94 protein-coding genes (1 of these 94 only partly in view) are annotated in these 104,699 nt (G+C 70.3%); 31 read left to right on the top strand and 63 right to left on the bottom strand.

What is annotated here, in order from left to right:
* Window positions 1–177: 177 nt before the first annotated feature.
* Genes ABGB14_RS12805 through ABGB14_RS12795 form a run of 3 tightly spaced genes read right to left on the bottom strand, consistent with a single transcriptional unit; the run spans window position 178 to window position 2,302 of the window.
* Window positions 178–807: a cytidylate kinase-like family protein gene (locus ABGB14_RS12805; RefSeq protein WP_347643824.1), complete on the bottom strand. Its 630-nt coding sequence runs from the start codon at window positions 805–807 to the stop codon at window positions 178–180.
* A 9-nt stretch (window positions 808–816) separates the two neighbouring features.
* Window positions 817–1,767 (bottom strand): tetratricopeptide repeat protein, encoded by a 951-nt coding sequence (locus ABGB14_RS12800; RefSeq protein WP_347643823.1) that lies wholly within the window; start codon window positions 1,765–1,767, stop codon window positions 817–819.
* Window positions 1,751–2,302 (bottom strand): MarR family transcriptional regulator, encoded by a 552-nt coding sequence (locus ABGB14_RS12795; protein WP_347643822.1) that lies wholly within the window; start codon window positions 2,300–2,302, stop codon window positions 1,751–1,753. Before ABGB14_RS12795 ends, ABGB14_RS12800 begins: the two co-directional genes overlap by 17 nt.
* Window positions 2,303–2,530: 228 nt before the next feature.
* Between ABGB14_RS12795 and ABGB14_RS12790 the strand changes: the two genes are divergently transcribed.
* From ABGB14_RS12790 to ABGB14_RS12770, 5 genes are all read left to right on the top strand, one after another.
* On the top strand, window positions 2,531–4,009 hold the full coding sequence (locus tag ABGB14_RS12790) for a hypothetical protein (protein WP_347643821.1): 1,479 nt from the start codon (window positions 2,531–2,533) through the stop codon (window positions 4,007–4,009).
* Window positions 4,010–4,037: 28 nt separating this feature from the next.
* Complete coding sequence (locus tag ABGB14_RS12785; protein WP_347643820.1) at window positions 4,038–4,709, top strand: DUF4230 domain-containing protein; 672 nt, start codon at window positions 4,038–4,040, stop codon at window positions 4,707–4,709.
* A gap of 140 nt (window positions 4,710–4,849) precedes the next feature.
* Window positions 4,850–5,002, top strand: a complete 153-nt coding sequence (locus ABGB14_RS12780) for a hypothetical protein (protein ID WP_347643819.1) — start codon at window positions 4,850–4,852, stop codon at window positions 5,000–5,002.
* A gap of 191 nt (window positions 5,003–5,193) precedes the next feature.
* On the top strand, window positions 5,194–5,460 hold the full coding sequence (locus tag ABGB14_RS12775; RefSeq protein WP_347643818.1) for a hypothetical protein: 267 nt from the start codon (window positions 5,194–5,196) through the stop codon (window positions 5,458–5,460).
* Window positions 5,457–5,849, top strand: coding sequence for a type II toxin-antitoxin system VapC family toxin (locus tag ABGB14_RS12770; protein WP_347643817.1), 393 nt, complete (start codon window positions 5,457–5,459; stop codon window positions 5,847–5,849). The genes ABGB14_RS12775 and ABGB14_RS12770 overlap by 4 nt, the downstream gene beginning before the upstream one ends.
* A 43-nt stretch (window positions 5,850–5,892) precedes the next feature.
* On the opposite strand, the gene ABGB14_RS12765 is transcribed toward ABGB14_RS12770, so the two are convergent.
* On the bottom strand, window positions 5,893–6,396 hold the full coding sequence (locus tag ABGB14_RS12765; RefSeq protein ID WP_347643816.1) for an AAA family ATPase: 504 nt from the start codon (window positions 6,394–6,396) through the stop codon (window positions 5,893–5,895).
* Between the two features lie 46 nt (window positions 6,397–6,442).
* Window positions 6,443–7,624 carry an acetyl-CoA C-acetyltransferase gene (locus tag ABGB14_RS12760; RefSeq protein ID WP_347643815.1) on the bottom strand — a complete coding sequence of 394 codons (1,182 nt, stop codon included), beginning with the start codon at window positions 7,622–7,624 and terminating at the stop codon, window positions 6,443–6,445.
* Window positions 7,625–7,710: 86 nt separating this feature from the next.
* Here ABGB14_RS12760 and mce point away from each other — a divergent pair, with 86 nt between their 5' ends.
* From mce to ABGB14_RS12745, 3 genes are all read left to right on the top strand, one after another.
* Complete coding sequence (mce, locus tag ABGB14_RS12755) at window positions 7,711–8,133, top strand: methylmalonyl-CoA epimerase (RefSeq protein WP_347643814.1); 423 nt, start codon at window positions 7,711–7,713, stop codon at window positions 8,131–8,133.
* Between the two features lie 195 nt (window positions 8,134–8,328).
* Complete coding sequence (locus ABGB14_RS12750) at window positions 8,329–9,621, top strand: DivIVA domain-containing protein (RefSeq protein WP_347643813.1); 1,293 nt, start codon at window positions 8,329–8,331, stop codon at window positions 9,619–9,621.
* Between the two features lie 139 nt (window positions 9,622–9,760).
* Entirely contained in the window at window positions 9,761–10,984 is a 1,224-nt protein-coding gene (locus tag ABGB14_RS12745; RefSeq protein ID WP_347643812.1) for an AI-2E family transporter, read from the top strand.
* Here ABGB14_RS12745 and ABGB14_RS12740 read toward each other — a convergent pair.
* From ABGB14_RS12740 to ABGB14_RS12720, 5 genes are all read right to left on the bottom strand, one after another.
* Window positions 10,961–11,773, bottom strand: coding sequence for an alpha/beta fold hydrolase (locus tag ABGB14_RS12740; RefSeq protein ID WP_347643811.1), 813 nt, complete (start codon window positions 11,771–11,773; stop codon window positions 10,961–10,963). The two genes, ABGB14_RS12745 and ABGB14_RS12740, sit on opposite strands and share 24 nt — an antisense overlap.
* 183 nt (window positions 11,774–11,956) lie before the next feature.
* A complete protein-coding gene (locus ABGB14_RS12735; protein WP_347643810.1) occupies window positions 11,957–18,055 on the bottom strand; it encodes an RHS repeat-associated core domain-containing protein in 6,099 nt (2,032 codons plus the stop codon).
* Between the two features lie 213 nt (window positions 18,056–18,268).
* Entirely contained in the window at window positions 18,269–21,439 is a 3,171-nt protein-coding gene (locus tag ABGB14_RS12730) for a LamG-like jellyroll fold domain-containing protein (RefSeq protein WP_347643809.1), read from the bottom strand.
* 275 nt (window positions 21,440–21,714) lie between these two features.
* Window positions 21,715–22,419, bottom strand: coding sequence for an alpha/beta fold hydrolase (locus tag ABGB14_RS12725; RefSeq protein ID WP_347643836.1), 705 nt, complete (start codon window positions 22,417–22,419; stop codon window positions 21,715–21,717).
* Between the two features lie 11 nt (window positions 22,420–22,430).
* On the bottom strand, window positions 22,431–22,721 hold the full coding sequence (locus ABGB14_RS12720) for an ATP/GTP-binding protein (protein WP_347643808.1): 291 nt from the start codon (window positions 22,719–22,721) through the stop codon (window positions 22,431–22,433).
* A gap of 101 nt (window positions 22,722–22,822) precedes the next feature.
* On the opposite strand from ABGB14_RS12720, the gene nucS reads away from it, so the two are divergent.
* The 3 genes from nucS to ABGB14_RS12705 all read left to right on the top strand — a co-directional run bounded on the left by nucS (window position 22,823) and on the right by ABGB14_RS12705 (window position 25,858).
* A complete protein-coding gene (nucS, locus tag ABGB14_RS12715; protein WP_347621781.1) occupies window positions 22,823–23,485 on the top strand; it encodes an endonuclease NucS in 663 nt (220 codons plus the stop codon).
* 213 nt (window positions 23,486–23,698) lie between these two features.
* Window positions 23,699–25,171, top strand: coding sequence for an aldehyde dehydrogenase family protein (locus ABGB14_RS12710; RefSeq protein WP_347643807.1), 1,473 nt, complete (start codon window positions 23,699–23,701; stop codon window positions 25,169–25,171).
* Between the two features lie 144 nt (window positions 25,172–25,315).
* Window positions 25,316–25,858 carry a TetR/AcrR family transcriptional regulator gene (locus ABGB14_RS12705; protein WP_347643806.1) on the top strand — a complete coding sequence of 181 codons (543 nt, stop codon included), beginning with the start codon at window positions 25,316–25,318 and terminating at the stop codon, window positions 25,856–25,858.
* 125 nt (window positions 25,859–25,983) lie between these two features.
* On the opposite strand, the gene ABGB14_RS12700 is transcribed toward ABGB14_RS12705, so the two are convergent.
* From ABGB14_RS12700 to ABGB14_RS12685, 4 genes are all read right to left on the bottom strand, one after another.
* Complete coding sequence (locus tag ABGB14_RS12700; protein ID WP_347643805.1) at window positions 25,984–26,301, bottom strand: STAS domain-containing protein; 318 nt, start codon at window positions 26,299–26,301, stop codon at window positions 25,984–25,986.
* A gap of 79 nt (window positions 26,302–26,380) precedes the next feature.
* Window positions 26,381–27,532, bottom strand: a complete 1,152-nt coding sequence (locus ABGB14_RS12695) for a histidine kinase (protein ID WP_347643804.1) — start codon at window positions 27,530–27,532, stop codon at window positions 26,381–26,383.
* Window positions 27,533–28,642, bottom strand: a complete 1,110-nt coding sequence (locus tag ABGB14_RS12690; protein WP_347643803.1) for an ABC transporter permease — start codon at window positions 28,640–28,642, stop codon at window positions 27,533–27,535.
* Window positions 28,639–29,535, bottom strand: coding sequence for an ATP-binding cassette domain-containing protein (locus tag ABGB14_RS12685; protein ID WP_347643802.1), 897 nt, complete (start codon window positions 29,533–29,535; stop codon window positions 28,639–28,641). Before ABGB14_RS12685 ends, ABGB14_RS12690 begins: the two co-directional genes overlap by 4 nt.
* A 130-nt stretch (window positions 29,536–29,665) precedes the next feature.
* Here ABGB14_RS12685 and ABGB14_RS12680 point away from each other — a divergent pair, with 130 nt between their 5' ends.
* Window positions 29,666–30,256, top strand: coding sequence for a cob(I)yrinic acid a,c-diamide adenosyltransferase (locus ABGB14_RS12680; RefSeq protein WP_347643801.1), 591 nt, complete (start codon window positions 29,666–29,668; stop codon window positions 30,254–30,256).
* A 54-nt stretch (window positions 30,257–30,310) separates the two neighbouring features.
* Here ABGB14_RS12680 and ABGB14_RS12675 read toward each other — a convergent pair whose 3' ends face one another.
* From ABGB14_RS12675 to thrC, 22 genes are all read right to left on the bottom strand, one after another.
* Window positions 30,311–30,688 carry a DUF2550 domain-containing protein gene (locus ABGB14_RS12675; protein ID WP_347643800.1) on the bottom strand — a complete coding sequence of 126 codons (378 nt, stop codon included), beginning with the start codon at window positions 30,686–30,688 and terminating at the stop codon, window positions 30,311–30,313.
* 27 nt (window positions 30,689–30,715) lie between these two features.
* Entirely contained in the window at window positions 30,716–31,117 is a 402-nt protein-coding gene (locus ABGB14_RS12670; protein WP_132331956.1) for a F0F1 ATP synthase subunit epsilon, read from the bottom strand.
* A gap of 124 nt (window positions 31,118–31,241) precedes the next feature.
* Entirely contained in the window at window positions 31,242–32,690 is a 1,449-nt protein-coding gene (atpD, locus tag ABGB14_RS12665) for a F0F1 ATP synthase subunit beta (protein ID WP_347643799.1), read from the bottom strand.
* Between the two features lies 1 nt (window position 32,691).
* On the bottom strand, window positions 32,692–33,594 hold the full coding sequence (locus ABGB14_RS12660) for a F0F1 ATP synthase subunit gamma (protein ID WP_347643798.1): 903 nt from the start codon (window positions 33,592–33,594) through the stop codon (window positions 32,692–32,694).
* A gap of 3 nt (window positions 33,595–33,597) precedes the next feature.
* Entirely contained in the window at window positions 33,598–35,244 is a 1,647-nt protein-coding gene (gene atpA, locus ABGB14_RS12655; protein WP_347621773.1) for a F0F1 ATP synthase subunit alpha, read from the bottom strand.
* Window positions 35,245–35,268: 24 nt separating this feature from the next.
* Window positions 35,269–36,078, bottom strand: coding sequence for a F0F1 ATP synthase subunit delta (locus tag ABGB14_RS12650; protein WP_347643797.1), 810 nt, complete (start codon window positions 36,076–36,078; stop codon window positions 35,269–35,271).
* Window positions 36,078–36,623 (bottom strand): F0F1 ATP synthase subunit B, encoded by a 546-nt coding sequence (locus tag ABGB14_RS12645; RefSeq protein ID WP_201761528.1) that lies wholly within the window; start codon window positions 36,621–36,623, stop codon window positions 36,078–36,080. The genes ABGB14_RS12650 and ABGB14_RS12645 overlap by 1 nt, the downstream gene beginning before the upstream one ends.
* A gap of 35 nt (window positions 36,624–36,658) precedes the next feature.
* Window positions 36,659–36,889, bottom strand: coding sequence for an ATP synthase F0 subunit C (gene atpE / locus ABGB14_RS12640; RefSeq protein ID WP_132595523.1), 231 nt, complete (start codon window positions 36,887–36,889; stop codon window positions 36,659–36,661).
* 71 nt (window positions 36,890–36,960) lie between these two features.
* Window positions 36,961–37,758, bottom strand: coding sequence for a F0F1 ATP synthase subunit A (atpB, locus tag ABGB14_RS12635; RefSeq protein ID WP_347643796.1), 798 nt, complete (start codon window positions 37,756–37,758; stop codon window positions 36,961–36,963).
* A 67-nt stretch (window positions 37,759–37,825) separates the two neighbouring features.
* Window positions 37,826–37,987, bottom strand: coding sequence for an AtpZ/AtpI family protein (locus ABGB14_RS12630; RefSeq protein ID WP_347621982.1), 162 nt, complete (start codon window positions 37,985–37,987; stop codon window positions 37,826–37,828).
* Window positions 37,988–38,106: 119 nt separating this feature from the next.
* Entirely contained in the window at window positions 38,107–38,529 is a 423-nt protein-coding gene (locus tag ABGB14_RS12625; RefSeq protein WP_347643795.1) for a hypothetical protein, read from the bottom strand.
* 130 nt (window positions 38,530–38,659) lie between these two features.
* Complete coding sequence (locus tag ABGB14_RS12620) at window positions 38,660–39,946, bottom strand: MraY family glycosyltransferase (RefSeq protein ID WP_347643794.1); 1,287 nt, start codon at window positions 39,944–39,946, stop codon at window positions 38,660–38,662.
* A gap of 57 nt (window positions 39,947–40,003) precedes the next feature.
* A complete protein-coding gene (glyA, locus tag ABGB14_RS12615; protein ID WP_347643793.1) occupies window positions 40,004–41,269 on the bottom strand; it encodes a serine hydroxymethyltransferase in 1,266 nt (421 codons plus the stop codon).
* A 185-nt stretch (window positions 41,270–41,454) separates the two neighbouring features.
* Window positions 41,455–41,829 carry a hypothetical protein gene (locus ABGB14_RS12610; protein ID WP_347643792.1) on the bottom strand — a complete coding sequence of 125 codons (375 nt, stop codon included), beginning with the start codon at window positions 41,827–41,829 and terminating at the stop codon, window positions 41,455–41,457.
* On the bottom strand, window positions 41,829–43,994 hold the full coding sequence (locus tag ABGB14_RS12605; RefSeq protein WP_347643791.1) for a hypothetical protein: 2,166 nt from the start codon (window positions 43,992–43,994) through the stop codon (window positions 41,829–41,831). The genes ABGB14_RS12610 and ABGB14_RS12605 overlap by 1 nt, the downstream gene beginning before the upstream one ends.
* A 175-nt stretch (window positions 43,995–44,169) precedes the next feature.
* Window positions 44,170–44,817 (bottom strand): L-threonylcarbamoyladenylate synthase, encoded by a 648-nt coding sequence (locus tag ABGB14_RS12600; protein ID WP_347621765.1) that lies wholly within the window; start codon window positions 44,815–44,817, stop codon window positions 44,170–44,172.
* A 122-nt stretch (window positions 44,818–44,939) separates the two neighbouring features.
* Window positions 44,940–45,794, bottom strand: a complete 855-nt coding sequence (gene prmC, locus ABGB14_RS12595) for a peptide chain release factor N(5)-glutamine methyltransferase (RefSeq protein ID WP_132595529.1) — start codon at window positions 45,792–45,794, stop codon at window positions 44,940–44,942.
* Window positions 45,791–46,843 carry a peptide chain release factor 1 gene (gene prfA / locus ABGB14_RS12590; RefSeq protein ID WP_347643790.1) on the bottom strand — a complete coding sequence of 351 codons (1,053 nt, stop codon included), beginning with the start codon at window positions 46,841–46,843 and terminating at the stop codon, window positions 45,791–45,793. Before prfA ends, prmC begins: the two co-directional genes overlap by 4 nt.
* A gap of 87 nt (window positions 46,844–46,930) precedes the next feature.
* On the bottom strand, window positions 46,931–47,149 hold the full coding sequence (gene rpmE / locus ABGB14_RS12585; protein ID WP_132518486.1) for a 50S ribosomal protein L31: 219 nt from the start codon (window positions 47,147–47,149) through the stop codon (window positions 46,931–46,933).
* A gap of 256 nt (window positions 47,150–47,405) precedes the next feature.
* Window positions 47,406–49,424: a transcription termination factor Rho gene (gene rho / locus ABGB14_RS12580; RefSeq protein ID WP_347643789.1), complete on the bottom strand. Its 2,019-nt coding sequence runs from the start codon at window positions 49,422–49,424 to the stop codon at window positions 47,406–47,408.
* A gap of 457 nt (window positions 49,425–49,881) precedes the next feature.
* Window positions 49,882–50,769, bottom strand: coding sequence for a homoserine kinase (gene thrB, locus ABGB14_RS12575; RefSeq protein WP_347643788.1), 888 nt, complete (start codon window positions 50,767–50,769; stop codon window positions 49,882–49,884).
* A 74-nt stretch (window positions 50,770–50,843) separates the two neighbouring features.
* A complete protein-coding gene (gene thrC, locus ABGB14_RS12570) occupies window positions 50,844–51,902 on the bottom strand; it encodes a threonine synthase (protein WP_347643787.1) in 1,059 nt (352 codons plus the stop codon).
* 290 nt (window positions 51,903–52,192) lie between these two features.
* Here thrC and ABGB14_RS12565 point away from each other — a divergent pair, with 290 nt between their 5' ends.
* On the top strand, window positions 52,193–53,596 hold the full coding sequence (locus ABGB14_RS12565; protein WP_347643786.1) for a glycosyltransferase: 1,404 nt from the start codon (window positions 52,193–52,195) through the stop codon (window positions 53,594–53,596).
* A 66-nt stretch (window positions 53,597–53,662) separates the two neighbouring features.
* Here ABGB14_RS12565 and ABGB14_RS12560 read toward each other — a convergent pair whose 3' ends face one another.
* The 6 genes from ABGB14_RS12560 to ABGB14_RS12535 form a co-directional block, all read right to left on the bottom strand.
* Entirely contained in the window at window positions 53,663–55,345 is a 1,683-nt protein-coding gene (locus ABGB14_RS12560; protein ID WP_347643785.1) for a glycosyltransferase, read from the bottom strand.
* Window positions 55,342–56,478, bottom strand: coding sequence for a family 2 glycosyl transferase (locus ABGB14_RS12555; RefSeq protein ID WP_347643784.1), 1,137 nt, complete (start codon window positions 56,476–56,478; stop codon window positions 55,342–55,344). Before ABGB14_RS12555 ends, ABGB14_RS12560 begins: the two co-directional genes overlap by 4 nt.
* Before the next feature lie 91 nt (window positions 56,479–56,569).
* Window positions 56,570–57,859, bottom strand: coding sequence for a homoserine dehydrogenase (locus ABGB14_RS12550; protein ID WP_347643783.1), 1,290 nt, complete (start codon window positions 57,857–57,859; stop codon window positions 56,570–56,572).
* Window positions 57,856–59,241 carry a diaminopimelate decarboxylase gene (gene lysA / locus ABGB14_RS12545; RefSeq protein WP_347643782.1) on the bottom strand — a complete coding sequence of 462 codons (1,386 nt, stop codon included), beginning with the start codon at window positions 59,239–59,241 and terminating at the stop codon, window positions 57,856–57,858. Before lysA ends, ABGB14_RS12550 begins: the two co-directional genes overlap by 4 nt.
* Window positions 59,242–59,365: 124 nt before the next feature.
* On the bottom strand, window positions 59,366–59,989 hold the full coding sequence (locus tag ABGB14_RS12540; RefSeq protein WP_347643781.1) for an anticodon-binding protein: 624 nt from the start codon (window positions 59,987–59,989) through the stop codon (window positions 59,366–59,368).
* A 10-nt stretch (window positions 59,990–59,999) separates the two neighbouring features.
* A complete protein-coding gene (locus ABGB14_RS12535; protein WP_347643780.1) occupies window positions 60,000–61,814 on the bottom strand; it encodes a hypothetical protein in 1,815 nt (604 codons plus the stop codon).
* 104 nt (window positions 61,815–61,918) lie between these two features.
* On the opposite strand from ABGB14_RS12535, the gene ABGB14_RS12530 reads away from it, so the two are divergent.
* Complete coding sequence (locus tag ABGB14_RS12530; RefSeq protein ID WP_347643779.1) at window positions 61,919–63,553, top strand: asparagine synthetase B family protein; 1,635 nt, start codon at window positions 61,919–61,921, stop codon at window positions 63,551–63,553.
* Window positions 63,554–63,814: 261 nt separating this feature from the next.
* Entirely contained in the window at window positions 63,815–65,551 is a 1,737-nt protein-coding gene (gene treS / locus ABGB14_RS12525; protein ID WP_347643778.1) for a maltose alpha-D-glucosyltransferase, read from the top strand.
* On the opposite strand, the gene ABGB14_RS12520 is transcribed toward treS, so the two are convergent.
* From ABGB14_RS12520 to ABGB14_RS12510, 3 genes are read right to left on the bottom strand one after another with little or no spacing between them, the layout of a single operon-like run.
* Window positions 65,538–67,805: an FtsX-like permease family protein gene (locus ABGB14_RS12520; RefSeq protein ID WP_347643777.1), complete on the bottom strand. Its 2,268-nt coding sequence runs from the start codon at window positions 67,803–67,805 to the stop codon at window positions 65,538–65,540. The genes treS and ABGB14_RS12520 overlap by 14 nt on opposite strands.
* Before the next feature lie 18 nt (window positions 67,806–67,823).
* A complete protein-coding gene (locus ABGB14_RS12515) occupies window positions 67,824–68,552 on the bottom strand; it encodes an ABC transporter ATP-binding protein (RefSeq protein WP_347643776.1) in 729 nt (242 codons plus the stop codon).
* Window positions 68,549–69,055 carry a PadR family transcriptional regulator gene (locus ABGB14_RS12510; protein WP_347643775.1) on the bottom strand — a complete coding sequence of 169 codons (507 nt, stop codon included), beginning with the start codon at window positions 69,053–69,055 and terminating at the stop codon, window positions 68,549–68,551. Before ABGB14_RS12510 ends, ABGB14_RS12515 begins: the two co-directional genes overlap by 4 nt.
* A 129-nt stretch (window positions 69,056–69,184) precedes the next feature.
* On the opposite strand from ABGB14_RS12510, the gene ABGB14_RS12505 reads away from it, so the two are divergent.
* The 7 genes from ABGB14_RS12505 to ABGB14_RS12475 all read left to right on the top strand — a co-directional run bounded on the left by ABGB14_RS12505 (window position 69,185) and on the right by ABGB14_RS12475 (window position 75,679).
* Entirely contained in the window at window positions 69,185–70,432 is a 1,248-nt protein-coding gene (locus ABGB14_RS12505) for an ABC transporter substrate-binding protein (protein ID WP_347643774.1), read from the top strand.
* A gap of 7 nt (window positions 70,433–70,439) precedes the next feature.
* Window positions 70,440–71,762, top strand: coding sequence for an ABC transporter substrate-binding protein (locus ABGB14_RS12500; RefSeq protein ID WP_347643773.1), 1,323 nt, complete (start codon window positions 70,440–70,442; stop codon window positions 71,760–71,762).
* A gap of 12 nt (window positions 71,763–71,774) precedes the next feature.
* On the top strand, window positions 71,775–73,151 hold the full coding sequence (locus ABGB14_RS12495) for an ABC transporter permease subunit (protein ID WP_347643772.1): 1,377 nt from the start codon (window positions 71,775–71,777) through the stop codon (window positions 73,149–73,151).
* A gap of 59 nt (window positions 73,152–73,210) precedes the next feature.
* Window positions 73,211–74,110: a carbohydrate ABC transporter permease gene (locus tag ABGB14_RS12490; RefSeq protein ID WP_347643835.1), complete on the top strand. Its 900-nt coding sequence runs from the start codon at window positions 73,211–73,213 to the stop codon at window positions 74,108–74,110.
* Window positions 74,111–74,208: 98 nt separating this feature from the next.
* Window positions 74,209–74,886, top strand: coding sequence for a uracil-DNA glycosylase (locus tag ABGB14_RS12485; protein WP_347643771.1), 678 nt, complete (start codon window positions 74,209–74,211; stop codon window positions 74,884–74,886).
* A 10-nt stretch (window positions 74,887–74,896) separates the two neighbouring features.
* Window positions 74,897–75,217 (top strand): hypothetical protein, encoded by a 321-nt coding sequence (locus ABGB14_RS12480; RefSeq protein ID WP_347621743.1) that lies wholly within the window; start codon window positions 74,897–74,899, stop codon window positions 75,215–75,217.
* A 171-nt stretch (window positions 75,218–75,388) separates the two neighbouring features.
* Entirely contained in the window at window positions 75,389–75,679 is a 291-nt protein-coding gene (locus ABGB14_RS12475) for an MTH1187 family thiamine-binding protein (protein WP_347643770.1), read from the top strand.
* 85 nt (window positions 75,680–75,764) lie between these two features.
* On the opposite strand, the gene ABGB14_RS12470 is transcribed toward ABGB14_RS12475, so the two are convergent.
* The gene (locus ABGB14_RS12470; protein ID WP_347643769.1) at window positions 75,765–77,363 is read right to left on the bottom strand and encodes an alpha/beta hydrolase; all 1,599 of its coding nucleotides are present in this window, start codon (window positions 77,361–77,363) and stop codon (window positions 75,765–75,767) included.
* A gap of 243 nt (window positions 77,364–77,606) precedes the next feature.
* Between ABGB14_RS12470 and ABGB14_RS12465 the strand changes: the two genes are divergently transcribed.
* The gene (locus ABGB14_RS12465; protein WP_347643768.1) at window positions 77,607–78,380 is read left to right on the top strand and encodes a MerR family transcriptional regulator; all 774 of its coding nucleotides are present in this window, start codon (window positions 77,607–77,609) and stop codon (window positions 78,378–78,380) included.
* A 195-nt stretch (window positions 78,381–78,575) separates the two neighbouring features.
* On the opposite strand, the gene ABGB14_RS12460 is transcribed toward ABGB14_RS12465, so the two are convergent.
* Both ABGB14_RS12460 and ABGB14_RS12455 read right to left on the bottom strand, forming a co-directional pair.
* Window positions 78,576–78,791 (bottom strand): heavy-metal-associated domain-containing protein, encoded by a 216-nt coding sequence (locus ABGB14_RS12460; protein ID WP_347643767.1) that lies wholly within the window; start codon window positions 78,789–78,791, stop codon window positions 78,576–78,578.
* Window positions 78,788–79,225 carry a nuclear transport factor 2 family protein gene (locus ABGB14_RS12455; protein ID WP_347643766.1) on the bottom strand — a complete coding sequence of 146 codons (438 nt, stop codon included), beginning with the start codon at window positions 79,223–79,225 and terminating at the stop codon, window positions 78,788–78,790. Before ABGB14_RS12455 ends, ABGB14_RS12460 begins: the two co-directional genes overlap by 4 nt.
* Before the next feature lie 75 nt (window positions 79,226–79,300).
* On the opposite strand from ABGB14_RS12455, the gene ABGB14_RS12450 reads away from it, so the two are divergent.
* From ABGB14_RS12450 to ABGB14_RS12440, 3 genes are all read left to right on the top strand, one after another.
* A complete protein-coding gene (locus tag ABGB14_RS12450) occupies window positions 79,301–79,885 on the top strand; it encodes a TetR/AcrR family transcriptional regulator (RefSeq protein WP_347643765.1) in 585 nt (194 codons plus the stop codon).
* A 139-nt stretch (window positions 79,886–80,024) separates the two neighbouring features.
* On the top strand, window positions 80,025–81,317 hold the full coding sequence (locus ABGB14_RS12445; RefSeq protein ID WP_347643764.1) for a hypothetical protein: 1,293 nt from the start codon (window positions 80,025–80,027) through the stop codon (window positions 81,315–81,317).
* Window positions 81,318–81,419: 102 nt separating this feature from the next.
* The gene (locus tag ABGB14_RS12440; protein ID WP_347643763.1) at window positions 81,420–83,015 is read left to right on the top strand and encodes an FAD-dependent monooxygenase; all 1,596 of its coding nucleotides are present in this window, start codon (window positions 81,420–81,422) and stop codon (window positions 83,013–83,015) included.
* A 184-nt stretch (window positions 83,016–83,199) separates the two neighbouring features.
* On the opposite strand, the gene ABGB14_RS12435 is transcribed toward ABGB14_RS12440, so the two are convergent.
* The 10 genes from ABGB14_RS12435 to glgX form a co-directional block, all read right to left on the bottom strand.
* A complete protein-coding gene (locus ABGB14_RS12435; protein WP_347643762.1) occupies window positions 83,200–84,150 on the bottom strand; it encodes a hypothetical protein in 951 nt (316 codons plus the stop codon).
* A 260-nt stretch (window positions 84,151–84,410) separates the two neighbouring features.
* On the bottom strand, window positions 84,411–84,959 hold the full coding sequence (locus tag ABGB14_RS12430) for a hypothetical protein (protein ID WP_347643761.1): 549 nt from the start codon (window positions 84,957–84,959) through the stop codon (window positions 84,411–84,413).
* A 147-nt stretch (window positions 84,960–85,106) separates the two neighbouring features.
* Window positions 85,107–85,418: a YrhB domain-containing protein gene (locus ABGB14_RS12425; protein ID WP_347643760.1), complete on the bottom strand. Its 312-nt coding sequence runs from the start codon at window positions 85,416–85,418 to the stop codon at window positions 85,107–85,109.
* 38 nt (window positions 85,419–85,456) lie between these two features.
* A complete protein-coding gene (locus ABGB14_RS12420) occupies window positions 85,457–85,921 on the bottom strand; it encodes a hypothetical protein (RefSeq protein WP_347643759.1) in 465 nt (154 codons plus the stop codon).
* A complete protein-coding gene (locus ABGB14_RS12415; RefSeq protein WP_347643758.1) occupies window positions 85,921–86,241 on the bottom strand; it encodes a hypothetical protein in 321 nt (106 codons plus the stop codon). The genes ABGB14_RS12420 and ABGB14_RS12415 overlap by 1 nt, the downstream gene beginning before the upstream one ends.
* A 20-nt stretch (window positions 86,242–86,261) precedes the next feature.
* Window positions 86,262–86,501 carry a hypothetical protein gene (locus ABGB14_RS12410; protein WP_347643757.1) on the bottom strand — a complete coding sequence of 80 codons (240 nt, stop codon included), beginning with the start codon at window positions 86,499–86,501 and terminating at the stop codon, window positions 86,262–86,264.
* A 914-nt stretch (window positions 86,502–87,415) separates the two neighbouring features.
* Entirely contained in the window at window positions 87,416–88,636 is a 1,221-nt protein-coding gene (locus ABGB14_RS12405) for an alpha/beta fold hydrolase (protein WP_347643756.1), read from the bottom strand.
* Between the two features lie 127 nt (window positions 88,637–88,763).
* A complete protein-coding gene (treZ, locus tag ABGB14_RS12400) occupies window positions 88,764–90,488 on the bottom strand; it encodes a malto-oligosyltrehalose trehalohydrolase (protein ID WP_347643755.1) in 1,725 nt (574 codons plus the stop codon).
* Window positions 90,478–92,622 (bottom strand): malto-oligosyltrehalose synthase, encoded by a 2,145-nt coding sequence (gene treY / locus ABGB14_RS12395; RefSeq protein WP_347643754.1) that lies wholly within the window; start codon window positions 92,620–92,622, stop codon window positions 90,478–90,480. The genes treZ and treY overlap by 11 nt, the downstream gene beginning before the upstream one ends.
* The gene (gene glgX, locus ABGB14_RS12390; RefSeq protein ID WP_347643753.1) at window positions 92,615–94,708 is read right to left on the bottom strand and encodes a glycogen debranching protein GlgX; all 2,094 of its coding nucleotides are present in this window, start codon (window positions 94,706–94,708) and stop codon (window positions 92,615–92,617) included. The genes treY and glgX overlap by 8 nt, the downstream gene beginning before the upstream one ends.
* Before the next feature lie 195 nt (window positions 94,709–94,903).
* Between glgX and ABGB14_RS12385 the strand changes: the two genes are divergently transcribed.
* Window positions 94,904–95,476: a hypothetical protein gene (locus ABGB14_RS12385; protein WP_347643752.1), complete on the top strand. Its 573-nt coding sequence runs from the start codon at window positions 94,904–94,906 to the stop codon at window positions 95,474–95,476.
* Between the two features lie 19 nt (window positions 95,477–95,495).
* Window positions 95,496–96,455, top strand: coding sequence for a prolyl aminopeptidase (pip, locus tag ABGB14_RS12380; RefSeq protein WP_347643751.1), 960 nt, complete (start codon window positions 95,496–95,498; stop codon window positions 96,453–96,455).
* On the opposite strand, the gene ABGB14_RS12375 is transcribed toward pip, so the two are convergent.
* Window positions 96,421–96,969 (bottom strand): phosphatase PAP2 family protein, encoded by a 549-nt coding sequence (locus tag ABGB14_RS12375; protein WP_347643750.1) that lies wholly within the window; start codon window positions 96,967–96,969, stop codon window positions 96,421–96,423. The two genes, pip and ABGB14_RS12375, sit on opposite strands and share 35 nt — an antisense overlap.
* A 193-nt stretch (window positions 96,970–97,162) precedes the next feature.
* On the opposite strand from ABGB14_RS12375, the gene ABGB14_RS12370 reads away from it, so the two are divergent.
* Complete coding sequence (locus ABGB14_RS12370) at window positions 97,163–97,957, top strand: universal stress protein (RefSeq protein WP_347643749.1); 795 nt, start codon at window positions 97,163–97,165, stop codon at window positions 97,955–97,957.
* On the opposite strand, the gene ABGB14_RS12365 is transcribed toward ABGB14_RS12370, so the two are convergent.
* Together ABGB14_RS12365 and ABGB14_RS12360 are read right to left on the bottom strand one after the other, a co-directional pair.
* Window positions 97,954–99,069 carry a glycosyltransferase gene (locus ABGB14_RS12365; RefSeq protein WP_347643748.1) on the bottom strand — a complete coding sequence of 372 codons (1,116 nt, stop codon included), beginning with the start codon at window positions 99,067–99,069 and terminating at the stop codon, window positions 97,954–97,956. The two genes, ABGB14_RS12370 and ABGB14_RS12365, sit on opposite strands and share 4 nt — an antisense overlap.
* Complete coding sequence (locus ABGB14_RS12360) at window positions 99,066–100,040, bottom strand: glucosyl-3-phosphoglycerate synthase (protein ID WP_347643747.1); 975 nt, start codon at window positions 100,038–100,040, stop codon at window positions 99,066–99,068. Before ABGB14_RS12360 ends, ABGB14_RS12365 begins: the two co-directional genes overlap by 4 nt.
* Before the next feature lie 108 nt (window positions 100,041–100,148).
* Here ABGB14_RS12360 and ABGB14_RS12355 point away from each other — a divergent pair, with 108 nt between their 5' ends.
* Window positions 100,149–101,123, top strand: a complete 975-nt coding sequence (locus ABGB14_RS12355) for a Gfo/Idh/MocA family oxidoreductase (protein ID WP_347643746.1) — start codon at window positions 100,149–100,151, stop codon at window positions 101,121–101,123.
* Window positions 101,120–102,226 carry a zinc-binding dehydrogenase gene (locus ABGB14_RS12350; protein WP_347643745.1) on the top strand — a complete coding sequence of 369 codons (1,107 nt, stop codon included), beginning with the start codon at window positions 101,120–101,122 and terminating at the stop codon, window positions 102,224–102,226. Before ABGB14_RS12355 ends, ABGB14_RS12350 begins: the two co-directional genes overlap by 4 nt.
* 1,181 nt (window positions 102,227–103,407) lie before the next feature.
* Here the strand turns inward: ABGB14_RS12350 and ABGB14_RS12345 are convergent.
* Window positions 103,408–104,193, bottom strand: coding sequence for a sugar phosphate isomerase/epimerase family protein (locus ABGB14_RS12345; protein WP_347643744.1), 786 nt, complete (start codon window positions 104,191–104,193; stop codon window positions 103,408–103,410).
* Window positions 104,190–104,699 carry the 3' portion of a zinc-binding alcohol dehydrogenase gene (locus ABGB14_RS12340; RefSeq protein ID WP_347643743.1) on the bottom strand. It continues 525 nt past the right edge of the window, so only the last 510 of its 1,035 coding nucleotides appear in the window; its start codon lies beyond the right edge, outside the window; the stop codon is at window positions 104,190–104,192. Before ABGB14_RS12340 ends, ABGB14_RS12345 begins: the two co-directional genes overlap by 4 nt.

Raw genomic sequence — 104,699 nt, 5'->3', positions numbered from 1 at the left:
AGGGCGGTCACGACACCCCCTGCCGACTCTACGGCGTGCGTGAGCAGGCTCACGGCCTTGCCGCCTGCGGGCACCTCGAGGCGCACGGTGATGGAGTACGACACACTGGGGACGGTCGCCACGTCAATCGCTCCTTCGGGACTGACCAAGAATGCATCCATGTTAGAGGTCATTCGGTCAATCCCGCGCCTCGGCGGCCATGACGATCAGGTCGGCACAGGTGGGCACGGGGATCGTGGTGCTGTCGATCACCAGGTGATAGAGGCAGGCGTCGGCCGGGTCGGTGCGGTAGAAGTGGCGCACGTACGCGCTGCGCGCCCGGTCGTTGTCCTCGATGATCTGCCGGGCCTCGCGCTCGCCCAGCTGCCCCAGCGTGGCGGTCTGCCGCACCCGCCGGGCGACGGGGGCGTCGAGCCGGACGTGCAGCGCGCCGGGATGGTCGGCCAGCACCAGCGCCCCCGCCCTGCCGAGGAACACGCCGCCCTGGAGGCGCGCGGTGTCTTTCAGCATGCGCTCGGTGCGGTTGACGAACTCCTCGGGCGCGAGCGGCATCGCGCCGGGGACGTACATGTCGACGCCGCCGAACGTCACCGTGGGCAGCCGCATCGCCCCGGAGAAGAGCCGGCCGATGCCGTGCTCGGCCCGGTCGTCGTGGGCCAGCGCCTCCTCCAGCGTGCAGCCCAGCTCCTCGGCGACGGCACTGGGGATCGCGCGGTCGACGAAGGGCACGCCGAGGCGCTCGGCCACGGCCGGGCCGATCTGGCTGCCGGCCGTGCCGTATGTCGCCGATATGGTGACGACCCGCATGAATTCAGGTTAAAACAGGGCGCTCGCCAACGCTCTACGGGCCTTGGCCAAGGATGGGTCTTCGGCGGGCAAAGCCTCGAACAACCCGAGCAGGTGCCGCCTGGCCTTGTCGCGCTCGTCGCCCGAGGTGCGCTTGACCACGGCGATGATGCGCTCGAACGCCTGGTCGACCGCGCCCGACATCATCTCGAAGTCGGCCGCGAGCAGCTGCGCGTCCAGGTCGGCGGGGTCCTGCGCGCGGCGCTGGACGTCGGCGGGGTCGGCCTCGGACGTGCGCTTGAGCAGGCCCACCCCGGCCAGCCCCATCTTCGCGTCCTCGTTGCCCGGCTCGCGGGCCAGCAGCCGCTGGTAGGCCTGCATGGCCGCGTCGAAGTCACCACGGTCGATCGCCTGCTCGGCCGCCATCATGTCGGGGTCGGCGGGCGGCCCCGACGGCGCCTCCTGCTCACCGGGCTGGCCGGCCTCGCCGGCCTCCGGGGGCCTGGCACCGGGGTTGGCCTGGTAGAACTGCTCGACCGCGCCCATCAACTCGTCGAGCCAGCGGCGCACCTCCTGCTCGGGCAGCACCTGCTGGAAACCGGTCACCGCCTGGCCCTGGAAGATCGCCAGCACGGTCGGCACGGCCTGGACCCGCAGCGCCTGCGCGATCTGCGGGCTGGCGTCGACGTTGACCTTGGCCAGCACGGCCTTGCCGCCGAGGTCGCCGACCACCTTCTCCAGCACCGGGCTGAGCTGGGCGCTGCCCGGCGCCCTCGGCGACCAGAGGTCGAGCACGACGGGCACCGTCATGGACTTGTCGATGACGTCGCTCGTGAACGTCTCCTCGGTCACGTCGACGACCGAGGCAGTGGCCGCCTGGGGACCTGCGGCCTCCCGCCGGGCCTGCGCCTCCAGTGCCTGCTTGCGCGCGCCCAGGTCCACAGCTCCGTAGAGCGACCCGGGTTTAGAGAAGTCCGCCATGCTCTTCATCTTGCCGCATCGACGACCCCGCGAAGTCACCAGCCGCCACCCGGAGGGTGCGCAACTGGTCGAACATCTCCTGGAGTTCGTCCTCGGCGTACATCGACAGGCCGAACTCGGCGGCCATCAGGTCACCCGTGGCACGGCGTACGACGTCGCGTCCGGGCTCGGTGATCTCGGCGAGCACGCCGCGCCCGTCGCGTGGATTGGGCAACCGCCGGACGAACCCGGACTTCTCCAGCCTGTCCACCGTGTTCGTGACGCTGGTGGGGTGGACCATCAACCTTTCCCCGATCTTTGACAAGGGCAGCGCCCCCGCCCTGCTGAACGTCAGCAACACCAGCGCCTCATACCGCGCGAAGGTCAGGCCGTAGGGCTTGAGCAGCGCGTCGAGCTGCGACAGCAGGATCTGGTGCGCTCGCATGATCGACGTCACCGCGGCCATGGCCGCGGACGGGCCGAAGTGCGCGCGCCAGCTCTCCGCGGCGCGGTCGATCGGGTCGAACGGCAGGTTGAGCGGCTTCGGCTGCGTCACAGCGATACGGTAGCGCGCTGGTCGTCCCGGTTCGTCTGGCTACTCACAGCGACAGGCCTCTCCGCTTGGCCAAGAGTCCGGACATCAATCATCACGCTCAGTTATGGTTCTCCTACGAATGGTGACGCGGAAGCCAAGTCCATCAGCCTGTGGGGACCGGCCGGACTGATCGCTTCCGCCTTGCCGAGGGGCACGGGGGGTGCTTGATGAACTTCAACGGGAAAACGGGTGCGTGAGCACGGGGGCGTTTCACGGGAGGAGCTGAAGCAGAGCGCGGCCGTCACTGTGGCCGTGCTGCTCGCTGTCGGCCTGGTCGCGGCGTGGAACGTCCTGATACCCGGCGTCGACGCCTGGGAGAACATCGTGGCAGCGGTCATCGGATCGCTGCGGTTGACCGGGCCGGTCGCCGCGGCCTTCGCCGCGTGGGTGGCGCTGCGCAAGCGCAAGGCGCTGCGCGGGCGCTCGCTCACGACGTGGCGGGCGCTCAAGGCCCCGCTGGCGATCGTGGTGGTGGTGCTGGGGTCGTTCGGGGCGACGGTGCTGGTCCTGGCAGTCAAGACGGTGCTGACCGACCAGGCGGGCCGGCTGAGCCTGGCGGGCCTGGGCATGGGCATGGCGGGCCTGGCCCTCTACTCGGTGATCGGGTGGGTGGCCGGCTGGGTGCTGCCGCACCCGTTCACGCCGCCGATCGCCGGGCTGGCCTGCTACGGGGTGTTCTCATGGCTGGCCGACGACCGCGGGTGGGCCGACAAGCTGGCGCCGGGCACCGGTGAGCCGTACGACCTGTTCCAGGGGCTGAGCGGGGCGGCGTTCTTCGACCAGACGATCTGGCTGCTCGGCCTGACGGCGGCGCTGCTGCTCGGCTGGGCGGCGCTGGTGACCAGGCAGGCGCTGGTGCTGGCGTGCGCGCTGCTGGCTGTGCTGGCCGCGGGCATGGGCGTGTCCCGCGTCCTGACCCACTCCAAGCCGGCCGCCGCCGAGGAGATCGCCTACAGCTGCCAGGAGTGGCCGATCACGGTGTGCGTGCATCCGGGCATGCAGGCGGGGCTGACCGAGCTGGGGGCGTCGTTCACGCAGATCGCCTCCAGGCTGGCGGGCACGCCGGCCGCGTTCACGCGGGTGGAGCAGCGGCCGCTCGACGACGAGCTGAAACCGTCGAACGGGCTCGCGCCGATCCACGTGCCCGACCTTTCCGCCGGGTTCGCGGAGGAGGCGGCGTACGAGTACATCGAGTCGCTGGCCGCCCGCTGCCCCGGCACGGTCGCCGACGGCTACCGGGAGATCGTGATGGCCTGGCTGCGCGGCGAGCCGCTGCCCGGAGGGCCGCTGCCCGAGCACCAGTACGCCGCGTCGTGGTTCTCGGGGCTGAGCGAGCACCAGCGCAGGGAGTGGTTGCGGATGTTCTACAGCGACTTCCAGAGCTGCCGGCTGGCCGGCACCCACTTCGGCGGCGGGCCCGCCCACGCCCAGGTGGCGCCCTCACCCGTACGCCCCACGCCCTCGTCGAGCCACGTCTATCCCGTCTACCCCGACACCGGCGGCACCCCGGCGTCGACCTCGGCCCCCGGTACGAGCTCGCCGCCGTTCGGACGTGGGCCGGGGACGTCCTCGCCGGTCGGCGGGGGCACGGCGGCGCCGGCGGTCGCGGCCGCGGACAGGTCCGCTGCCGCGAAGGGACCGGAGATGTCACCGCTCGGCTGGCGATGATGATCGCCAGAAGGGTAGTCATGCTCCCATGACGACTTCCCGTACGACGCCGCCCGAGGTGACGCCAGGGCGGCGCCGCAGGTGGCGATATCTCGCGGCGTTCCTGGTCCTGGCGGTCCTGCTCGTGGTGGGCGGCCGCCTGGCCTGGTCCTGGCTCGACCCGTTCGGCGGGCGGACCATCGACCGCAGCCAGCCGGCGCTGCTGCAGTCGATCAAGGACATGAGCCGCTTCGAGGCGGCGACCGGCACCTTCCAGGTGGTCGTCGACCTGGAGAAGGACGCCAACTTCCTGCCCGACGCCGTCAAGGGCACGCGGACGTTGTTCGTCGGGGCGGGCGGCGTGGACGCGTACGTCGACTTCTCCGCCATGGGCACCAACGCGGTCACCGTCTCGCCGGACCGCACGGAGGCGACCATCCGCCTGCCGCACGCCCAGCTTGAGAAGCCCAACCTGGACAACAGCCGCTCTTACGTGTTCGCGCACCAGCGGGGGCTGTTCGACCGGGTGCAGGACTTCCTGTCGGGCTCGCCGGGTGACCAGCGGGAGCTGTACCTGCTGGCCGAGAAGAAGATCACGGAAGCGGCGGTGGCCAGTGACCTGCGCGCCAGGGCCGACGCCAACACCAGGGCGATGTTGTCGGGCATGCTCAAGTCGCTCGGGTTCACGAAGGTGACGGTCGAGTTCACCGGCGAGCCCTAGCCGCGCCTCACGGCCTTAGCCGCCCGTGCCCCCGCTTAAGTACCTGCCCGCGTCCAGAGATAAGGCATCCGCCCGATGTGGCGGGGAGGGCCTTAGGACGAGTCTTGAGAGTGCAGGCAACAGAGCAGAGGAGCACTCGGATGAACGCCGAACTCGAATACACCGTGATGCAGCACCGCGCGTCGGAGCTGCGCCGCGCCGCCGCCGAGCAGCGGCGGGTCATGGAGGCGCGCAGGGGCCCGCGGGGCGAGCGCCGCCACCGCTCGCTCGTCGCCAGGTTCCTGGCCTCATGACCGCCCACAAGCAGCCCGGCCGCAACCTCCCTCGCGGCCGGGCTGAACAGCCCCCTTGAGGGGCGCTCGGGCCCTGAATTCCTGGTGAGGGCCTGAGCAGTGCGTTACGGGGCCCCGGTCCAATTCCTGGTCGGACCGGGGCATCGCGCTGTCCTGGGCCGGCCGGACAGCGATGCATGTATAATGCATGCATGAGTGTCGCACTCCAGATCCGTGACGTCCCCGAGCCGGTGCGGGATGCCCTGGCTGCGCGGGCACGCGCCCAGGGCAAGAGTCTCCAGTCTTACCTCCTCAAGCTGGTCGAGGAGGATGCTCGTCGCACCAGGAACGTTGATCTGATCAATGCGTTCGAGAACCGCGCGGATGGCTACAGCGGCGACGAGGACACCGCGGACATGGTCCGCGAAATGCGCGCCGAGCGCGAAGTCCGCCTCTCCGACGGCAGCAGCGCGCAATGATCGTCCTCGACGCTTCCGTCGTTATCGATGCGCTGACACGCGACGACGACAAGGGACGCGCCGCACGTAAGCTCATGATGAACGACCCTCATTGGGCCGCGCCTCACCACATGGTCACGGAAGTCGTCTCCGGCATTCGCGGTCTGCTTCTTGGTGGCAAGATCAGCCAGGAACGCGCGGAAAAGGCGTTGTCCGCGCTGGGTGACGCCGAGCTCGACCTGGTCGATGTGCGTCCGCACCTGCCACGGATGTGGCAGCTGCGCGCCAATCTTACGGCTTACGACGCCGCGTTCGTCGCCGTGGCGGAGGCCGCGGAGTGCGTGCTTGTCACGGGAGACCGCCGATTGGCCGTCGCCGCGGGGGTCCGCTGTCCCGTCCACGTCATTTGACGCCCGGCGGGTGCGTGCTGACCCGGGCTGGCGCGCCGGCCTCCTACGGGGGTGTGAGGAGCTCCTCCAGCCGCCGTACGACCTGGCCGAGCGGTGCGGTGGCGTCGATCTCGGCGGTCGCGGTCGCCCTGAGCAGCGGCTCGACGGTCTCCAGGTCGTTCATGATCGCGGCCCACTCCTCCGGGCGCTTGCCGTAGGGATTGCCGGTCCGCGCGCGGATCCGGGCGAGCATCACCTCGGCGGGAGCGCTCAGCAGCACGACCTGGTCGAACCGGCCCCGATCGGCGCCGAGATCGGGGCGCGGGTAGAACCGGCCCTGGTTGCTGCGGCAGCCGGCCACGAACAGAGCGCCCTCGCCATGACCCGCGAGCAGGTGGCCGATGGCATCCTCGCGCCACACCCAGTCGCGCGAGCCGTCGGGCAGCCTCACCCACCGGATCCACTCGTCCGTATCGGTGTCGACGGTCCGGTGCCCGCGCGATGCCAGCGCCTGCAGCGCGGACGACTTGCCCGTGCCCGACGTCCCGGTGATCAGTACCTTCGACATGGTTCGAGGCTACGCCCGGCGTCCGCGGGTCCGGCGTGACGCGGGCTCAGGGGACGCGGATGAGCAGCGCGTCGCCCTGGCCGCCACCGCCGCACAGGCCCGCCGCTCCCAGGCCGCCGCCCCGCCGCTTCAGCTCGTACGCCAGCGTGAGCACGATCCGGGCGCCCGACGCCCCGATCGGATGGCCCAGGGCGATGCCGCCGCCGTTGACGTTCACCTTGTCCAGCGGGACGCCCAGCTCCTGCGCCGACTGGAGCACCACGCTGGCGAAGGCCTCGTTGATCTCCACCAGGTCCAGGTCGCCCGCCGACACGCCCTGCTTGGCCATGGCGTGCTTGATGGCGTTGGCGGGCTGGGACTGGAGCGAGGCGTCGGGGCCCGCCACGTTGCCGTGCCTGCCGATCTCGGCCAGCCACGGCAGGCCCAGCTCCTCGGCTTTGGACTTCGACATGACCACCACGGCGCAGGCGCCGTCGGAGATCTGGGAGGCGGAGCCGGCGGTGATGGTGCCGTCGGCGGCGAAGGACGGGCGCAGCTTGGCCAGCGTCTCCACCGTCGTGTCGCCGCGTACGCCCTCGTCCTCCTTGACGACGACCGGCTCGCCGCGCCGCTGCGGGACCGGCACCGGGACGATCTCGTCCTCGAAGACGCCGTTCTTGATGGCGGCGGCGGCCAGCTGGTGGGAGCGGGCCGACAGGGCGTCCTGCTCCTCGCGGCCGATGCCCAGCCTGGTGTTGTGGCGCTCGGTGGACTCGCCCATCGCGCACTGGTCGAACGCGCAGAACAGGCCGTCGTGGGCCATCGAGTCGACCACGTCGGCCCCGCCGTACTTGACGCCCTTGCGCAGGCCGGGCAGCAGGTGGGGGGCGTTGGTCATCGACTCCATGCCGCCGGCCACCACGATGTCGAACTCGCCTGCCCGGATGAGCTGGTCGGCCAGGGCGATGGCGTCGAGGCCCGACAGGCAGACCTTGTTGACGGTGACCGAGGGGACGGTCATCGGGATGCCGGCCTTGACGGCGGCCTGGCGGGAGGGGATCTGGCCCGCGCCGGCCTGGAGGACCTGGCCCATGATGACGTACTCGACGGATTCGGGCGCCACGCCGGCCCGCTCGAGGGCCGCCTTGATGGCGATGCCTCCCAGGTCGACGGCGGTCAGTCCGGACAGGGCGCCGAGCAGCTTGCCGATCGGGGTGCGAGCTCCGGCGACGATGACGGAACTGGACATGGACACGGGCCTCCTGTGCTCGCCATCTGGTTCTTTGACACCATACCCACGAGTAGGTGACCGTTCGCTATGGAGGTGGGCCACATATGTTCCTGCGGATCGACCACATCGGTATCGCGTGCCGGGACCTCGAAGAGAAGATTCGTCTCTTTTCTGACACGTTCGACCTGACAGTAGTTGCCCGGGAGGTCAACGAGGAGCAAGGTGTCAAGGAGGCCATGTTGCACATCTCCGACGGCGAAGGCGGGGGCTCCTACATTCAGCTCCTGGAGCCTCTCTCCGAGGACTCCCCTGTGGGAAAATTCCTCACCAAGCGTGGCGAGGGCGTCCATCACGTGGCATTCGGCGTACGAGATGTGGCGGACGCCATGGGTAAGATCAACGAGAGAGGAGTGAGGCTCCTGGACGAGCGTCCCAGACACGGGTCGATGGACTCACAGATCGCGTTCCTGCATCCCAAAGACGTGGGGGGAATGCTGACCGAGTTGGTCCAGGCGGCCAGACGCTAGAAAAAGCCATATAACGCGCATATGTAACTAGTCACGCAGAAAGTTGGACGGGGCTTCGCAGGTGGCACCAGCGGAGTACGCTTGACCTTCCACCGGACATGGGGCCTGCCGCGAGGCACAGGCTCCTTGGATCGGATGCCCCGAACCCCCCGTCCGGCCCGTGTAGCCGTCTCGACAACCCAGGATCGAGCCTCCATGCAGTCCGACATCGACGCCCAGCTCAACAACTTTTTCGAGGACGCCCCAGCGCGCGAGTTCGACGTGGTGCTCCGTGGTTACGACCGGCATCAGGTCCATGATCACTTGAAGCAGCTCGACGGAGAGCTACGCCAGGCGCGTGAGCAGGTCGCCGGCCTGCAGCGCGATCTGTCCGACTCCCAGCGCCAGCTGCAGGAGCAGGAGCGCCCCACCTACTCCGGACTCGGCGCCCGCATCGAGCAGTTGCTCCGCCTGGCCGAGGAGCAGGCCACCGAGCTCGTGCAGGCCGCCAGGTCCGAGGCCAACGAGATCAAGGCCGCCGCCAAGGTCGAGGCCGCCGACCTGCGGGCCGCCGCGGAGGCCGAGGCGGCCGAGAAGCGGGCCCAGGCCACGCGCGAGTCCGACGAGATGCGCACCTCCGCTGAGCGGGATGCCGAGGAGATCCGCTCGACGGCGCGCCGCGAGGCCGACGAGCTGACCAACACCACCGAGCGCGAGGCCGCCAAGCTGCGGGCCACGGCCGACCACGAGGTGGCGGAGAAGCGGGCCGACGCCGAGCGCGAGATCGCCAAGCTCCGCACCACCACCGAGCGCGAGGTCGCCCAGCTGCGGGCCTCGACCAAGCGCGAGCGCGACGAGGTGCTGACCACCGCCAAGCGGCAGGCCGACGAGATGCGCGCGCAGGCCCAGCGGGTGCTGGAGGAGTCGGAGGCCAAGCGCGCCCAGGACGAGGCCGAGTTCGAGATCCAGCTCGCCGCCCGCCGCGAGGACGCCGAGCGCCAGGAGGCCGAGCGCCACGCCTCCGCCCAGGCCGCCACGCAGAAGCTGGTCGCCGAGGCCGAGCAGCGCGCCGCCACGGCCGAGTCGAGGGCCACGAAGGCGACCCAGCAGGCCGACCAGACCCGCCGCGAGGCCGACCTGCACGCCAAGCAGCTCGTCGCCAACGCCCGCAAGAGCGCCGAGACCATCGTTTCCGACGCCAAGTCGAGCGCCGAGACGATCGTCACCGAGGCGAAGAACGAAGCCGAGCGCACCCGCACGGCGATGCAGCGCCAGGTCGACGAGCTGACCCGCCAGCGTGACAGCATCACCAGCCACCTGGCCCAGCTGCGCCAGCTGCTCGGCGGCGCCGCTCTGCCGGGTCAGGAGTCGCCGGAGGTCGCGGTCGCGGCCGCCCCGGCCAAGCCGGCGATCGCTGCGCCCGTGGTCGAGGCCTCGCCCGCGGAGCCGGCGCCCGCCGCCAAGGCTCAGGCCAAGGCGGAGGACGACGCGGAGTGGTGGCAGGAATAGCCGAAGTTCGCACGGGGGCTGAGTGACGGCTGAGAGAGCCTGGCGACCTGATCGTCGCTAGGCTCTCTCTTTGTTGCCGGGCCGACATGCTCCCGTGCGGGCTCGGCGTGGCACGTCGACGATCCCCCATGGAGTTCCCATGTCCACAGATGCCGAGCCCGCCAACGCCGAGCCCGCCGCCGGGCTCGTGGCCGCACCCGAGGAACGGCCTGAGGGCGGCAGCACCGTGGCCCCGGCCGGAGAACGACCTGAGGACGGCGGACTAGAGGCCGCGACCGGGGAGCGGGCCGCGGGTGGGGGCGGCGAGGCGGGCGCCCAGCCGTACGGGCTGCCCGGCAAGCCGCTGGCCCGGGGGCCGTTCCTGTTCGGGCTGGTCGGCGGGCTGGGGGTGCTGACGGCGATCGCGATCGCCCAGATGGTCGTCAACTCGCTGAGCACGATCATCCTGGTCGTCGTGGCGATGTTCCTGGCCGTCGGGCTCAACCCGGCCGTGGAGGCCCTGCAGCGCTGGGGGCTGGCCAGGCGCGCGGCGATCTCGATCGTCTTCACCGGGGTGATCGTGGCGTTCGTGCTGTTCGGCCTGGCCGTGGTGCCGCCGGTGAGCAAGCAGCTGTCGGAGTTCATCGAGGCGGTGCCGGGCTACATCACGGAGCTGAGCAACCATCCGACGCTGCGCCAGATCGACGCCGACTATCAGGTCCTGCCGCAGCTGCGCACGTTCGTGACGAGCACGCTGGGGCCGTCGCTGGCCACCGGGATCATGGGGGCGGGCCTGGTGGTGCTGAACGGCGTGTTCACCACGGTGACGCTGCTGGTGCTCATGCTCTACTTCCTCGGCTCGCTGCACACGATCAAGGACTACCTGCTCAAGCTGGTGCCCGCCTCGCGCAGGGAGCGCACGAGCGCGATCAGCGAGGAGATCCTCACCGGCATCGGCGGTTACGTGGCGGGCAACGTGCTGATCTCGGTCATCGCGGGCGTGGTGGCCTGGATCTTCCTGTCGATCGTGGACGTGCGCTACGCGCTCGCGCTCGCTCTGGTCGTGGCGTTGCTGGACCTCGTGCCGCTGGTGGGCGCCACGATCGGCGCGGTGTTCGTGAGCCTTGTCGCGCTGCTGCAGTCGCTGCCCGCGGGGATCGCCTGCGCGATCTTCTTCGTGCTCTACCAGCAGGTCGAGAACTACTTCATCTATCCCAAGGTGATGAAACGCTCGGTGGACGTGACGCCGGCCGTGACGGTGATCGCCGCGCTGTTCGGGGGCGCGCTGCTCGGCATCGTCGGCGCGCTGCTGGCCATCCCGGTCGCGGCGGCGATCTCGCTGATCATCCGTGAGGTCGTGCTACCCCGCCAGGCCCGGGCCTGAGCCCCGGGCTCCCACCCCGCCGAGCTCCGACCTGAGGAACTCGGTCACCGCGGCGTTGAACGCCTCAGGCTGCTCGACCGCGCTCAGGTGGCCGGCCTTCGGGATGACCTCCAGCCGCCCTTCGGGCACGGCGCGTACCATCTCCTCGGCGTCGGCGGGCGGTGACAGCTCGTCCTCCTCCCCCACCACGACGAGCAGCGGCACCTTCAGCGCCCGCAGCGTCTCGAACGAGCCGGCCCGCGCGGCCATCGCCCGCTGCGCCCAGGCGACGGCGCCCGGCGGAGCCGACTGCACCAGCCCCTTGACCCGTCCGAACACCATGGCCCGCCGCTCCTTCGTGGTCGGCCCGATGAGCGCCGGAAGCACCTCGCTGACCAGCACCTCGCTGCCTTCCGACAGGACGGCCCTGGCGATGCGCTCCCTGTTGTCCCTGGCCGCGGGCGGGTCCTCGCCCGCCTTCGTGTCGGCCAGGATCACGCCGAGCACCCGGTCGGGATGTCGGCGGCAGAAGGCCATGGTCACGTAGCCGCCCATGGACAACCCGCCGACCACCGCCCTGTCGATGCCCTCATCGTCGAGCAGCCTGGCGACGTCGTCGGCCATCAGGTCGAGTGACGGCTCGTCGTCGCCCAGCCGCGAACCGCCGAAGCCCCGCAGGTCAGGTGTGATGACCCGGCAGGCTGTGGCCAGCCCTTCCCGCTGCGCCAGCCACATGGCCGACGACAGGGGGAACGCGTGGAGCAGCACAACCGGGATCCCCGTCCCGGCCGATCTCTTATAGAGCTGCACAGGCCCCACGGTAACCCGGTTCACGGCGACAATCACTCCATGTCCTGAACTCCTCCCGGCTGCAGGTCGCGGCCGGAGGCCCCGCGCGTCGCGGTCAGGCAGCGCGCGGGGTCGACCCGCACCGCGGCAGAAGCGAGGGCCCGCCCCCTGAGCAGGGGACGCGCCCTCGCACCGGACCACCCGTCAGAAGCCGCCGAAGAGGATGTCCAGGGCGTCTCCCAGGCCGCCCTTGTCGATCCAGCGGGTGAACCGTCCGCCGGTCTCGGCGATGGTGCCGGCCCGCGTGCTCTCCGGCTCGATCCGCTCCGGCTTGAACAGCTGCTTCTCACCCTGGCCGCTGCCGCTGCCCCGGCCCAGGTTCGACGGCGGCCGGCCCTGGGGGTACATCCGGCCGTTGCCGTAGATGGTGTAGGACTGGGTCGGCTGCCTCGTGCCGTCGTTGCGCCAGATGTGGCTCGGCCGTGGCTGGGCCGGCTGCCGGTTCACCTTCGGCGGCGACTGCCGCTGCGTCGACCTGTGGCTGGTCGGCCGGCTCGCCGGGCGCGACCGCGCCCGCTGGATGCCGCGCGGCACCCTGCCTGCCCGCCGGTTGCGCGCCCTGGCCGCCGCCGCGGCGCGCCGCCTGGCCGCCGCCTCGCGAGCCTCCTTCCTCGCCTTCCTCCGTGCCGCAGCCGCGGCCCTGCGCCGCGCCGCCGCCTCCCGTGCCTTCCTGGCCTTGGCGGCCGCTCGTTTCCTGGCCGCCGCCAGCGCCCGCTTGCGCGCCGCGGCTGCCGCTCTCCTCCTGGCCGCCTCGGCGGCCTTCTTCCTGGCGAGCGCCGCGGCACGGCGCCGGGCCGCCGCGATCGCCGCGCGCCTGGCCGCCGCCCGCCTGGCCGCGGCCAGCGCCGCCCGCCTGGCCGCCGCCTGGGCGGCCCGCCTGGCCGCCCACCGGATCGCGATCCGGGCCGCGATGCCGGCCGCGAACCAGAACAGCTGGCCGTCGGGGTCGCTCATGGTGACAGGGCTGTTGTTGGCGTAGGCGTAGGCGTTGAGCTGCTGCGGGTCGAGATCGTCGATGACCGGGTCGACCGACAGGAAGCGGCCGTTGCGCGCGTCGTACTCGCGGGCTCCGAGGTGGATGAGCCCGGTCGTCGGATCCTTGGTGCCGCCGACGAAGGCGCGCTGGCCCGGCCACCATGGCGGTGGCGAGCCCCGGTCCTCGCCGAACGGCGTCTGCCTGCGGATCGCCAGCTCGCCGTTGCCGGCGTTCACGGCCGCCTGCGCGGTGCCCTGATGGTCGTTGGCCAGGAAATAGACCTGGTCGTCCGGCGTGCGCACCGCGATGGGCTGGTCGTTGACGGTGTAGTAGCGGGTCTGCTCGACGGCGTCCTTGGCGAAGTCGAAGCGCAGCTCCATGTCGTCGACGTAGAGCGTGGCGTCGGCCGGCGTCCTGCGGATCAGCCGCTCGCCGTCCGCGTCGTAGACGAACGACGTCGTCCTGCCGGCCTCCGTCACCGACTCCAGGTTGCCCTCGGCGTCCCAGACGAGGGTCTGGTCGGAGGCTCCGACCTTGCGCCTGGTGGTGTTGCCTGTCGCGTCGTACTCGAAGAGGTCGGATCCGGCGCTCAGCAGCGCGTGCGGCCGCTGCTCGCCCGGCTTCGGGTAGGTGGAGGTGCGCACGGTCTCGGGCGCGCCGCCCCAGGCGTGCCTGGTCTCCTTGACGCGGTTGCCGGTGACGTCGTAGGCGTAGCTGACCGCGTACGGGGCCGCGCCGCCGATCGTGCCGGACCGCGGGGAGCCGGAGGCGCAGTCGTCGGTGGCCGTCCACGCCGACGTCATGCGGCGCAGGTGGTCGTAGGTGAAGCACTGCGTGTCCTGGCCGCCCGCCCGCTCGGCGATCTTGGTGATGTTGCCGACGGCGTCGTAGGAGTAGTGCAGGTCGAGATCGGTGTCGGCAGCGCCCTCCCGGTCCAGCCGCATGCTCGTCAGCCTGCGGGTGGACTCGTCGTGGGTGTAGGTGAGCCAGGTCTTCTTGCTTCCCGAGCCCAGCTCGTACTGCAGGGTCTCGCCCAGCTTGGAGTAGCGGGTCGTGTTCACGTACGTCGACGCGCCGGCGAGCCTGACCGGCTGTCCGAGCTCGTCGTAGCTGTAGACGACCGACTCCTCCGCCAGGCCGCCGGCGGCCGGGAAGCTGATCGACTGCACCTGGTCGTCGAGCGTGTAGCGGGTGTTGAGCACGTACGCGCCGGCCAGCTTGCCCTCGCGTTCGGGGATGGTGACCGTCTGGCGCAGCGTGCGGTAGTCGGCGTCGATGGCGTTGATCTCCGCCTTGTACGCCTGCCCGCCCGCGTAGCGGATGGTGGCGTTCATGTGGCCCTTGGCCAGGCCGTCGTACTTCCACTCGGCCAGCAGCGGGCCGGTCGCCGAGCCGTCGCGCAGTTCCGTCTTGCGGCCCAGCTCGTCGTAGACGTACCAGAGCGTCCTGCCGCGGGCGTCGGTGGTGCTGACGACCTCGTCGGCGTCGTTGTACGTCATCGTGGTGACGCCCTTGTCGGGGTCCTCGGTCCTGATCTCCCGTCCGCGCATGTCGTAGTGGTGACGCCACACGTTGCCCGCGGGATCGGTCACCGTGGCCAGCCGGCCCGCGTGGTCGTAGGTGTACCTGGTGGACTCGTAGTCGCCCGTCGGGGTCGCGCCCTTGTACTGGCGCAGCTCGATCAGGCGGTCCTCGGCGTCGCCGATGCGGGTGGTCGCCGTGCCGCCCGGCGGCGGGGTCACGTGGATCCTGTCGCCCTCCTGCTCGGCGCTCACCCGCTGCTTCTCCACGCCCTTCGCCTTCAGCACCTGGGCGGTCACGTCGCCCGAGCCGTCGAAGGACGACACGATCTGCGCCGGCACGTCGGCGTCCGCCACCGCCAGCAGCTCCGTGGAGGGCGTCCCGGTGGCGAAGTAGCCGGTGTTCGACTTGTACTGCTCGCCGAGCGAGTTGTGGAAGGTGTCGGTGATCGTGCGCCCCTCGCGCAGCGCGGGGTCGTCCGTCTGGTCGTCGCGGGGGGCGGGCTCCTGCGTCTGCCGCTCGCGCAGCAGGCCGTCGTACAGCTCGTGGCTGGCGGTGTAGCCGCCGTCGGCGCGCAACGTCTTCGTGGTGACGACGCTGGGGCCGTCGTTGCGCATCAGGTAGGAGTACTCCGTGCTGGGCGACTGCCCGGCGGCCTTGCTGCGGTCGGGCTGCCAGACCTTGACCAGGCGGCCGAGCGCGTCGTGCTCCATGTCGACGCGGCGGTTGTTGGCGTCGATCTCGGCGACGGGCTCGCCCCACGCCGGTTCGAGCAGGGTGCGCTCGACGTGGCCGAGCTGGTTGGCCTGCCTGACCTCGGTCGCCGGGGCGCCCGCGGCCGGGACGTAGGTGGTGACGGACCTGGTGCCGGCCGCGTCGGTCTCGCTGGTCTCGCGGCCGTAGGCGTCGTAGGTGTGGACGCGGTCGGTGATCGTCGCGCCGTCCCCGGACACGAGCTGCTGGACCTGGGTCACGTCGCCCTTGCTCGGGGCCTGGCCGAAGGCCTTGCCGTCGTACTGCACCCGCTCGTCGGAGATCACCTCTCCGGCGGAGAGCGTGGACACGGCGGTGTCGCAGTTCGCCGCGACCTTCTGGATCCTGCTGGTGTAGTCGAGCATCCAGGCCGCGTCGTTGCGGGCGTAGGTGTAGCGGGTGCACTGGTCGTCGTCCGCGGCGGCCAGGTCGCCCTTCTCCTCCACCTGCGTGAGCAGGCCCTTGGCGTCGTACGTGCGCTCCTCGCCGGTCCGCCGCCACGTGCCGCCGCCCAGGGCGGTGCGGGTGACCATGGACTCCGGCTCGACCACGTACGCGGCCTTGGTGACGCCGTCGTGCGTGGACTCCGCGGTCTTGAGCGACCACGGCTTCTCGACGGTCGAGGTCACGATGGGCCCGCCGTCGCCGTCGTACAGGATCTCCTCCCGCTCGAAACCGGCCAGCTGGTCGAGGTCGTCGAGCTTGACGCCCTCGGTGTCCTCGACCTGCGCGCTGCGCTTGGAGCCGTCGGCCTGCTTGTCACCGTGCAGCCCGCGGAAGTAGCGGAACTCCGTGAGCGTGCGCTCGGTGTCCTGGCCGTCGCCCTGGCGGACGCGCACCCGGCCGAACCCCCGGTAGTCCGCCCACGTGCGGTGCTCGGGCTTGACGAGGATGTTGTCGGCGTAGCGCCAGCCGGCGCCGCCGAGATACTCGTAGTCGGTGACCACGCTCGGCGAGCCCGCGACGCGGTCCGCCTCGACCGTCTGCGTCACCACGTACTTGTGGAACCAGTCGGTGACCTGGGCCTCGTCCGGCGGGGCCCAGCGCTGCGGGTAGCAGCGTTTGTCGTTCTTGTCGGCGGCGGGCAGCTTGCCCGGCTCGCACTCGGCGGCCGAGTAGTGGACGCGCAGCTCGCCGCCGGACTCGTTGTCGACGGCCTGCACGCGCCACTTGACCAGCGGGGCGCGGCCCTCGTCCGCGTCGACCCGGTTGGGCAGCTGAACGCCGGTGAACGTCGTCTTCGGCAGGGTGATCGTGCCGCCCACGTGGCCGGTCTGCTGGATCGAGGCCAGCCACAACGACGGGCTCATGCCGTCACCGGTGGCGGGGAACTGGTGGTCCAGCGCCCAGGAGTCCACCGCCGCGTACTGTCCTTCGCCGTCGAGGATCTGCGTGGTGACCTTGGCCAGCCGCTTGCGGCTGAAGAACGTCGGCGCCAGGCGGTCGGTGCACTTCTGCCCCGAGTCGCAGATCTGGTCGAACGGCACGTCCGGCCAGTGCTTGGCGGTGTCCTTCTTGAGCTGGTCGGGGGCGCAGGTGACGGTGCCGCCGGGCAGGCAGCGCTCGGCCACGTCGAAGACCACGCGGGCGGCGGGCGCCCTGGTGAACAGCTCGCCCTTCAGGTAGCCGTAGTCGATGCGGGTCAGGTAGGCGCCGCGCACGTACTGGGTGCCCTGTTCGGGCTTCATGTTGCGGCCGTAGTAGTTGCTCTCCTGGGCGTACCAGTAGGTGGTGGCGTTGCCGTGGGGGTCCACCGCCGAGTCCAGGTTCCACCGGTACGCCTGCCGGCACCAGGCGTTGGCCGGGGTGCTGGAGTAGCAGGGCTCACCCTTGTTGTTGCCGAACACCGGCACCGTCTGCACCGACTTCGTCTCCGGCTTGCCTGAGACCCAGCCGGGAAGGCGGTTCAGCCCGAACGTGTACTGCGTGCCGTCGGCGGTGGTGACGCGCCAGTACTCGCCGTCGTTGTCGCCGTTGGCCGCGCCCGTGAGCTGCTCGATCCTGGTGCCGTCGTCGCGCTTGGGCCGCCACTGCTGCGTCGTGGCGTCCTTGACCAGTTCCATGGAGGAGTTGCCGAGCGACAGGGTGGCGTTGTCCTGGTCCCAGCACAGGTCACCGGTCTTCTTGCCGTCGACCATGCAGGACTTGAAACGGCGCTCGACGTAGCCGGCGGGGTTCAGCTCGAAGCCCTCACCGGCCCAGGACGGCTGGTTGTTGGTGGAGGCGGTGCGGCCGTCCACGCTCTGGGAGGAGTAGACGAGCGACACCTCCGGCTCCTCGCCGCCCAGCGCCGGAGGCGTGCGCAGCTCGTACGTCCAGCTGAAGTCGCCCGACTGGGTGCCGACACTCCAGTCGGCAGAGGGGGCCAGGCCGGTGGCGGAGTGGTCGCCCGACTGGCCCGACGGGGCGGCGGTCACGGCGTACAGGCCGGTCGTCGCCACCTCGGCGGTCAGCGTGCCCGCCTCGGCGTCGTTCACGCTCTTGACGGGCTGCGGCTGGGCACAGCCGGTGGCCTTGACGTCGAGGGCGCACTCCGCCAGCTCGACGACCCGCAGCCGGGCGCCGTAGTCGCCGCCGTACGCGTGGCGGAAGCCGGAGTAGTCGATCTCCAGGCGGGTCTTGCCCTCGGCCGCCTTCGCCGTGGCCCCTCCGCCGGGGGAGACGCGCAGTGCGAGGCCCAGCCTGCCGGTGGCCTCGGCGTCGAGGATCTCGACCTTCACCGGGGCCGCCGCGGTCACGCCTTTCCGCGCGGCCAGCCGTACCGGGAATCCGGCCGCCCGGGTCTTCGCTCCGGCGCCTCCGAGCTCGGCCGTCCGCGGCTCGGGCCAGGAGACGCCCGGTGGCGCCTGCCACGCCTGCTTGTCCGCCGGGTCCGCCATCGGCGGGATCACCGGGACCTTCTCGCCCTTGACCGGCGTCTCCTTCTGCACGGACGGGGCCTGGCGGGGCGCGGCGTGGGCGGGCATGGCGTACGCCATGGGCACGACGAGCACGATCGAGAGGACTGTGGCCAGCCGGCGTGGCCAGCGGGGCTCCGGCTTGGGCTCGACGAGCCTGTTCCAGGAGGGGTCTGCGATGTCTGGGTGGCCCGGTTCCCGGGATGGCTGAAAACGATTCCAGCGGGATTCGGGCAGGTCTAACTCGCTCTGCGGGTCCATGGATCTCTCCCAGTGAGGTGCTGCTAGGGGGACTTACTGGGTCGGGGACTATTGGGCAGCCAACTGAGCGATCTGCTCGGCGCTGAGCACACCGTCGTACGTGCGGACGTCGTCGAGGGCACCCGGCCAGTAGCCGGTGAGGACGCCTGCGGTCCTGGTCCGGCCCAGGTGCAACGGGCCGGTGGCGTTCCAGGCGCTGATGTGGTCGGTCACGGTGGTCGTGGACAGGCGGCCGTTGACGTAGATGCGCAGCTCTCCGGCCAGGGGGTCGTAGACGCCGGCCACGTGCGTCCACTCCAGGGGGACGGGAACGGCGTCGGAGCGGGTGCTGACGAGGGCGGCGGCGTCGGTGTCGGCGGCGGCCATGCCGAGAGCCCACCGCCCCTGGTCGAAGCCGAGCTGGAAACCGGCGGCGCGGCTGCCGGTCTGGGCCACGGCCGCGGTGGCGCCGGTGGGGAGGTAGTCGAGCTGGGTCCAGGCGGCGACGGTGAAACCCGTCCTCGTGTTGACGGCCGGCGCGCTCGTCTGCGCGTGCCCGTCGACGCCGTCCAGCGCGAGCGCGCCGTCCAGCCACCCGCCCGTCCACGAGGCGGCTCCGGACAACGACGCGGCGGTCGCGCGGCCCGAGGAATCGGCAGCCGACGAGCCGGACTCCTCGTCCAGCCTCCAGTGGCCGACCAGCGTGGCAGCGCTGTTGACCAGATCGGCGACCTCGTCGGCGAACATGGCGCGGGCGTACACCCGCACCTCGTCGACGTCCCCTTGCCAGTGGTCCGAAGCCGCCCCGCCGACCCTTCCGCGGCCGATCGTCAGGGGGCCTGTGGCGTTCCATGGTGGTGTGACGGCGACCGTGGACTCCAGCCGGCCGTTCACGTAGAGCGAGATCTGGCCGGCCGCCGAGTCGTAGACGCCGGTCAGGTGGGTCCATTCGCCGATCCTGGGCGCCGCCTGCGACAGGGCCCGGGCCACCGGCGCGCCGTCCGCGTCCGCGCCCGGCAGGCTCAGCGCCCAGCGGTCGTCGGCCTTGGCGTACTGCAGCGCGAACGCGCCCGTCCTGCCGCCCTCCTGGGTGACGGCCGTCGCGGAGGCGGCCGTGCCGGTCAGGCGGACCCAGGCGCTGACGGTGAAGGCACGGCTGGTGTCGACGACAGGGCCGGACGTCTGGGCGTACGCGCCGGCCAGCCCTAGCGCGGACCCGGTCCTGCCGGCCGTCCAGGTGGCCCCGTGCAGCGTCGCCGGGTGAGCGCCGGTGGCGTCGGCCGCCACGCTCCCCTCGCCGTCGTCCATCGTCCAGTGCCCGCTCGGCGGCTTGCCGGTGTTGACGTTGAAGACGTAGGTGCGGATCGGACCGAGGTGGCCGGCGCGGTCCCTGCTGCGCACCGCCAGCACGTTGGGGCCGCTGTGGCGCGGGGTGAGCACGATGGAGGCCGTGCCGTCCGCGCCGGGCACGGCCTCCGCCTTGGGTGTCGTGTCGAGGCCCCAGAGGTAGGCGGCGACGTCAGGGACGCCGTTGGGGGCGAACGCGAACGTGCCGGGCAGGCCGACGCCGTCGCTCCAGCCGTTCTCCGTGTAGTCGGGCGAGGAGACCTGCGGTTCCCTGCCCGGGGCCGTCGCGTCCACGGTGGCCTCGCACCACGGGCTCCACGCGCCGGTGGCCGTGCCGTCCTCGGCGCGCACCCGCCAGCGGATCATCGCGCCGTCGGCGAACAGGCTGTTCGGGATGGTCGCGGAGAACGCGCCGCCCGACGAACCAAGCGGGGTGACGTACTCGCCCGACTTGACCCCGCCGGCGTCGTACCACTCGAACCGGCCCCTGACCGAGTTGTCGGCGTCCGCCAGCTTGGCCCACAGCTTGGGCGTGTCGGTGCCGATGACCGGCCTGCCGTCGCCGGAGACGCAGGCGCCGCCCGGGTCCGACCACAGGTCCGCGGCCACGGGGTCGGCGGGCACCGAGTTGTACTCGATGACCAGGCTCGGGTTGTTCCTGAACTTCTTCCAGGCGTACTGGTCGGTCTCGCTGGTCGCGCGGAGGCCGATGGTGACGTTGGACCACTGGTTGGCGGCGGCGTTGACCACCTGCGGGGTGACGTCGAACTCGACCCCGCCGGGCAGGCAGCTCGGTCCCCAGCCCTTGGCGACGTTCTTCGTGTCCAGCTTGGTGACCCATGCGGGCTGCTTGTTCCAGGTGGTGCTCTTGCTGATGGTGTTGGTCGCCCAGGCCTCCACCTTGCGGGCGCCGCACGAGTACGACCACGTCTCGTACGTGCGCAGCGTGGCCTTGACGATCTGCTTGCCGTGGATGGCCGAGCCGGTGTTCATCTGGAAGAACGAGCGGTTCTTCTGCGAGTTGACGTGGCCCACCCTGGCGACGTCGCTGGAGTTGAGGTAGTTCGAGTTGGGCCAGTTGCTCCAGACGGCGGTCCAGGCGTTGCGGGCGGCCGAGAAGTACGGGTCGAGGTAGACGGGGAAGCGGGTCCCCGGGTCCGTCAGCATCTTCCTGTCGGGCCTGAGCCGCAGCCGGCCGTCCGCCAGCCGCACGCCCATGGTGGTCTCCCTGGCCTCCGGCGAGCGGCCCTCCTTGAGCGGCTGCGGGCTCGTCATGCCCTCGGAGTCCCACATCTTCGGGGTGGGCGCGACGAAGATCGTGCCGTCGTTGTCGTCGACGGCCTCCAGGTTGCCCGCGCCGTCCGCCTTCACCGACAGGCCGGAGACGGACAGCGGGAACGCCAGCTCGGTCAGCCCGGCCGCGGCGGCCCGCGACTTGACCACCAGGAGGTGCGAGAAGCCGTCCACGTCCGCGGTGACCTGGAGGTCCACGCCCGGCATGACCTCGGGGTAGGTGGCGGTGTCGCCCTTCAGCTCCGGCCTGGGCAAGGCGCCCGTCCACCCCAGCCGCATCGACTTGCCCCCGCGCGACATGGCGGCCAGCGGACCGTTGCCGCCGCCGGAGAACGTCAGGCCGACCGCGGTGGCGACCGGCTCGACCGCGCCGTCGGGGCGCAGGCGGAGCGTGGTGTCGACGGGGACCCAGCGATTCCCCTTGCGCACGCGTACGGGCCGCACGTGCATCTCCATGGTGAGCCTGCCGTCGGGCTGGGCGAACACCTGGCGGGTCTCGCTGCGCATCGACCCGACCTCGACCGGCCTGCCCGCGCGCCGGGCCATCGCCAGCGCCGCCCCTTCGGTCTCCGCCGGGACGTGCGCAGGCGGCCCGGCCACCCGCTGCGATCGTTCCTGTGCGGACACCGGCTGCGGAACCACTAGGATCGTCGCCGATAACGCCGCCGCAGCCACTCCACGCATCGCCCGCATACGTTCCTCGCCCACGCTGAGCAGGGGTTACGCGCGGGGCTCAAGCACCCGGCGTCTCCACGATCTTCGCTTGACGATCGGATTCTCACCCCGGTTAATTCACTTGGTCCAGAGTTCTGCTCATTCTGCTCAAAAAAACTTTCAGTGATCTTGGGCACATGGAACTATTCGCCAAGGCGGGCTCAGACCTCCGTAGGGAGAGGCCACGCCTCCGGATTCACCCGCTTGACGATCTCGTCCAGCGCGACGCGCACGTACGGCTCCCCCACCCACAGGTGCTTGGCGCCGTCGACCCCGACGACCTCGGCCTGCGGCACCCGGGCGAACCGCTCGCGGGCCTCCTCGGGCCGCAGATAGTCGTCGAACTCGGGCACCAGCGCGACCAGCGGCCGCCCGAACCGCGCCCAGGCGTCCAGGTCGTCGTCGGTGGCCCGGTGGAGCGGGGGCGAGAGCAGGATCGCGCCCTCCACGAGCGGATCGTGCGCCCATTTCAGCGTCAGCTCGGTGCCGAACGACCAGCCGACCACCCACACGTGCGGCAGATCGTGGAAGTCGGCGTACTCGAGGGCCGCGGCCACGTCGAACCGCTCACCCTGGCCACCGTCGAACGTGCCCTCCGAGGTGCCGCGCTCCGACGAGGTGCCGCGCGTGTTGAAGCGCAGCACGGCCAGGTCGGCGAGGGCGGGCAGGCGGTTGGCGGCCTTCTTGTAGACGTGGCTGTCCATGAAGCCGCCATGGGTGGGCAGCGGGTGCAGCGTGACCAGCGTGGCCACGGGAGGCCGGTCTAAGGGCAGGGCCAGCTCGCCGACCAGGGTCAGGCCGTCGCCGGTGTGCAACTCGATGGGCTCTCGCCGGGCGGGCAGCACCGTGGCCGCGCGAATCTCCACCATGGGTCCTCTCAGTAACGGCTGCGGCCTGGGCCGCGGTCGAGTCTCTTACGCCAGCAGGCCTGGTGCCAGTGACGGCGCTCCTCGTCGCCGCCCGGCCAGGCGGGCCAGGCCACGATGTGCGGCAGCCCGACGCGGATCTCCTGGTCGCAACCCGGGCACCGGTAGTTCTTCGTGGACGACGAGCCGGTCAGCATGCGTACTTTCCACGAGCCGTCAGGCCACTCCTCCACCTTGTCCAGGCCGGTCGGGAAGCCGAAGGGGCGGGAGGACTCCCTGCGGCGGGAGCGACGCGGGCTCATCGGCTCCCGAGACCCATCACACCCACATCCGCCATCCGCGCCGCTCCCACCCGTTCGAACGCCATGCGACCAGTTTTCCAGAGCCGCTAAGGTGGGGCGTCATGCGGTTGGTCATCGCGCGGTGCAGCGTGGATTATGTCGGACGGCTCACGGCGCACCTGCCGATGGCGCCGAGACTTGTGCTGATCAAAGCGGACGGCAGCGTGAGCATTCACGCCGACGACCGCGCGTTCAAGCCGCTCAACTGGATGAACCCGCCGTGCAAGCTCAAAGAGGACGGCGAGACCTGGACGGTCACGCACGGCAAGACCGGCGAGAAGCTCGTCCTCACCATGGCGGAGATCCTCCACGACTCCAGCCACGAGCTGGGCGTCGACCCCGGGCTGATCAAAGACGGCGTTGAGGCCCACCTGCAGGAGCTGCTCGCCGAGCACATCACCACGCTGGGCGACGGCTATTCGCTGATCCGGCGCGAATACATGACGGCGATCGGCCCCGTCGACATCCTGTGCCGCGACGGGCACGGGGCGACGGTGGCCGTCGAGATCAAGCGCCGGGGGGAGATCGACGGCGTCGAGCAGCTCACCCGCTACCTCGAGCTGCTCAACCGCGACCCGCTGCTGTCGCCCGTGCGCGGTGTCTTCGCCGCCCAGGAGATCAAACCCCAGGCCCGCGTCCTCGCCTCCGACCGCGGCATCACCTGCGTCACCCTCGACTACGACGCCCTGCGCGGCATCCAACCCGAGAATCCGACCCTTTTTTGATCCTTTACGGCTCCGCGGAGGCCAGCCACCCGCCACACTCCGGCTGACGGCCTTCCAGGGGAACGGCTTCTGACCCTTCAGTGGTGGCCCGCCGCTACGGCGCGCCCTGTGGGCCCGGTAAGTGGTGATCTTCTCACCGGCATTCCCCTCAAGAGCATTCCGGCGTGGGTGGGGGCCGTGGTAAGCGGAGGATGGGCGGTTTATGGTGACGCCATGGCGACGCTGACGTTCGACTCACTCAATCCGGCGACCGGCGAGATCGTCGGCAGTCACCCCAACCAGGCCCCCGAGGCCGTGCACCAGGCGGTGGGGCGGGCGGAGGAGGCCGCGCGGTGGTGGGCCGCGATCGGGGCGGCCGAGCGGAGGCGGCGGCTGCTCGACTACAAGGCGGTCGTGACCCGGGAGCTCAGGGCTCTCGCCAAGCTGGTCCACGAGGAGACGGGCAAGCCGGTCGGCGACGCCACGCTGGAGCTCGTCCTCGCCGTCACGCACCTCGACTGGGCCGCCCGCAACGCGGCGAAGGTGCTGGGCCGCCGCCGGGTCGCCACCGGCATGATCGGCCTCAACCTGACCGCCACCCTCGAATACCTGCCGCTGGGCGTGGTCGGCGTGATCGGCCCGTGGAACTACCCGGTCTTCACCCCGATGGGTTCCATCGCCTACGCGCTCGCCGCCGGCAACGCGGTCGTGTTCAAGCCGAGCGAGCTCACTCCCGGCATCGGCGTGCGGCTGGCGGAGCTGTTCGGGGAGTCCGTTCCTGAGCACCCGGTGCTGCAGACCGTGACGGGGCTGGGCGAGACGGGGGCGGCGCTGGCCGCTGACCCGAGGGTGAAGAAGGTGGCGTTCACCGGCTCGACCGCCACGGCGAAGCGCGTCATGGCGGCCTGCGCCGAGAACCTCACGCCGATCGTGGCCGAGTGCGGCGGCAAGGACGCGTTCATCGTGGACGCCGACGCCGACCTGCGGGCGGCGGCGGACGCCTGCCTGTGGGGCGCGATGTCCAACGCGGGCCAGACGTGCGTGGGCGTCGAACGTGTCTACGTCGTCGACGCCGTCTATGACGGCTTCATGCGCGAGTTGTCCGAGCGGGTGGCCGGGGTGCGGGCGGGCGAGCACTACGGCCCGATCACGATGCCCGGTCAGGTGGACATCATCAGGCGGCACATCGACGACGCCGCCAAGGCGGGGCGCGTGGTGGCCGGCGGCACCGGCTCGGTGCGGGCGCCGTACGTCGATCCGGTGATCGTGGAGGACGTGCCGGAGGACTCCCCCGCGGTGCGGGAGGAGACGTTCGGGCCGACCATCACCGTGCGGCGCACCCGTGACGCGCACGAGGCGCTGGAACTGGCCAACGCCTCGGCCTACGGGCTGGGCGGCACGGTGTTCTCCAGGAACGCGCGGCGGGCGACGGACCTGGCCAGGAGGATGCGCACGGGGATGACCGCCATCAACTCGGTGATCTCGTTCGCCGGGGTTCCGGCGCTGCCGTTCGGCGGGATGGGCGATTCGGGGTTCGGCCGGATCCACGGAGCCGACGGCCTGCGCGAGTTCGCCAGGCCCAAGGCGATCTCCCGGCAGCGCTTCGCGATGCCCGGGATGAACCTGACGTCGTTCTCCCGGGGGCCCGCGGAACTTGAGCGGCTGATCAGGCTTGTCACGTTCTTGCACGGGCGACGTAAGAGATAATCGCCGCGCTCTTTCCCAGAACCGATCATCCGTCCATAATTGTGTGCTCTGGGGGCCACGATCATGTTGGACGGGTGGAATGTGAACCGGTCTTACCGGGGAATGTCGGCTGAGCAAAGGCTGGCGGACAGACGAGAGCGGCTGATGACGGCCGCGTACACGCTATACGCGAAACCGGGTTTCGCGGCGACGACCATCGAAAGGTTGTGCTCGGAGGCGAGGATCTCCAACCGGGCCTTCTACGAATGTTTCGGCGGCCGCGAAGAGCTCCTTCAGGCGTTGCACGAACGCTGCGTGGAGGAAACTCTGGCCATCGTGGCCAAGGCGTTACAGGAGGCGCCCGGCACGCTGGCGGGCCGGGTGGAGGCGGGGATCCGCGCGTATGTCGAGTTCGCCACCGCCGACTGGCGCCGGGCCCGCATCATGCACGTCGAGGTGCGCAGGTCAGGGGATGTGCTGGCCATGTCGCGCCAGCGCGCGATCGAGTCGTTCGCCCGGCTCGTGGAGGAGGCGTCCGCCGATTTCCCGCAGGCCGCCCCGTCCAATCGGCGCTTGGTGGCGCTGGGTGTCATTGGCGCGCTCCAAGAGTTGCTCATCGAATGGCTGCTCTCCGAGGATCAACCGGAGATCGACGAACTCGTCGCCGTCGCCGTGCACATCTTCTACCGCAGCCTCGGCTCCGGCTGACTCCGCATAACCATCGCTTTTCAACGAGGATTCGGAGCGGTATCACGGACAGCCGTAATCGGCTTTTTGTCTAAGCCAAGAAAGAGCGGGCGACGGCTGATCGTCGCCCGCTCCGATATGTCACCTCAGGCCACCGCGGCGGCGGGAACCTCCACGTGCAGCACCCGATTCAGCCGGGTCACCGCGAGTATCCGCATGATCCGCGGGGGCACCCCCCGAAGAACGAGGCGACGTTGCACGCTCAACGCGCGCCGATGCGCTCCCACGAGCACCCCGAGACCGGTCGCGTCGATCATCTCCAGCTTGGAGAGATCGAGGATCAGGTCGCCTTCGCCGGTGTCGAGAGCTTTGTGCAGGCGCTCGCGCACCCCGGCCGACGTCCCGGCGTCAAGCCGGGTCCCTATCCGCACCACCTGGGCTCTCGGATTCCCCCGGACGCGCATGTCACCTCCTCAGTCACGCCTACGGGCAGGTCACCGGCCATCGCGAACCTCGCCGGATGAAACTCCCCGCAAAACTCTCCTACCCACGTATCGGAAGTGACACGACTGCGTTCAGCACGAACTCGCCATCACCTGTCGGCTGGGCGCTCACCTTCCCACCTGCGGCGGCCAGCCGCTCCCTCAGGCCCGCCAGGCCGCTCCCCAGGTCCTCGCTCTGGCGCTCGACCGCCCCGTCGTTGCGCACCTCCAGCTCCGCCTCCTCATCGGTGAAGCGGATCGTGATGCGGCAGAATGTCGCGGCGCTGTGCTTGAGCACGTTGGTCACCGCCTCGCGGACCGCGTAGGCGAACACCGGCGCCACCCCTTCCGGCAGCTCGCGGTAGGGGAGGCGCGTCTCGGAGCGGACCCCCGCCGCTTCGAGCACGCCTTCGACGCTGTTCAGCTCGGCGGCCAGATCGAGCTCGCGGTAGCCGCGCACCGCCTGGCGCAGCTCCTTGAGCGCCTTCCTGGTCAGCGTGTTGACCTCCGCCATCTCGGCCTTCGCCGCGCCGGCGTCCTTGTCCGAGAGCCGTACGGCCAGTTCGGTCTTGACCGCGATGGCGGACAGCTGGTGCCCCACGAGGTCGTGCAGGTCCCTGGAGAAGCGCAGGCGCTCCTCGGCCACAACCAGCCGCGTGTGCGCGTCACGGCCCTCGTGGGCCTCCACGGCCAGCCTCCAGATCAGCAGCCAGACCCGGCCTGACGGCGGCAGGACGACGCACCAGAGGCCGTAGAGCAGGGCGCAATAGAAGAATTCCCGATCGGTGGGCACGTCGAGGGCCATGGCTCCCGGCGCAAGACCCAGCGTGACGCCTGCGGCCCAGGTCCCGAGCATCTGCAGGACGAGCGTGCGGATGGAGACGCCGAGCATGGCGATCCCCAGCCAGGCCACGAGTACGAAGCCCCATCCGGCCGGGTCCGCCCCGCCCGCTCCCGCCGCGACCAACGCGAGAACCGCCGCCACCACCACCTGCCTGGTGGGGTAGCGGCGGTCCAGGATCGCGTCGGCCATGCGCGGGTAGAGCCAGGTGAGGCCGCCGGCGGCGATCAGCGCCGGAACGGCCCGCCACCACGAGAACGTACCCTCCACGTGCGCGGCCACGGACGAGGCGACGATGAGGACCCACATCGTCAGCAGGCCCGAGGTGATCATCACCCAGGTGAGGCGCCGCGCCCGCCTGATCGGATCCATCTACTTCGTGCGCAGCACGTCGCCGAGTTTGAGCCGGGCACCCGTCCGGAGCACCGCGCGCTCGTAGATCTTGGCCCCGAAGGCCAGCACCGCGAGCACGGCCAGGATCATCGCCGCCGTGGACGCGCCCACCTGCCACAGCGGCACCTCGGTCGCGGCCATCCGCACCGGCATGACCATGGACGAGAACGGCGGGATGTACGACACGACCGTGGCCAGCGTGCCCGTCGCGTCGTTGGTGGCGTAGAAGGCGACGAAGTACGTGATCATGATGAGCATGGTCAGCGGCGTCAGGACCGAGCCCACCTCCTCCTGCCGCGAGACCAGCGACCCGAAGGCCGCCGCCAGCGCCGCGAAGAAGGCGTAGCCGAGCACGAACCAGACCAGCACGCCGGCCACCAGGCCGGGGATGCCGGGCGGGAAGTCGGTGGCGATGCCCGAGGCCATCGCCGCGCCGAGCCCGACGACCAGGATGGTGACCAGGTTGATCAGGCCGAGCACGCCCAGCCCCACGATCTTGCCGCCGAGCAGCTGCCACGGCCGTACGGCGGAGAGCAGGATCTCCACGATCCTGCTGCCCTTCTCCTCCACCACGCCCATGGCGACCATCATGACCTGGCCTATGACGAGGGTGAAGAGCACGAGGACGAGCACCACGGCGATGCCGGTGCGCGCGCCTTCGTAGCGCGTGTCGGCGCCCACCGACTGCATCTGCAGCGGCGGGATGGACACGCCTGCGGCGCCGAGCTTGACCTCGCGGTTCACGCTCTGCAGCAGCACGCCGAGCTGCCCGTCGATCTCCCCGTCCGTCAGCACCTTCGACCCGTTGACCAGCACCGCGTCCACGTCGCCGTCGAGCACCGCCTGCCTCGCCGCGCCCTCGTCGGGGAACGCCCGCCACTCGAACTTCGTGTCGGGCGCGGCGGCCTGCAGCGGGAGCTGCTGGGAGTTGACGGTGCCCAGCGTGTAGGAGTCCTCACCGCCCAGCACCTTGGGAGCGAACGAGGCCGCCGCCACCAGCACCGCCGTGATGAGCAGGCCGATGATGAACCCCTTCGTCCGCACCTGCGTCGCGACCTCCCTGCGGGCGACCAGCATCAGTCCGTTCACGCCACGGCCTCCTTGAAGATCTCGGTGAGGCTCGGCTGCTCGGCCCCGAAGTGTTCGACCCGCCCCGCCTTCACGGCGCGACGCAGGATCTCCTGGTCGTCGCCGCCGGAGGTGCGCAGGGTGTGCCGGTCGCCGTCGACGGTGACCGTGCCCGGCAGGCCGTCCGCCCAGCCCGGCGCGGGGTTCCTGACGACCACGCGCAGCTCGTTCCGCTCCGCCGCCCGCAGGTCGGCCACGGCGCCCGCGGCGACCATCCGCCCGGCCGAGACGATGCCCACGGAGTCGCACAGCCGCTCCACCAGCTCCAGCTGGTGGCTGGAGAAGATCACCGGCACGCCTCCCCTGCACCGCTCCTGCAGCACCGTGGCCAGCGCGTCGACCGCGATCGGGTCGAGCCCGGAGAACGGCTCGTCCAGGATGAGCAGCTCGGGGTCGTGCACCAGGGCCACGGCGAGTTGCACCCGCTGCTGGTTGCCCAATGACAGGGCCTGCACCGCGTCGTTCCTGCGCTCGGTCAGCCCGAGCTGCTCCAGCAGGTCGTCGGTGGCCTTCGTGGCGACCGTCGTGCTCATCCCGTGCAGGCGGCCGAAGTACTCGATCTGTTCGGCGACCCGCATCTTCTGGTACAGACCGCGCTCCTCCGGCATGTAGCCGAAGCGCCGGCGGTCGTCTGGCGAGAGCGGCGCGCCCCTCAGGGCCACCGAGCCGGAGTCCGCCTGGAGCACGCCCATCACGATGCGCATCGTCGTGGTCTTGCCCGCGCCGTTCGCACCGACGAACCCGAACATCTCGCCCGGCCGTACGGTGAAGCTGATCCCGTCCAAGGCGATCTTGGTCGCTGGGGAGCCGGGGCCGCCCGCGAAACGTTTGCGCAGCTCGTTGATCTCGAGCATCAGGTCATCTCCTTCATCATGGGTCAATCATGGCTTTCACCCGTTTCATCGAGCCAGTCGCCGAAATCACAGGCGCCATATGGACTTCGCGGCCCATTCCGATGACATTTGTCACGAGTACGCTGGGGGCATGACGCGCGCCGACAAGGACAAGCCGGTCGTCCTCTCCCGCATCTACACCCGCACGGGCGACGACGGCACCACCACGCTGAGCGACATGAGCCCCGCCCCGAAGACCGACCTGCGGCTCGCGGCCTACGCCGACGTGGAGGAGGCCAACGCCCACCTCGGGGTCGCGCTCTCGCACGGCACCCTGACCGCCGACCTGGTGGAGGTGCTCGTACGCGTCCAGAACGAACTCTTCGACCTGGGGGCCGACCTGGCCACGCCGGTCGTGGCGAAACCCGACTTCCCGCCGCTGCGGGTGGAGCAGTCGTACATCGACTGGCTGGAGACGCAGTGCGACCGCTTCAACGCCGGACTCAAGCCGCTGCGCAGCTTCATCCTGCCCGGCGGCGATCCCGCCACGGCGGCCCTGCACGTCGCCAGGGTCACGGTGCGCAGAGCCGAGCGCACGGCCTGGGCCGCGCTCCAGGCGCACGACGACATGAACGTGCTGACGGCGAAATACCTCAACCGGCTGTCCGACCTGCTCTTCATCGCCTGCCGGGTCGCCCACGCTGGCAACGAGATCCTCTGGAAACCCGGCGGCACCCGCTGAACGCGACCGTCGGCCGCCGCGGCGTTGAAGAGGCGCTGGGGCGCCGAGCCGAGGTCAGGCGACGTCGAGGTAGGCGCTCGGCGGCGCCGACTCCAGCCAGGCGAGGAAGCCCGTCAGCGCGTCGGCGCTCATCGCGATGGACACGCCGCGCGTGCTCCCGCTGAGATCCACCGCGAACATCCCGCCCTCGATCTCGCGGCGGGGAGAAACGACGAGGCCGCGCCTCGCGATAGCGTGGCGCGGCCTCAGTCGCACACCCAGAAGCGGGATCCAGTGGAGCTCCCCGTCGGCGTAGCGGGCTACGCCGCTCTGCCAGGGCTCCCCCACCCGCAGACGACAGGGCACGCTCCCGCGCGAGCGGGTCAGCATGACCCAGCGCAGGACCACGAGGGCGGCGAACAGCACCAGGACAATCACAACCGTCGCCATCATGCCGCCCCCTGCGCCCCGTTGGGAATATTAAACCTCTTCGCCCGCCGCGCGGAGCCGAGCCCTGGCGCGCTTGGCCTCGATCGCCGCGTCGGCGTCTTCCTGGTTGGCCTCGATCGAGGCCTGGGCCCGGTCGAGAGCGTCACGGGCAGCCGCGACGTCGACCTCGGAACCGAGCTCGGCCACCTCGGCGAGCACGGACACCTCGTCGTCGGCCACGGAGATGAAGCCTCCGTGCACGGCCGCCGCGAGATCGCCCTCGCCTTCCCGTTTGATGCGCAGCACGCCGCCCTCGACGAGGACGCCGAGCACAGGTGCGTGTTGCGGCATAATACCGATCTCGCCGTCCACGGTCTTGGCAATCACCATGTCGGCCTCGCCCGACCAGATCTCACGCTCGGGTGAGACAACCCCTACGCGTAGCTTCGCCACTTGTGTAGGTTCCTTTCCGATCAGGTGGTGGCACGGCGGGCGGCCGTACCACCACCGTAGGTCCGGGCTCGCAGAACTCGCCCTTTAGGTAGGTCCGGGCTCGAAGCCCTTCGACTGGGGCGATTTAGCGGCGCTCGAGTTCCTTGGCCTTGGCCACGGCCTGCTCGATACCACCGACCATGAAGAACGCCTGCTCGGGGAGGTGGTCGTACTCACCCGCGCACAGGCCCTTGAAGGAGGCGATGGTCTCGTCCAGCGGGACGGTCTCGCCCGGCTGGCCGGTGAACGCCTCGGCGGCGTACATCGGGTGCGACAGGAACCGCTCGATGCGGCGGGCCCGCTGCACGGTGACCTTGTCCTCCTCGGACAGCTCGTCGATACCGAGGATCGCGATGATGTCCTGGAGCTCGCGGTACTTCTGCAGGATCCGCTTGGTCTCCTGGGCGACCCGGTAGTGCTCCTCGCCCAGGATCTGCGGGTCGAGGATCCGGGAGGAGGAGTCGAGCGGGTCCACCGCGGGGTAGATGCCCTTCTCCGAGATCGGCCGGGAGAGCACGGTCTGCGCGTCGAGGTGCGCGAACGCGTTGTGCGGGGCAGGGTCGGTGATGTCGTCGGCGGGCACGTAGATCGCCTGCATGGAGGTGATCGAGTGACCGCGCGTCGAGGTGATGCGCTCCTGGAGCACACCCATCTCGTCGGCCAGCGTGGGCTGGTAACCCACGGCGGACGGCATACGGCCGAGCAGGGTCGAGACCTCCGAACCGGCCTGCGTGAAGCGGAAGATGTTGTCGATGAAGAGCAACACGTCCTGCTTCTGCACGTCACGGAAGTATTCGGCCATGGTCAGCGCCGACAGAGCCACGCGCAGACGGGTGCCCGGCGGCTCGTCCATCTGGCCGAAGACGAGCGCGGTGTCCTTGAGGACGTCCGCCTCCTCCATCTCCAGCCAGAGGTCGTTGCCCTCACGGGTGCGCTCGCCGACACCGGCGAAGCACGAGGTGCCGCCGAAGTTACGGGCGACGCGGCGGATCATCTCCTGGATGAGCACCGTCTTGCCCACGCCGGCGCCGCCGAACAGGCCGATCTTCCCACCCTGCACGTAGGGGGTGAGCAGGTCGATGACCTTGATGCCGGTGACGAGCAGCTCGGTGCGGGACTCGAGCTGGTCGAACGCCGGGGAGGGACGGTGGATGCCCCACCGCTCCTCGACCTTGAGCGACGCGGTGGGCACGTCGAGCGTCTCGCCCAGCGCGTTCCACACGTGGCCCTTGACGACGTCGCCGACCGGCACCGAGATCGGGCCGCCGGTGTCCTGCACCGCCTGGCCGCGGACCATGCCGTCGGTGGGCTGCATGGAGATGGCGCGCACGAGGTTGTCGCCCAGGTGCTGGGCCACCTCGAGGGTCAGGGTCCTGGTCTCGCTGCCGAGGGTCACCTCGACCTTGAGCGCGTTGTAGATCTCGGGCATCGCGTCGACGGGGAACTCCACGTCGACGACCGCGCCGGTGACACGTGCCACGCGGCCTGTGCCGGCCGCCGCGGCTTCCACAGTTTCAACAGCCTCTGCAGTCATTTCACTCTTTCCCCGCTGCGGCGTCAGCGAGCGCGTTGGCGCCACCGACGATCTCGCTGATTTCCTGGGTGATCTCCGCCTGGCGAGCCTGGTTCATCTCCTGGGTGAGCAGCCGCATCAGCTCGTTGGCGTTGTCGGTCGCGGACTTCATCGCGCGCCGCCGCGCTGCCTCCTCGGAGGCCGCCGACTGCAGCAGCGCCGTGAAGATCCGGGACTCGACGTAACGCGGCAGCAGCGTCTCGAGAACGTCACCCGCGGTCGGCTCGAACTCGAAGTAGGGCGGGATCGCGGTGGACTCGGTCGCCTCGGTCTCCTCGACCTCGAGCGGCAGGATCCGCTTGACCACGACGTTCTGGGTCAGCATGGAGACGAACTCGGTCGAGACGATGTGGATCTCGTCGATCCCGTTGTCGTCCTTGAACGAGTCGATCAGCGTCTGCGCGATCTCCTTGGCGTCGGCGTAGGCCGGCTTCCTGGAGAAGCCGACCCACTGGCCGCCCATCTCGCGCTGGCGGAAGGTGTGCCAGGTGACACCCTTGCGCCCGGTGACGAACGGCACGACGTCGAGGCCGCGGCCCTCCAGCAACCCGCGCAGGGCCTCGGCCTCGCGCAGGACGTTGGCGTTGAAGCCGCCGCAGAACCCGCTGTCGCTGGTGACGATGAGGACACCCGCCCTCTCGGGGTTGTCCTTCGCCACGGTCAGCGGATGGTCGACGCTGGCCGCGTTGCTGACGACGCCGGTGACGGCGCGAGTGATCTCACGCTCGTACGGCAGCGCCGCCTGCATCCGCTGCTGCGCCCTCACGATCCGTGAAGAGGCGATGAGCTCCTGGGCACGCGTGATCTTCGCGGTCGACTTGACCGAGTTTATCCGCCGCCGCAGCAGCCTTAGCTGGGCACCCATGACCTACTTCTCCGCCCGACGGACGACCTTCTTGATCTTCTCCTGGCCGACCTCTTCGGCCTCCAGCGGCGCCACCGGCTCGTCCTTGACCAGCAGCTCGCCCGAGGAGGTGGTGAAGCCCTTCTTGAACTCCGTGATGGCGTCCTTGAGCGAGGTCACCGTGTCGTCGGTGAGCTCGTTGGTCTCGCGGATGGTGTCGAGGATGCCCTTGTGCGAGGACTGCAGGAAGTCGAGGAACTCCGTCTCGAAACGCCGCACGTCGTCGACCGGCACCTCGTCGAGCTCGCCCGTGGTGCCGGCCCACACCGACACGACCTGCCGCTCGACGGGGAACGGTTCGTACTGGGGCTGCTTGAGCAGCTCCACCAGGCGCTGGCCGCGTTCGAGCTGGGCCTTGGAGGCCGCGTCGAGGTCGGACGCGAACGCCGCGAAGGCCTCCAGGTCGCGATACTGCGACAGCGACAGCTTCAGCGTGCCCGCGACCTTGCGCATGGCCTTGACCTGCGCGGAACCACCGACTCGGGACACCGAGATGCCGACGTTGATGGCCGGGCGCACACCCGCGTTGAACAGGTCCGTCTCGAGGAAGCACTGGCCGTCGGTGATGGAGATGACGTTGGTCGGGATGAACGCCGACACGTCGTTGCCCTTGGTCTCGATGACCGGCAGACCCGTCATCGAGCCGCCGCCCATGTCGTCGGAGAGCTTGGCGCAGCGCTCCAGGAGCCTGGAGTGCAGGTAGAAGACGTCGCCGGGGAAGGCCTCGCGGCCCGGGGGGCGACGCAGCAGCAGGGACACGGCGCGGTAGGCGTCGGCCTGCTTGGTCAGGTCGTCGAAGACGATCAGAACGTGCTTGCCCTGGTACATCCAGTGCTGGCCGATGGCCGAGCCGGTGTACGGGGCAAGGTATTTGTAGCCGGCCGGGTCGGAGGCGGGGGCGGCCACGATCGTGGTGTACTCGAGCGCGCCGGCCTCCTCCAGGCGGGCCTTGACCTGCGCGATCGTCGAGCCCTTCTGGCCGACCGCGACGTAGACGCAGCGCACCTGCTTCTCGGGGTCGCCGGACGCCCAGGCCTCGCGCTGGTTGAGGATCGTGTCGACCGCGATCGCCGTCTTGCCGGTGCCGCGGTCACCGATGATCAGCTGGCGCTGGCCGCGGCCGATCGGCGTCATGGCGTCGATCGCCTTGATGCCGGTCTGCAGCGGCTGCTTCACCGGCTGCCGCTGGACGACCGAGGGGGCCTGCAGCTCGAGGGCACGGGTGCCCTCGGCCTGGATGGCGCCCTTGCCGTCGAGCGGGTTGCCCAGGGGGTCGACCACGCGGCCGAGGAAGTCGTCGCCGACGGGCACGGACAGGACCTCGCCCGTCCTGCGGACTGTCTGGCCCTCCTCGATGCCGCTGAAGTCGCCCAGAATAACGGCACCGATCTCGCGGGTGTCGAGGTTAAGTGCCAGACCGCGCGTGCCACCCTCGAACTCGAGCAGCTCGTTCGCCATCGCCGAGGGAAGGCCGGAGACATGGGCAATGCCGTCGCCGGCGTCGACGACGGTCCCGATCTCCTCGCGCGCGGCGCCTTCCGGTTCGTACGCCTGGACGAAGCGCTCAAGCGCGTCCCGGATCTCGTCCGGCCGGATCGTAAGCTCCGCCATCTCTACTCTGTCTCCCTATTCGCCTTAGCCGGCCAACCGGCGGCGGACTTCTTCGATTCGTCCCACAATGGTGGTGTCGATGATCTCGTCGCCGATGCGGACCGAGAACCCACCGAGCACTCGCTTGTCCACCTCGACGTTCAGGTGCACGTCACGGCCGTAGGAGGTGCGCAGCCACGCCATGAGGCGCTCGCGCTGCGCGTCGGTCAGCTCGACCGCCGTGCGCACCACCGCCACGAGGCGCCGGCGCTGCTCAGCCACGAGGTGACCGACCTCTTCCAGGCCCGACTCCAGGCTACGCCCACGCGGGTGCAGCACCAGCTGGCTGATCAGGCGCAGGCTCGTGGGGGCGACCTTGCCGTCGAGCAGCCGGCTCAGCAGCTCCTGCTTGCCGGCCTCCGGCGCTCCCGCGTCGGTGAGTGCCCGGCGCAGCTCCGGGTTGGCGGCGACGATGCGGCCGAAGCGGAAGAGCTCGTCCTCCACCTCGTCGAGCCGTGACTGGCCCTCCGCCTCCGCGGCCGCGGCGGCGACGCCGAGCCGTTCGAGCACGTCGGCCAGGTCGCCGGCGCGCGACCACCGTGCCGAGACCGCGGTCTCGGCGGTGGCGAGCGCCGCCTCGCTGATCTTGCCGTCGAGCAGCGAGCGGATCGTGGCCGCCTTCTGCTCGCCCGGCCTGGACGGGTCGGACAGGGCACGCCGCAGGCCGTGCTCGCGGTCGAGCAGATCCGCGACCGCGAACAACTCGTCGGAGAGCGTGCCGAGGTCGGCACTGCCGGCGACCGCGTTGAACCGCTCCTCGACCTCGGCCAGCGACGCCCTGCTCAGGCCCCTCATTAACGCACCGCCTGCGCGTTGGAGCTTTCCAGCTCGTCGAGGAACCGGTCGACGATGCGGCTCTGCCGGGCTTCGTCCTCGAGGGACTCGCCGACGATGCGGCCGGCCAGGTCGGTCGACAGGCGGCCGATCTCAGCGCGGAGCTGGGCGAAGGCCGCCTGGCGGTCCGCCTCGATCTGCGCGTGCGCGGCCTCGACGAGACGCCGGGCCTCGGCCTGGGCCTCCTCGCGGAGCTCCGCCTTGATCTGCGCGGCCTGCTCGCGAGCCTCCTCGCGCAGCCTGGCCGCCTCCTGCCTGGCCTCGGCCAGCTGGTCGCGGTATTCCTGCTGCAGGACCTGCGCCTGGGCCTGCGCTTCTTCCGCCCTCTTGATGCCGCCCTCGATCGCGTCCGTGCGCTCGGCCAGCGTCTTCTGGATGCGCGGGACGAGGATCCGGCCGACGACGAAGAGGACGACGAGGAAGGAGAAGATGCCGACGACGAGCTCGTACGTGTGCGGGATGAGGGGGTTGGCGCCCTCCTCCTGCGCGAGGAGCGTAGCTGCCATAGTCATGGATGCAGCCTTTCGTCAGGTGGGGACCGTCAGATGGCCTGGAAGATGAACGGTGCGACCAGGCCGATCAGGGCGAGGGCCTCGGTGAGGACGAAGCCGAGGAGCATGTTCTGGCGGATCAGGCCGTAGGCCTCGGGCTGGCGCGCGATGGCCTGCACGCCCTGACCGAAGATGATGCCGACGCCGATGCCGGGGCCGATGGCGGCGAGACCGTAACCGATGGCGGTGACGTTGCCGGAGACCTCAGCGAGAACGCTCATTGCTGTTTTCCTTTACTGGACGGCCGGTGAAGCGGAGTCTCACCGGTCTGGACAAATCCGGTCTGTGGTTCTCAGTGATCGGGGTGCAGGGAGCCGCCGATGTACATCGCGGCCAGCATCGCGAAGAGGAACGCCTGCAGATACTGGATGAAGATCTCCAGGCCCGTGAGCAGGATGGTCATCACCACACCCACGACGCCGACGGGCGCGCCGAGCGGGGTCAGATTCTCGAACAGGAACCAGAAGCCCACCATGCTGAAGAAGGCCAGCAGCATGTGGCCCGCGAACATGTTCGCGAACAGTCGCACCGCGTGCGTGAAGGGCGCGATGATCATGTTCGACAGGAACTCGATCGGGGCCAGCAGGAAGTAGATCGGCTTCGGCAGGCCGGGCGGGAACATCATGTTCTTGAAGTAACCGATGCCGCCCTGGTGCTTGATGCCCAGGTAGACCTTGAGGCCGTAGATCAGGAGGGCCAGCACGGCCGGGAACGCGATGTGCGAGGCGACGGGGAACTGGAGCACCGGGACGACGCCCATGAGGTTCCAGACCAGCACCAGGAAGAACACGCTGACCAGCAGGCCCATCCACCGGTCTGCGTCCTTGCCCAGGAAGGGCCGGGCGACCTGGTCGCGGACGAACATGTAGCCGAGCTCGACGGCGTTCTGGACGCCCCTCGGCACGAGCTTGGGCTTGGCGAAGGCCGCCCAGCACACGCCGACCACGAGGATGGCGCTGATGGCGGCCAGCAGCACCGGCTTGGTGAACCAGTAGACCCCGGGGATGATGGGAGGCAGGTTGAACAACTCGTCTGGCGTCGGCGCCCCGAATTGATCGCCAGCGGGAGCGAGGACCGTCAGCGCATTCACGCGGCGTTCCCTTCAACGTCGTAGTGGATCACAAGAGTTTCCTCAGCGAAGCGGTTGCTGCTCCGGGCTAGCGACCGAACTTCCGGTAGACCAGGTAGCCGCCGAGCACAACCCCCAGGACAACGCCTATGGGGAAGAACGCGGACATGTCCAACCACCGGTCCAGCAACCATCCGAGGCCACCGTAGATGGCCATCCCGGCGAGTAGAGAACTGGGGACTGACCACATGGCGTCGGCGAAGTCGCGACCGTCTTCTTCGGGTCGGCGTTCCTGTGCGCTCATCGCGGGCCCGACGATAGCAGGCGAACAGCGGACTAGTCATATCGGACCCCGTCCAGGCAAGAGCGTCATGCGTCGCCCTTTCCCGGAACTCCGGCCTCGGGGTCGACGTAAAGCATCTTGGTCTTCATGAAGGCGCGGACCTCGAAGCCCGTCCACACGAGGGTGCAGACCACCACGGACCACGCGAATGCCTGGGTGTTCCAGGCCGTGGTGTCGCGGAAGGCCGACAGCACGGCCATGATGGCCAGGACCTTGACGAGATAGCTCACCATCGCGGCGATCGCCATCATCTGCGGGGAGACCCGGGCGGCGTAGGACACCACGACGACGCTGACGCTGAAGAAGATCCCGACGAGCAGGGCGCCCATGGCCGCGCCGAGCGCGCCCTTGCCGCCCGCCGCCAGGAAGGCGACCAGCACGGCGACCACCCCAACCACGAAGGTCGGAATCGCGGCGCTTTTGAGGACGCGCACGTCATTGGCCTGCATCGGTGCTCCATCAGCCTGTTGTCAAGCGAGCGTTTGCTACCTCCAGAACCGGTGCGTCTGGAGTCCCTGCTCGTGAAAGATATCACAAGCTCACGGAAGACCGCTTTTACCTGCCGTTTCTAGTTCGCGATCACGAACGCCCTGGATGGGCAGGAATGACCGGATTGCCCTCGGCCGTCGAGCGGCCCTGCGGCGAGCCGCCTCCCGGCGGCGGCATCCGCCGCCTGACCTCGGGCTCGGGCGGGATCGGCGGCATCGGCCCCGTGGGCGGACCGTCGTCGTCGGGGTCGTCGCGCGACACCGAGTGCGCCCCGCCCCTGCCCCGCCAGCGCGGCAGGGCCATCAGCACCAGCACGGCCAGCGCCAGCACGATGACCACGGGGAACAGCAGGACCGGCACGCCGATCGTGGACATGCCCACGATGCCGAAGGCGAACAGGAACGCCCACGCGTACATGATCAGCACGGACCTGCGGTGCGAGTGGCCGATGTCCATCAGCCGGTGGTGCAGGTGGCCGCGGTCGGGCGCGAACGGCGACAGGCCGCGCGAGGTGCGCCGCACCACCGCGGTGATCAGGTCGACCAGCGGCAGCACCAGCACCGCGGCCGGCAGGAGCAGCGGCAGCAGCACCGGCACCTTGTTCATGCCCTCGATGATCGCCGGGTCGAGCGGCGTCACGGTGACGATCGACGAGGCGAGCACGAGGCCGATGAGCATGGCCCCCGTGTCGCCCATGAAGATCTTCGCCGGATGGAAGTTGTGCGGCAGGAAGCCCAGGCACGCGCCGATGAGCACGGCGGCGATGGCGGCCGTCGTCGTGATGCGCCCCCCGCTGATCTCCTCGGCCAGGAAGATCGAGTAGGCCCAGGTGGCCATGCCCGCGATGCACACGACCCCCGCCGCCAGGCCGTCGAGCCCGTCGACGAAGTTGACCGCGTTGATCGTCACGACCACGACCATGATCGTGATGACGGTGCTGAGCGTGTAGTCGAGGCTGGTGGAGCCGCCCCAGTCCTGCGGCAGCGGGATGTAGAGGAGCCGCAGGTCGAAGAAGACCAGCACACCGGCCGCCGCGATCTGCCCGGCGAGCTTGACGAAGGCGTCCATGCCCCACCAGTCGTCGAGGAAGCCCGTGACCGTGATGAGCCCGCCCGCGACGATCAGCGCGATGACGGCGTCGCCGTCGGACTCCGCCAGGGCCGCGCCCGTGTGGGTGAGCCTGCTGGCCACCAGCAGCCCGACGACCAGGCCGCCGTACATCGCCAGGCCGCCAAGCCTGGGCGTGGGCGTGGTGTGCACGTCGCGCTCGCGAACCTCGGGCATGGCGCCGATGGCGATGGCGAAGCGGCGCACCAGAGGCACCAGCAGGTAGGTCACCGCTGCCGAGATGAGCGCCATGAAGAGGTATTCGCGCACGAACCTAGTTTCCCGGATGCTCCGGCCCGCTGTGACCGGAAAACGACACAGACCGGCTCAAAATTCGCTGAGATATGGCTGATGGATGGCGAGAAGGGCCGTCACCCTTGCCCTGACCTCCTCCGCGCCGCCCGGATCGCGCACTGCCCTGGCGACCAGGGACCCCAGCTCCTTCAGATCTTCCGGCTCCATGCCCTGCGTCGTCACGCACGGCGTACCGACGCGGATCCCCGAGGTCACGGCCGCCGGCTCGGGATCGTACGGGATCACGTTGCGGTTAAGTGTGATGCCCGCGGCCGCGCACCTCCGCTCCGCCTCGACACCCGACACCCCCGCCCCGCGCAGGTCGATCAGCGCCAGGTGCGTGTCGGTGCCTCCGGACACGGCCCGCATGCCCTCCGCGTCCAGCGACGCCGCCAGCGCCCGCGCGTTCGCGATCACCTTTCTGGCGTAGCCGGCGAACTCCGGCCGCATCGCCTCACCGAACGCCACCGCCTTGGCCGCCACCACGTGCATGAGCGGCCCGCCCTGGACGAACGGGAACACCGCCCGGTCGATCCTGGCGGCCAGTTCCCCCGTGCACAGGATGGCGCCGCCGCGCGGCCCGCGCAGCGCCTTGTGCGTGGTGAAGGTCACGACGTCCGCGTACGGCACCGCCGACGGGATCGCACCGCCCGCCATCAACCCGATCGGATGCGCCACGTCCGCCAGCAACCACGCCCCCACCTCGTCCGCGATACCGCGGAACGCCGCGAAGTCGATCAACCTCGGGTACGCCGTCGCGCCGCACACGATGAGCTTCGGCTGGTGCCGCAGCGCCAGATCCCGCACCTCGTCGTAGTCGATGAGTTCGCTGTCACGACGCACCCCGTACGACACGACGTCGAACCATTTTCCCGAGAAGTTCACCTTGGAACCATGCGTGAGATGGCCGCCGTGCGGCAGGGCCATGGCCAGCATGGTGTCACCCGGCTGGAGGAGCGCCGCGTAGGCGGCCAGGTTCGCCGAGGCGCCCGAGTGGGGCTGGACATTGGCGTGCTCCGCCCCGAACAACCGGCACGCCCGCTCGATCGCCAGCCGCTCGGCCCGGTCGACGACCTCGCAACCGCCGTAATAGCGCCTGCCCGGGTAGCCCTCGGCGTACTTGTTCGTCAGCGTGGAGCCCAGCACGGCCAGGACGGCGGGCGAGGTGAAGTTCTCGCTCGCGATCAGCTGGATCCCGCCGCGCACACGTTCGAGCTCGTCGAGCAGAACCTGCGCGAGCTCGGGATCCTGCCGGCGCAGCAGCCCGAAGTCGGGACCGTAGTAGGGTTCCGCACCCATTTCCCCACTGTACGACCTGGTGTCCGTCTCTCCCATAGAGAGGTGATGCCCGGAATCCGTTCTTTCAGGGATGCGCCCGCCACGCGTGGAGGGCCCTTCCGATCCGGGCAGCGAGCCGTCCTGCGCGCCCGCTCGTCCGCGCCGGCCGCGTGCCGCGGCAGACGAACGACCGGACGCGCACCCCGTCACTGGAACGCGTGCGGGGCGCTGGCCGTCGTCTGGATCCACCTCGGCGTGTCGGCGGCCTCGTCGCTGATCGCCGTCAGCACGGCATGCCGGTAGACCGACAGCCTGGTGCGCCACTCACGGATGTCCTTGACGTAGCGCTCGCCCACCGGGGCGTCCCACGTCTGCGGGCTCTTGGCCAGGGCGTACGCCTTGTCCAGAACCGTTCTGAGCGCCTCCAGCTGGGGCAGGACGGTGTTCCATGCGACGACCAGGCGCTGGTAGTCGGGATTGAACTCCCAGGCCCGCTGCGGGTTGTCCAGGGGGCCCGTGGAGCTGATGGGCGGGGTCTCGTCGCGCTGCCTGGCCTTGGGGGCGGGCGGGTCCACGTACATCACGCGCTCCTCTCCGGAGTCCCGGGATCGACCGACCCGCTCGGGCCGTCCGGCCTGATGTCCTCGGGCGTCCACCGGCCCTCGCCGTACTCACCCGGCGGGACCGCGACGGAGGGCATGTCGGCGGGCTGGATGTCCCTGTGGTGCTCGATGACCGTCCTGAGCGCGTCCAGGTCGGGCGGGGTGACGTTCACGGAGACCACAGCGCCGCCGTCGCCGCCGTCCCGCCGTCCGGACCCGTCGGCGGGGTCGCTCCAGGCGGGCTCGGTGCCGTAGGCGATCTGCACCGTGTAGGCCGGGCCCGTAGCACCCGCTTGACGTGGTTCCGCGGCGTACCCGGTCGCCGCCCCGTCACCCCGTCCCGTTGCGCGGCCGGGGTCGGAGTCGGCGACGGCCGGGGTGCCGGTGGGCGGGTCGGCCGAGGGATTCGTCGGCGGGATCCTGACGGGTTCGCCCTGCTCACCCCTGCCGGTTCCCTGGCCTCCCGTCTCCTTATCACCGGTTCCTCGGTCGCCACCCTCACGCTCACCGGGGTCACCGGCTCCACGGTCGCCCTGGTTTCCGGCCTCACGACCACCCGTGTCCTGACCGTCACGCGTGCCTTGGCCCGGTTCGTCCCCCGCTGGTCTGCTGGGCGTCGTCCCACCGTCGCCAGGAGCCGCGTCGCCTGGTGTCCTGCCCGTGCCATCCGGCTGCTCGCCGGTGCCGGGAGCGCAGGTGCCGTCCTTGCCCCCTGCGGAGTCACCCGACGGCGGGGGGGTCGCGTCGCCGGTGCTCGGACGGCCGGGGTCGACGGAGCCTGCGGGGCCGTCAGGGCGGATGTCGCGGTCGGCCCACTCGCCCTTGCCGTATTCGCCCGCCGGAACCTCGACCCGCGGCATGTCCAGCGGCCGGATGTCGCGGTGCCGCTCCACCACGGTGTTGAGCGCGTCCTGGCCGGGCGGGGTCGTGCCGGCGGAGACCACGTCGCCGCCGTCGTTCGCCCAGGCGCTGACGTCGGAGGCGGCGGTGGTGTTGTCGGCCGGCACCCGGGGCATCTCGGCAGGGACCACCTTGTCGGTGTTCTCCAGCAGGTCTTCGAGTTGCTCGGCGGTGGGCGGGTCGAGCGGCACCTGCAACACCTTGACCCCGTCGACCACCACGACCTGCGGTTGATTCACGCCCTGCCCGTTCTGGGCCGGAGTGTCGGACGGGTCGTCCCTCGTGCCGGTCTCGGCCTCGGCACCGCGGTCACGTCTGCTGTCCAGCTCGTCGTCCTTGGGCATGCCGACAGGCTGATCACCGCTCCGGGCGTCCTGATCGGTCCCGGCGTCCCGATCCGTGCCGGTGTCCTGCCCTGCGCCGGTGTCCTGACCTGTGCCCGTGTCCCGACCTGTGCCCGTGCCTTTGTCGTCGTCGCAGCCGTTCCCGCCGGGGTCGGTCCCGGACCGGCCGTCCCCTCTGGGCTGGTCATCCGTCCGGGAGTCATCACCGGTCCCCGGCTGGTCACCCGTCCCGGGTTCGTCACCGGCTCTCGCGCTGCCGCCTGTCCCGGGCTGGTCGCCTGTGCGGGGCTCCTCGCAGGTCTTTCCGTCATCACCCTTGGGAACGTCGTCGCTCTTCGGGGCATCCCCGCCCTTCGGAACGTCGGTGTCGCCCTCACCGACCCCCCTGTCCTGGTCGGTCTTCGGGGCGTCACCCGTCTCAGGAGGAGCGTCACCGCTCCTTGGCGGATCGTCGGACTTCGGAGGAGCATCACCCGTCTTCGGCGGAGCATCACCGCTCCTGGGCGGATCGTCGGCGGACTTCGGAGGAGCATCACCGGTCTTCGGCGGATCGTCGGCCCTCTTCGGAGGGGTTTCGTCGGTCTTGTCACCGGCGCGCGGATTCTCGTACCGCTCCCGATCCCCGCGAACCCCCTTGGATTCGTCGGCGGCCCCCGCCCCCGTCCCGGGCGGATCGGCGCGCTTCTCCAGCACCCCGAGCCGGACGTTGACGTCTTTGATCATGGTGTCGACCGCGTCGGCGATCTGGGCGGGACGGTGGGTGGTCTGGGTGGAGAGCCCGGCCCGGTTCATGGTGAGCCGGACCTGGTCCTCGACCTTGCGCATCTCCGCGGCCGCGTGTTTCGCCTCGGCCAGCAGGTCACGGACCAGCTTGGGATCCATGCCGTCGAACTTGCCCATGGGCCACTCCCGACGTCCGATGAGAAACCCGCCACGTGGACTGCCGCGACGGCGGTGGCCGGGGACGACAGCGGGGCGGCAGTCGGGCGAGCAGGTTTCTCGATGGCAGCCGCTCCGCGCCTCACCGTAATTTGGCGCGAGCGCGACCGCAGCCGGAATAAGCAGCCGGTATACGTCAGTCGTCGGTGGCGACGTAGCCGATGATGCCGCGCAGTTTCTCCACCGGGATCGCCCCTCGCCGCAACATCCTGGGCACGGCCGTGGTGAGGTCGAGGATGGTGGAGGGCGTCTGGTCGGTGGTCTTGCCTGCGTCGAGATAGACGGCGACCGACTCTCCGAGCTGCTCCTCCGCCTCCTCTGCCGTGGTGGCGGCGGGCGCGCCGGAGCGGTTGGCGCTGGAGACGGCCATCGGCCCGGTCTCCTTGAGCAGGTCGAGGGCGACGGGGTGGAGCGGCATGCGGACGGCCACCGTGCCCTTGGTGTCGCCCAGGTCCCAGGAAAGGGCCCTGTTGGCCTTGCAGACGAGCGTGAGCGGCCCCGGCCAGAACGCGTCTATCAGGTCCTGCCCATAGGGCCCCAGGTCGTCTATGAGCGCTGTGGCGGCCCTGACGGTGCCCACCAGCACCGGCGGCGGCATGTCACGGCCCCGGCCCTTGGCGTCGAGCAGTGCGGTGACCGCCGCCGGGGTGAATGCGTCGGCGCCGAGGCCGTAGACGGTGTCGGTCGGCAGCACCACGAGCTCGCCACGGCGTACGGCGGCCGCCGCCTCCGTCAGGCCTTCGGTCCGCTGCTCGAGGTCGGAGCAGTCAAAGCGTCTTCCCACGGTTTCGTTGCCTCGCTCCGCTCGGCTACGAGCGGCGCTCTCGAGGCCTCCTCCCCTCAACTCGTTCGGTGGCTTCGCTCTCTCTCGTCGCGCGGGAGAAGGCCGGGCCGCTGGCGTGCATCTTAGTCCTGGCCCAGGCGGGCCGTGACGAAGCGGTCCCGTCTGGTGAGATCCTGGCGCAGGCGTACGTCACGCCAGCCGTTGTCCTCGGGGAACGTCAGGTAGACGGCCCTGCCCTGCTCGTCGGCGTGCTCGACGGCCACCCAGCCGCCTGGGCGCAACAGGCGGCGGGCCGTGCGCTCCACCGCGCGCACCTCTCCCAGCCCGTCGTCGCCGGAGCCGAAGAGAGCCCGGGTGGGGTCGTAGTCGCGCACCTCGGGGTCGCGCGGGATCGCGCCGGGCGGGATGTAGGGAGGGTTGGAGATGACCAGGTCGACCTTGCCGTTGAGCTCGGGCAGCGCCTCCGCGAGGTCTTCCGGGTGCAGGTGGGTGCGGCCCTGGCCGTGCTCGGAGATGTTGCGCTTGGCCCAGGTGTACGCGCCGGGGTCGACCTCCACGGCGTGGACCTCGGCCAGCGCCACCTCCTGGGCGATGGAGAGCGCGATCGCGCCCGAGCCGGTGCCGAGGTCGACCACCAGGGGGGCGGTGACGTCCATCGCGCGCAGCGTCTCGATGGCCCAGCCGGCCATCACCTCGGTCTCCGGCCGCGGCACGAACACGCCGGGCCCGACCGCCAGCTCGAGGTAGCGGAAGTAGGCGTGGCCGGTGATGTGCTGCAGCGGCTCGCGGGCCTCGCGCCTCGCCACGCCCTCCCAGAACAGCGCGTCGAAGTCAGCGTCCCTGACCGTGTGGAGCTCGCTTCTGCGCACGCCGTGGACGAACGCCGCGATCTCCTCAGCGTCGGTGCGCGGTGAGGGGACACCTGCCTCGGCCAGCCGGGCAGTGGCCAGGGCGATCTCGTCCAGCAGAAATGTCATGAGTGTTGTGCGAGCTTCTCCGCCATTTCGGCGTCAATAAGGGCTTGGGTGACGGCGGTGAGCTCGCCGTCGAGAACCTGGTCGAGGTTATACGCCTTGAAGCCGACCCGGTGGTCGGAGATGCGGTTTTCCGGGAAGTTGTAGGTGCGTACGCGCTCGGAGCGGTCGACGGTGCGGACCTGCGACTTGCGCTCGGCCTGAGCGGCGGCGTCGGCCTCCTCCTGCGCGATGGCCAGCAGCCGCGCGCGCAGGATGCGCAGGGCCGACTCCTTGTTCTGGAGCTGGCTCTTCTCGTTCTGGCACGAGACGACGACGCCGGTGGGCAGGTGGGTGATGCGGACTGCGGAGTCGGTGGTGTTGACGCTCTGGCCGCCTGGGCCGCTGGAGCGATAGACGTCGACGCGCAGGTCGTTGGGGTCGATCTGGACGTCGACCTCCTCCGCCTCGGGGTAGACGAGCACGCCCGCGGCGCTGGTGTGGATGCGGCCCTGGGACTCGGTGACGGGCACCCGCTGCACGCGGTGCACGCCGCCCTCGTATTTGAGCCTCGACCACACCCCCTCGTCGCCCTTGGCCCTGATGCCGACGGTCACGTCTTTGTAGCCCCCGAGGTCGGAGGGCTGGTTGTCGATGATCTCGGTCTTCCAGCCGAGCCGCTCGGCGTAGCGCAGATACATGCGCAGCAGGTCGCCCGCGAACAGCGCGGACTCCTCGCCGCCCTCGCCCGCCTTGATCTCCATGATGATGTCCTTGTCATCGTTGGGATCGCGCGGGATGAGCAGGTGCCTGAGCCGCTCCTCCAACTGGGGGACGCGCTCCTCGAGCTCGGCCGCTTCGGAGGCGAACGTCTCGTCCTCACCGGCCAGCTCTTTGGCGGCGGCCAGGTCTTCGCGGACCGACTCGAGCTCGCGGTAGGTGCCGATGATCGGCGTGAGCTGGGCGTAGCGCCTGCCGAGGGTGCGGGCCTTGTGCTGGTCGGCGTGCACGGCGGGATCTCCGAGCTGCAGCTCCAGCTCGGAATACTCCTTGAGCAACTCGTCGAGATTCACCGTGCGTCCTTCGTCGTGGGTTGGGGCGTCGCAACCGACAACGCCGACCCGGCGCACCGGGGTGCGTCCGGGCCGGCGTCGGTGGAGCTATTTGCCCGCGGGCTTCTTGCCGAAGCGCTTCTCGAAGCGAGCCACTCGGCCGCCGGTGTCGAGGATCTTCTGCTTGCCCGTGTAGAACGGGTGGCAGGCCGAGCACACGTCGGCGTGGATCACGCCGTTCTTCGCGGTGCTCCGCGTGGTGAACGTGTTGCCGCAGGAGCAGGTCACCTGCGTCACGTGGTATTCGGGGTGGATGTCGCGCTTCATCGCTGTCCTTTCGGGCTGCGGCCGCCGGGTCGCCCTGATCGCAGGGCGTGAACCGGAACCGCAAAATGGTCAGCTACCAGTGTGCCAGATCGTGCAACCATCCCAGGCCATCAGGGATTCCCGATCAAGCTCGGCGGGCGCGGCCGGTGACCGTCAGGCCGGGCCCTCGCTCGTACGGCCCCCCTCGTGAACGCCGCGAGAGGCGGCGGGGACACCCCGTCCGCCTCTCGCGTGACGCACCGCCGGCAGAAGGCCGTCAGTCGCGGTCGTTGCTCACCGTGGTCTTCTGGACCTGCAGGAGGAACTCCGCGTTGGACTTGGTCTCCTTCATCTTCTCCAGGAGCAGCTCGAGCGCCTGCTGCATGTCGAGCGCGTGGAGCACCCTGCGCAGCTTCCAGACGATCTGGAGCTCTTCCTTGGCCATGAGGATCTCTTCCTTGCGCGTGCCGGACGCGTCGACGTCGACCGCGGGGAAGATGCGCTTGTCGGCCAGGGAGCGGTTGAGCTTGAGCTCCATGTTGCCGGTGCCCTTGAACTCCTCGAAGATGACCTCGTCCATCTTGGACCCGGTCTCGACCAGGGCCGTGGCGAGGATCGTCAGCGAGCCGCCGTTCTCGATGTTGCGGGCGGCGCCGAAGAAGCGCTTGGGCGGGTAAAGGGCGGTGGAGTCGACACCGCCCGACAGGATGCGACCGGACGCCGGGGCCGCCAGGTTGTAGGCGCGGCCGAGGCGGGTGATCGAGTCGAGCAGGACGACCACGTCGTGGCCCAGCTCCACCAGGCGCTTGGCCCGCTCGATGGCGAGCTCGGCGACCGTGGTGTGATCTTCCGCGGGCCGGTCGAAGGTCGAGTGGATGACCTCGCCCTTGACCGACCGCTGCATGTCGGTGACCTCTTCTGGCCGCTCGTCCACGAGCACGACCATCAGGTGGCACTCGGGGTTGTTGCGGGTGATCGCGTTGGCGATGGACTGCAGCACCATCGTCTTGCCGGCCTTCGGCGGCGAGACGATGAGACCGCGCTGGCCCTTGCCGATCGGCGACACGAGGTCGATGATCCGCGTGGTCAGGATGTTGTGCTCGGTCTCGAGGCGCAGGCGCTCCTGCGGGTAGAGCGGCGTCAGCTTGTTGAAGTCGGGCCGGTTGCGGGCCTGCTCGGGGTCCATGCCGTTGACGGTGTCGAGGCGGACCAGAGCGTTGAACTTCTCGCGCCGCTCACCCTCGCGGGGCTGGCGCACGGCGCCGGTGATGACGTCGCCCTTGCGCAGGCCGTTGCGGCGGATCTGGGCGAGCGAGACGTAGACGTCGTTGCTGCCGGGCAGGTAGCCGCTGGTCCTGACGAACGCGTAGTTGTCGAGGATGTCGAGGATGCCGGCGATCGGGATGAGCACGTCGTCGTCGCCGATGACCGGCTCGCCGCTGTCGAAGCGGTCGCGGCCACGGCCACGGTTGCGCTCCCTGAAGCGGCCCCTGCGCCCGCGACCGCCACGCTCGTCGTCATCGCCGCCGCGCTGGTCGTTGCGCTGGTCGCCGCGGTTGCCCGAGTCGGTGCCGCGCTGGTCGCCCCGGCCGCCGTCACGGCCGTCGCGGCCGTCACGACCACCGTCACGACCGTCACGACCGCCGTCACGGCTGCTCTCCGACCGGTCGCCGCCGGAGCGGTCTCCCCGGTCGCCGCGGTCTCCCCTGTCGCGCCGCTCGCCGCGGCTGCGGCGCTCGCGGCGGCTCTCGCCGCGCTCGGAACGCTCGGGGCGGGTGTCGTTCTGGCCATTCTCCGCGGGCTGCGCCTGCTGCTGCTCGACGACCGGCTCGGCCGGGGCGGCGACAGGCTCGGGCGCGGCGGAGGTCACGGGGCTCGCGGAGTTCGCGGCCACGGGCTCGGCGGCGGCGGGCTGCTGGGCGGCCTGCGGTGCGGGCTCCTCCGCGGTCTTGCGCGACCGCTCTCTGCGCGTCCGGGTGGGCCGCTCCGCGGCGGGCGTCGCCTCCGCCGGGGCCGAAGCGGACGCCTCGGACGCGGCTGCGGGAGCCGAAGCGCCTTCGCCGGAACCGCCACCCTGCTTCTCCTGGATGGCCGCGATGAGCTGGCTCTTCCGCATGCGCCCGGTCCCGCTGATGCCCAGCTCGGCCGCCATCTTCTGCAGCTCGGGCAGCACCTTGGCGGACAGGCCGGTGCCGGAGCGACGCGCACGCGGCTTGGCCGGAGCGCGGGTGGGGGTGTCGCCGGACGCGGGCTCAGCGCCTGATGCGTCGGAGAGGAGTTCGGTGGTGTCGCTCAACTAAAAGGTCCTTCCCAGGGGTCGGGCGCCGGTTTTGTTCTGCCGGGCGTCCCGGAGGTGCTTGCGATCCGGCGGGACAGACCGGGTCGGGGTGCACTCTGCGATCTTCGGCTGTCGCTGGAGACGGCCGCCACTCTTGGGGAGGGGCTCGTCCAGGCCGCCACAGGACCGTGGCGCGTGGCTGACACCCCCCAGATTGCTGTCGCCAACCAGATGTCGAGATGATTCGAACGCGCAGATCCCCGTCGTCGCCACCTCGCGTTGAGCCAACCGGGTGTGGGCCAACCGGAGGCAACGGATTCCGGGGAGACAGCCGCGCTGCTCACGCCTCGCGACGTGAAGCATGATGCAGCGATGTGTGGCTGACAAGCACGCACCCACCAAGGGGGCATCTGGTGCGGCTATCAGCCTAACATCACCAGCGCACACGGCTATTCCCTGAAGGTCTAAAGAGGCATCAGCGTGTCTCGGGGAACTGAACGTTCGCACCAACCGGGTCGACGTCCATTTGCTGGATGTGCCAGTCATTACCCACTTCTGGCGCGATCAAATCCTGCGAATCCGATGTAAGGAACGCAAGAACCGCGGGACCCGCTCCCGAAACGACCGCGGGCACACCCACCGCACGCAGACGTTCTACCAGATCCGCGCTCTCCGGCATCGCAGGCGCGCGGTAAGGCTGGTGGAGCCGATCTTCTGTCGCGGCGAGCAGAACCTCTCGCTCGGGCCGTCGGGTCAGCGCGGCGATCAGCAACGCGGCCCTGCCGGCGTTGAAGGAGGCGTCCTTGTGGGGCACGTCCTTCGGCAGCAACCCCCTTGCGGCCTCCGTGGACAGCCGGGTCGACGGGACCACGACCACCGGACGGATGCGCTCGTCGGGAGCCAGTTTCACCATACGCGGCACCCCCGTGTGGTCGCACCAGGCCACGGTCAGCCCGCCGGCCAGGCAGGGGGCGACGTTGTCCGGATGGCCCTCCATCTCGGCGGCCAGCGCGAAAACCTGGTCGTCGGAGAAATTTGTCAGGCCGGCCAGCGCCCGCGCGGCGAGGATGCCCGCGCACACGGCCGCCGACGACGACCCGAGCCCGCGGGCGTGCGGAATCCTGTTACGGCACCGCAGGCGGATCCCGGCCGGTTGGGGCACGCCCATGCGGGCGAACGTCGTGCGCATGGCTTTGACGATCAGATGGCCCTCGCCGAGATCGACCTCACCCGCGCCCTCTCCCTCGACGGTGACGGCGGCCCCCGGCTCTCCGGTGAGCGCGGCCTCGACCTCGTCGTGCAGGCTCAGTGCCAACCCGAGCGTGTCGTAGCCCGGCCCCAGGTTGGCCGATGTGGCGGGCACGCGGATCTGAACAGTGCTCACGTTTGCCTCATGATTCCTCACTTCCCCCGTGGCCCCCGCGCCCTGGTGTGGCGTCAGGCGAGGTTGAGCGCCGCCGCCGCGGCGTGGACGTCGATGGGGATCACCACGGGCGCCGGCGCGCCCGAGATGGCCCAGTCGGGGTCTTTCAGGCCGTTGCCCGTGACCGTGCAGACGACACGCCGCCCTGGCTCGACCATGCCCTGCGCGTGAGCCTGCAGCAGGCCCGCCACGCTGGCCGCCGACGCGAGCTCGACGAACACGCCCTCTTCCTGCGCCAGCAGTTTGTACGCCGCCGCGATCTGCCGGTCGGTCACCGCCTGGATGGCCCCGCCCGACTCGTCACGGGCCGAGGTGGCCAGCGACCAGGAGGCCGGGTTGCCGATGCGGATCGCGGTGGCGATCGTGTGCGGGTGGGCGACGGGCGCTCCCGCCACGATGGGCGCGGCCCCGCTGGCCTGGAAGCCGAGCATGCGCGGCCGCTTCGTCGCCACCCCGTCGTCGGCGTATTCGCGATAACCCATCCAGTAGGCCGAGATGTTGCCGGCGTTGCCCACCGGGATGCAGTGGATGTCGGGCGCGTCGCCCAGCGTGTCGACGATCTCGAACGCCGCCGTCTTCTGCCCCTGCAGCCGGTACGGGTTGACCGAGTTGACCAGCGCGATCGGGTAGTTGGACGACAGCTTGCGGGTCATCTCGAGACAGTCGTCGAACGACCCCTCGACCTGCAGCAGCGTGGCGCCGTGCACGAGCGCCTGGGCCAGCTTGCCCATGGCGATCTTCCCCCGTGGCACCAGCACGGCGCAGGTCAGCCCGGCGCGGACGGCGTAGGCCGCGGCCGAGGCCGAGGTGTTGCCGGTGGAGGCGCAGATGACCGCCTTGGCGCCCTCTTCGACCGCCTTGCTGATGGCCATGGTCATGCCACGGTCCTTGAAGCTGCCGGTCGGGTTGGCGCCCTCGACCTTGAGGTAGACGTCGCACCCCGTCAGGGCGGAGACGCGGTGCGCGGGCACCAGCGGCGTGCCGCCTTCGAGCAGCGTGACGACGGGCGTCTTCGTGGTCACGGGAAGACGCTCTCGGTATTCCTCGATGAGGCCACGCCACGACCTGCTCATGATGGACTCCCTACCTGCGGTGTTCGGCACAGAGTGTACGGGGTGCGGACGACCGTCGCGGAGCCGCGTCCACGGGCCGGACACGGGAACGGGCACGAGGACGGACGCAGGCCATGTACCCCTGCCCCGGACAGTCGTTGGACAGGGGCACTATTCAGGAAATTCTCAGCATCTCCCGATAAGGTCTCGGCCAGGGGGTCACCACCATGAACGCGCGTCCTGCTTTGAGGCAGAACGACTATTCACCAGTAGCGGTTCCGCAGCTAGGCGCCTGGTCACCGGATCTGTCCGTGAGCGTGGTGATACCGGCTCACGGCGGGCAGGGGCTCGATCTGACGCTGGCCGCTCTGGCCGCTCAGACGTACCCGGATCATCTCATGGAAGTCCTGGTCGTCGACGACGGCAGCGATCCGCCGATCCGGCTGCCCGAGATCAGGCCGGTCAACACCCGCGTCGTCCGCGTGCGCGACGGCTGGGGCATCTCCAACGCCGTCAACACGGGCGTCAAGGCCGCCGACGGCGAGATCATCCAGCGCCTCGACGCCGACATGGTGGCCTGCCGAGAGCACATCGAGGCCATGGCCCGCTGGCACCACGTGACCGACTATCTGGTCAGCATCGGCATGAAGAAGTTCGTCGACACGCCGCCCGTCACGCCACGCCAGGTCTTCGCGGCGCAGCGCCTGGACGAGGTGTTCGACCTGGCCGAGGCCGTGCCGAGCTCCACCGAGGCGACGATCGCCAAGACCGACGGGCTGCGCAAGAGCCGCAACCCCTACCACGTGTGTACGGGCCCGACCTTCGCCCTGCCCAGGGAGATCTTCCACGCCGTGGGCGGTCTCGACCCGAACGTGGTGCGGGGCGAGGACACCGAGTTCTCCTACCGGCTGGCGATGCACGGCGTGGTGTTCGTGCCCGAGATGGAGGCGCAGGCCGTGCACCTGGGGCTGCCCTCGCAACACCGTGACAGGGAGCGCGCCGTGCGGGCGGTCGAGCCGTACCTGGCGCACCGGATCCCGCTCCGCAGGGATCTGCGGAAGGACCGCGGGCGGCGGTGGCTGGTGCCGTACGTCGAGATCGTGCTCGACGTGACCGACACGTCCGAGTCCGTGGTGCGGCGGGCGGTGGCGGCGGCGCTGGACGGCAAGCTGCAGGACGTCGTGGTGACGCTGGTCGGGCCGTGGTCGCGGCTGGACGACGAGCGGCGCGTGACGCTGTCCGACCCGTGTTTCGAGCTGCGGCTGATGCGTGATCTGTTCGCGCACGACGAACGCGTGCGCCTCATCGACGAGGCCGCCCCGACGCCCGCGCCGGCGCCGTTCCGATATCGAGGGCCGGCGGACGTGCCGCTGCACCGGGCGACGCTGGAGCGCATGATCGAATCGGTGCAGAAGGACCTGGCGGGCATCCTGATCGTGGACCTGCCCGACGGGCGCTCCGCCCGGCTCGAACGCACCTCGGCGCTCGGCCGCGCCGTGCTCCTGTCGCCTTCGACGGCCTGGGCGGGCGCGGACCTGGACGACGTGATCGACACCACCCATGGGGTACGCCACGAGCCCTCGGACCGCTACTGGCCCGCGCCGCCCGCGCCCGCGCCGGAGCCGGTCACCATTCCCGCCCAGGTGCCGGCGCCCGCGGAGCCGTCCGAGAAGACCCTGCTCAGGCGCCTGAAGTCGGCCCTGCGCCCCGGCTGACCGCGCGCTGGGCGCCGGCACCGCGGTGACCGTTCGCGCAGGCTCGGCTCCGGCCGCGCGGGGCGGTCAGCCACGCAGGCGTTTACGGAGGGCGCGTCTCATAGTGGTGGACACCATCGCGCGCAGGCTCTGCTGGGCGCGGTTGGCCGCGGCGATCTGGCGGCGCAGGGTGCCGACCTCGCGGCGCAGCTCGACGGTGCTCTTGCGCCAGCGCCCCGCCTCCTCTTTCCACTTCGCCACCTGTGCCCGCAGCCGCTCGTTCTCGCCGGCCCGCCTGGCCGCCTCCGTCTGCGCCTCGACGCGGGCCTTGTACGCCGCCCGCCGCCCGGCCGGCGGCTCGGGCTCGGCGGTGAACCCGTAGGTCTCGCCGTCGACCCAGGCGACCCCCGACACCGCGTCCACCGCGTCGTCGAGCTCCTCGTCCGGTGCCGCCACGATGCGGGCCCTGGCGAAGGCCGACGCGCGTTCCAGCCGCGCCGCGACGACGCCGTCCGCCGACTCTCGCAGCAGCACGTTCACCAGGCCGAGGCCCTCGTCGCGCGCCAGGTCGAGCAGGCGGGCGAGGGTGTCCTCGCCGGGCGCCCAGCCGGGCGGCAGGCGCAGCACGAAGGGCACGGCCGGGTCGATCTCTTCCGCGGACGCCAGGCGCACCCGGTGTTCGTGCTCGTAGTGGCCGTGGACCAGCACGAGTTCGAGGTCGGGGTCCTTCAGCGGCGCGCGGCGCTCGCCGCCGAGCCGCTCCCAGGGGCCGGTGAGGAGCACGGAGAGGTCGGGGACGGTGCCGGCGAGCAGGGCGTCCACCGCCGGCCGCACGGTGTCGTAACCCACGGTGCCGTCCATCACCACGGTCACGTACGGGATCTTCCACCCCCGCGCCGGATGGCCGCGCAACCAGCGGTAGGCCGGGATGCGGTCGGCCACGAAGGCGTGACTCACCCGGTCGATCGGCTGCTTGTCGCGCATCCGCATGGTGGGCCCGAGGTGGTAGGCGCGGGCCCGCGGCTCGGGCACGAACACGGCTCCGGCCTGGGCGAGGCGGTAGCCCAGCTCGGTGTCCTGGCCGAGGATCAGGTCGTCGTCCATCGGGCCCGCCGCCGCGATCAGGCGGGCGTTGACGGAGGTCGCGCCACCGACGTGCAGGCTGAACGGGCGCTGCGGGTTGGCGGTGAGCCCGTCGGTGCGCTCGACCAGGTCGACGATCCAGGCGTGCGGCTCGGCCGGCTCGAACGCCGCCTCCAGGTCGTCGGGCAGCACCTCGGGCAGCGGGGCCTCGGTGAACCTGATGTAGCCGGTCACGACGGCGTAGGGGGCCGCGTGATGCCAGCGCATGTGGGCCTCGATCGCTCCCCGCGTGAGCACCACGTCGGAGTCGAGCCAGAAGATCACGTCGCCCGTGGCCTCGGCGAGCCCGGCGTTGCGGGCGGTGGCCCGGCCGGGCTTGTCGCAGACGACCAGCCGGGCCGCCGTGCCCCCGGGCAGGCGCAGCGGGGGCGAGGTGCCGTTGTCGACGACGATGATCTCTGTCAGCGCGGCCGGGTACGTCTGCCGCGACAGGCCCTGCAGCACCAGGTCGAGCTTGTCCTGGCCGCCGTAGGCGGGGATGACGACGCTGACCGTGAGCTCCGGGGTGACGTGCTCAGGAGGGCCGAGAACCCGGTAGTCGTTGCCGCGCACCCTGACGTGACCGGCAGCCGTGTGCTGGGGCGTGGGCTGGGCGGACGCGCCGGCGGCGCCCCCGGGTGGCGTCATGCGGCTTCCAGCAGCAGGCTCGGCCGGAAGCCGCGCCACTGGTTGGCGGCGACCTTGAGGAAATGGGCGAGAGGCAGTTGCCAGGTGTGGTCGGCGCTGAGCCCTCTGCGCAGGACGTAGCCCAGCCCGTGGGTGCGGTAGATTCGCGCGCCGGCCTTTTGCGCGGCTTTCAGAAATTCGAGATCGACAGCCCGCGGCACAGCAGGAAATCCCCCTATTTCCTCAAATTTTGAACGAGAAACCATGATGGTTCCTCCGGCCACGTGATCGGACCACACCTCGCTCGGATAACGCGCCCCGCTCGCGAACGTCGTACGCCTGATCGTCGCCTTGAGCGGCTCCAGGTAGAAGAACTCCGCGGTCGTGCCCACCACGTCGGCGCCGGTGTACGACATCGCCATGAACAGGTCGGCCAGGTGGCGGGGTCCGTACCAGTCGTCGTCGTCCCACTTGGCCAGGTGGTCGCCGCTCGCCAGCGCGGCCGTGCGGTTGAGCACCTCGCCGAACGGCACCGACGCCTCCGCCTCGATCCACCTCACCGGCAGCGAGCAGGACTCGGCCGCCTCGCGCACCTGGTCGAACCCCACCCCGTGCAACCCGAGCAGCACCTCGGCCTCGACCTCACGCTGGCGTTCCATCTGCGCCAGCGCCGCGCCGATCAGGCCTGCCCGTTTGCTCGCCATGACGATGCTGATCTTCGGATGGATCGCGAGCGGGTGCGCCAGCCGGCGCAGGCGTACGCTGTGCTCCTCGCGCCGGAGGTCGGCCAGGGAGCGCGCGCCGCCGTCGGCGGCGTGGCCGAGCCAGTCGCGGTCGGTGAGCAGCTCGGCGAGGCCGGCCGGCACCCAGGGCTCCGCGCGTCCGGCCGTCAGCGGGACGCCGGCGGCGGCCAGGCTCAGCAGGCCGTCGAGCGGCACCTCGGCGGCGGGCCACTCGACCTCCAGGCCGCGCAGCGGGCGTAGCGCGGGAACGTCGGGCGGCTGCCCGTCGATAGCCCAGCTCCCGTCGGCCCAGTGAAGGCGGCCCAGCCCTTGCTCCGGCGTGCGCACGAAGCCGCTGGGGGTGGCGGGCCCGGTGGATGACCCGGTGGATGACCCAATGGTTGACCCGGTGGAGGCCGGGGCGGCGGACATGAAGGGCGCTCCTCGAACGCTCGGGACTCGGTCGGCGCCTACCTTACGCCCGATGCGCTGACCGCCAGCCACAATCCGGCACAGAAGTGCGCTAGTCGTCGCCTTCCACCCGCATGACGCTGGCCACCGCGCGGACGATGTCGAGATCGCGCAGCCCCTCCATGGTCGCCGACAGCGCGGCGTCGGTGGCGCGATGGGTGACGATGACGAGCTGGGCGTCGTCGCCGTGGCCCTCCTGGCGCACCGTCTGGATGGACACGTCGTGCTTGGCGAACAGCTCCGCCACCCGCGCCAGCACGCCGGGCTTGTCGGCCACGTCGAGCGCCACGTGGCAGCGCGTGACGGTCTCCCCCATCGGATGCACCGCCAGGTCGGCGTAGGTGGACTCGTCGGGCCCGCGGGTGCCGGCCAGGCGGTTGCGGGCCACGGCCACGAGGTCGCCGAGCACGGCGGAGGCCGTCGGCGCGCCACCGGCGCCCTTGCCGTAGAACATGAGCTGCCCCGCCGACTCGGCTTCGACGAAGACCGCGTTGTACGCCTCGCGCACTCCGGCCAGCGGATGCGACCTCGGGATCATCGCCGGGTGCACCCGCACCCCGAAGGAGCGGCCGTCGTCGGAGCGGGCGCAGATGGCCAGCAGCTTGATGACGTAGCCCATGTCCTTGGCGGAGGCGACGTCGGTGGCGGTGATCTCGGTGATGCCCTCGCGGTGCACCTCGGCGGCCGTGACGCGGCTGTGGTAGGCGAGCCCGGCCAGGATGGCGGCCTTGGCGGCGGCGTCGAAGCCCTCGACGTCGGCCGTCGGGTCGGCCTCGGCGTAGCCGAGGGTCTGCGCCTCCTCCAGGGCGTCGGTGAAGGACGCGCCCGTGGTGTCCATCTTGTCGAGGATGTAGTTGGTGGTGCCGTTGACGATGCCCAGCACCCGCTTGACGTGGTCGCCCGCCAGCGACTCGCGCAGGGGGCGCAGCAGCGGGATGGCGCCGGCCACGCTGGCCTCGAAGTAGAGGTCGCCGTTGCCCTGGCGGGCGGCTTCGTACAGGCTCGCGCCGTCCTCGGCCAGCAGCGCCTTGTTGGCGGTCACCACCGACTTGCCGCCCGACAGGGCGGCGACGATCAGCGAGCGGGCCGGCTCGATGCCGCCGATGACCTCGATCACGATGTCGACGTCGTCGCGGGTCACCAGCGCCTCGGCGTCGGTGGTGAACAGCTCGGGGCCGATCTCGACGTCGCGCTTGCGGCCCAGCCGCCGCACGGCGACGCCGGCCAGCTCGAGCGGGGCGCCGATGCGGGCGGCCAGGTCGTCGGCCTGCTCGTGCATGAGCCGGATGACCTGGGTGCCGACGACGCCGCAGCCCAGCAGCGCCACTTTCAGCGGTTTCACAGCTGCCCCCTCAACAGGTCGTCCTCGGTCTCACCCTGCACGATCACACGGGACTCGCCGCGCGACACCGCCACCACGGCGGGTCGGGGCAGGTAGTTGTAGTTGCTGGCCAGCGAACGGCAGTAGGCGCCGGTCGCGGCCACCGCGATCAGGTCGCCGGGGGCGAGGTCGGCGGGCAGGTGGCAGTCGCGCACGATGATGTCGCCGCTCTCGCAGTGCTTGCCGACCAGGCGGCTGAGCACGGGCTGGGCCTGGCTCTCCCGGCTGGCCAGCACGGCGGTGTATTCGGCGCCGTAGAGTGCCGTGCGCACGTTGTCGCTCATGCCGCCGTCGATGCTCACGTAGGTGCGCAGGCCCTCGACGTCCTTGACGGTGCCGACCTCGTAGAGGGTGATGCCGCCCGGGCCGACGATCGTGCGGCCGGGCTCGACCGTGAGGCGGGGCACGGGCAGGCCCGCGTCGACGCAGACCTTGGTGACGATCTCGCGCAGGCCGTCGGCCAGCTCCTTGATGTCGGGCGCCTCGTCGCCGTCGACGTAGGCGATGCCGTAGCCGCCGCCCAGGTCGAGCTCGGGCAGCACCACGCCGTGCTCGTCCTTGATCTGCACGAGGAGGGTGGTCAGCCGGCGCGCGGCCACCTCGAAACCGGCGGTGTCGACGATCTGGGAGCCGATGTGCGAGTGCAGCCCGACGAGCTGGAGCTGCGGCAAGGCGAGGATGCGGCGTACGGCCTCCGCGGCGGCGCCGGAGTTGAGCGACAGCCCGAACTTCTGGTCGTCGTGGGCCGTCGCGATGAACTCGTGGGTGTGCGCCTCGACCCCGGTGGTCACCCTGACCATCACCTTGGGCCGCTTGCCGAGCCGCTCGGCGTGGTATCCGAGGCGGGCGATCTCCTCGAACGAGTCGACCACGATGTGCCCGACCCCGGCCTCCAGCGCCCTGGTCAGCTCGGCGGCGGACTTGTTGTTGCCGTGCATCGTGATGCGCTCCGGGGGGAACCCGACGCTCAGCGCGACGGCCAGCTCGCCGCCGCTGGCGACGTCGAGCCCGAGACCCTCGTCGCGCAGCCAGCGCACGATCTCCTTGCACAGGAACGCCTTGCCGGCGTAGTGGACGTCGGAGTCGGCGAACGCCGTGGCGTAGTCGCGCATGCGCGAGCGCACGTCGTCCTCGTCGAGGACGTACAGCGGGGTGCCGTGATCGCGGGCCAGGTCGCGGACGTCCACGCCGCCGACGGTGAGCGCGCCCTGCTCGGCGCGCGTCGACGTTCGGGACCAGATCGCGGGATTGATGCGGTTGATGTCGGCGGGCGCCAGCGGCGGGCGCTCGTGGGGCATCATCTCGGCGTGGCGGTCCCCGGCGGGATGGGCGTATCGACTCACCCGATCGAGGCTATCGGAACCGCCACCCCTCCCAGGACTCGTGACCACGGATCGAGACGCGATCACGCCCTAGAAGGGATATTTTTACGTCATTTCGCCGTTTGGCCGGATATTTTGTGAGCCATCACAACCGATCAGGCCCGACGAGCACCCTGCCGACCGCCTCCGCCAGCCGCACCCGCGCCGTGTGCACCGGCTCCGCCGGGGCGTCCCCCACCGGCACGGCGGGCGCGCGCTCGTGCGCGTCGTGATAGGCCAGCGCCAGCCGCACGAGGTACGCCTCCCACCGCGGATCCCTGCTCGCCAGCCGCCCCGGCAGCTCGGCCAGCACCCGCAGCACCCTCCGATCGTACGGGTCGGCCGGCAGCCCGGCGGGATAGCCGCCGGACGGCACCCCCAGCTCGCGGGCCCACCGCCGGACGGCGCAGGTCCGCGCGTGGCCGTAGCGCACCACGAAACCGGGGTTGTCCCAGGTGCGCGGGAAGTCGGGCCACCCGGGATCGGGGATGTCCAGCGGCTCCACAGCCTCGACCAGCTCGCCCGGCACGCTCACGACGATCCGCAGGAACCCGTCCTCGCGCACGTCCACGCGGGACACCCCGCCGACCTCGCGCACCCGGGCGGCGAGCGCCGCGGGCGGTACGCGCCGCCGCAGCGCGGCCGCCGAGACGTACGCGGCCTCCCGCTCCCACGTCCCCTCGGGCGCCGGCGGCTCCCCCAGCACCTCGGCCAGCTCGCCGGGCGTCATGGCGACGGCCTCAGATGAGGGCGTGCGGCTCGGCGGAGCCGTACTCGACCAGGAGGGCGGCGCCCAGCAGCCAGCGGTCCTCGTCGCGCACGCGCACGTAGCCGAACCGGTCGGCCGAGAACACCTTGATCCCGTCGGTGCGGCACTGCCGCATCAGCACCTCGTCCCACCCGTCGGTGAGGTCGGCGAAACGCAGCTCGCGCAGCGTGTTCCTGCGCGCGAGCAGGGTCGCGCCGGCGATCTCGGGAAGGTAGGAGTATTCGGCGTCCGGCTGCTTGAGCAGCGTGGCCTGCGGCTTGCGCAGGTGGGCGTAGTAGGCGGCCTTGCCGACGATGTCGGCGGTGCTGAACAGGAACGCCCGCCGCAGGTCGGACAGGTAGTGGGCGCCGTAGACGTCGCGCGGGTCCATGACCGCCACCAGGTCGGCCTCGCACAGGTCGATGCCGGCGTTGAGCATCGCGCCCCCGGTCATCGACGGCTGCGGCCTGCGGTAGATCACGTCCACGTCGGGCAGCACGTCGCGGGCCCGCAGCTCGGCCTCCGGCGGGCCGATGACGATGAGCTGGTCGACGCCCGACTGCTTGGCGACCTGCGCCAGCGCGTGCTCCATCAGGAAGGGGTCGAGGATGGGCAGAAGGACGGAGGTGTTGAGCGTGGCGCGGGCGCTGGGCAGGCCGATCGCGTCGAGCATCTCGTCGATCCGCTCGGTCATCGTGCCCATCTGGTACGCCCTGCGCAGCGCCACGTGCGCCCGCCGCGCGTCGGGTTCGGTGCCGATGGCCGTGCCGCAGGCGGCGATCTCGGCCAGCCGCCACTGGGGCGTGCCCGACGGGCAGTCGGCCGCGGCCGGCCAGCGGTAGGAGGTCAGCACGTCGGGGTAGGCCAGGTGGCCGGGCAGGAGCTGGTCGAGCGTGAGCACCCGGTCGATGCGCCCGCCCGCCAGCGGCAGCGGGTTGTGCACCCGGGGCTGCACCCCGAACTGCAGCCGCGGCCACGCCACGGTCAGGTCGGTCGTGAAGCGGTGCTCGAACAGCTCGGCCGCCGCGGCGTAGGCGGCCACGTCTCCCCCGGTGTGCCAGAAGACCGTGCGGATGCCGCGCTCGGCGCACCAGGCCAGCAGCGCCTTGAGGCCCTCTCCGGGCTCGCCGGTGATCTCCTCGGCCCACGGGCCCTGCGTGACGGACTCGACCACGAGCAGGTGGGGCACCTCCAGCGGGAGCACCCTGGCGAAGTCGCGCGGCGTGAAGCCGGTCGTCTGCCGCCACTCGTAGCGCAGCAGCGCCTCGGCGTGCGGGTCGGCGATCACCGCCGCCGTGAGGTGGGGTCGCGTGTTGGGGCCGGTCGGCACCCGGAACGGCTTGAGCTTGAACGAGGCGCCGCCGAGCGTCCTGGTGGTGCTGGTGGCCTGGAACGCCGCTCCAGGGCGCTCGTCCTTGGCCTTGCCCGCGCCGGCGACGGGCTTGCGCTTGGGCGCGGACGGCCGCTTGACCGGCTTGGCGGCGCCCCTCAGCCCTTTGGCCAGCCGCATGGGGTTGTTCCTGCCGCTCTTGATGGCGTCGCCGAGCCGGTTCCATCGCGCGACCTTGATCGAGGAGAGTTTCCAGTTGGCCACCTCGGCCTGGAAGCGCTGCTCGGCCAGCTCCTTGCGGAGCTTGTCGGCCGCCGCCCGCTCGATCTCCAGCCGTTCCTCGGCCTCGCCCAGCTGCTCGGCCAGCGCCCTGGCCTCCTCGGCGCTCTGCTCCGCCGCCGCCAGCTTGGCCTGGGCGGCGTCCAGCAGCCTCGCCAGCTCGGCGGCGCGCTCGGCCTGCGCCACGGCATCACGCAACGCCCTCCGCGTGCTTTCCAGCTCAGTAGACAACCGGCCCTCCGCTCTCTCGGCCCGGCAAAGGATACTCTTTTGCAGCAAGCGTCTCGAAGGGATGAGATCCGGTGCAGTTCAACGTGCGGCCCTACGTATGCGGCGCTCTCGGCCGGATCGACACCGCCATGCTCGGCAAGCTGACCGCCGCGGGCCCGAAGGTCCGGCCGGCGCTCCAGACGCCCGAGGCCGCACTGTTCAGCTCCACGCCGCTGCCGCCCTACCATCGCGCGGGCGGGGGGTTCGCGTTCTCCTGGGGCGAGCGCAAGCCCGCCGGGCCGGACGACTGGATGGCGGTCGCGGAGACGTACGAGACCCCCGGCCTGATCGGCGACGGCCGCCGGGTGACCCTCCATACGGGGGCGCTGGGGCTGGTCGACGTCTACTACGTGCGCCACGGCGACGCGGTCTACTTCTCGTCGCTGATCCAGCCGCTGCTCAGCCTGGTGCCGATCGAGATCGACTGGGCGGCGTGGGCCTCGATCATCCAGGCGACGTTCCCGATGGGCGAGGCGACCCCGTACACCGAGGTCAAGCGCCTGCCGGGGTCGAGCGCGCTGGTGTTCGAGCACGACAGGCCGATGACCGAGCGCAGGCTGCCGCGCTGGCTGCGTACCGAGCCCTACGAGGCGTGGATCAGCCCGCACGAGATCGTGGAGCTGCTGCACGACGTGTACGCCGGATACGAAGGGCGCAAGCTGCTCGTGCCGGTCAGCGGCGGCTACGACTCGCGCCTGCTGGCGAGCGTGGCCAAGGCTCGCGGTGCCGACGTCGAGTCGTGGACCACCAGCCCCGACGACGGCACCGACACCGACATCGCGTTCGCCCAGTCGATCACCAGGGAGCTGGGCATCCCGCACCGTGTGATCATCCAGGACGCCGCCGACTATCCCGCCGACGCGGTCGACGTGGCCCGCAGGCTCGAATACCTGACGCCCCACCATGCCTGGTACGCCCCCTTCGCCAAGGAGGTGCACGGCTCCGGCCGCATGCTGATCGACGGGCTGGCGGGCGGGCCGCTGCTGAAGAACTTCATGGTCAGCGGGGCGGCCCTGGAGGCCAGGACACAGGCCGAGCGCTCGGCCGCCGTGCTGCGGTCGCTGTCGCTGGGCGCGCCGTCGCAGCCGTTCCTGTCCAAGGCGGCGGCGGAGTGGATGGAGGAGACCGTCCGCGAGCAGTTCCTGGCGGCCACGTCCATGCTCCACGGGCACCGGGCCGAGCTGCCGCTGTCGGTGCTGCACACCAGGACCGTGCGGGGCATCGCGCGCTCGGTGGTCAACCTGGTGGGCCCCGAGGCGTCGTTCGCGGCGCCGTTCATCCATCCGGGCTTCTTCGACGCGGCGCTGTCGGTCGGCGTGGCCCGTAAGGACAAGGGGCGCTTCTACCGCGAGGTGCTGCACGCCGCCAACCCGCGGGTCGCCGCGCTGCCGTCGACCAACGTCGTCAAGCAGCCGCTGCGGCGGGTGCCGCTGCGGTCGACGGCCGTTCCTGCCCGAAATTATTCGCACCGGATGCTGGAGACCCTCGTGAGCCGGGTCCCGAGCCTGCTGTCGGATGAGCTGCACGAGGTGATCGCGGGCGGCCCTGACGCGCTGACCAGGTTCAACGGGTGGAACGATCGTTTCTGGGTGCGCGGTTTGGTGCTGTTCGGGCTCTGGCTGAGCGACTTCGAGAACGACCTCTCGGACGTCGCTCCACCTTTTTAGTGAACTCTGGGTAACAGGGTGATTACATACCGATCTCTCGGGTATCAACCCGGCACAGCAGAAGCGGGTTCCGGAAAGCCAACGGGCTGGTAGTGTTCGGCCCGTAAGCGCCGCACAAACGGGCACCAGATCACAAATCCGGTCTCGTTCATGGGCATGGGGTTCGCAGGGATGACGACTCCAGGCGGCGCGGTCACCAGATAAGAACGCCGGGGTAACCGGTGACTTCGTCCTGCCCACATCTCTTCCTGTGAGCGACATATGATCAACGCATCCCCAACACCGGAGCCGATCTCCGAGGCGTTCGTCTCGGAAGATCCAGCCTGGTACAAGCGGGCGGTGTTCTACGAGATCCTCGTCCGGGGGTTCAAGGACTCCAACGGCGACGGCACCGGCGACCTGCGCGGTCTCATCGAGAAGCTGGGCTATCTCGAGTGGCTCGGTGTGGACTGCCTGTGGCTGCTGCCGCTGTACGAGTCGCCGCTGCGCGACGGCGGTTACGATATTTCGGACTATATGAAGATCCTGCCGGACTTTGGGGATCTGGGCGATTTCGTCCAGCTGATCGAGCGGGCGCACGAGCGCGGCCTGCGCATCATCACCGACCTCGTGATGAACCACACCAGCGATCGGCACCCCTGGTTCCAGGCGTCCCGGCACGACCCCGAAGGGCCGTACGGCGACTTCTACGTGTGGTCCGACCACCCCGGCGCCTATCCGGACGCGCCGATCATCTTCATCGGCGCCGAGGAGTCCAACTGGACCTACGACCCGGTGCGCAAGCAGTACTACTGGCACCGGTTCTTCCACCACCAGCCGGACCTGAACTATGACAATCCTGCCGTGCAGGAGGCGATGCTGGAGGTGCTGCGCTTCTGGCTCGACCTGGGCATCGACGGGTTCCGTCTGGACGCGGTCCCCTACCTGTTCGAGCGCGAGGGCACGGCCTGCGCCGGGCTGCCGGAGACGCACGCCTACCTGAAGAAGATCCGCGCCGAGGTCGACCGGCTCTACCCCGACCGGGTGCTGCTGGCCGAGGCCAACGGCTGGCCCGAGGACGTCGTGGAATACTTCGGCGACCCCACCACGGGCGGCGACGAGTGCCACATGGCCTTCCACTTCCCGCTGATGCCGCGCATCTACATGGCGGTGAAGAAGGAGACCCGCGAGCCGATCTCCGAGATCATGTCGCGCACCCCGAAGCTCCCCGATTCGGCCCAGTGGGGCATCTTCCTGCGCAACCACGACGAGCTCACGCTCGAGACGGTGACCGAGGAAGAACGCGACTACATGCACAGCGAATATGCCAAGGACCCGCGCATGCGGGCCTACCTCGGCATCCGGCGCCGGCTCGCCCCGCTGCTCGACAACGACAGGGACCGGATCGAGCTGTTCACGGCGCTGCTGCTGAGCCTGCCGGGCTCGCCGGTCATCTACTACGGTGACGAGATCGGCATGGGCGACAACATCTGGCTGGAGGACCGCGACTCGGTCCGCACACCGATGCAGTGGAGCCCCGACCGCAACGCCGGGTTCTCCAACGCCGACCCCGGACGCCTCTACCTGCCCGCGGTCATGGACCCGATCTACGGCTTCCAGGCGGTCAACGTGGAGGCCCAGCAGCGCCATGAGGGCTCACTGCTGCACTTCACCCGCAAGATGCTGGAGATCCGGCGCAGGCACCCGGTGTTCGGCGTCGGGGCGTACACCGAGATGTGGTCGTCGAACCCCTCGGTGCTCACCTACGTGCGCGAGGACCGCGACGACGCGATGTTGTGCGTCAACAACCTGTCGAAGTTCCCGCAGCCGGTCGAGCTCGACCTGCGCCGTTTCGAGGGCATGGTCCCCGTCGAGGCGCGCGGCGGGGTGCGGTTCCCGCCGATCGGCGAGCTGCCCTACCTGCTGACGCTGCCGGGGCACGGGTTCTACTGGTTCGCGCTGAAGCGGGAGGAGACCGCGCGGCCGGGCGCGGTGAGCGGACCCGTCAGCGCGCGGTGACGGGCACCTGGGCGCGGGCCGCGCGGCGGGCCGGGATCAGCGCGACCGCGAGGGCCGTGCCCACGGCGATCACCACGGCGACGGCCAGCGTCAGCGGCGAGGGCGGCCGGCCGATGCCGGCGCCCACGCCACTGGTGTGACCCTGCAGGTCGATCAGTCCCGTGACGACGGAGGCGCCGGCGGCTGCGCCCGCGCCGACGCCGAGCACGACCAGCAGCCCGGTGCCGGTCACGAGCGTGGCCATGACCTGCCGGGGCGTCAGGCCCATGGCCTTCAGCACGGCCAGGTCGAAGGCGTGGTCACGCAGGCCGAGCGCGCTCGCGGTGAGCAGGTTGGCCAGGCCGATCAGGGCCAGCACGGCGATCAGCGCCACGATCACGACCCTGATGATCGACAGGCGGTCCGCGGGGTTGACCGCGGCCTGCACGTCCAGGCCCTCGGCCGACTCGGCCAGCAGCCGGCCGCGCACCTCCGCCCGGTCGGCGCCCGGCCTGAGCGCGAGCGCGTAGTATTCCGGCGGCACGGAGTCTTTCGCGGCCAGGCTGTCCAGCCCCACCGAGAGCACCACGCCGTCCTGGTCGGGCTCGACGGTCCTGCCGACGATCCTGACGATCAGCGGCGAGCCGCCCACCGTCAGCCGCACCCGGTCGCCGATCTTGATCCCGAGCAGGTCGAGCAGACCCTGCCCGGCGACGGCCTCGCCCTGACGGGCATATCCGCGGCCCTCGACCACGGGGTACGGGTAGGGGTCCGTGGAACTGCCGACGGCCCGCACCCGCACCGAGCGGGCCTCCCCCGGCGCCAGGGCGTTCACGTCGGTGCCCGGATAGACCGCGGCCACGTCCTTGTCGCGCCCGGCGATGCGCCCCGCCTCCGACGCCTCCAGCTTGCCCGGCCTGACGTACAGGCCGGCGTGCTGGCCGACCTGCTCGGGATGGCTGAGGAAGTTGTCGAGCGTGGCCCACACGCCGAGGCCGATCGTGATCATCATCATCGGCACGGCCAGCCCGAACGCCGTCAGGAACGCCGGCACCCGCCTCGTGAAGGCGTCCCTGGTGCCGAGGACGAGGGCGGGCGGGAGGCGTACGAGGAGGGCGAGCCTGGCCAGCCTGGACAGGTGGCCGCGCGGCGGCGAGGCGGGCGCCGCGGGGATCGGCGGAGTGCGGCCGCCGCGCCACGCGGGCAACCCCACCGCGGCCAGCACCACCAGCGCGGTGCCCGTGACGATGGCCAGCACCGGCACCGGCGCCACGGAGGTCGGGCCGAGCACCGCCGCCATCACCCCCCAGCCCGCCAGCGCGCCGAGCGCGACCCCGAGCAGGCCGAGCGCGCCGTGCTCGGCCACCAGCAGCAGCGTGATCTGGCCTCTGGTGAAACCCATCGACTTGAGCGTGGCCAGGTCACGCAACTGGCCGAGCACCCGGCCGCCGGCCGCGTTGGCCAGCGCGAGCGCGGCCGCCACCAGCCCGACCACCCCGAACAACGCCAGCAGCGTGCCGAGCAGCCGGTTGTCCAGCTCCATGGCGCCCCTGACCTCGCGCCAGGTGTAGACGCGCTGGAGCTGGTCCTCCAGCATGACGACCACGCGCTGGGAGACGACCTGCGCGGCGTCGGGATCGGCCAGGCGCAGCCCGGTCACCCACTCGCTGCGGCCCATCATGGGCTCGATCCGGTCGAGCGTCCCGGGCAGCACGTAGGCCAGGCCCGGCGTCCACTCGGGGTAGAAGCCGTGCTCGGCGGTGTCGGCGATGCCGCGTACGTACAGGGTGTGGCGCTCGCCGCTGAGCGCGATGATCGTGAAGGGCGCGCCGGCCTCCAGCCGCAGCGACGACGCGAAGGACCGCTCGACGACCACGCCGTCCGGCTGGGCGGGGTCCAGCCAGTCGCCCTCCGCCACCAGCGGGTGCGCCACCCCCGCCGGCCGGGCCGGCATCGCGCGCAGCGCCGCGGGCTCTCGCCTGCCGTCCTGGCCCACGGTCACGGGCGCCGAGCGGTACGGGCCCGCGATCTGCGTCACGCCGTCGACGCCCCCAAGAGCGACCTCTGGGCTGTCACCGGTGTAGAACCACACATGGGCGCCGTCGGTCTGGGCCGACAGGCTCCGCCACGGGTTGGTGCCGTCCTCCAGCAGGGTCACCGCGGTGATCAGCGCGGCCACGATGCCCGCCACGGCCAGCACCGTCAGCACCGCCTGGCCCTTCCTGGCCCGCAGGTCGGCCTTGATCCACCGGCTGCCCGCCAGCGCGGTGCTCATCGGTCGCTCACCCGTCGCTCACCGGAGGTCGATCACTTCGCCGGCGGTGCCCGTGCGCCTGCGGGCGATGCGGCCGTCGTCGACGATCTCCCCGTCGAACAGCGAGACCACCCGGTCGGCCAGGGCGGCCACGCGGGCGTCGTGGGTGACCATGACGATGCTCTGGCCCTCCTTGTGCACCTTGCCGAGCAGGCGGAGCACGTCGCGCGTGTTGCGGCTGTCGAGGTTGCCCGTGGGCTCGTCGGCCAGCAGCAGGGTGGGCTGGTTGGCCAGCGCCCTGGCCAGCGCCACCCGCTGCTGCTCGCCGCCGGAGAGCTGGGCCGGCGCGGCGTCGGCCCTGTCGGTCAGGTCGAGCGCGCCGAGCAGGCTCTCCCTGCGCTCGCGGGCCACCTTGGGTGAGACGCCGGCCAGCAGGGCGGGCAGCTCGACGTTGTCGCCGACGGTCATGTTGGCGACGAGGTTGAAGAACTGGAAGACGAAACCGACCTTCTTGCGCCGCAACAGCGCCCACGCGCTCTCGGAGAGGGTGTCGACGCGCTTGCCGTCGAGCCAGATCTCGCCGCTGGTCCTGGCGTCGAGCCCGCCCAGCATGTGGACGAGCGTGGACTTGCCCGAGCCGGACGGACCCATGATCGCGACGAACTCGCCCGGCTCGACCTGCAGATCCACCCCGCGCACGGCGGGCACGGGGATGGCACCATCCTGGTAGATTTTGACCAGATTGACCGTTTTCAGCACGGCGCTCATGCCAGATCCTCCTGGCAACGTTCGAGCCAGTCAAGATCCGCCTGGAGGTGGAGCATGGCGCCCTCGATGAGCAGCATCGCCACCCGGTCGGACGGGGACGTGCGGTCGAGGAGGTCGTTGAGGTCACGCATCAGCGACAGGTAGTGGCGGCGCTGCCTGTTGATCAGCGCCATGCGGTCGGCGATGCCGGTCAGCGGGGCGAGGACGAGCTTCATGAAGAACTCGTCGCGCACCCTCGGACCCTCGGTGGGCTCGTCGACCCAGGTGGTGAGGTGCTCGCGGCCCTTGGCCGTCAGGTAGTAGACCTTCTTGTTGGGCCGGTTGGACTGCTCGACATCCACCGCCCTGACCAGGCCGTCCTTCTCCAGCCTGCCGAGCGTCACGTATATCTGGCCGATGTTGGGGGAGGGGTAGGCGCCGCCGAAGGTCTGCTCGAGAGCTTGTTTGAGCTCGTAGCCGTGAGCCGGCTCTTTGGCCAGGAGCGCCAGCAGGTGAAGCCGCACCGCCCCACCTCCCCGCTGTGTTACGCATGCGTTACGAAGATATCCGTTGACCTACAGATTACCGCTGTGCATAACATGAATGCATCTACCTAACACGTATGTAAACCCTCTGAATACCCGGAGGAAACAGTGCTCCGCCCGCTCGTGCTCCTGCTGGCCGTGGCTCTCGCGGCCGGATGCGCGGCGGCGGGCGACGAGGGCGGCGGCGCGACGGGGACGGGCGGCACCGGGCCCATCACGTTCGCCACCGGACGCGACACCACGACATACCTGCAGCCCCTGCTGGACCGCTGGAACCAGGCCCATCCGGCCGAGAAGGTGACGCTGCTGGAGCTGCCCGAGGCCGCCGACGAGCAGCGCGCCCAGATGGTGGCCAACCTCCAGGCCCAGAGCAGCCGATACGACGTGCTCGGGCTCGACGTGGTGTGGACCGCCGAATTCGCGGAGAACGGCTGGATCATCCCCCTGGAGCGCGGGTTGTTCCCGCTCGACAGGTTCCTGCCGCCGGTCGTGGAGACGGCTGTCTACAAGGGCAAGCTCTGGGCGGTCCCCTACACGAGCAACGCGGGGCTGCTCTACTACCGGACCGACCTGGTCGACAAGCCGCCGAGGACGTGGGCCGAGCTTCGCGACCAAGCACGAAAGATCACGAAAAAGCATGACATAGATGGGTATGCGGGGCAGTTCCTGGCGTACGAAGGGCTCACGGTCAACTTCAGCGAGGCCGTGCAATCAGCCGGCGGCCAGATCGTCAGCCGCGACGGCAAAGAGGTGACCCTCGACCCCGCCCAGGGCGGGACCGCCCTGGGCTTCCTGCTCCAGGGGCTGCGCGAGGGCTGGATCCCCGAAGAGTCTCTGAGCTACAAGGAGGAGGAGTCGCGCCTGGCCTTCCAGGAAGGCAGGCTGGCCTTCGCCCGCAACTGGCCCCACGCGTACGGCCCCGCGAAGGCCGAGCTGGGCGACAAGGTCGCGGTGACCAGGCTGCCCGGGCTCGACGGGCCGGGGTCGAGCGCGCTGGGCGGCGCCAACCTGGCCGTCAGCGCCTTCTCCAAGCACCAGCACACCGCGCAGGAGTTCATCCGCTATTTCACGAGCCTGGAGAACGAACGCCGGGTGCTCACCGAGGGCTCGTTCCCGCCCGTGTGGACCGAGCTCTACGACGACCCTGCCCTGATCAAGCGCTTCCCCTACCTGCCGGTGCTCAAGGAGAGCATCCTCGCCGCCAAGCCACGGCCGGTCAGCGCCAACTACAACCAGCTGAGCCTGGTGATCGCCAGTTCGGTCGCCAAGGCCCTCACCAACCCTGCCACCGAGTCCGCCGACGACGTCGCGGCCTCCATGAAGTCCGAACTCGAAGAGATCATCAGAACCCAGTGAGGCAGCCATGCGAAGAAGCAGAGCAGCAGCGATCCTGGCCGGGCTCGCGGTAGCGGTCGCCGCCTGCGGCAACGCGCCGACGACGACGGAGCCCACCGCCTCGGGGTCGGCGCCGGCCACCGGCGGCGACAAGACGCTCGAAGGCGTGACGCTCGAGGTCGCGGCCAAGTGGACCGGGGCCGAGCAGAAGAACTTCGAGCAGGTGCTCAAGGCCTTCACCGACAAGACGGGGGCCAAGGTCACCTACGCCTCCACCGGCGAGGACACCGGCGCCTACCTCGGCCCCCGCATCCAGGGCGGCAACCCGCCCGACGTGGCGATCCTGCCGCAGCCCGGCCTGGTCCAGCAGTACGCCGAACAGGACGCGCTCAAGCCGCTGAACGACGCCGTCATCAAGGAGATCGACACCAACTACACCCCCTACTGGAAGGAGCTCGGCTCCGCCGACGACAAGGTCTACGGCGTGCTGATCAAGGCGGCGCACAAGTCGCTGGTCTGGTATCGCTCGCAGGCGTTCGACGACGCGGGCGTACAGGCGCCGACCAACTGGGACGAGCTGGTCAAGGCCGCGCAGACCGTCGCCGACTCCGGCACGCCGCCGTTCTCCTTCTGCGGCGCCTCCGGCTGGACGCTGACCGACCTGTTCGAGAACGTCTACCTCTCCACCGCGGGCCCGGAGAACTACGACAAGCTCTCCAAGCACGAGATCCCGTGGACCGACCCCACCGTGGCCACCGCGCTGGAGAAGATCCAGCAGATCGTGAGCAAGCAGGAGTTCCTGGTCGACGGCGTCTCCGGCACCATGCAGACCGACTTCCCCACCTGCGTGAGCAAGGTCTACGGCACCAAGAAGGCCGCCATGGTCATCGAGGCCGACTTCGTGGCCGTCGAGGCCGACCAGTCGGGCGCCAAGGTCGGCGAGGAGGCGAAATACTTCCCGTTCCCCAAGGTCGGTGACACCGCCCCGGTCGTGCTCGGCGGCGACGTCGCGGTGGCCATGAAGGACTCCCCCGGCGCCATGGCCCTGCTGCAGTTCCTGGCCTCCAAGGAGGGCGGCGAGGTCTGGGCCAAGCTGCCCGGCTACCTGTCGCCCAACAAGAACGTCTCCCCCGACAACTACCCCGACGAGCTGACCAAGCAGCTCGGCCAGACCATCGTCTCGGCCGGCGACACCGTCCGCTACGACATGTCCGACCTGGCGCCGAGCGCGTTCGGCGGCACCGACGGCAAGGGCGAGTGGAAGGTGCTGCAGGACTTCCTGCGCGACCCGTCCGACGTCAAGGGCGCCCAGGAGGCGCTCGAAGCCGAGGCCAAGAAGGCCTGGAAGTAAAGAGGTAAGGCCGTGACCGAACGGTTGGACGGCCCGCAGGACCCGCCCGCGAACGCCGCGGGCGGGCCCTCCACCGGACCGGCTGAAACCCCCCAACGCAAGCGACGCCTCGGCCCCTCCCCGGCGGTCGCCATCGCCTTCCTCCTCCCGGCGGCGCTGCTGCTGGGCATCTGGGTGATCTATCCGATCGCCTACTCCATCTTCAGGAGCCTGTTCGACTCGACGGGCACCGGATTCGTGGGGCTGGGCAACTACACCACGATCTTCACCGACGCCGGCACCCTCACCACCATCCGCAACAACCTGATCTGGGTGGTGGTCGCGCCCATCGTGGTCACCACGATCGGCCTGATCTTCGCGGTGCTGACCGAGCGGATCAGGTGGGCGACGGCGTTCAAGCTGATCGTGTTCATGCCGATGGCCGTCTCGCTGATGGCGGCCGGCGTGATCTTCCGGCTCGTCTACGAGGAGAGCCCCGACAAGGGCCTGGCCAACGCCGTGCTCACCACGGTGCACGACACGTTCTCCTCCTCGCAGGGCTACCCGGAGGCCCGCCCGCGCGGGGGCGACGAGTCCCCGGTCGCCGAGCAGGACGGCGCGGTCGTCACCAAGCAGCCCGCGCAGGCGGGCCAGCCCGTGCTGGTGCCGATCGTCGGCGTCAAGCCGGAGCTGGTGCCGGGCGACGCCCAGCCCGCCAGGGCCCCCGCGGCCGGCGACGGGCTCTCGGGCACCGTGTGGTTCGACTTCACCCCCGGGGGCGGAGGCACGAACAACGCGGTCGACGCCGCCGAGAAGGGCCTGCCCGGCATGACCGTCGAGGCGGTGCGCGACGGCCAGGTCGCCGCGACCGCGACCACGGCCGGCGACGGCTCCTTCCGCTTCGAGGGGCTGCCCGCCGGCTCCTACGTCGTACGGCTGCCCGCGTCGAACTTCGAGGCCGCCTACGGCGGGCTGAGCTGGCTCGGCCCGACGCTCATCACCCCGGCGATCATCGGCGCGTTCGTCTGGGTGTGGGCCGGCTTCGCCATGGTGCTGATCGCGGCCGGGCTGGCGGCGATCCCGCGCGACGCGCTGGAGGCGGCCCGCATCGACGGAGCGAGCGAGTGGCAGGTGTTCCGCAAGATCACGGTGCCGCTGCTCTCGCCGGTGCTGCTCGTCGTCTTCGTGACAATGATCATCAATACGCTGAAGGTGTTCGACCTGGTCTTCATCATCGCGCCGGCCTCGGTCCAGCCACAGGCGAACGTGGTCGCGCTGGAGATGTGGCGCGTGTCGTTCGGCGGCGGCAACAACCAGGGCCTGGGCAGCGCGCTGGCCATCTTCCTGCTCATCCTGGTCCTCCCCTTCATGATCATGAACATCCGCAGGTTCAGGAGGGAGGACACATGAGCGAGCCCATCGACAGGCCCGGCACGCCGGACGCCTCGGGATCCGACGGGGAGGGGCACATGACCACGGCGACGGTCACGGCGCCGGCCGAGACGTACGCGGGAGCGCCGTGCAGGAGCCTCGCCGGCAGGCTCGCGGACCGTCTCGGCGGCGGGGCGGTCCAGGTCGTGATGGTGCTGCTCGGGCTCTTCTGGCTGGTGCCGACGCTGGGCCTGCTCGTCGTCTCCATGCGGACCTCGGAGGTCAACAACGCCGAGGGCTGGTGGACGATCTTCACCAAGCCGGCCGAGCTGACCGTCGACAACTACGCCAACCTGCTGGGCAGCGGCTTCACGGCGTCCTTCTGGAACACCGTGCTGATCACGGTGCCGACCACGGTCCTGGTGATCGGCATCGCGGCGATGGCGGCGTACGCGTTCGCGTGGATGGACTTCCGCGGCCGTGACACCGCGTTCCTCGTCGTCGTCGGGCTGCTGATCGTACCGATCCAGATCGCGCTGATCCCCGTCGCGTCCCTCTACGGCGCCGCCGACATGTTCGGCTCGATCGCCGGCGTGGTGCTGTTCCACGTGGCGTTCGGGCTGCCGTTCGCGATCTTCCTGCTCCGCAACTTCTTCGTCGGCATCCCCAGCTCGCTGCTGGAGGCGGCGCGGATGGACGGCGCGTCGGAGTGGAAGATCTTCGCGTCGGTGGTCTTCCCGCTGGGCAAGCCCGCAATCGCCTCGCTGGGCATCTTCCAGTTCCTGTGGGTGTGGAACGACATGCTCATCGCGCTGGTCTTCGCCGACACCGGGAACCAGCCGATGACCAAATATCTGCAGTCGCAGATGCGGCAGTTCGGGTCGAACGTCGACATCCTCTCGTCCGGCGCGTTCCTGTCGCTGATCATCCCGCTGGTGCTGTTCTTCGCGTTCCAGCGGTACTTCGTCCAGGGCATGATGGCCGGCTCGGTCAAGTGACCTCGCGGGCGCCCGCCGTACCGATGTGATCATTCCGGTACGGCGGGCGACCGTGTTTTGCCCGCAAGCCGTACCAGACATGGCTAAGCTTCACGCCCATGGCTGGTCGTCCCCTTCATGAAATCGTCGATGCCGGATGGGCGCGGGCGCTTGAGCCCGTCGCCGCGCAGATCGCCCAGATGGGCGAGTTCCTGCGCAAGGAGATCGCGGAGGGCCGGCAGTATCTCCCGGCCGGCGCGCACGTGCTACGTGCTTTCAGCCAGCCTTTCGACGACGTCAAGGTGCTGATCGTCGGCCAGGACCCCTACCCCACGCCCGGCCACCCCGTCGGGCTGTCGTTCTCCGTCGCCCCCGACGTCCGGCCGCTGCCGGGCAGCCTGGTCAACATCTACAAGGAGATGGAGAGCGACCTCGGCCTGCCCCGGCCGGCCAACGGCGACCTCACGCCGTGGGCGGAGCAGGGCGTGCTGCTGCTCAACAGGGTGCTGACCGTGATGCCCGGCAAGCCCGCCTCCCACCGGGGCAAGGGCTGGGAGCAGGTCACCGAGCAGGCCATCCGCGCCCTGGTCGCGCGCGACAAGCCGATGGTCGCCATCCTGTGGGGCCGCGACGCGCGCAACCTGGCGCCGATGCTCGGCGACGTGCCGCGCGTCGAGTCCGCCCATCCCTCGCCTCTGTCGGCCCGCAGCGGTTTCTTCGGCTCGCGGCCGTTCAGCCGCGCCAACGAGTCGCTGGTTCAGCAAGGTGCGGCACCTGTGGAGTGGAAGCTCCCCTAACATCATCGCCATGAGTGATGAACCGAAATTCCTGCGTCTCACGGTCGAGCTGACCGTCGAGGTGCTCGATGTGGACGCGTTGCAGGCGGCGGCGCTGGCCGAGGTCCGGCACCCCGACGCCGATCTCACCGAGGAGGAGCGCACCGAGCAGGCCGAGCTCGTCTCCTCCGACGACTCCGGCGCCTCCGCGCTGCAGTGGCTGATCGAGCCCGACCACGTGCTGCAGCTCGTCGACCACATCACCGAGATCGAGCCGCGCGAGGCCGTGCTCGGCGTGGAGCCGTCCGAGGGGCCGAGCGAGGAAGAGGAAGAGGAGCACGACCACGGGTGACGTCCGGCGGCACGGTCAGCGGCGGCCACGGCGTTCGACGGCGTCGTGGCTCTTCGCGAAGCTGCCGCTACGATCGGGATCTCGCAGGCTCAGCCGGCCCCGGCAGGCCGAGCGTGAAGGAGCAGGAGCGGCTCCTGACCAGATCCCCGGGTTCACCGCAGGAGGCACGTAGTGATCGTCGCATTCTCCATCACCCCGCTCGGCGTCGGCGAAGGGGTCGCCGAGCCCGTCGCCCGTGCCGTCCAGGTGGTCCGCTCCAGCGGGCTGCCCAACCGCACCGACGCCATGTTCACCACGATCGAGGGCGAGTGGGACGAGGTGATGGACGTCGTCAAGCGGGCGGTCGACGCGGTGGCCGAGGTCGCTCCCCGCGTGAGCCTGGTGCTCAAGGCCGACCTCAGGGAGGGCGTCACGGACGGCATGACGTCCAAACTGGAGTCCCTGGAACACCACCTCTCCTGAGCCCACCGTCGCGGCCGGATCGGTCTGGAGGGCGCTCCGGCCGGCTGGACGATAATGATCACGGCCGAAGGACGACGTCAGCGGCTCAGAGCTTGCACCGGGCCCCTTCGGCCGGGGACTCGAGGTCGATGAGGTAGGCGGCCACCGTCTTGTTGACACAGGTGTTGCCGGCCAGGAGGGCACCGTGCTGCTCGCCCTCGACGGTGAGCAGGCTGCCGCCGAGCGTCCTGGCCAGGTTGATGCCGCCCTCGTGCGGCGTCGCGGCGTCGCCCGTGACGGAGACCGTCAGCGTGTCGGGCAGGCCCTTGATGCCGGTGGCGTACGGGTAGCCGAGCGTCGGCTTGACCGGCCAGTACTCACAGCCGTCGCGTGCCTCCTTGATCGGGCGGCCGGGGTCGGAGAACGGCGCCGCCTTGAACCACGCCCGGTTCAGCGCGGTCTCCTCTTCCGGCGTGTGGCGATCCTCGTCCAGGCAGTTGATCGCCATCGTGGCTTCGAGCGAGTCGGAGTAGGCGCCGCCGGCAGTCCGCCCGTGGTAGGTGTCGCGCAGCTTCAGCAGGGTGTCGCCCTTGCCGGCCTCCAGTTCGGCCATGCCCGCGATCGCGGCGGGCCAGAGCGCCTCGCCGTACATCGCGAAGATCACTCCCTCGACCGCCTGTCCGTACGTCAGCCCGCGCCCGCCGGACGTCCGCGCCGGCTTGTCGATCAGCGGCCGGACGAGCTTCTGGAAGACCTTGGTTGCGCGGCCGGGGTCGGTGCCGAGCGGGCAGTCCGGCTTGGTGGCGCACGACGCGGCCATGCGCTCGAAGGAGCGCTGCATTCCGGTGGCCTGCTGGACGCGTCGCTCGTAGGTGTCCTTCAGCGGATCCATCGCCCCGTCGAGCACCAGCGCGCGTACCTTCTTCGGGAACATCTCCGCGTACACGGCGCCGAGCCGGGTGCCGTAGCTGGAGCCCGCGAAGGAGAGCTTCTCGTCGCCCAGGGCCTGGCGCAGCACGTCCATGTCCCGCGCGGCGTCGCGGGTGCCGACGTGCGCGAGCACCCGCTTGCCGCCGGAGCGCTTGGCGCACTGCCGAACGAGCCGGCGGGTCTCCTGCCTGGTCCAGTCGTCCACGCCGGCGGGGATCGAGGAGAGCTTCACGTCGCGCTCGCGCTCGGCATTCGTGAAGCAGTCGAGCGCCGGCTTCGAGGCGCCGACGCCGCGCGGGTCGAACCCGACAATATGGAAGCGCTCGGTGATCGGCGATGTCGCCCACGCGGCGGCGGTAAGGGCCGCGTGCTCCGTGCTGGGGAAGCCGGGGCCGCCGGGGTTCACCAGGAGCGACCCGATCGGGTCCTTGCCGCGCGCGGGGACGCGCAGCAGCGCCAGCTCCGCCTGCTTGCCCTTCGGGTTCCGGTAGTCGAGTGGCACCTTGAGCCGCGCGCACTCGGCTTTGACGGCCGGCGCGTCCGGCGTCGGTTTCGGCGCGTCGCACGGCTGGAACGTCGGCTTCTGCGCGTAGAAGCGGTCCAGGCCGGTGGCGGAGAGGGCGGGCTGCCGGCCGGCCTGACCGGTGCCGGAGGGGCCGAACCGGCCGCCCACCTGGCCGCCCACCTGGCCGCCCGCCTGGTCTGCGCAGGCGCCGAGCAGCAGCGTCAGCGCCGCGACGCTCATGACGACGGCTGGTGGCTTGCGATATGACATGGACGTTCTCCATCGTCGAAGGTGCTGGTCCACAGGGGATGGGGCCGGATGCCCGAGCAGGCTCACGTCCAGTGCGCGGCACCGCGAAGGTCGTGAACGTGCTGTTTGACACCGACCTAACAGCGTGCCCTTGGGACACGGTCAAGGGGTGCCACACGACCGGTCACCGAGCTTGAGTGTGCCCCTGGGGCATGGTGTGGACTAAGACGCGGTGGCCGGCCGTGCACGAGAGGGAGGCGGAGAATGGCGTGGAGCACCCGGCAACTAGCCGATCTTGCCGGCTCGACGGTGAAGGCCATCCGGCATTACCACGAGCTCGGGCTGCTGGAGGTGCCCGAGCGCGCGGCCAACGGGTACAAGCAGTACAAGGTCGCGCACCTGATCCGGCTGTTGCAGATCAAGCGGTTGCGTGACCTTGGGGTGCCGCTGTCGCAGGTCGCGGCTATGGGACGGGCCGACCAGGAACCGGACGAGGCGATCCGGGCGCTGGACGCCGAGCTGGCGGCGACGATCGAACGGCTCAATCGCGTGCGCGCGGAGCTGGCCGTCATCCTGCGCCACCGCGCGCCGCTCCATGTGCCGCCCGGATTCGCTCCTCTCTCCCAAGAGCTCTCCGACACGAACCGGTCCCTGTTCATGGTCTATTCAACGGTGTTCAGCGAGGAGGGCCTGGAGGAATTCCGCCGGATCGTCGCCGTGCGCGACGACACCGGCGAGGAGTTCGAAGCCCTTCCCCCGGACGCCGGGGATGCCACGATCGACCGGCTTGCCGAGCGCATCCTGCCGGCTGTCCGCAAGATGCGGGAAGAGCACCCGTGGTCGAACGACCCGGTGGCGGATTCGCCACGAGGAGCGGAGCTGGCCGGAAACGCGATGGCACTTGCGGCAGCGGAGCTCTACAACCCGGCACAGCTACGCGTCCTGCAGCGCCTGCACCACCTCCTCGAACAGAGCACGGACACGAACGACGACGCGCTCCCCGGCCCGGGCCCGGACGTGCGCTCGGGCGAAGAGTGACGATCGACACGCTCGGAACCCCGTCAGGAAACTGCGCATCGCCATCGCCAGGGAAACTCGTCGCCCCGGACCCCGCATCATCATGCTGCGGCATCGTCGGCGGCGGCCACTGTCAAGATGAGGTCGTGGCTCTGTCGGAGCTGCCGACACGATCGAGACCTCCAGGCTCGGGAGACGCCGGCAGGTCCGGCAGGCTCAGACACGGGGGGCGGTGAGCTCGTAGCCCGCCTCCTCGACGGCGGCGCGCACATGCGCGAGCTCCAGCTCCCGGTCACTGGTCACCGAGACCCGGTCCGCCTCGACGTCCACGCTCACGGCGGTGACGCCGGGGACACGTTCGAGTTCCTCGGTGACGGCGTCCGCACAGTGCCCGCACGCCATGCCGATCACGGTGTAGGTGCTCGTGGTCACGCCGGCGCGTCCCGGTTGCCGAGCGCCGTCGCCTGGTCGCCCTTCCCTCCGGCGGGGACGGTGCGGGTGAGCATGTGCGACCTGCGCATCCGCCCGTCGTCGGTGAACTGCCCGAAGAAGTACACCTCCATAGCGAACTCCTTCTTGCGCTGCTGTACATGCAACGTGTAGCGCGCGGCGATCCGGTCGCCGTCCGCCACCGCCTCGTGCACCTCCATACGGCTGCTGGGCCGGTTCTTGCGCACCGGGCGGGTGTGCGCGATGAGTTTGTCCCGGTCCATCCGGTGGCCGTCTGCTATCTCGATGATGTCCGTGGTGTGGTAGCGGTCCACGATTTCCGCTGGATCCTCGTCGTCGCGCAGGAGCTCTTCGGAGAAGGAGGTGAAGAACTTGGTGATGAACTCTGCGGGGTCGCTGTCGCTGCATGGACGCATGGGGACTCCTGTCCGCGATAAGTTTGACAGCATGTAAGCTATACATAGTTGATTATCTTTGGCAACATGTAAGAAATGAGTTCATCCCCGGGCCGCACTCGCCGCGCCGACGCCCGACGCAGCAGGGCGGCCATCCTGGACGCGGCGATCCGGCTGCTCAACGCCCGGCCCGACGCCAGCGTCGACGCCATCGCCACCGCCGCGGGCGTGACCCGCCAGACCGTCTACGCCCACTTCCCCTCGCGCCAGCGGCTGCTGGCGGCGGTGCTCGACCGGCTCACCGAGGAGGCCGTGGACGAGATGGACGCCGCGGACCTCGGCACGGGGCCGGCCGCGGACGCGCTGCTGCGGCTGATCGACGCCGGCGCCAGGACGGCCGGGCGCTATCCCGTGCTGATGCAGAAGCTCGCCGCGCTGCCCGTTCCTCCGGGAGAGGACCAGGCGCGGCACACGGCGGTCGCCGACCGGCTCAAGCTCATCATCGAGCGCGGCGTGCGGACCGGGGAGTTCGACGATCGCCTACCGGTCGACTGGCTGGTCGCGGCCACCATCACGCTGGGCCACGCCGCGAGCGAAGAACGCACCGCCGGACGCCTGACCGCCGCGGAGACGGACGAGGCGCTCCGCGTCAGCCTGCTCCGGCTGCTCGGCGGGAAATGACCGTACGGCCGCTACTTCCGGGGCCGGTTACCCCTTTCGACGTCGGACCGGTCCCGGCCCACGGGTGATTCAATGTGCCGTCGCCAGAAATGCCTGCCTGGTCACCGCTGGAGATCAGGTCAGCAACTCGGAGGTACGGATGCGAAGACCGGTTCGTGACGTTGTCATCGCCTTGACCGCAGCGACTCTGGTGGCATCGTGCACCGCGAGCCCGACCGGGGCACCCGGCGACCCTGCGGCCAGCGACTCGCCGCCGGTCTCGCCCGCCCACAAGGCTCTCGACCTCAGTGGCGACCCACACGCCGCGGCCCCCCTGGCGTTCGACGACGAAGCCGCCCATGTCCTGCCGACCGGCCCCAAGGGCGTCCCCACCGTCGCCCTGCACGGGCGCGCAGCGTGGTTCTCGCACGCCTCTGGCGTGACGGTGTACGACCTGGCTTCGGGTAAGGCCGTCACCGACATCACCACCGAGAACACGCCCACGTATGACATGCCTGCGCCCCGCGAACTGAGCCGGAAGCAGGCCGAGATGATACGAAGCCGTGTGTCGACGCCGGAGCCGGTCCAAATCGGCGGCGCGCCAGCCATGATCACCGTCGTGCCGGTCAAGCTCGCTCCGCGGGGCGAGGGCTCAGCCCAGGCAGGGTTCGAGGTGATCGCGGCACGGGCGGACGACGGCAAGCCGATCTGGCGGCTGCCCGTGGACGTCTATGGCGAACCGACGGGCAAGCTGGGCGCACTCCTGGTGTCGGCCGTTGACGGCGCGGCGGCCGTCACCTGGACGGAGGACGGCTACTCGGCGGGCACCTTCGCGGTCTCCCTGGATGAGCCCCGCCTTCTGTGGCAGCGTGCGGGCTTCTGGATGATCGGGGGATACGACGGCGCATTGCTGGGGTTTCACCGAAATGCGGACGACAACTATGTGATGGCCGGTATCGCCGTCCCAGACGGCCGCGACCTGTGGCACAAGGAGGTGCCGGCCAACACCACCTGGGCGATCAGGGAGACCGGCGGCCCTTTGGCCAAGCTCGACGATGACGGCGACAAGGGACAGTTGATCGAGCTTGCGACCGGCGACATCGCCCTGTCCAAGCAGGGCGGCTTGACCAAGCGCATGCGATGCGATCGCGGCGAGGGCGGCACCGTCGATCTGTGCGCCTCGAAGCAGGACGGGGCCTTGGCGGTGGATGGCGCCGGCAAGGTCTTGTGGCGCCGGTCGGCGGGCGACGGCCCGGACGACTGGAACGCCACCGCTGAGGCCGATTTCAAGGACCTGGCCTATGCCAAGGGCGAAGAGGGTGCGTTCGTCATCGACGCGCGTACCGGACGAACCGTCAGCACCGATGCGGGGGTCGCGCCCGATCGTGTCAACGCCTACGCCGCGCTCGTCTTCACCGACAAGGGCACGGAGGTCCACCACACCAAGCGCTGACCGGAACGGCGCGCATTTCGAGATATATCTTGACCATCCAACGGACGCGACATATCGTGTTGCCCACCAACGCGATAGTACGTGTTACGGAGGTGGCGGGCAATGGAGCGAGAGCGGGTGCCGATCCTCGTGGTCGGCGGCGGGTATGCGGGGCTGAGCGCGGCGGCGCTCCTGGCCTGGCGAGGCGTGCCGGTCATCCTGGTCGAACGGCACCCGGACACCTCCATCCAGCCCAAGGCCTTCGGCGTAGGACCGCGGGCGATCGAGCTGCTCCGCCCCGTGCCGGGCATCGAGCAGGAACTGAGCGACATCTGGGCAGGCATCGGCGACAACCTGCGCATCGCCATCGCCAGGGACCTCCGCGACCCGGATCCGCACATGATCATGGAGGACGAGGTCGAGGAGCTGGCCTTCCTGACCGACATCACCCCCGTGGCGAACGTCGGCGCACCCCAGGCCGAGATCGAGCGGGTGTTGCGGCGCAGGGCCGAAGCGCTCGGCGCCGACCTGCGCTTCTCCACCGAGCTGGTCTCGCTCGACCAGGACGAGGACGGCGTCACGGCGCTGATCCGCGGCGAGGACGGGGAGCGCGTCGTGCGGGCGGACTACGTGGTGGCCGCCGACGGCTGTCGCAGCCCCGTACGCCGGATGCTCGGCGTGCCCACCTCGGGCAAGGGCGTGCTGGGCACCATGTGCTCGATCATGTTCGATGCCGACCTGACCGGGCTCGTCGAGGATCGTATGGTCACGCTCTGGTATCTGCAGAACGACGTCTTCACCGGCGCCATCCTCACCGGCACCGGAGTGGGGGCGCACGTGCTGGGCGTCAACCACGCCGAAGGCGAGAGCGCGGCCGACTTCACCGGCGTGCGCTGCGCCGAGCTGGTGCGGATCGCGACCGGGCGACCGGATCTCGACGTGCGCATCCTGGACAGGACGACGTTCGACCTGGGGCACGTGCTCGCCGACACCTATCGCGCCGGCCGGGTGTTCCTCGCCGGCGACGCGGCCCACACCATGCCGCCCACCGGCGGGCAGGGCGGCAGCACGGCGCTCCAGGACGGCTGCGACCTGGCCTGGCGGCTGTGGCTCGTCGTCACGGGCCAGGCAGGTCAGGACTTCCTCGACACGTACGACGCCGAACGCCGCCCCATCGGCGCCATGACCGCCGACGCCCAGCTCGCCAACCTGGGCGTCCGCATGCCTCCCGGCGCCCGCGAGGGCTATCCGGAGCCCTTCGAGGACACCGCGGCCTGGCTGATCGGACACCGCTACCACTCCACGGCGATCCTGAACGAACCCGGCGACGACGGCTCGATCCTGGAGGACCCCCGTGTCCCGCACGGGCGCCCCGGCAGCCGGGCCCCGCACGTGGTGCTCGACTGGGAGGGGCAGCGCATCTCCACCATCGACCTGTTCGGCTCCGGCTTCGTGCTGCTGGCCGCCAAGGAGGGTGGCCAGGCCTGGGTGGACGCCGGCCGCCAGGTCAAGGAACGGCTCGGCGTGCAGCTCACACGGCTGCTCCTCGATGCCGAGCTCATGGACGTGACGGGACGGTTCCAGGAGGTGTACGGCGTCAACAGGGGCGGCGCCGTGCTCGTCCGGCCCGACGGCTATGTGGCCTGGCGCTCGCCCGACCCCGTCGAGGACCCGGCGGCCACCCTGGAAGGGGTCATGAGACAGATCCTCAGCCGCTGATCCATCACAGAACCCGAGGCGACGGGCCACGTCGGTGGCGGCAACCTGGCTCCCGCCGCGAAGGGGCCCGTCACACGACGAGCACCCGGGCCGACCCAGAAGAGTCCGTCACACGACGAGCACCCGGGCCGACCCAGAAGAGTCCGTCACACGACGAGCACCCGGGCCACCCGGCAAGGGATCGTCAGGCGGCGAGGGTGGAGGACGGGGGGTGCATGCTCGTCAGGGAGGCGTGGGCGGTGCTCTGGGTGGCGCAGAGCCAGTCGTTGGTGGAGCCGGTGAAGCCCAGGGGCGGCCCGACCTTGAGGCAGGTGATCTGGCCGGTGCCGGGCGCGGGACCGACCTTCAACCGCCGGACCCCCGCGGGGCCCACGGCGTCGGCCTCGTAAGGGGTCAGCAGGACGCCGAAGGGGCAACCACCGTCGGGCTGGTCGCCTGGCTGGATCTGGAGGAAGTCGTCGATCCGGCGCTCGGTTGCCTCCGGGTGGGCGGTGAGGTGGGCCAGGTGGTCGGCGACCAGGCGGCTGGCCACCGTGCGCAGGAGGTTGGTGGCGCACAGGTTGTGCGCGCAGGCGGCGCCGTCGAGGGTGATCTCGGGCAGGGCGAAGCGGCGCAGGCCGCGCGAGGTCACCCGGAGGCAGGAGGTGTCACCGGGATCCCAGGGCGCGCAGGCGGCGACCTCGTGCGTGCGGACGTCCCAGGCCAGCCAGTCGTCGTTGAGGTGGAACGCCGCGGGCTCGCCGGCGCACTGCCCGCAGGTGAGGATGGCCGCACCGGTCAAGGGGTCGATCAGCGGTCCGTCGCACTCGCGTGCCAGGGCTCTGGCCGCGGCCCTGGCGGCCTGCGCACTCGCGGGCAGCAGGTGCGGGGGCGCCGTGGCGGACACCACGACATGGTGTTTCGCCCGCCGAAGGCGACGCCTCTCCTCGTCGCCGAGGTTGGCGCCGGTCGGTTTCCACGGGGTCGGATGGTAGGTCGCGGTCAGGGCCCGGCTGCGCATCGCGCTGATCACGGCCTTCCTGTGAGGGCCAGCGACGCGCCAGGGCAGGAACGCGTCGACGTCGAACCGCGTGCGCTCCATGGCCACGACGAACCGGGACGTCAGCGTGCGGGGCAGGGGCAGGGTGATCTTCATGGGCGGCCTCCGGACGTTTCGAAGCGGTGAGGCGCTCAGGATCTGGGACGGCGGGTGAGCGAGAGCAAGTGGAGCGACGTTCTGTGGATGACGTCGAGTTATCCACAACGGGCGCACGACAGCCCTGCGTCCCCCGTGGACCAGCGCGTTGGTCACCAGTTCTGAGGCGATGAACTGAAGGTCCCAGATGGCCGGATGCTCACCCATCCAGCGTCCAAGCTCTCGACGGGGGCTGAGGTCGACACCAGCAGGTGTTGTTTCTAGTGCAGCCCTCGATCGGTCAGAGTGAAGAACCAATTCCCGCCTACGTTGGAACTGATGGCGTCTCCTATCGCCGGGACCTGGCCATCGACCCACCACACCTTGTTATGGAGGTTAACCGCATTGAGACCATGACCGCCACCATCCGGGAACATCAGTTGCACGTTTCCCTGGGCACGGTTCCCGGCGTCCAGCAACTCTTTCTCGATCGCCTGGGGACCTGCTATCGGAAAGGCATTCATATTATTTCCTGGAGAGCGTCCCGCGACTCTGGCATCCCCGAGAAGAACGGACCTGACGGCCAACGATATCTCGGCGCAGTTAGCCGTCCCCTTCAGTGGATTGACGTACGGCAACAGGCTGGCCACGTCTTTGGCCGTCTGAGGAACGCCGTTCGGGAACATGGTCATCAGCAGCTTCAGTTTGGCATGCGCATTCGCCAGGAGCGCCAGATCCTGCGCCGTGTGCGGTGCGTCATTGAGGTACGCCATACCGGACGGGCGATAGTCGACGCCCTGGACCGGGCGCCGGGCCACCCCGGTGTGCACGCCCGAAGAGTGATTAAAGTATCTCTCGAATTCGGGCGTCCCCCTACCCGGCCGCAGAAACAGCCCCACCGGTCGGAAGATGCCGGGTGGCAGCGAAAACTCGAACTTACTCAACCCATGCCGCCTGGCGAGGAAAGATGATGCGGCTCATTCCTGACCCGTGGCGAACTTCTGCGGGTCAGCCTCGTACTCCGCGATCGCCTGGCTGCGGGACAGGTACGAGGGGAACGTTATGATGCGTCCGCTGTCCCGCAGCACGAGTACGGGGCCTGCCCCCACCAAAGCGTGACGATAATCTCCTGTCCTGCGGAACGCCGCCGTCGTATAGGTGAACACCCAACCGTACGCACGTTCCACTGCGGCGGCGTTCACCACGATCCCATCGCCTGGCGGCCCGTCGATGTACACGCTGTTCAGATAGCGCTCCAGAAGTGCCCGCGCGCCAGCTTCGCTGATCATCACACCTCTTTCGATTCCGGCAACCAACAGCGGCGCGGTCAGGCCAAGACGGCGTTGGCGGCGGTGTTGGTCATCCGGTCGATGGCGAGCCTGAATGTCCGCTGGGCGGCGGGCGCCGCCATACCCCCGCCGGACACGAGCGCAGCTGCGGCCAGCGCGTAGTAGTACAGTGTGAAGGCTTTATGCGCGAGCACGAGCAGCGCGCCGGCGTGCAGCCCGAGAGCGGCGGCACGCACTCCGGTCGTTGCGTCGGTGAGATTGTTGCTGGCTCCCTCGGGGTGGGAGAAGTCTTCCGTGAAGGCGGTGACGCCCTCTCCCCGGCTGCTGGCCGCAAGGGCCTTCACATGGCCGTCTCCGTCGGCCAGCAACTCGCGGAGCCGACCGGCCTGCAGATCGTGCGCCTTGCCCAACTCCATGCAGGCGTTCTCGTCGCCGTCAGGAAAGACACAGCCGAGGAATGCCTCGATCGCGGCGAGCTGTCCTTCGGGAAGTCCAAGACCCACTACACCCTCACACTGTCGATGGCGGAGGCGGACTCCGCTTCGGCCGACTGGTATTGAGCGGTCATGAACTGCAGGCCCTGAGGATAGCCGTGGTAATCATCCAGATTGCTCCGGGTACATTCCTCAATCAATCCCAGTGCGGTCTCGTAGCACATGCCGATCGTCTGGCCGAGGGCATTGTTCGTCCCCCACGGCTGCCCGTAGGACTTCACATCCTCTACAAATGCCTGAGCCAGGGCTGACGCCTGCTGGCCGACATTGACGAGGCCCTCGGTGGACCGGCCGAACTGCGCGTGGTCGAGGTCTACTTCAGCTTCCATGCAGCGTCTTCTCTCCGTCATCACCCGCGAGCGATGCTCGACATGAACGCGGCCAGCGCTTCCCCGTACGATCGCATGTGGGCCATGCCCGATTCCCGCAGACCATGGATTCGCGCCTCGATCAGATCGGGGTCGGCGCCGGCGGCTCCGCGGTGCTCGCGAGACCTCACCGCCGCCTCGTCCATCGCCTGGTTGACCGCCTGCTCCAGGTATCCGCTCAGCTCCGGCGTCGTGCGCATCGCCCGTTGGTCAATGGTCACGGCCACGAGTCTCGGACACGGCCCGCCGTACCGATTCCACGAACGCTACGCAATCCATCCCACCTGAAACGATATTCCTCATCCGTAATTGCGGAAGAGGATCTTACTGGCCTTGTCGTCGAAGGATTGTTGACCGGAGTTCTTCGTCAGGTCAGTGTCCTCGGAGTACGGCCTGGCGATATAGTCCGACTGGTTATCGCTCCTGCTTCATCCAAATGAACGTAGTATCTGGTGTGGATCTTCAACGAACCCGCACCGTTGTCGACCGACCGACTGGTGCCATGCCATTGATTGTTCCTCAGGTCACCGTCACCTGTCTTGAAACAGGCTGCGCCGCCCCCGTAATTGTCATGCCTTCAAAGGCAGAAGGACCCCCGCAGCCGACGACGACCGGGAATCGGCGTGCACCGCCACAATCCCAGGCACCCCCACCACGGCGACCGCCGCAGGCAAAGATCCGATAACGACCTTCTTTATGAACACCCCTTTCCGTTGTGCACGCGTACCAGCGCCCGGCCGGGGAATCACCCATGCGTTTCGTTCGGAAATCGCGGAGAAAAATTCCGCATACCCTGTCTCAGCCATGCCGGCACTGAAGTCGTGCCGTCCGGGCAAATGATGTGACCGGCACGTGACAGAGACCCTACCGATGGGCGCGAGCCGCTACGGCAGAATGCGAGGCCAGAAATCCCTCGGTTTGGGACAGACCAGGGTGTCCCAGCAGGCATCTTCCGGCGCGGGGTCTCAGGCGTGCCTGTACGCCGCCAGACTGCCGATGTGGGCCTCTTAGCGGGTGAGCAGATGTCCACAGAACAGCGAGACCTTTTTTGCCGGGGGTCCGTCATCCGGCGCGGTCAGAACTGCGTGGTCATGGCGGTCCGCGAGGGCGAACAGGCAAGCCGTGCTCGTCCCGCTCAACGCGTGATCTGGCCGCGCAGGAAGGCGGTGACCAGCTCCCCGTACTCGCCGGGCCGGTCGTGGGCGATGTCGTGGCCGGATCCGTCGATCGCGCGGAAGACGGCGTTCGGCAGCACGTCGGCGTACTCGCGGGCGACCTCGGGCGCCAGGTAGTCGCATGAGCCGCGCAGCACCAGCGTGGGGACGTTGATCCGGCGCAGCGCGGGCCGGGGGTCGGCGACCCGGCCGGCGTCGCGCGAGGTCATGGCGTTGGCCCAGAAGCCCAACCCCGGCTGCGGCACCCGCAGCGGCCGGCCGGGGCATCCCGCCCGCATGTCGAGCCCTCCGACGAGGGACTCGAAGTCGCCGTCCGCCGCGTCGTCCGGCAGGAGGGCGTGGGCGGTGCGTGGCCCCGCGACCTCCATGAGCACGTGCGCCAGCAGTAAGCGCGGGTGCTCCCACACCACCCGGTTCTGGTCGCGCAGCCCGCCCTCCGTCATCTGCCGATTGTCCGGGAAGGCGGGAGACCACATGGTTCCCGGCGAGGCCACGACCGCGCGGGCCACCCGGTCGGGATGCGCGGCCAGGTAGGAGGCGACGAGCTGACCTCCCCAGGAGACACCGGCCAGCACGACGCGGTCGGCGCCGATCGCGGACCTGACGGCGTCCAGGTCGGCCACGTGCCGGGCGATCGTGTAGCCGCGCACGTCGGACAGGCGGCTGGACAGGCCCGCACCCACCTGGTGGTAGGCGTACACGTCGTAGCCCGCGGCGGCGAGCGCGGGTGCGAGCGGCGACGGCTCGGCGTCCGGCGCGCCCGGCCCACCGTGCACGAGGATCACCGGCGTGTCCTGGTGCTCGCCGTGGGCGGGGGTGCGCGTGTAGGCGATGCGCGAGCCGGTCGGCAGGTCCCAGTACTGTGTGCCGGGCCCGGCCACGATCGGCCGGTACGGCGACCCGCCGAAGAGCAGGCCCGCGAGGGGCACCGCCACGGCCGCCAGTTCGGCCCCGGCGACCGCGATCGGCACCCAGCGCCGTACCTGTGAGCCCGCCACTCGGCCTAGCGCCGACCGGCACGACCACCAGACAACGCCCGCCAGCACCGGCGCGGCCACGGCCAGCGCGACGTATCGGTTGCCGCTCGCCGCGGCGGCGGCCCACAGCGCGCCGAGCCCCGCCGCGAGCCCGGCCGGGACCGCCAGGACGACGAGCAGCCCGGCCGCTGCCTTTGCTCTCACTCCGGCGCGCTCGTTGCCGGCTGCACGGCCCGGCCCACCGCCCGAATCGCCCATGCCACGTCAACGTGTGACCGTGTCGTTTTTCTCCGCCGTCGAAGCCCGAGCTGAGATCCGGGGTCAGGCACCTTCATGCCTCCGGGGGTGCGGGCGGGCGGCAGATCAGCAGTGACTGGCCCGGCAGGCGCACCCTCTCTCCATCGGCCGCCACCGGCTCGTCCGAGGCCAGGACGATCGTTCCCGGCGTCAGGGGCAGCGTCACCGAGTCCGTGGCGAAGTTCACCAGCACGGCCAGCGAGCCCCGCCACATGATCAGCCAGGTGCCGTGCGGGTCCGTCTGCACGCGCACCCGGTCGAGCCGGGGGTCCGACAGCTCGGGCAGGGCCCTGCGCAGCGCGATCAGGTCGCGGTACCAGCACAGCAGCGACCAGTGCGCCTCCTCCTTGACCTCGCCCCAGTCGAGTTTGCAGCGCAGGAACGTCTCCTCCTCGGAGGGGTCCGGCGCGTTCCACGCGTACCCGAACCCCTCGAACTCCCGCTCGCGCCGCGCCGCCTCGGTTTCGCGCAGCCGGGGCTCGACGTGGTCGGAGAAGAACAGGAACGGCGAGCGCGCCCCCCACTCCTCGCCCATGAACAACATCGGGGTGAACGGCGAGGTCAGCAGCAGCCCGGCGCCCAGCTTGAGCGCGGGCATCGGCAGCCGGTCTCCCTGCGGCCGGTTGCCGATCTGGTCGTGGTTCTGCAGGCAGGCGACCAGCCGGTGTCCGGGGACGCCCGCGTAGGAGCGCCCGTGGGAGCGCCCGCGGAAGCTGGAATGGGACCCGTCGTGCACCACCCCCGACGTCAGCGCCTTGGCCAGCGCGGGCAGCCGCGCGAAGTCCTGGTAGTAGCCGTGGGACTCGCCGCTCACCGCGCAGTGCAGGGCGTGGTGGACGTCGTCGTCCCACTGCGCCGTCATGCCGAGCCCGCCGGCCTCCGGCGGGCGCACCATGCGGGGGTCGTTGAGGTCGGACTCGGCGATCAGCGTCAGCGGCCTGCCGACGAAGCACGCCAGCGCGTCCACCTCCTCCGACAGCTCGGCCAGCAGGTGTTCGGCGCGCTTGTCGTGCAGCGCGTGCACGGCGTCCAGGCGCAGCCCGTCGATGTGGAAGTCGCGCAGCCACTGCACCGCGTTGCCGATGAGGTAGCGCCGCACCTCGTCAGAGCCGGGCCCGTCCAGGTTGACTGCTTCGCCCCAGTAGCTCCCCTCAAATCCGGCAAAGTACGGGCCGAAGGGCCGCAGGAAGTTCCCCGACGGCCCGAGGTGGTTGTAGACGACGTCGAGGATGACCGCGATCCCCGCCCGGTGGCACGCGTCCACGAACGTCTTGAGCCCGTCGGGCCCTCCGTACGTCTCGTTGACCGCGTACAGGTCGACCCCGTCGTAGCCCCAGTTGCGCCCGCCCGGCACGGGAGCGACCGGCATGATCTCCACGAAGTCGACGCCGAGCTCGACCAGGTGTTCCAGCTTCTCCACGGCCGCCGCGAACGTGCCCTCAGGCGTGAACGTGCCGACGTGCAGCTCGTAGATCACCGCCCCGCGCAGGTCGCGGCCCTTCCAGTCGTGGTCGGACCAGAGGAAGCGGTCGTGGTCGTAGACGGCGCTCGGCCCGAAGACGCCCTCGGGCTGGCGGCGGGAGCGCGGGTCGGGGTAGGGCCCGCCGCTGTCCACCAGGAAGGCGTACGTCGTGCCGTGGCCCGCCTCGGCCACGTCGGCCGACCACCATCCTCCCTCACCGGGGGTCATCGCCCAGCGCCCGTCCATGACGTCCACCTCGACTGCCGTGGCCTTGGGCGCCCAGACCTCAAAGATCATGTCTCTCCAGGAGTGCGACCGGATACTGACCGAGCAGGTGTGCGAGCGGGACGCGCCCGGTGTGCCGGACGCCGGTGAGCAGGTCGCGCCAGGCCCCCGCGGGCAGCGTCAGCGTCGTGGCGCCCCAGCCCGTCGCGGCCAGGCGTACGGGGAGCCTGGTGGCGACGGCGACCGCGCGCGGCCGCTCGCCGGAGCCCTCGCCGCCCCTGGCGAAGGCGATCACGTGTTCCGCCGCCTGCCCTTCCGCCGGCAGCGGCAGGTACGCCCCCGCGCCGCCGAGCCGCCGGCGCAGCCGCAGCGCCTGGGTGGTCACCAGCTGTTTGGCCGTGTCCCATGCGGTCACGGGCTTGGGCGGGAAGGACACCGGACGCCGGTTGTCCGGGTCGACCAGCGAGAAGTCGGTGATCTCGTTGCCCTGGTAGACGTCAGGCACGCCGGGCATCATGAGCTGGACGAGCTTGGCCCCGAGGGAGTTGGACATCGCGTACGGCTCGATGCGCGCGGTGAACTCCCCCACCGGCAGCCGCACGGCCGCCTCGGCGAAGTCCCGCAACTTCCGCTCATAAGACGGATCCGGATTTTTCCAGGAAATAGCGGTTTTCGCCTCGCGAGCGGCCTTCAGCAGGTAGTCCGAGAACCGCTCGGCCGAGATCGGCCACGCCGCCATCAGGTTCTGCCAGGCCAGGTAGTCGAGGCACGGGTCGAAGCTCAGCGCCGACGACCACTCCGACACGGCCTCGGCCCACTCGTCCGGCAGTTCCGACACCACCGACAGCCGGGCCCGCACATCCTCCGACCGTTTCGTGTCGTGCGTGGACAGGGTGGTCATCGTGTACGGCCGCAGCCCCGCGCAGAACTCGTGGAAGTCCTCCACCGGGACGCCGAACACGTCGGGCTCGCCGCCCACCTCGTTGAGGCAGGCCAGCGGGTACCACCGGTAGAGCGCCGTGTCCTCGACGCCCTTGGCCATGACCGGGCCGCACGCCTGCTGGAAGCGGATGATCGCCTCGGCGGAGCCGTACAGGACCTCGCGGACGAGGGGGCGCACGGCAGGAGAGCACGCCTCGGCGGCCAGCTCGACGATCTCGACGGACTCGGGCGGGGGCTCCTCCCCCGGCACGATGTACGCGCGGTAGACCGGCATCGCGGCGAGCAGCTCGCGCACGGCGGCGGGGTCGCAGGAGGCGGCCCTGGCCAGCCGGTCCACCTCGGAGCCGAAGAACAGGTCGAGCACCTCGCGCTTGGCCCGCGCCATCACCGGGCGGTAGTCCGCCGGCTGCCCGGTCCGCTCGCTGAAGAGCCGGACGAGCGGCTCCTTGCCCGCCGGGTCGACGAACAGGCCGTTGACGCGGTTGAGCACGTCGTAGCCGGTGGTGCCGTCGCAGGCCCAGTCGTCCGGCAGCTGCTCGGGACCGATGAGGATCTTCTCCACGACCGTCCACGCGCTGCCCGCGCGCCTGCGCAGCCGTTCGAGATAGCCGCGCGGGTCGGCGAGCCCGTCGGGGTGATCGACCCGCAGGCCGTCCACCAGCCCCTCGTCGAGCAGCCAGAAGATCACCTCGTGCGTGGCGAACAACACCGCCGGGTCCTCGACCCGCAGCCCTATTAATGACGACACGTCGAAGAAGCGCCGGTAGCCGGGGCCCTCGCGCCAGCCGGCCAGCCGGTAGTGGCCGGGGTGGGGGAAGGCGTGCTCGTGGTAGCGCAGCACGTCGCCGTCCACGACGGGCTCGACGTCGTCCCCCAGGACGGGCAGCGCCACCGTCCCGTCGACCCAGTCGATGTCGAACCACCGCGCGTACGGCGAGGCGGGTCCGTCCTTCAGCACCGACCAGAACCGCGCGTTCACCGTGTTCATGTGGTTGGGCACGATGTCCACGACCACGCCCAGGTCGTGCGCGGCCAGGTGCTGGGCCATCTCCCTGAACCCGCTCGCCCCGCCGAACTCGTCCCTGATCCTGGAATGGTCGGTGACGTCGTAGCCGTGGCGCGACTGCGGGGTCGACTGCAGGATCGGCGACAGGTAGACGTGGCTCACGCCGAGGTCGCGCAGGTAGCCGGCGATCTCCGCCACCTGGGCGAACCCGAAGTCGGGCGTCAGCTGCAACCGGTAGGTCGACGTGGGCCTAGACACGGCGCAGCACCTGCACGCTGCGGCCCGGCACCGCGACCGCCTCGCCCGCCCGGCACATCCGCGCGCCCACGTCGATGGGCATGGCCGTGTCGATCTCTGTGTGCCACATCTCGCCGTAGTCCTTGGGGATCGTGAACTGGATCGTGTCGTGGTGCGCGTTGAACAGCAGCAGGAACGAGTCGTCCCTGATCGGACGGCCGCGCCGGTCGGGCTCGGTGATGGCCTCGCCGTTGAGGAAGACCGCCAGCGACTTCGCGTACCCCACGTTCCAGTCGCTGTCGGTCATCTCCTCCCCCGAGGGGGTGAGCCAGGCGATGTCACTCAGCCCGCGTACCGGCTTGCCGTAGAAGAACCTCCTGCGCCGGAAGACGGGATGTCTCTTGCGCAGCTCGGCCAGGCTCTGGGTGAACTCCAGCATCAGCCAGTTCTCCCTGATGTCCGACCAGTCGACCCAGGTCAGCGCGTTGTCCTGGCAGTAGCCGTTGTTGTTGCCCTGCTGCGTGCGGCCCAGCTCGTCGCCGTGCGAGAGCATCGGCACGCCCTGGGAGAGGAAGAGCGTGGTGAGGAAGTTCCGCTTCTGCTGCTCGCGCAGCGTCTCGACGGCGTCGTCCGCCGGCCCCTCCGCGCCGCAGTTCCACGAGCGGTTGTCGTCGGTGCCGTCGCGGTTGCCCTCCTTGTTGGCCTCGTTGTGCTTGCCGTCGTACGAGACGAGGTCCTGCAGGGTGAAGCCGTCGTGGCAGGTGACGAAGTTGATCGAGGCCGCGGGGCGGCGGCTGTCGGCCTGGTAGAGGTCGCTCGACCCGGTGAAGCGGGAGGCGAACTCCGGCATCGTGGCCGGCTGCCCGCGCCACAGGTCGCGGATCGTGTCGCGGTAGCGCCCGTTCCACTCCGTCCACCGCGACGGGAAGTTGCCCACCTGATAGCCGCCTGGACCCACGTCCCACGGCTCGGCGATCAGCTTGACCTGCGACAGCACCGGGTCCTGCTGCACCAGGTCGAAGAACGAGCTCAGCCGGTCGACCTCGTGCAGCTCCCGAGCCAGCGTCGAGGCCAGGTCGAAGCGGAACCCGTCGACGTGCATCTCGATGACCCAGTAGCGCAGCGAATCCATGATCATTTGAAGGACGTGCGGCGAGCGCATGAGCAGGCTGTTGCCCGTGCCGGTGGTGTCGACGTAGTAGCGCTTGTCGTTCTCGACCAGCCGGTAGTAGTCGGGGTTGTCGATGCCCCTGAACCCCAGCGTCGGCCCGAGGTGGTTGCCCTCGGCGGTGTGGTTGTAGACGACGTCCAGGATGACCTCGATGCCCGCCTCGTGCAGGCCCCGCACCATCGCCTTGAACTCCAGCACCTGCCCGCCGCGCTGCCCCTGGCTGGAGTAGCGGTTGTGCGGCGCGAAGAACCCGATCGAGTTGTAACCCCAGTAGTTGGACAGGCCCCGCTGCTCAAGGATGTGGTCGGTGACGAACTGGTGCACCGGCATCAGCTCAAGGGCCGTCACGCCCAGCTTCGTCAGATGGTCGAGGATCTCCGGGTGGTGCAGGGCCGCGTACGTGCCGCGCAGATGCCTGGGGATCTTCGGGTGGCAGATCGTCAGCCCCCGCACATGAGCCTCGTAGATCACGGTGTCGTGGTACGGCCTCGCGGGCGGCCGGTCGTGCCCCCACCCGAAGAACGGGTTGATCACGATGGACCGTGGCACGTAGGGGGCCGAGTCGAGGTCGTTCCTGGTGTCCGGCTGGCCGAAGCGGTAGCCGTACACCGCCTCGTGCCAGCGCACCCCGCCCTCGATGGCCATCGCGTACGGGTCGAGCAGCAGCTTGGCCGGGTTGCACCGCAGCCCGTGCGCCGGATCGTGAGGGCCGTGGACGCGGTAGCCGTAGCGTTGACCCGGGCCGATCCCCGGCAGGTAGCCGTGCCAGATGAACCCGTCCACCTCGGTGAGCGGCACCCTGGACTCGGTGTTGTCCTCGTCGAACAGGCACAGTTCGACCTTGTCGGCGACCTCGGTGTAGAGCGAGAAGTTGGTGCCCGCGCCGTCATAGGTCGCCCCGAGTGGATAGGGGTCTCCCGGCCAGATCTCGATCATCGAGGCTCCCTTGCGGTCTCTCCCCATGTTCTGTTCCCCTGCTCCCCCGGACAAGCCCGGACCCCAGTGATGACCTTGTACCTTCCCCCCAACGCCTCTTCATTACTCCGCTGAACGTTCACCCAGGTCAAAAGGGTGCGCCGCGCCCCGCCCACCCGATGCGCGGGCGCGGCGGCGGTCCGACAAGATGGACGGATGAGCGTTGAGTTGATGGTCTGGGACGAGCCTGAGCCGATCAGCAGGGACCAGGCGCGCGCCACCTACCTGGCGGTCAAGCGGAGCGAGCCCGGCGGCGGTGACGTGCCGGCCGTGGCCGACGAGCTGCCGGGGCGGGTCACGCCCTATCCGGGGCACGTGCTGGTGACGATGGACCTCGACACGATGGACGAGCTGTCCGCCAAGGTGTTCACGGTCGCGCGGGCGCACGGGCTGGTCTGCTACGACCCCCAGCGCGACCTCGTGCACAACGTGGCGCCGCTGGGCGTCTACGAGGGCATGCAGCTGCACTCGGGCGACGGCCTGGTCGTCCACGACCCCGACCTGGCGTTGGTGCACGACGTGCTGGGCACGCTCTCCCCGCAGAACCCGTTCGCCGCCCTGGTGAACTTCGGCCGGCACTTCCTGCAGGTCTCCCCCGGCTACGAGCTGGAGTACAAAGAGGGCACGCTCGTCAGCACGACGGTGCCGGACCTGGCGCAGGTGCGGCGGGCGTTCCACGAGTACGCCACCGGCGACCGGTCGTTCCTGACCCGCCACACCTGGGCGTGAAATGGCAGGATCGGGTGGCATGAGAACTCTGTACCCGCCCATCGAACCGTACGACTCCGGTCTGCTCGACGTCGGCGACGGCAACCAGATCTACTGGGAGGTCTGCGGCAACCCGGAGGGCAGACCCGCCGTCATGCTGCACGGTGGCCCCGGCGGCGGGTGCAGTGCGAAGCACCGGCGGCAGTGGAATCCCGAGCTGTACCGGATCGTCCTGTTCGACCAGCGCAACTGCGGCCGCAGCCGGCCGCACGCCTCCGACCCCGCCACCGGCCTCGCCGCCAACACGACGTGGCACCTGGTGGCCGACATGGAGCGGCTGCGCGAGCACCTGGGCATCGACGCCTGGCAGGTGTTCGGCGGTTCGTGGGGCAGCGCGCTGGCGCTGGCGTACGCCCAGACGCATCCTGAGCGGACGACCGAGCTGGTGCTGCGCGGGATCTTCACCCTGCGCCCCCAGGAGCTGAGGTGGTTCTACCAGGAGGGCGCCGGCCAGCTGTTCCCCGACCTGTGGGAGCGCTACGTCGCGCCGATCCCCGCCGAGGAACGCGGTGACCTGATCGCGGCGTTCCGGGCCCGGCTGGAGGGCGACGACGCGCAGGTGCGGCTGGCGGCGGCCAGGGCGTGGGCGCAGTGGGAGGGGGCCACGGTCTCGCTGCTGCCGGATCCCGAGCGGGTGGCGGAGTTCGGCGAGGAGGAGATGGCCGTCGCCTTCGCCAGGATCGAGAACCACTACTTCCACCACGGCGGCTGGTTCGAGCCCGAGCAGCTCATCAGGGACGTCGGCAAGATCCGGCACATCCCGGCGGTGATCGTGCAGGGCCGCTACGACGCCTGCACGCCCATGGCCACCGCCTGGGACCTGCACAAGGCCTGGCCCGAGGCCGAGTTCCACGTGGTGCCCGACGCGGGGCACGCCTACTCCGAGCCGGGCATCCTGGACCGGCTCATCGCGGCGACAGACGGCTTCGCGCGAGCCTGACCGCGGGGGTGACGGCGCCCACCGCCAGCAGCGCGAACAACGGCGCGAGCACCATCCCGAGCACGAAGCCCGCGGCGACGTCGTGCGGATAGTGCACGCCGACGAACACCCGCGAGAACGCCATGACGGCCGCCAGCGGGAACACCACCCAGGCCAGCGCGCGCCAGACCAGCACGAGCGTGGCCGCCGCGCCCGCCGCGATCGCGGAGTGGTTGCTGGGGAACGACCAGTCGTCCAGGGGCGGGCAGGCGGCGATCGTCGCGACCCCGCCCCTGCACGGCCGGTCCTCCCGCACGATGAGCTTGACCATCTCGCTGACGATGTACGCCAGCACCACCCCGGCCGGGCCGGCGATCACGAGCGCCAGGTCACGTGCGGGCCCTCGCCACGCGCGCCAGGCCGCCACCCCGAACAGCGCCACGAACACGAATAACCCGGCGTCCGTGCCCACCTCGGCGAGCACGTGCAGCCACGCGGGCGTGGCCATGGCGAAGTCGACAATCTCGTCGTACACAGGCGTCCAATCGGTGAATGAGCGATGGACACGACCTTACGAACAGAGATCATCAGATGCCTCCATCATGAGGTGGAAAATCCGGAAAAGCCTCGGTCGAAAGACCGAGATTCTTCGTCCTGACGGGCAGCCGGCGGATCATGGTGTGGGGAGTGCCGCGTACTCCCTGGTGGGAGCGGGTAGGGAGGCAGTCGTGATCGGTGAGCACGTGATCGTCGGATACACGAACGACGCGGGCGGGCGCGACGCGCTCGCGCTCGGCGCCGCGATCACCCACCTCACCGGCGGCGAGCTCACGGTCGCCACGATCTACCCGCCGGCCAGCCCCGGGCTGGCGGTGGAGGCGCAGGCCAACCTGGCGCACGCGGCGGACGAGCTGGGCGAGGCGCAGGCCGAGTACATCACGTTCGAGAGCCGGGGCACGGGGCGCGGGCTGTCGGTGGTGGCCAGCAGGATCCGAAGTGACCTGATCGTGGTCGGCTCGGGGTCGGGCGGCCGGCAGGGCCGCATCACGATCGGCGCGACCTCCAACCACCTGCTCCACCTGTCGCCCGAGGCGGTCATGCTGGCGCCCGCCGGGCACGAGCCCGCCGGCGAGCTAGCCCGGCTCACGCTGGCCTACGTGCACCGGCCGCAGTGTGACGAGGCCGTCGAGCGGGTGGCCCAGGCGGCGCTGCGGCTCGGGGTGCCGCTCCGCCTGATCACCCTCGACCTGCGGACGGACGACCAGGGCAAGCTCAGGGACGACCTCGCGCTGGCCGTCCGGCTGGCCTGGGAGACCACGGGCATCGAGGCCGAGTCGGAGGTCGCCGAGGGCCACGACGTGGCCGCCGCGATGGAAGGCGTCGCCTGGCTGCCCGGCGAGCTGCTGGTCTGCGCGGCCGGCGAGGACGCGCAGCCGCACCGGGTGTTCCTCGGCGAGCTGGCCATGAAGGTGCTGCGGGCAGCCCCCTGCCCCGTCACCGTGCTCCCCCGCGGTTTCTCCTAGGGGCGCGTGACCTGCTCGTACAGCTCCAGGTAGCGCTCGGCCATGACGGACGGAGAGAAGCGGCGGGCGGCCTCGCGGCGGCACTCCTCCGGGTCCAGCTCGTCCACCCGCAGGACCCACTCGGCCAGTTCCTCCTCGGTGTCGGCCAGGAAGCCCGTACGGCCGTGGTCGATGATCTCCGGCAGGCAGCCGCGGCGCAGGCCCACCGGCGGCACCCCGAGCGCCAGCGCCTCGACGACGGCCGTGCCGCCGGGTTCGTCCCACTGGAGGGGGAAGAGGGCGGCCCTGGCGGAGGCGTACAGGTGGTCCCTGGCCTGGCCGCCCACCGCCCCGACCCACCGGACCAGCTCCTCGTCGAGATAGCGGGACACCTGGTCGAGGTGGTAGCGCACGTCCGGGTGGTGGTGCAGCGGGTGGTCCGGGTTCTGGGCCACCACGTCCAGCTCGGCCGCGGAGTCACGGCCGCACACCGGGCCGGCCAGCACCAGCGGCAGCCCGAGCTTCTGGCAGATTCTGGCCGCCACGTGCTGGCCCTTGAGCCCGCAGATGCGGCCCATGACGATCAGGTGCTCGCCGCGTTCGGCCCGCACGTCGCCGTCGGCGAGCGGCGTTGCCAGGTGGATCGCGCCGAGCGAGGCCGCGCGCAGGGCCTCGGGGGCGCGGGCGAGCTGCGACTCGGACACGCCGTTGACCGCGATCGACGGCGGGAACGAGCCGTAGAAGGCCGGATGTTTGCGCAGGTCCCAGTGGAGGGTGTGCAGGACGGGCGGCCCGCCGAACGCGGACAGCACCGCGGGCCCCACCACCTCCAGGTGGTCGTGGACGAGGTCGATGTCGTCGCGGGCGCGCAGCTCGGCCACCACCCTGGCCTGGTGCGCGTGGGCGATGCCCACGACCTGGTTGTACGGCTTCTGCAACTCCGGGAACCGGCCCTCGTCGTAGACGCGGACCAGCTCGTCCACCTCGAGCGTGCTCGATCCCGCGGCGGCCAGGACGACGCTGACGCCGCGCTCGCGCAGCGCCGGCACCAGCGTGGCGACGACGTTCTCGATGCCTCCGTATCCAGGGGGCGGGATGGAGAGCCACGGCCCCGCGTTCATGAGGACTTTCATGCCACATCTTCCTCCAGGACAAGGGAGGCGAGCGGAGGTCGCTCCGCCACGGCCACGTCCACCAGATCGGCCCGCCCTTCGAGCCCGAACTGCAACAGCGTGCGCGCCGGAGGCTCCGGCGCGAGCACGCGGTCCTGCCGTTCCAGGCGGGACCAGGCGGTCTGCAGGATCTGCCCGGCCATGCGGCCGAGCGCGTCGATCGGCTGGTGGGTGTGCGTACGGTGCCCCAGGTCCACCTGGGCCATCGCGTCGAGCCCGACGAGCTGGAGCAGATCGACGAGGAGCCCGAACTCCACGCCGTACTCGGTGACGAAGGGCACCCGTTCGAGCACCTGGCGCCGCGCGGCGTACTCGCCGCCGAGCGGCTGGGCGAATCCGGCGAGTTCCGGCCAGAACATGTTGAGCAGCGGTCTGGCCACCAGCTCGGTCACGCGGCCGCCGGCGCCACGCCGCACGACCCCGTCCTCCCCCGTGTACGGCCGCTCGTAGGCCGCCTTGACGAACTGGATGCCGCGGTCGGCCAGCAGCGGCCCGAGCAGTCCCGTCACGTAGTGGGCGCCGAAACTGCGCAGGTCGGCGTCCACGAACACGACGAGGTCGCCGCGGGAGGCGGCCAGCCCTTTCCACAGTGCCTCCCCCTTGCCGGTCAGCGGCGGCAGGTGGGCCAGCACCTCGTCCTGCGCCACCACCCGGGCGCCCGCCCGGCGCGCGCGCTCGGCGGTCGCGTCGGTGGATCGGGAGTCGACGACGAGGATCTCGTCGACGAGCGGCGCCCGCTCGACCAGGTCGCGGCGGATCGCGGTGACGATGTCCCCGACGGTGCTCTCCTCGTTGCGAGCGGGCAGGACGACGCTCACCGTCGTGTTTCCCTTGGCCGGGATTAAGGCGTCGACCGGCCACTCGGCCGCGGTGCTCGAGTGCGGACCGTACCATTTCTGGACCTTGGACAAGGCGCGCAAATCTGTCTCCATGCCGTCAGCCCCGATCTCATGAGGTCACGGCATCTGCCCGACACAAGCGCTTATGAACATGTTTGTTTGATGGCTGCCTGATGTGGCATATGCGGGATTGTGTCCCTCATGACTCGCATCGGCTTCATAGGCGCAGGAAATGTCGCCGCTCGCCACGCAGACGTGCTGTCCGGATTCCCCGACGTGACGATCGCCGGAATCGCCGACACCGATCTCGACCGGGCCGAGGCCTTGGCCGCGCGGCACGGCGCCCCCGCGTATGGCGGCCATGCGGCCCTGCTCGCCGCCGGCGGTCTCGACGCCGTCTACGTCTGCGTGCCGCCTTTCGCGCACGGAAACCCAGAATTCGATGTTTTGTCGTGCAATATCCCAATTTTTGTGGAGAAGCCGCTCTCCTTGGATCTCCGCGCCGCGGAGAACATCTCCTCAGAAATCGACAGACGATCCCTGCCGTCAGCCGTCGGGCACCACTGGCGTTACCTCGACATCGTCGAGCAGGCGCGCGACCTGCTGGCCGGCCGGCCCGTACGCCTCGCGCTCGGCCACTGGCTGGACAAGATCCCCCCGGTCGGCTGGTGGCTGAAGGCCGGCATGTCCGGCGGCCAGATCGTCGAGCAGGCCGTGCACGTGCTCGACCTGGCCCGCCTCCTGGTGGGCGAGGTGACGATGGTGCACGCCGTACCCTCCGAGAGCGACGGGGCGGCGGAGGACGGCGAGGTCGACCGGGCCACCGCGGCGGTGATGCGGTTCGCCGGCGGCGCGGCCGGGCTGCTGGCCACCTCCTGCCTGCTCGCCCACAAGCACCGGGTCGGGCTGGAGGTGTGCGCCGAGGGCCTCGCCCTGGAGGTCAGCGAGACCCGGCTGCTGGTCGACGGCCGGCGCGTCATCGAGGACGACGGGCAGGCGAAGACGCGGGTCGACCGGGAGTTCGTCAACGCCGTCCGGGGCGGGCAGGCGGATGTGCGGGTGCCGTACCGCGAGGCCCTGCGCACGCATCGCCTCGCCCTCGCCCTCGCCCGCTCGGCCGCCGAGCGCGCTCCCGTGTTCCTCGAACCGAGCGACATCCTCGAGGTGACGCCATGAGCAGCACCCTCGTCAGCATCGAGGCGCCGGGCGAGGTTCGCCTGGTCGAGGAGAAGCTGCCCGACGTGCCTGAGGGCGGGTTCATGGTGGAGACCGTGTACAGCGGCGTGTCCGCCGGCACCGAGCTGACCTACGTCAAGGGCACCAACCCCTACCTGCACTCCAGCTGGGACCCGGCGCTCGGGCTGTTCACGGAGGGCGTGCCGTCGGTGGCCTATCCGGTGCGCGGCATCGGCTACATGCAGGTCGGACGCGTGGTCGAGGCGCGCACCCGGGCGGTGACCCCGGGGACGCTGGTCGCGATGTGTTACGGGCACCGCACCGCGTACGTGGCCGACCCGATGACCGACAGGTTCGTGCCGGTGCCGGACGACCTGGACCCGCTGCTCGGCATCTACGTCGCCCACATGGGCCCGATCTGCGCCAACGGCCTTCTGCACGCGGCCCACGACCTGCACGGCCCGGCCGTCAGGGAGCTCGGCGACGGCGTGCGCGGGCGGCGGATCGCGGTGGTGGGCGCCGGCGTGGTCGGGCTGCTGACCGCGAGTTTCGCCCTGTCCGCCGGCGCGGCCGAGGTCGTGGTCGTGGACGAGACCCCGGAGCGGCTGGCGGTCGCGGAGGCGCTCGGCGCGAACGTGCTGTCCGCCGGCGACGACCCGGCGGTGGTGCTGAAACGCCGCTGGCGGCACGGCCGGAACGACCGCGGCGCCGACGTGGTGTTCCAGTGCCGCGGCCAGCCCCGGGCGCTGGCTGCGGGGCTCAGGCTGCTGCGCCCGCAGGGCACGCTGGTGGACCTGGCCTTCTACACGCAGGGGGCGCACGAGGTGCGACTCGGCGAGGAGTTCCACCACAACGGGCTGTCGCTCCGCTGCGCCCAGATCGGCCGGGTGCCGCGCGGCCTGGCGCACGCCTGGGACAGGGAACGCCTCTCGCACGAGACGATCCTCCTGCTCAGGGAGCGCGGCAGGTTGCTAGAGGACCACGTGATCACTGACGTCGCCGGCTTCGCCGAGGCTCCCCGGCTGCTCTCCGACCTCGCCGCCCGCCGCAGGCAGGCCCTCCAGGCCGTGCTCCGCCACGACGTCGAGGATGAGAGCCGCTGACCAGCTGAAGTCGCTGCAGCCGTGGCCGCGCAGCGTGAACGGGTCGAAGTATTCGCGGAACCCGGCGCTGGACACCGCGCCGATCATCCCTTCGGCGAGCGGCGCCGCCAGGTCGGGGCGGCGGTCCTTGAGGCCCTGCCAGACGAGCCAGGCCAGGTTGATCCAGCTCGGGCCGCGCCAGTAGCGGGCGGCGTCGAACTCGGGCGCGGCCGGTGAATAGCTGGGCAGCACCCCGTCCTTCAGCGCGAACCGGTCGAGTGCGGTGCCGATCAGCGCGTTGACGATCTCGCGCGGCAGCCCGGGCAGCAGGAGCGGGGTCAGCCCGGCGGCGCTGCTGGAGCGGATCAGGCAGCCCGTCCGCACGTCGCGGGCGTGGAAGAGGCCGTCGTCGTAGAGGTGCTCGACCATGGCGGCGGTGACGTCGGCCGCCTCGCGCTCGTGGGGCGCGGGGTCGAGCCCGCACGCCTCGGCGATCTTGGCGAGGGTGGACTCGGCGACGCCGTACGCGGCGTTGAACAGCGGATCCTCGACCTGGAACGCGCCGGGGTCGCGGTAGCCGGAGTCGCGGTAGGCGCGGGCCAGCGCGACGTACCGCTCGTAGTCGCGGTCGGTGGGCCGCTCGTCGGCGCTGACGGCGTCGAGGTCCCTGCGGACGAAACCGGCGGTGCCCGGCTCGACCGCCTGGAGCGGCAGGTCCCAGGCCGGGCTGTTGTCCATGCCCGACTCCCAGGGATGCACGATCGAGATCAGGCCCTCGGGCGACCGTCTGGCGGCGCGCAGGAACTCCTGCTGCGCCACGAGCCGGGGGTAGATCCGGCGCAGGAACGCCACGTCGGGCTCGGCCAGGTGCGCCTTCCACGCCGCCAGCGCGTGGACCGGCGGCTGGACGAGGCCGGAGGTCGCGGAGCCTGACGGAGCGCGCGCCCCCCAGAACTCGGGGCCGGGGAAGTAGGCGCCCTCGGGCACCGCGGGGTTGAACACGATGTGCGGCACCCTGCCGTCACGCCACTGCGCGCCGAACAGCGACAGCAGCTCCGAGCGGGCCCTGCGCGGCGACCAGCGGGCGTTGCCGATGGCGACGAAGGCGGAGTCCCAGCTCCACTGGTGCGGGTAGAGGCGGCGGGAGGGGATCGTGTAGCTGCCGTCCCAGTTGCTCACCAGGACGCGCACGGCCGCGCGCATCACAGGTATTTCCTGATGAAGGCCGCGGTCTGGGGAAGGACGATCTCGGGCTCGCCGCGCAGCCGGCATTCGAGCGCGAGATAGCCGTCGTAGCCGACGGCGTCGAGCGAGGCCAGCTGCGCGCCCCAGTCGATGTGGCCGGTGCCGGGCTGGTTCCTGTTGGACTCGCTGATCTGCATGTGCGCGATGTAGGGGGAGGCCTCGGCCAGCGAGCGGCAGGGGTCGTCCTCCTCGATGTTCATGTGGTACGTGTCGCCGACGATCCTGATCGTGTCCATCGAGCAGTAGGAGACCGCCTCGGCCAGGGTGTTGACCATGTGGTTCTCGTAGCGGTTGAGCGGCTCCAGCATGATCAGCACGCCGTTGCGCTGCGCGTGCTCGCCGAGGATGCCGAGCGCCTCGGTCAGCACCTCGCGGTCCTCGGCGGCGCTGCGCGGCGGCTCGAAGGGCGGCAGCCTGCGCGAGAACTGGCCCCAGGAGGCGGGGGTCATGACGCCGATGCCGCCCAGCTCGCCGATCACCGTGAGCTGCGACCTGAGCTGCTGGATGGCGTCCTTGCGCTTGGCCGGGTCGAAGTCGCCGATGAAGTGCGGCATGTCCACGCACACGGTCGGCATGACCACGCCGTCGGCCAGCGCCCGCTTGAGCTCGGTCAGACGGCCCGCGAAGTGGAAGTCGCCCTTGCCGCGCAGCTCGATGGCGTCGAACCCGGCGTCGACCGCGAACGCGTACTTCTCCTGCAGCGTGCGGCCGGGAAGAAGCTGCTCCTGTACGGCGAGCTTCACTGTGCCTCCTCAAAGTCGAAGACGAGCTGGAGCACCTCTGACGGGTGCTTGTCGAGCAGGTCGTAGGCCTCGGCGGCCCGCTCGGCGGGGACGACGTGCGTGACGAGGTCACGCGCCTCGACCTCGCCGCGGTGCACGAGCTCCATGAACGTGCGCTGCAGGCGTTCGACGTCCCACCGGTGCGCCAGCCACGAGGCGACACCGCCGATCTGGGAGGAGACGAGCTGCACCTGGTTGTGGTGGAACTCCTCGCCCAGGCGCAGGCCCATGCCGTCGCCCTGGTAGAAGCCCGCGGCCACGACCCGGCCGCCCTTGCGCACGGTCCTGATCGCCTCCTGCAGGCCCTGATGGGTGCCGCTGAGCTCGATGGCGGTGTCGGCGCCCGCCACGCGCTTGCGCATGAACTCGGCGACCGACCCCGAGGTGACGTCGAACGTCTCGGCCGCGCCGAACGCCCTGGCCAGTTCGAGCCGGTCGGCGATGGCGTCGGCGGCCACCACCCTGGC

The sequence above is a fragment of the Nonomuraea sp. B10E15 genome (assembly GCF_039871615.1).
Classification (GTDB): Bacteria; Actinomycetota; Actinomycetes; order Streptosporangiales; family Streptosporangiaceae; genus Nonomuraea.
The sequence above is the reverse complement of the archived record's forward strand: the minus strand, read 5'-3'. Positions and strand labels throughout refer to the sequence as shown.

Bases quoted from the DNA above. Each gene is read 5' to 3' on its own strand.
- ABGB14_RS12805 (WP_347643824.1), bottom strand. From the start codon at position 807: ATGCGGGTCGTCACCATATCGGCGACATACGGCACGGCCGGCAGCCAG.
- ABGB14_RS12800 (WP_347643823.1), bottom strand. From the start codon at position 1,767: ATGGCGGACTTCTCTAAACCCGGGTCGCTCTACGGAGCTGTGGACCTG.
- ABGB14_RS12785 (WP_347643820.1), top strand. From the start codon at position 4,038: ATGACGACTTCCCGTACGACGCCGCCCGAGGTGACGCCAGGGCGGCGC.
- ABGB14_RS12780 (WP_347643819.1), top strand. From the start codon at position 4,850: ATGAACGCCGAACTCGAATACACCGTGATGCAGCACCGCGCGTCGGAG.
- ABGB14_RS12775 (WP_347643818.1), top strand. From the start codon at position 5,194: ATGAGTGTCGCACTCCAGATCCGTGACGTCCCCGAGCCGGTGCGGGAT.
- ABGB14_RS12770 (WP_347643817.1), top strand. From the start codon at position 5,457: ATGATCGTCCTCGACGCTTCCGTCGTTATCGATGCGCTGACACGCGAC.
- ABGB14_RS12765 (WP_347643816.1), bottom strand. From the start codon at position 6,396: ATGTCGAAGGTACTGATCACCGGGACGTCGGGCACGGGCAAGTCGTCC.
- ABGB14_RS12760 (WP_347643815.1), bottom strand. From the start codon at position 7,624: ATGTCCAGTTCCGTCATCGTCGCCGGAGCTCGCACCCCGATCGGCAAG.
- mce (WP_347643814.1), top strand. From the start codon at position 7,711: ATGTTCCTGCGGATCGACCACATCGGTATCGCGTGCCGGGACCTCGAA.
- ABGB14_RS12750 (WP_347643813.1), top strand. From the start codon at position 8,329: ATGCAGTCCGACATCGACGCCCAGCTCAACAACTTTTTCGAGGACGCC.
- ABGB14_RS12745 (WP_347643812.1), top strand. From the start codon at position 9,761: ATGTCCACAGATGCCGAGCCCGCCAACGCCGAGCCCGCCGCCGGGCTC.
- ABGB14_RS12720 (WP_347643808.1), bottom strand. From the start codon at position 22,721: ATGAGCCCGCGTCGCTCCCGCCGCAGGGAGTCCTCCCGCCCCTTCGGC.
- nucS (WP_347621781.1), top strand. From the start codon at position 22,823: ATGCGGTTGGTCATCGCGCGGTGCAGCGTGGATTATGTCGGACGGCTC.
- ABGB14_RS12710 (WP_347643807.1), top strand. From the start codon at position 23,699: ATGGCGACGCTGACGTTCGACTCACTCAATCCGGCGACCGGCGAGATC.
- ABGB14_RS12705 (WP_347643806.1), top strand. From the start codon at position 25,316: ATGACGGCCGCGTACACGCTATACGCGAAACCGGGTTTCGCGGCGACG.
- ABGB14_RS12700 (WP_347643805.1), bottom strand. From the start codon at position 26,301: ATGCGCGTCCGGGGGAATCCGAGAGCCCAGGTGGTGCGGATAGGGACC.
- ABGB14_RS12695 (WP_347643804.1), bottom strand. From the start codon at position 27,532: ATGGATCCGATCAGGCGGGCGCGGCGCCTCACCTGGGTGATGATCACC.
- ABGB14_RS12685 (WP_347643802.1), bottom strand. From the start codon at position 29,535: ATGCTCGAGATCAACGAGCTGCGCAAACGTTTCGCGGGCGGCCCCGGC.
- ABGB14_RS12680 (WP_347643801.1), top strand. From the start codon at position 29,666: ATGACGCGCGCCGACAAGGACAAGCCGGTCGTCCTCTCCCGCATCTAC.
- ABGB14_RS12675 (WP_347643800.1), bottom strand. From the start codon at position 30,688: ATGATGGCGACGGTTGTGATTGTCCTGGTGCTGTTCGCCGCCCTCGTG.
- atpD (WP_347643799.1), bottom strand. From the start codon at position 32,690: ATGACTGCAGAGGCTGTTGAAACTGTGGAAGCCGCGGCGGCCGGCACA.
- ABGB14_RS12660 (WP_347643798.1), bottom strand. From the start codon at position 33,594: ATGGGTGCCCAGCTAAGGCTGCTGCGGCGGCGGATAAACTCGGTCAAG.
- atpA (WP_347621773.1), bottom strand. From the start codon at position 35,244: ATGGCGGAGCTTACGATCCGGCCGGACGAGATCCGGGACGCGCTTGAG.
- ABGB14_RS12650 (WP_347643797.1), bottom strand. From the start codon at position 36,078: ATGAGGGGCCTGAGCAGGGCGTCGCTGGCCGAGGTCGAGGAGCGGTTC.
- ABGB14_RS12645 (WP_201761528.1), bottom strand. From the start codon at position 36,623: ATGGCAGCTACGCTCCTCGCGCAGGAGGAGGGCGCCAACCCCCTCATC.
- atpE (WP_132595523.1), bottom strand. From the start codon at position 36,889: ATGAGCGTTCTCGCTGAGGTCTCCGGCAACGTCACCGCCATCGGTTAC.
- ABGB14_RS12630 (WP_347621982.1), bottom strand. From the start codon at position 37,987: ATGTGGTCAGTCCCCAGTTCTCTACTCGCCGGGATGGCCATCTACGGT.
- ABGB14_RS12625 (WP_347643795.1), bottom strand. From the start codon at position 38,529: ATGCAGGCCAATGACGTGCGCGTCCTCAAAAGCGCCGCGATTCCGACC.
- glyA (WP_347643793.1), bottom strand. From the start codon at position 41,269: ATGGGTGCGGAACCCTACTACGGTCCCGACTTCGGGCTGCTGCGCCGG.
- ABGB14_RS12610 (WP_347643792.1), bottom strand. From the start codon at position 41,829: ATGTACGTGGACCCGCCCGCCCCCAAGGCCAGGCAGCGCGACGAGACC.
- ABGB14_RS12605 (WP_347643791.1), bottom strand. From the start codon at position 43,994: ATGGGCAAGTTCGACGGCATGGATCCCAAGCTGGTCCGTGACCTGCTG.
- prmC (WP_132595529.1), bottom strand. From the start codon at position 45,794: ATGACATTTCTGCTGGACGAGATCGCCCTGGCCACTGCCCGGCTGGCC.
- rpmE (WP_132518486.1), bottom strand. From the start codon at position 47,149: ATGAAGCGCGACATCCACCCCGAATACCACGTGACGCAGGTGACCTGC.
- thrC (WP_347643787.1), bottom strand. From the start codon at position 51,902: ATGAGCAGGTCGTGGCGTGGCCTCATCGAGGAATACCGAGAGCGTCTT.
- ABGB14_RS12560 (WP_347643785.1), bottom strand. From the start codon at position 55,345: ATGACGCCACCCGGGGGCGCCGCCGGCGCGTCCGCCCAGCCCACGCCC.
- ABGB14_RS12555 (WP_347643784.1), bottom strand. From the start codon at position 56,478: ATGTCCGCCGCCCCGGCCTCCACCGGGTCAACCATTGGGTCATCCACC.
- ABGB14_RS12540 (WP_347643781.1), bottom strand. From the start codon at position 59,989: ATGACGCCCGGCGAGCTGGCCGAGGTGCTGGGGGAGCCGCCGGCGCCC.
- treS (WP_347643778.1), top strand. From the start codon at position 63,815: ATGATCAACGCATCCCCAACACCGGAGCCGATCTCCGAGGCGTTCGTC.
- ABGB14_RS12520 (WP_347643777.1), bottom strand. From the start codon at position 67,805: ATGAGCACCGCGCTGGCGGGCAGCCGGTGGATCAAGGCCGACCTGCGG.
- ABGB14_RS12515 (WP_347643776.1), bottom strand. From the start codon at position 68,552: ATGAGCGCCGTGCTGAAAACGGTCAATCTGGTCAAAATCTACCAGGAT.
- ABGB14_RS12500 (WP_347643773.1), top strand. From the start codon at position 70,440: ATGCGAAGAAGCAGAGCAGCAGCGATCCTGGCCGGGCTCGCGGTAGCG.
- ABGB14_RS12490 (WP_347643835.1), top strand. From the start codon at position 73,211: ATGACCACGGCGACGGTCACGGCGCCGGCCGAGACGTACGCGGGAGCG.
- ABGB14_RS12485 (WP_347643771.1), top strand. From the start codon at position 74,209: ATGGCTGGTCGTCCCCTTCATGAAATCGTCGATGCCGGATGGGCGCGG.
- ABGB14_RS12480 (WP_347621743.1), top strand. From the start codon at position 74,897: ATGAGTGATGAACCGAAATTCCTGCGTCTCACGGTCGAGCTGACCGTC.
- ABGB14_RS12470 (WP_347643769.1), bottom strand. From the start codon at position 77,363: ATGTCATATCGCAAGCCACCAGCCGTCGTCATGAGCGTCGCGGCGCTG.
- ABGB14_RS12465 (WP_347643768.1), top strand. From the start codon at position 77,607: ATGGCGTGGAGCACCCGGCAACTAGCCGATCTTGCCGGCTCGACGGTG.
- ABGB14_RS12455 (WP_347643766.1), bottom strand. From the start codon at position 79,225: ATGCGTCCATGCAGCGACAGCGACCCCGCAGAGTTCATCACCAAGTTC.
- ABGB14_RS12450 (WP_347643765.1), top strand. From the start codon at position 79,301: ATGAGTTCATCCCCGGGCCGCACTCGCCGCGCCGACGCCCGACGCAGC.
- ABGB14_RS12445 (WP_347643764.1), top strand. From the start codon at position 80,025: ATGCGAAGACCGGTTCGTGACGTTGTCATCGCCTTGACCGCAGCGACT.
- ABGB14_RS12440 (WP_347643763.1), top strand. From the start codon at position 81,420: ATGGAGCGAGAGCGGGTGCCGATCCTCGTGGTCGGCGGCGGGTATGCG.
- ABGB14_RS12435 (WP_347643762.1), bottom strand. From the start codon at position 84,150: ATGAAGATCACCCTGCCCCTGCCCCGCACGCTGACGTCCCGGTTCGTC.
- ABGB14_RS12425 (WP_347643760.1), bottom strand. From the start codon at position 85,418: ATGATCAGCGAAGCTGGCGCGCGGGCACTTCTGGAGCGCTATCTGAAC.
- ABGB14_RS12415 (WP_347643758.1), bottom strand. From the start codon at position 86,241: ATGGAAGCTGAAGTAGACCTCGACCACGCGCAGTTCGGCCGGTCCACC.
- treZ (WP_347643755.1), bottom strand. From the start codon at position 90,488: ATGATCTTTGAGGTCTGGGCGCCCAAGGCCACGGCAGTCGAGGTGGAC.
- glgX (WP_347643753.1), bottom strand. From the start codon at position 94,708: ATGATCGAGATCTGGCCGGGAGACCCCTATCCACTCGGGGCGACCTAT.
- ABGB14_RS12385 (WP_347643752.1), top strand. From the start codon at position 94,904: ATGAGCGTTGAGTTGATGGTCTGGGACGAGCCTGAGCCGATCAGCAGG.
- pip (WP_347643751.1), top strand. From the start codon at position 95,496: ATGAGAACTCTGTACCCGCCCATCGAACCGTACGACTCCGGTCTGCTC.
- ABGB14_RS12365 (WP_347643748.1), bottom strand. From the start codon at position 99,069: ATGAAAGTCCTCATGAACGCGGGGCCGTGGCTCTCCATCCCGCCCCCT.
- ABGB14_RS12360 (WP_347643747.1), bottom strand. From the start codon at position 100,040: ATGGAGACAGATTTGCGCGCCTTGTCCAAGGTCCAGAAATGGTACGGT.
- ABGB14_RS12355 (WP_347643746.1), top strand. From the start codon at position 100,149: ATGACTCGCATCGGCTTCATAGGCGCAGGAAATGTCGCCGCTCGCCAC.
- ABGB14_RS12350 (WP_347643745.1), top strand. From the start codon at position 101,120: ATGAGCAGCACCCTCGTCAGCATCGAGGCGCCGGGCGAGGTTCGCCTG.